Below are 115,343 nucleotides of genomic sequence, written 5' to 3' on the forward strand. Positions count from 1 at the left end.
ATTTACATCTTGTTTTACCAAGTTGTGCTGTCAATTCAAAATATCATAGAACTTCTTTCAAATAAAATAATTTAACTATTAAAGCAAATTATCCCAATTTTGATGCAGGTGAAACTTAAATCCCAATCCTACTCTTTAACATGAACTTCGCTGTTTTTCTAAGCGGGTGCAAATGTACAACTAAATTTGATTCCGAAAAGTGTTTTTGAAAAAAAATTTAAATAATTTTACAAAACACTCTACATTACCAAAACCAAACATCATAGCGAACTTGCGGGGCGCAAAAATACAACCTTTTTGCAATACAAAACAAATGTTTTTAGGGAAATAATTGAGAGAATTATTGTCGAAGTTAAACATTTGATTAACAGGTAAGCTTTCAGGGCTAAAAGCTTCAATTAAATAAAAAAGTTACACTTTTTAATAAGAAATGTGATTTAAAGTTAGATGTAAACAGAAAAGAAGGTTGTAATTTTTAAGAGCAAATGCATAACTTAGATAAAATATAACTAATTTCGCAACAATAAAATTTGTTTAAAATTAATTATATCATAAATAATCATATGAAGTTTATTGTTTCCAGTTCAGAAATGTTGAAAAAGCTCCAAACACTTGGTGGAATTATCAACAATAATAATACGATGCAAATTCTAGATCATTTCTTATTTCAATTAAAAGGTGACCAATTACATATTTCTGCATCAGATTTAGAAACTACAATGTCTGCTGTAATTAATGTAGAATCTGAAGACGATGGAGCTATCGCAGTTCCTGCAAAACTTTTATTAGACACGCTGAAAACTTTTCCTGAACAGCCACTTACCTTTTTAGTTTTAGAAAATTCAACAATAGAAATTAGTTCAGATTATGGGAAATATGCTCTGGCTTACGCTAATGCAGAAGATTTTCCAAATCCTATTGAATTGCAGGAAGCATCAAAAAGTGTAATAACTGCAGATGTCTTAGCAACTGCAATTAACAAAACCCTTTTTGCAACTGGTAATGATGACTTGAGACCTGTGATGAATGGTATATTTTTTCAATTTACAAAAGAAGGACTTAAGTTTGTTGGAACCGATGCCCATAAATTGGTAAAATACTCTAGAGAAGACATTTCGGTTGAAGATGAAGCTCAATTCATTATGCCTAAAAAACCGCTAACTCTATTGAAAAACACACTATCTGGTGACGAATCTGATGTGCTAGTCGAGTATACAGATGCAAATGCAAAATTTACTTTTGATAACTTTGTGCTAACTTGTAGATTAATCGATGGGAAGTACCCGAACTATGAAGCTGTAATCCCTAAAGAGAATCCAAATAAATTGGTTATAGACAGACAACAGTTTTTGAATTCTGTTCGACGGGTTTCTATTTTTTCAAATAAAACTACACACCAAATTAGAATGAAAATTGCTGGTGCCGAATTAAAAATTTCTGCGGAAGATATTGATTACTCTAATAAAGCAGAAGAAAGACTTACTTGTGAATATCAAGGTGATGATATGGAAATTGGATTCAACTCTCGGTTTTTATTAGAAATGCTAGCGAACTTAAATGCATCTACCGTTCAACTAGAAATGAGTTTACCTAACAGAGCAGGAATTCTTACTCCTGTAGATGGTCTTGAAGATGGCGAACGCGTTACTATGTTAGTTATGCCAGTAATGCTAGGTAATTCTTAGGTATATCTATTTATCGAAATCATAAATAAAGCCTTAGCAAAGATTTGCTAAGGCTTTTTCTTTAAATCTCAATGCTACCTTTTCCTTTTCTAATTAAACTTGGTTCTGGTGTTGTAAGATCGATTACAGTAGATGCAATATTTCCACCGAAACCACCATCAATAACCAAGTCTACAAGTTTATCCCATTTTTCTGCAATAAGCTCGGGGTCGGTAGTATATTCCAATAAATCATCTTCATCTTTAATAGATGTTGAAACAATAGGATTGCCTAGATGTTTAACAATAGCTCTCGGAATTGCATTATCGGGTACACGTATACCTACCGTTTTTTTCTTTTTGAAAACCGATGGTAAATTGTTGTTTCCTGGAAGAATAAAGGTATAAGGTCCAGGTAAGTTTCGCTTTAAAATTTTAAAAGTTTCTGAATCAATTTGTGCAACATATTCAGATAGGTTGCTTAAGTCTTCACAGATAAATGAAAAGTTGGCTTTTTCTAATTTAACACCTCGTATTTTAGCAATCTTTGAAAGTGCTTGATTATTGTTAATATCGCACCCCAATCCATAAACGGTATCCGTTGGGTAAATGATTAATCCTCCATTTCTTAGCACTTTTGTGATTTTTGCCAAGACCTTTTCTGAAGGATTTTCTTCATAGAGTTTCACTAATTCTGCCATAAGCTTGTGTTTTGTGTTAGCTAAGTTAAGGATTTGATTTTATACTATTTACTTTATCGGTAACAAATGAGATTACGGCACCAAAAAATCCAATTCCAGTGGCAATAAGAAATGAAGCAGCTAGTTTTCCAAAACCTGTTACAGGGTAATAATCTCCATAACCAACGGTTGTAATGGTGATAAATGTCCACCATAATGCATCTTCAGCAGTAGTAATGTTTCCCACATCTTTTTCAAAATAAAGTACAGCTGTTGATGTGATTACTATTGAAACCACAACTAAAAATACAATAAAACCAAAAAGTGATTCTTTTTTATTTTGGGAAATAAATTTAATAAGTGTTCTGATGGATCTTATAATTTTAATTACCCGAATAACTCGGATAAACCTCAATACCCTGAACTCGGTAATCACAGGAATGGAAGAAATAAAATCGAGCCAACCGACGGTATAAAAATAACGCCATTTATTTTCTTCTGAAAAAAGCTGTTTTAAAAAATCGTATAAGAAATATATACATAATGCAAAATCGTAGTAAGTAATTAATCTATACACTTGCGATTCATATGATAGAAAAAAACTATAAGTCAATAATCCAATGCTGAATATCGAGAAGAGTAAAACCAATAACTTATTAATTGTAATCATAGTTTACTAATTGAGTATTTTCAGTTTAGCAAATTTCAACAAAAGGCTTTTTACGCCTCCTGATTCAAAATTAATGTTTGCTTTTTTGTTTTGTCCCACTCCAGACAATTCAACTACCGTTCCTTTGCCAAAGCGTTGGTGTTCAACTTTCTGTCCTTCCGCTAGAGAAATAATTTCTTTTTGATCGGAAACATCAAGATTGTTTTCTGGTTTCACCTTTCTTAATCTTCTTGTGGTCTTTTCTTCGTTTTTTGAAGGCGGTGGAGTTCCTTGTTTTGGTTTTTCTTTTCTTAATTTAGACTTGTCTTCATCATCAAAAATATCTGGATTTAAGAAAGAACGAAATTGGTAATTGTCTTCTGGAATCATAAAATCCAAAAACTGGTCGTCAATTTCTTCAATAAAACGGCTAGGTTCTGCATCGTTTAATTTTCCCCATCTATACCGTGAAATTACATAAGTTAAATAGGCTTGTTTTTCAGCTCGGGTAAGCGCCACATAAAAAAGACGACGCTCTTCTTCCAATTCAGAACGGGTATTCATACTCATGGCCGAAGGAAATAAATCTTCTTCTAAACCAACAATGTATACAAATGGAAATTCCAATCCTTTTGCTAAGTGAATGGTCATTAAAGCAACGCGATCATCGTCTCCTTTTTCATTGTCCAAATCGGTTGCAAGCGCAACATCTTCTAAAAACTCTGCTAGTGAACCCTCTGCATCAGCCAATTCTTTCTGTCCTTCAACAAAATCTTGAATACCATTTAAAAGTTCTTCAATATTTTCTAAGCGGGCAATGCCTTCAGGTGTTCCATCTTTTTTGAATTCTTGAATTAACCCAGTTTTCTTCACTACCAATTCAGCTAATTGAAAAGCATCTTGTGTTTTTGCTGAAACCTGAAAACTCTTCAACATATTTACAAAATTGGTCAATTTGGTTTGTGTACCTCTGTTGATGCCTAAGTTGAGTTTGTCGATGTGTTCGACAATTTCAAAAAGTGAACGTTTGTAGTGATTGGCTGCTAAATTCAATTTATCCATCGTGGTTTGTCCGATTCCTCGTGCAGGATAATTCACTACGCGCACAAATGCTTCTTCATCTTTTGGGTTAACAATCAACCTAAGGTAAGACAACACATCTTTTATTTCCTTGCGTTGGTAAAAGGAAAGCCCACCAAAAATTCGATACGGAATTTCTTTTTTTCTCAGCGCATCTTCCATTGCTCTACTTTGCGCGTTGGTTCTGTATAAAATGGCGAAGTCGCTATTTTTCATACCCTGCTGCATTCGGTTTTCAAAAATAGAACTGGCTACAAAACGCCCTTCTTCAGCATCATTAATTAAACGATTAACATGGATTTTCGGACCTTCATCATTCGCTGTCCAAACTACTTTATCTAATCTGGTTTTGTTTTTTTCTATAATGGAATTGGCCGCTTCTACTATGTTTTTAGTAGAACGGTAATTTTGTTCTAATCGAAACTTTTTTACATCCGAATAATCGTTTTGAAAATTCAAAATGTTATTGATATTAGCACCACGAAATGCATAAATACTTTGTGCATCGTCTCCAACTACACAAATATTTTGAAAACGGTCGCTCAAAGCACGAACAATCAAATATTGTGAATGGTTTGTATCCTGATACTCGTCTACCAAAATATATTTGAATCGGTTTTGATACTTAGCCAAAACTTCTGGAAAACGAGTCAATAACTCGTTGGTTCGCAAGAGCAAATCGTCAAAATCCATAGCGCCAGCTTTAAAACATCGATCTACATATTGTTTGTAAATTTCGCCCATTCTGGGTCGTTTGGCCATGGCATCTGCTTCTTGCAATTCGGGATCTCGCTGGTAAGCTTTTACCGTTATCAAAGAGTTTTTATAAGACGAAATGCGCGATTGAACCTGCTTGTATTTGTATACGTCTTTGTCTAATTGTAAATCTTTAATGATATTTCTTAAAAGCCGTTGTGAGTCTTGTGTATCATAAATGGTGAAGTTGCTCGGGAAACCCAATTTATCTCCTTCAAAGCGAAGAATTTTAGCAAACACTGAGTGAAAAGTTCCCATCCACAAATTTTTAGCTTCACTGTTTCCTACAATAGAAGCAATTCGAGCTTTCATTTCCCGTGCGGCTTTATTGGTAAAAGTGAGCGCCAAAATATTGAACGGATCTACGCCTTGATCCATTAAATAGGCAATCCGAAACGTGAGTACTCTTGTTTTTCCAGAACCAGCTCCAGCAATTACAATCATTGGGCCGTCTTTTTGTAAAACAGCTTCTCTCTGGGCTTCATTAAGTTGAGCTAAATATTCTTGCAAGATTTTTGTTTTTTAGTAGAGTTTCAAAATTAGCAAATTTGGTTGATTAATTTCGATATTCTAAAAAGTGTTTCTGCTAAAGCTACATTATATATGTATATTTGGAATTCTAAAATTCAGAATATACAATGGGAGTTGAAAACATCTTAGATTACTTAGCTTATTTATTACCCAGTGTGGTAGTAGCAGGAATTGCTTACTATTTTTTTAAAACACATACACAACATTTCGAACAATTGAAACACTTTGAAATCAATGCAGAATTGAAAAAAAATGCACTTCCTTTACGCTTACAAGCTTACGAACGATTATGCTTGTTTTTAGAACGAATTTCTCCTGGAAGTTTGGTACCCCGAATAAAACCGTATTCTGATGATAAAAACGATTATGAAAATTTGCTCATCAAAACCATTGAACAAGAATTTGAACACAATTTGGCACAGCAAGTCTATGTAAGCAACAAATGTTGGAGTGTATTGAAAGCTTCCAAAAATGCGACCATCAATATGATTCGTCAAATTGGAATGAAAGAACACGTTACAGATGCCAACAAACTGAGAGAAGAAATTTTAACCAACTTATTAGACAAAGAAAGTCCGAGTGACACCGGTTTAGCTTTCCTTAAAAATGAAGTTGGAAAACTTTGGAGGTAATTATTTATCTCGCAACTCCGATTGTTTATCGTATTCTTTGGCTTTTTGAGCCGCATATTCCAAACCTTGTTGCCACCAATCGCTCATTAATTTTTTGTTGAAAATCAAGGAATTTTCGGTTAATTTACTTGGGGTGTAATATAAATTGAGTTGCACGTTTTGGTACACAGCTGCCAATTTACCTTCGCGAATATCGTGTCGCTCTACTTGGTCTAACAGAAATCCGTATAAATTTAACATCAATGAAAATGGATTTTTTCCCAAGACTTTTTCTTGTTCAAGCGTTTCAGCTTCTAAAATAATGGCATCAATTTGGGTTGCGCCACGGTTGATGGCTTCTCGGATAGGCACCATACTACCAAAACCGCCGTCGGCATATTCGCAGTTGTTTTTGGTAACCAAGCTCATAAACGGAACCAAGTTGCAGGAAATCCAAATCCAATCTAAAAATTCAGCATAGTCGAATTCTTGAATGGATTTATATTCAATTTTATTTCGGGTTAAGTTGGAAACGGTAACTACAATTTCTTTATCTGAATTTTTCAACTGTGTAAATTCTGATAAGCTGAAATTCTTCTGAATGGTCTTGCGTAAGTTTTTACTTTCCCCAAAAGTTCTTCGTTTTTTGATGAATTGCAAAACCGTATTCAAAAAATTGATGCTGACAAACTCGCGATTTTCCTTTTTTCGAATCACAAACGGGTTTAAACTGAAAATATCTTTTTGTCGAACGTTGGTATAGATGTTTTTCAATTTATCGATGTTTCCTAAAGCCAACTGCGGAATCAGCAAACTTCCAGTAGATGAACCCACAAAAAGTTGATAATCTTTTTGTTGATGCTTCATCAAAAATTCAGCAACACCACCCGCAAATGCGCCTTTACTTCCACCGCCCGAAATGACTAATGCTTTTTTCATTCTGAAAGGTATTGGCGAATCAATTTCAGTTCTGCTTCATTTAAAAATTGCTCCAAATCTAAAATACGAACTTGATGTTGCTCTTCTTGAAGCAATTTTTCTAGCATTTTTCGGGCAAAACTTTTGAAATTCCATTGGTGATGAAAACAAGCATCAATTAAATTTAAATACGTTTGGTCAGCAAATCGATCTACTTGATATAAATAATTGAAGCTGTTTTCCCTTACTTTAAAATTGTATTTGGGTGAGGTAAAACCATTCAATTCTCGGAAATATTTCATGGCGTTTTCAGGTTCATGGTCGGGAGTTACCATGCTTAAAAACTTCCAAAGCAACAATACATTTTTGTCTTTAAAGCCTTCAATGTTTTTGGTAATCGCTAAATACGTAGCACGTTCATCTGGGAAACTCACCCACAAATTAAAAAGCAAATTCTCTGTTAGCAAATACGAATTTTGTGATTTCAATAAAGCTTCAAATTCATTTTGAAACGCTTGCGGAATCGGAGAGACTTCGGCTACAATTCGCAATTGAGCGCGAAGGTAATCTGAAGCCAATAGCTGTTTAATCAAACTTTCGGCGTTCGGATTTTCCATTTCAGCAGATAATTGCAAAGCCATTTCTTTCACTACAAAAGGACTTGGACTTTGATTATATATGCGTTGAAAAATTTCAATTTTATCATTTACACTTTGCTCTCTTAGCGAAATGACTCCTAAAAGTTCCTGCATAAACAGCGACTTTTTCAACGAAGCCAACGCATCTTCTGCTTGAAAAGCGGTTTGTAATAACCAATCCTTTTTGAATTGACTTACATCTATTTCAGAAACCGCAGCAATTTCATCTAAGAAATCATCCGTTGTTACATTTTGAAAAGCATATTTTTCAAGGTAATTTTTAACTGCTTCTTTAAAAGCTACTTCCCCTACTCGCTCTCGCAAAATATGTACTGCCCAAGCTCCTTTTTGGTAAAAGGTAAGCGAACTCGCCTTGGGGTTTAAAATGGCTTGGCCTTTTCCTTGGTCGCTTAATTCTTTGAGTTGCTCTGCCGAAATGTACAATTGGTTGTAAAAATGATCATCGCCAAAAACTTCACGTTCGGCTAACAATGCGTAATAAGTCGCGAAACCTTCATGCAACCAATGGTGCTTGGCTTCGGTTTCCGTGACCAAATTCCCAAACCATTGATGCGCCATTTCGTGGGCATTTACATTTACATAATTAAAATCTTCAAATCCGATGGAATCCACCATAAATTGGTTTGAAAAAACCGTAAGTCCAGTATTTTCCATACCCGAATGAAGAAAATCTCGAACGGGTACTTGCTTGTAATTTTGCCAAGGATAAGGAACGCCGATTTCTTCTTCAAAAAAATCGAAGATGAATTGCGTATACCGATAAGTAGGTTCAACCAAAAGGGAATCAGCAGTTTCATAATAGTTGTACAGTGGTATTTCAGTTGAAAAAATTTCCGTTTGAAAATCGTAATTTCCCGCTGCCAAAGCCAATAAATAACTGCTCATGGGCTTTTGCATTTGGAATTTCCAGACAGAAGTAGAATCATTTTCTTCCACTTCAACTTGCTTTCCGTTGGCAACAACTGTCAAGTATTCTGGCGCTTCAACAGCCAAGTTGAAGGTGATTTTATCATTCATGTCATCTATACTCGGCAACCAGTGCGAAGTGTATTTCCCTTGACCTTGTGTCCAAATTTGATGATTTTCTTTTTCAAAATCGAAACCTAAAAAATACATAGTTTGTTGGGGTTCGGCTTCAAAAGAAAGAGATAATGTATAGCTTTTATTCTTTTTGAATTTTCCTTTTAAAATGAAATGCTTTGAAGTCGTTTCCAATGTTGCATTCCGAAAAGATGCTTCCTCCAAATCTGCTTTCATGTTTTTAGCATCCAAAAAAATGGAATCGGTTTCATTGAGCATCTGAAAAGAATAGTCAATTTTACCCTTTACTTTTTTTGCTGTTGGAAGTAATTCGATGGAAACATTGGCGGTTTGAAAATCAACTACTTTCAATTGAGTGGATTGAGCAAACAAACTAAATTGAAAACTGAAAAGTAAAAATAGGATGTAAAAAAACTTCATAAGCTACCAAAATCTGGCGGAAAGGTAGGAAAAGAAACTAAAAATTATTCGTCAAAAGCCAAGATATCTTTGGAATTGAAGCCGATTTTCAATTCGTCTCCCAAAACAGCTTCATTGGTAACTACGCTCAGGTTTTCGCCATTGTCGAGTTTCAAAAGCAACTGCGAATGCGTTCCTAAGAAAGTTCGTTTTACAATTTGAGCCGTGGTTACATATTCACAATCGGATGCATTGATGGTAATGTTTTCGTTCCGAATGGCATGACAACAATCTTCTTTAAGTGGACATCGAAAGGCATTTTTCAAGCCTTTATTCAATTGAACGGTGTTCCCAAACAAAGAAGCCACATAAATGGATTGCGGCTTGTGGTACAATCTTGAAGCTTCATCTTTTTGTACTAATTTTCCGTTTTGTAAAATCAAAATTTCATCGGCAACCGCCAAGGCATCTTGTGTATCGTGCGTAACAAAAATTGCTGTTACGCCTGTTTTTTTGATGATGTTGAAGACTTCGTTTCGCAATTGGTTGCGCATCATGGCATCCAAATTACTAAAAGGTTCGTCTAAAATTAACAAGGAAGGTTCGGGAGCTAAAGCGCGCGCCAAAGCTACACGCTGCTGCTGACCGCCAGACAATTCGTGCGCATAGCGCTCTTTGTAAGTACTTAAGCCGACCAATTCCAAAACTACTTCTGCTCGTTGTTTTTTGTCTTTGCGTTTAGCCAAGCCATAAATGATGTTTTCCAACACATTTAAATGCGGAAACAAGGCATATTCTTGAAAAACCATTCCTACATTTCGCTTTTCGGGAACCATCACTTTTTTGATGGAAGAAACTTCCTTACCGCTGATGATGATGTTTCCTTGGTCGGGATTTTCTAAGCCTGCAATCAAACGGATTAAGGTAGTTTTTCCACTTCCACTTTCGCCGACTACCGCGCAAATATCACCTTGATTTACAAAGAAATCAACTTGATCTATGGCTTTTGTTTTCCCGCCGTCAAAGCTTTTGGAAAGATTATTTATTTCAAGAATTTTATTCATTTTTCAAAAGTAATTTATTCAAAAAAACTACGGGAATTAAAGCTGTTAATATAATAAAAAGCGATGGAATTGCCGCATGCATTACCATTTCGTCGCTAGCAAATTCATAAGCTTTTACCGCCAAGGTGTTGATGTGATAAGGTTTCAAAATCAAAGTTAAAGGCAATTCCTTTAAGGTGTCGATAAAAACGAGGATGAAAGCACTTAACATTCCTGCGCGAATCAATGGAAATTCAATTTTTATGAAGGTCTTGAAATTCCCCATTCCCAAAATTTTAGATGAATCTGGAATGGAATCACTCACCTTAAGTGAAGACGATTCCAAAGGTTGATAAGCCACTGCCAAAAACCGAACCACGTAAGCGTAAACCAACGCGATAAGTGTTCCGTTGATCACAAATTGAGTGGCAAAGCCTTCGGTGATGAACCATTTGTCTAAAAACAAAGTGGGGATCATTACGCCGATGGCAACTACCGCACCCGGTATGGCATAGCCCAAAACACCCAATTTGGCTGCATTTTGTACCAAGGTAATTTTATTCCATTTGGAAAAATAAAGCAAAATCAATGCGAAAAAAACGGTGAAAAATGCGGTGACAAAAGCAATCCCAAAACTTTGCAAGGACAACCAAAACAAGGATTGATTCATTACTTTATCTACGGTTTTGTATGCCCAAATCAGTAACTGCAAAACTGGAATAAAAAAGCCCAACACCACAGGAATAATAACCACCAATGAAATGATGAATTGTTGAAATTTGGGTAAAACAATGCGTTTGTTGGTCTTGGTATTCGTCGATTTTACCGAAGAATATTGAATTTTCCTACGCTGCCATTTTTCAATTAAAATAAGTCCGAAGACCAAAATGAGCAGCAATGCTGATAAATAAATGGCGGTTTCAGGTTCTTCTAACGAAAACCAAGAGCGGAAAATTCCTGTGGTAAAGGTGTTTACTCCAAAATACTGCGCAGCGCCGTAATCGTTGAGCACTTCCATAATTACCAATACCAATCCGGCAACAATGGCGGGTCTGGCTAAAGGCAAAATCAGTTTTACAAAAGATTTGCGTTCACTTACACCGAGTAAGCGAGAAGCTTCTAACAAATTGACCGCCTGGTTTAGAAAAAAAGCCCTAGAACTCACGTATACATAAGGAAACAAAGAAATGCTTAACACAAATGCCAATCCGAATACATTCATAATATCGAACTTGGCTTGGGTTACGCCAAAGACTTCCATAAAAATGGAATACACTCCACCATAATCTAGAAAACCAGCATAGGCATAAGCCACGATGTAACTAGGTATCGCTAATGGAATGATGAGCAACCATTCCAAAACTTTCCGCAAAGGAAAATGATAACGCGTGACCAACCAAGCCGAACTCACCCCAAAAAGGATGGTCAACAAACTACATAAAAGCGCTAAGTATAGTGAGTTTTCTAAATAACTCGGCAGTAGGTAAGTTGAAATATGCGACCAACTTTCGCCAGGTCCATCAAAGAGTTTTACGCTGATGGTAAGCACCGGAACAGCTATCAACAATAAAATAAACAAGGTGGCAATGGACCACCTGTTTATATCGCGTTTTAGCTTAAAAAACGAATCTAAAAATGAATTGATATTCCTATTTCCAGCCTGCTTCATCAAATAAGATTACCGCTTTCTTATTGAGTTCTCCCAGTTTGCTCAAATTTAATGTGTCTTCTTTAAAGCTTCCCCAAGATTGTAAAATAGGAGCATTTTCAACATTGGGATTTACGGGATATTCGTAATTGGAAGAAGCAAATGTATTTTGTGCATCTTCACTTAATAAGTATTCAATAAGTTGAACAGCTGATTCTTTGTTGGGAGCATGTTTCGCAACCCCGATTCCGCTTACATTGATGTGTGTTCCTCGATCATCTTGATTGGGGAAAAACACCGCTACTTTTTCGGCTGCATCCAATTCGGTTTGATCCTCGGAGTTGAGCATTTTCCCGATGTAATAGGTGTTTACAATGGCTAAATCGGCTTCGCCACCTGCAACTGCTTTTACTTGGTCGCGATCGTTTCCTTTTGGCGTTCTTGCCATGTTATTTACCATACCTTTGGCCCACATTTTAGCTGCTTCTTCACCATCATTAGCAATGATAGAAGCCATTAAAGATTGGTTGTAAATGTTAGAAGAACTTCGTACTACAATTTTGTTTTCCCATTGTTCATCTACTAAATTTTCATAAGAAGACAATTCCAAAGGATCAACTCTATCTTTTGCATAAACAATAACTCTTGCTCTTTTGGTTAAAGCAAACCAATGATTGTCTTCATCTTTTAAATGAGATGGCAAGATGGAATCGATTACCGAATTTGAAATCGGTTGCAACAAATCCTTTTCTTTCGCTCGGTGCAATCTGCCTGCATCAACAGTAATTAAAACATCTGCTGGAGATTGCTCGCCTTCCAACACCATTTTTTGAATCAACTCATCTGCACTGGCGTTGATTACATTTACTTTGATGCCCGATTTCTTTTCAAATGCTTCAAACAAAGCTTGGTCAGATTCGTAATGACGGTGTGTGTAAACATTAATTTCTTCAGAAGTGGTTTTTTCTTCATTTGATTTATTGTCGTTTTTACAAGAAAACAAAACAACTGCTAACAATAATATGTATAAGGGATTTTTCATGAGTAATATTTTTGTTGGCAAATATAAGGGATTTAAGCTTATTTAGATTGATTTTTAATAAACAATTCCGTGATTAAATTATTGTAAACTCAAATACAAAATATATGCATTTACCAATAGAAAGATAAACGATGGTAAGCTTTGCAAAAATGGGTCTTTGATGACTAATCGTGTTCCAAAACCCAACAACATGAGCAAACTCAAGCCGGCAGCAGCGATGATTAATATAGGATGAAAAAACAAGCCAACTAACAAACCTATAGCGCCAATAATTTCGAGACTACCCGTTAAGACTCGAAATTTAGCTAAGCCATAGCGTTCAAATTCTGCTTTCATGGCTTCTGTGGTTAGCGATCGAAAGCCATACATTAAAAATGATACGGCAGAAAATAAAACTAAAGCTTGGAGTAAAGTCATGTTTTTGGTTCAAAGAAAATGATAAATAGTTAGGTGCGACTTTTATTTATGGAAAGTTTTGGATTCGAAATGTGAAGTTTAATTGAATATTCAATAACTTTATCTAAAATGAAAAAATGAAGTTAGTACTTTATCAAATCGATGCGTTTACCCAAACTGTTTTTGGAGGGAATCCAGCAGCTGTGATTCCTTTAGATAAGTGGCTTGATGATGCTGTTTTGCGACAAATAGCAACCGAAAACAATTTATCTGAAACTGCTTTTTTTGTGATAAACAATGAAGTTGTAGAGTTGCGATGGTTCACTCCTGTTGCCGAAGTAAACTTATGTGGTCATGCCACTTTAGCAACGGCTTTTGTACTGTTTGAAGAACTTCATTTTGAAAGAGATCTCATTCAATTTTCAACAAAAAGTGGCATTTTGGAAGTGCATAAAAAAGAAAATGCTTTTCAAATGAATTTCCCTGTCGATACCATTGAAAAAATCGATGGAAGCGATTACAATAATTTGTTCGATATTCCACCGCAGGAAATTTGGAAAGGAAAAGAAGATGTATTGTTGCTATTTCAAAGCGAAGCGGAAGTCAGCAAAATTAAACCCAATTTAGCTTTAATAGCCAATACTCCATTTCGTGGGGTAATTGCAACAGCTGTTGGTAATGAAGTAGATTTTGTATCTCGTTTTTTTACTCCACAGTTGGGGATTGATGAAGATCCTGTAACGGGTTCGTCACACACCACCTTGACTCCTTTTTGGGCGAAAAAACTAGATCAAGTTCAATTTGAAGCAAAGCAAATTTCCAAACGCGTTGGACAATTGCATTGCCAACTCAGCGGAAACCGAGTGCACATTGCAGGAAATGCAATACGTTATTTAAAAGGAGAAATTACCATTAATTAGACAAAATAATATTAACCAAAAAAACAAAAATAATATGGACAATTCAAGCTATCAAAAAGTGTATGCTGCTGGCGAAACAGAGACGCTAGCATTAAAAGATGCTTTTAATCAAGAAGGCATTCAATTTATAGAACGAAACAATATTCAATCTGGTTTACGTGGAGGATTTTACGGTGGAGCAAAAGGAGTTGAAATTCTTGTTCAAGAAAAAGATGTTGCCGCAGCTGAAAAAATAATTGCTGAAATATTCAATGCTGAATAAGTGAGCTTATTTAAAAAAACAAAGCCCTGTTTAGAAAACAGGGCTTTGAAATTTAATGGGATAAAATCTAGAAATTACTTTCCTTCCATTTTATCTTTTAAAGCTTGAAGTTCTGCGTTAGCATCACCAATAGTGGTTTTTTGCTGATCTTCTTTTGCTTTCTTAGCTGCATTTCGAACAATTTTTTGTTCTTCTTCTTTATGTAAAGAAGTGTGAGATGCAACAACTCTTTTAAATTCTTTATTGAATTCAATTACAATAAATTCTGCTTCTTCACCTTTACCTAATTTACTTCCGTCTTCTTTTTCTAGATGACGAGTTGGTATAAATGCAGTAACATCTTCATTGAAATCTATGGTTGCTCCTTTGTCTACCATTTCGGTAATAGCTGCGGTATGTTTTGTACCAACAGCAAACTCAGTAGCATATTCGTCCCAAGGATTTTTCTCAGTTTGTTTGTGACCAAGGCTTAATTTTCTACCTTCTACATCCAATTCTAACACAACTACTTCTAGATTATCTTCTACTTTACAGAATTCTGATGGATGTTTTATTTTCTTAGTCCAAGATAAATCTGAGATGTAAATCAAACCATCAATTCCTTCTTCAAGTTCAACAAAAACACCAAAGTTAGTAAAGTTTCTTACTTCACCTTTGTGAGTTGAACCAACTGGATATTTAGTTGTAATGTCTGTCCATGGGTCTGGAGTTAATTGCTTAATACCAAGTGACATTTTACGCTCTTCTCTGTCTAAAGTTAAGATTTTAGCTTTCACTTTATCTCCTACTTTTACAAAGTCTTGTGCAGAACGTAAATGTGTACTCCATGACATTTCAGAAACGTGAATTAAACCTTCAACGCCTTCTTCTACTTCAATAAACGCACCGTAATCTGCAATAACAGTTACAACACCTTCAACAACATCTCCTTCTTTAATATTTTCATCAAGTGCTTCCCAAGGATGCTTGCTCAATTGTTTTAAACCAAGTTGAATTCTTGTTTTGTCTTCATCAAAGTCTAAAATTACCACATTTAGAGTTTGATCTAATTCAACTACTTCATTTGGATGGTTAATTCTTGACCAAGAAAGATCTGTAATGTGAACTAACCCATCTACACCTCCTAAATCTACAAACACACCATAAGAAGTAATGTTTTTAACCACACCTTCTAAAACTTGACCTTTTTCTAACTGGCCAATAATTTCTTTTTTCTGCTCTTCGATATCTGCTTCGATGATAGCTTTATGCGATACCACAACGTTTTTGAATTCATGGTTAATTTTAACCACTTTAAATTCCATTGTTTTACCAACATACGCATCGTAATCGCGAATTGGTCTTACATCAATTTGAGAACCTGGTAAGAAAGCTTCAATACCAAATACGTCTACAATCATACCACCTTTAGTTCTGCATTTTACAAAACCATTTACAATAGTACCATCTGCTTGCGCATCGTTAACGCGTTCCCAAGCTTTGATTACTCGAGCTTTACGGTGAGAAAGTACCAATTGACCTTCTTCGTCTTCACGAACATCAATAAGTACATCAACTTTATCGCCAACTTTTAAGTCAGGATTGTATCTAAACTCATTTAAAGAAATAACACCTTCACTTTTCGCGTTAATGTCAATAATAGCATCTTGATCGGTTAAATTAACAACTTCTCCAGATACAACTTCATTGTTTAGTGTTTCAACAAAGTTTTCTTCTACTAATTTTTCGAATTCAGATAATTTTTCATCTTCAACTTCTTCGATACCTTCTTCATAACGGTGCCAGTTAAAGTTAGATAAAAATTCTTTTGGGTTTTGTTGTTGCTCAGAAGGAGTAACAACTTGAGATTTATTCTCTTTGCTATCAACTTTTTGTTGATCAGCTTGTTTAGTTTCTTCAGCCATTGAAGATTAATTTTTGTATTCTACACATACTAGAAAAATTAAGCATTTATGCATAGAAGATGTTTAAATTCTATTTAATTGACCTTCAAGCTTTTCCTATTTGCACTTTAAGGATTGCAAAAGTAATTCTTTTTACACAAATAGACAATTCTAAAAAACAATAATTTTAATCAATTCATTTTCTTATTATTAAACAAATTTACAAAAGTTTAACCTAGCTTTGCTTTTTAAGAAGCCTACTGTTTAATTTTTGTAAATTAAATACTACGATTTTTAACACACCATGACACCTATACAAAACATTACCAAAACTTTAGGCTATAAAAATTTAGTGTTTAACAAATTTAATTTATCAATATTTTTTATTAATTTGCATTGCTATTTACTATTATAAATAATTAAGTTATATCTTTTTATAAATTATGAAAAATTATCATTCATATTTATTTTTCATTTTCCTTCTTTTTTACATGGGCTTTCAAGCAGGCTCTTTTGCTCAATCGCCTTTAGATAATTTTTTAGAAACCTTAAGCAGCAATGCTGTTATTGAAGGTAGAGTATATTTAGATACTAACGGAAACGGAACGCAAGATAATAATGAAAATGGAATAGAGAATGTTACCATGCTTATTATCAATAATAATAACACTGGTCAATTTGCCACAACTAATGCAGATGGAGATTGGTCTATTACGGTTATACCCGGGTTAACACAAGTTTTTGCAGCAACCAATAGCTTACCAAACGGAGTAATACAAACGGAAGGTACTAACCCTACCATTCTTAATGTACCTGATGTAAGCGATGAACCAGACGCAGAACCAATAGATATTGGCAGCTACGGATTCTTTTTAGTTGGAAATTTACAAGGAAATTTATATCTCGATGTAAATGGAAATGGAACGCAAGATGATGGAGAGTCTGGAATTGAAGATGTTGAAATATTCCTCACTGATCAATTTGGAAACGTTCAAACCGTTCTCACTAATGAAGTTGGCGAATGGGAATTTCAAATCGGTGCAGGAGAAGTTATTTCAGAAATTAATCAAAATCACCCCAACTTTCCAACAGGTGCTTTCCAAACCGAAGGAACAGACCCAACAACAACAATTATTGAGCCCGGAGAAACCGTTTTCTCTGAAGACGATGGTTTTTTTGAAGCAGGAATCATCGAAGGAACTCTCTACCTAGATAGTAATGGAAATGGAACACAAGATGCAGGTGAGCCAGGAATTGCAAATGTAGAAGTTGAAGTTGAAACCAGCTTAAACACAACCATTACATTAACTACAGATACAGATGGAAATTGGTCGGTTATGACTGCTGTGGGTGACACAAATGTAAGTATAGACGAAACTCAAGAAAATTTTCCAATTGGCTCAACACAAACCGAAGGCACAAACCCAACAAACTACACTATTGAAATTGGCCAAGTTTATCAGCAAGTTGACGGGTTTTATGAATCTGGAAATATACAAGGACGTGTTTATTTAGATGAAAATGCTAACGGAACACAAGATAATGGCGAAACGGGTATTCCAAATATTCCTGTTGACATTTTAAAAAGTACTGGCGAAACAGAGACCGTAATTAGCGATACAGAAGGTGATTGGTCCTTAGAAGTTCCAATTGGCGAAACCGTTTCTACTATCGATACATCTTCTCCTGAATTTCCTAATCTTTTTATTCAAACAGAAGGAACAAATCCTACAACAAGCAATATATTAACTAACGAAAGCATAAGTGAGTTTGATGGTTTTGCTGAAGCAGCAGAAATAAGTGGAACAGTTTACGAAGATGCCGATGGAAACGGAAACCAAGAAGCTGGTGAAACTGGTTTACAAGGCATTGAAGTTAGCATCGAAGATCAGTTTGGAAATGTTCAGGTTGTAACAACCAATCCAGATGGTATTTGGTCTGTATTAGTTTTAGCAGGTAATGTTACGGTTGAAATAGACGAAAATCAACCCAACTTTCCAGACAATGCCATACTTACTGAAGGTAGTAATCCTTTCTCTACACTAACTGTTGGCGGTGAAACCTACACAGCAAATTATGGTTATTTTATATTAGAAGATGACACTGCAGAAATAAATGGAAATCTTTACTTAGACATTAATGGCAACGGAAACCAAGATGCCAATGAACCTGGAATACCAGACGTTGAAATTGAAATAATAGATGCAACTAATGCCACAAATATAACTGAAACTGACGAAAACGGAAACTTTACTGCAATTGTAACGGGCGGACCTACAGGAGTTATTACATATACCATTAATGAAAACGATCCTGATTTTCCAATTGGAGCAATACAAACTGAAGGAACAAACCCGACTAGTGTTGTTGTTTCAGAAGGTATTTCTAATTTTGTTGGTGACAATGGATATTTTGTGCCTGACCAAAATACAGATGCATCTCTAGATGCAAGCGTTTATGAAGATGCTAATGGAAATGGAACACAAGATAATGGTGAAACTGGAATACCTAATACCGATGTTATTATTACCGATAGCTTTGGAAATTCTCAAACAGTAGTAACCGATGCAAATGGGAATTTTACAGCCACAGTTACAGCTGGAAATGTAACTTATGAAATAGACGAAAACGATACTGATTTCCCAACAGGAGCTATACAAACAGAAGGAACAAACCCAACTACTATATTTGCTCAACCAAACCAAAATAACTTTGGAGGCAATAATGGTTATTTTGTACCAGACCAAAATTCAACTGGCACCTTAGACGCTCATTTATATTTCGATGAAAACGGAGATGGAATACAACAAGCAACCGAAGCAGATATGCCTAATGTTGATGTAGAAATCACAGATGTCTTTGGAAATTCTCAAACTCTTCAAACCAATGCTAACGGAGATTTTTCAGCAAATGTGGTTGCAGGGAATGTAACTTACAACATCAATGAAAACGACCCTGATTTTCCAACGGGAGCAATTCAAACAGAAGGAACAAACCCAACTACGGTTTTTATAAACCCCGACCAAACCACATTTGGCGGAAACAATGGTTTCTTTTCTCCTGACCTAGAACTAGAAGCTACACTATCCGCGCATTTATACATTGATGAAAATGGAAATGCTACACAACAAGCATCTGAACCAAACTTACCAAATGTAGAAGTTACTATAACAGATTCATTTGGAAATGAACAGACTGTAAACACAGATGCAAATGGTGATTTTTCAGCAACGGTAGTCGCTGGAAGCGTGACATACCAAATCAACGAAGATGATCCTGATTTCCCTGTGGCTGCAATTCAAACCGAAGGTACCAATCCTACTACATTATTCATTGTGCCCAACACAGATGCATTTGGCGGAAATAATGGTTTTTTTGTCCCAGACTCTAACGAACAAGGCAACCTAACCGCTCACCTTTACTTTGATGAAAATGGTGACGGAACACAACAAGCCACTGAACCAAATATGCCCAATGTTGAAGTAGAAATAACAGATGTTTTTGGAAATTCTCAAATACTCGAGACCGATGAAAACGGTGATTTTACAACAACAGTAATAGCTGGAAATGTAACTTATGAAATCGACGTAAATGATCTTGATTTTCCAATTGGAGCTATACAAACAGAAGGCACTAATCCTACACTTGTATTTATAACACCTGATAGCAATACTTTTGGTGGCAACAATGGCTTTTTCGACTTTTCTGATAGTGAAGATGAAGGTGCAGTTACAGGCTTGGTCTATTTAGACGAAAATGGAAATGGAACACAAGACAGCAGTGAGCCTGGAATAGCAAACATTGAAGTTATCATACAATTGGCAAATGGAAATACACTTAGTGTTTTTACAGGACTTAACGGTGTATTTTCTGCTCTAGTAGAAGAAGGATTTGTTGAAATTACAATTAATGAAGATGATCCTAACTTCCCGGAACAAGCAGTTCAAACCGAAGGAATTAACCCAAACAATGTTGTGGTTTCAGCAGGAAACACAACAGATTCTGGCAGTTACGGTTATTTTGTGCCCGACGAAAACATAACCACCAACATTTTTACACATTTGTACATAGATGAAGATGGAAATGGAACACAAGATGCAGGTGAGCCAGATTTAGCAAATATTGATGTATTGTTTACGGATGCATTTGGAAATAACCTTACGGTTAGCACAGATGCAAATGGAAATGCTGAAGCTAATCTTTCAGCAGGAAATATAGAAATATTAGTAGATGAAGACGATCCTGATTTTCCAGTTGATGCTATACAAACTGAAGGAACAAACCCGACTAATATTATTGCTTTAGCAAGCCAAAATAACTTTGGTGGTGAAAATGGTTTCTTTGTTCCAGATGACAACGGTGGCGAAGATCAAACCATTTTAAGTGCTCATCTCTATTTAGACCAAAACGGAAATGGAACACAAGATCTAACAGAACCTGACTTAGAAAATGTTTCCGTAGAAGTTATTGATAATGCAGGTGCTATTCAAAATATACAAACCAACGCTAATGGAGATTTCAGTGTAATAGTTGCGGTTGGTAGTGTAACTTATACCATAGATGAAGATGATCCAAATTTACCAAATAACGCTGTTCAAACTGAAGGAACCAATCCTACTACCCTAACAGCAATAGCCGATCAAAATAATTTTGGCGGAAACAATGGTTTCTTTGAACCTGACGAAAACATAACCACCAGTTTGGTTTTAAATATTTATTTAGACGAAAATGGAAATGGAACACAAGATGGCACAGAACCTAATTTAGTAGATGTAAGCGTAACTTTAACAGATGCTTTAGGAAATGAAACACAATTAAATACCAATGCTAACGGAATCATCAATGCGATTATACCTCCTGGTCAAACAACCTACTTAATAGACGAAAACGATCCTAATATCCCAGAAAATGCAATTCAAACTGAAGGAACTAACCCAACTACTATAATTGCACTTACCGAAATTGAAAATCAAGGTGGAAGCAACGGCTTTTTTGTTCCCAATGACAATGAAGACCAAACCATTTTTAGTACGCATGTATATTTCGATGAAAACGGAAATGGAACACAAGACAACAATGAGCCCGATTTACCCAATGTAGATATTAGTATTTTAGAAGCCTCTGGAAATCAATTTACACTTACTACTAATGCTAACGGAAATATCTCTACTCAAGTTGAAGCGGGAGAAATTACTTACACCATTGACGAAGAAAGTCCAGGAATACCTGAAGATGCTTTTCAAACAGAAGGGACAAACCCAACTACCTTAACTGCAGAACTCAACCAAAACAACTTTGGAGGCAACAATGGCTATTTTGTACCGCAGCCGTCAGGTGGAACAGCGTTTATTATAACACATTTATATTTTGATATCAATGGAGATGGAAATCAAGATGCAGACGAACCTAATATGGTAGATGTAGAAGTTTTTGTTACCGACCCAAACCAAACTATAAGTTTATCTTCAGACGGAAACGGTAACATTATTACCCAAGTTACGGCAGGAGAAATTACTGTGGAAATAAACGAATTAGACCCTGACTTCCCAACTGGTGCAATACAAACCGAAGGCACCAATCCAACAACGGTAAATGTAAATCAAGGTTCCACTTTTTATATTGGAGACAACGGTTTCTTTGTTCCTGATGATGATGATATTACAACACTAGTCGGGCATTTATATCTAGATGATAACGCAAATGGAACACAGGACAATAACGAAGCCGACTTACCAAATATCGATGTAATTATAACCGATAGTGACGGAAATGAACAAACCGTTTCTACTAATCCAAATGGTGATTTTGTAGCAAATGTTTCACCTGGAAATCTAATTTATCTAATAGACGAAGATGATCCAGATTTTCCTGCAAACGCCATTCAAACTGAAGGCACCAACCCTACTAATGTAAATGCTATTGAAGGTGAAGAAAATTTTGGTGGCAACAATGGCTATTTTACTGAGGAGCCTTCAGAAGGAAATGCTATTATTATTACACATCTTTATTATGATGATGATGGAAATGGAAATCAAGATAATATTGAAGCTGATATGACCGATGTGGAAGTTTTTGTTACGGATGCAAATGGTACGCAAAGTTTTATTTCAGATGACAATGGAAACATTATTGCTGAAGTTTCTTCTGGTGAAATTACAATAGACATTAACCAATTAGACCCTAACTTTCCAACAGGTGCAGTTCAAACCGAAGGAACAAATCCTACCACAGTTAATGTAAACGAAGGAACTACACTATACGTTGGAGACAACGGCTTCTTTTTTGTTGAAGATGTTAATACAAGCATATTCGGACACATATATTTAGATGAAAATTCAAACGGAACACAAGATAATAACGAGCCTGATTTAGCCAATATAAATGTTATTGTAAACGATAGCGCTGGAAACGAACAGACTATTATTACTAATCCAAACGGAGATTTTATAGCCAATGTAGAGCCGGGTGAAGTCACTTATTTAATAGACGAAAGCAGTCCAGCTTTTCCAGCAGGAGCAGTTCAAACAGAAGGAACTAACCCAACTACGGTAACTGCCTTAGAAGCAGATAACACTTTTGGAGGTAATAATGGTTACTTTTTACCAACAAACGAAATAGATGCAGCCGTATTTGGCCATCTTTATGAAGATCTAAACAATAACGGAACACAAGATGCAGACGATCCCAATTTAGTTGATGTAGAAGTTGAGATTATAGATCAAACTGGAACCATCTATACTTTATTTAGCGACAATAATGGAGATTTTGATACGGAGTTAGCTTCTGGATTAGCAACGATTACCATTAACGAAAATGACCCAAATTTCCCACAAGGTGCAATACAAACAGAAGGAACAAACCCAACTTCAATTTTACTTCCTGTAGATGAAAATACAGACGCAGGTAACTTTGGATTTTATTCTGATGATGATGATGGCGGTGGTGGCGAAGACGATGACGGGATAGATATCTTTAATGCGGTTTCTCCAAATGGTGATGGCAATAATGAGTTTCTTAGAATAGAAGGACTTCAAGAATTTCCTGACAACAATGTAAAAATATATGACCGTTCTGGCGTTAAAGTTTTTGATACCAATAGATACGGATTTAATGGGAACGTTTTTAGAGGAATAAGCGAAGGAAGAATTAGCGTACAAAAAAACAAGCGTCTCCCTACAGGTACTTATTTTTATCTTTTAGAATACGAAGACGAAAATGGAGAACAAAAAAGAAAACAAGGTTACCTGTACTTAAACTAATCACACATGCTATACGTAAGCAAAACATATAATTTTCTTTTCATAATTTTCACACTAGTGTTCTTGATACCGAAAGCTGTAAAGGCTCAACAAGATCCTAATTTTACGCAGTACATGTATAACACCATGACTATAAATCCGGCTTATGCAGGAACCAGAGATGTTTGGAGTACTGGACTTTTATTTAGATCGCAATGGACGGGTATTGATGGTGCACCTATAACAGGTACATTTTCTACACACTCGCCATTAAAAGATGGAACTATGGGATTGGGAATGAATATTATCCATGATCGAATTGGTCCAGAACAAGACACTTACGTAAACGGAAACTATAGTTATATTTTACAATTAGATAGATATACTAATTTTAGTATGGGAATTAGTGCTGGAGCGCATTTTAGAGATGTAAATTTTAATGACCTTAATATTTATAATCCTGGCGACCCTAATTTTGAAAACATTAGAAACCAAATTTCACCACAAGTAGGCTTAGGTTTTCAATTGTATAGCGAAAAATATTATGTAGGTTTAAGTTCTCCTTTTTTACTCAGAACCCGTCACTTTGACGATGGTGGCAGCCAAAATTCTAGAATTAGAGACGAGATTCATTATTATTTTACAGCAGGCTATGTTTTTGATTTGTCAAGAAATATTCAGTTTAAGCCTTCTGTTCTCACAAGAGTAGTACAAGGTGCACCAACCCGTATAGATGTTTCTGCTAACTTTTTATTTTATGAAAAATTTACACTTGGTGCCGCGTATCGTTTAGATGCATCCATCAGTGCTATGACAGCAATACAAGCCACAGATGCCTTAATGCTTGGTTTTGCTTATGATTATGATACAAATGATTTTACAGAATTTGGTAATGTTTCTTTTGAAGTATTTTTGCGTTACGAATTATTTAAAAAGTACAAAAAAATGTATACTCCAAGATTCTTCTAGTTACCTTTAGGAGCAAATAAAAGTAAAGTATGAAAAATAACGCATATGTAATACTAATTTTAGCAGTAATAACTTTACTGCAAAGTCCTTTGTACGCTCAAGTTGACCGTTTAGAAGAAGCAGACAAAAAGTTTGAACGTTTTGCATTTATAGATGCACAAGAAATTTACTTAGAAGTTGCAGAAGCAGGCTACAAATCTGAAAACCTTTTCAAAAAACTAGGCGATTCTTATTATTTTAATGGCGATTTAGTAAATGCTGAAAAGTGGTATACTGAACTATTCGCGCTTCAACCTGAATTAAGTAAAGAATATTATTACCGTTATGCGCAAGCACTTAGAAGTGTTGAAAAATATGAAGATGCAGATCAACTTATGCTGCAGTATGATGAGTTAAGTGAAACAGAAGACTCACGTGTAAAACGCATCAAACAAGAAAAAAACTACTTAGAATTAATCGAATTACAATCAGGTAAATTTGACATAGATTCTACAAACATCAACTCTAAACTTTCCGATTTTGCACCTGCATTTTTTGGTGATAAATTAATTTTTGCTTCCAATAGAGAAACATCTTCAGCAGTAAAACGAATTCACGAATGGAATAACCAACCTTACTTAAATCTGTATCAAGTTAGCATTGATGAAGACTTTAAACCTGTAGGTTCTCCAGAAGCATTTGCAGAAGAATTAACTTCTAAATTTCATGAAGCATCGGCTACTTTTACCAAAGACGGAAAAACCATTTATTTTACTAGAAATAATTTTACAGATAACAAGTACAAGGAAAGCGAAGAAGGCATTAACTATTTAAAAATATATAGATCTGAGTTTGACCCAATAGAAAAAACTTGGTCTAAACCAGTTGAACTTCCGTTTAATAGCGATGAATTTACTTGTGCACATCCTGCGCTAAGTCCAGATGAAAAACAATTGTACTTTGCTTCAGATATGGAAGGCTCACTAGGCATGTCTGATATTTTTGTAGTAGATATTAACGAAGATGGATCTTACGGTGAGCCCAAAAACTTAGGCAAAGAGATAAATACAGAAGGAAGAGAAACTTTCCCTTTTGTAAGTGATAATGGTTTGCTATTTTTCTCATCTAATGGTCATATAGGCTTAGGTGGTTTAGACGTATTTGTTGCCGTTATTAAAAAAGATGGAACATACGGCGAAGTTTTTAATTTAGGCAGACCTATTAATAGCTCTAAAGACGATTTTAGCTTCATTATTAATTCAAAAATGCAAGCGGGTTTCTTTTCGTCTAACCGTGATGATGAAGGTGGAACCGGCTCAGACAACATTTATAAATTTAAACAAAATGAAGATTTAATTACAGAATGCCAGCAATACCTTAGTGGAACAATTTCTAAAGTGAACAGCGAAGCTGGAATACCAAACGTAAAAGTAGATTTATTTGACGAAGAACTTAACTTCTTAGAATCAACTCAAACCAATGAACAAGGAGAATACACATTTTCAGTTGAATGTGACAAGCGTTTTGTAGTTCGCGTTTCTAAAGAAGGCTTTATTACTTTTGAAGAGTTAATTCGTTCTGGAAATGCATACGAAGATTCTTTTAAACAAAACCTTCAACTAGAAGAAGGAGACGATTTAGGTGTTACACAAGCAGGGAAAGGAGACGATTTAAGAAACATTCTACAACTAGACCCTATATATTTCGATTTAGATAAATCAAACATTCGTCAAGATGCAGAAGTAGAACTTCAAAAAGTAATAGCGGTTTTAAAATCCTATCCTGAAATGAAAATTGATGTTCGTTCTCATACCGATAGTCGTGCTGGTGATGCGTATAACAAAATACTTTCAGAAAAAAGAGCTAAATCTACCGTGGCTTACATTGCCGAAAAAGGAATTTCTGCAAATCGAGTTTCAGGAAAAGGCTATGGCGAAACCCAATTAGTAAATAATTGTAGCAATAACGTAGATTGCACGGAAGAAGAACACGCTTTAAATAGAAGAAGTGAGTTTATTATTCTAAACGAGAATGAAACTCCTGGAGATGTTCGCAAAAAAATATCAGACAAAACTAAAGCAAGCCAGCAACAAGAAAAAAATAGAGCAAAAGAAAACGATAATCAGGTAGGCAAAGCTCCTAAAAAAATAGCTGAAAGTCCTGCACAATCAACTGGAAACCAATACAACTTTGAAGCTGAAAGCCCTGAAGAAGTTTTTACCGTACAAATTGGTGCATTCGGCATCATGTCTGATGTTAAGTTTAACTTACCAGATGTGTTTAGTCATGCTTACAGTGACGGTTATAAACGATACTTTTCTGGTATTTTTACTACACGAGAAGAAGCAGATAAACACAAAGCTTTTGTAAGAGCAAATGGTGCTGAAGGTGCTTTTGTAGTAGGACTTCAAGGTGAAGAACGTTTTTGATGAAAACTCAATTCAATTGATAAATTATTCATAAATCAATGCGTATCTGAGCAACTAGCTTTTTCTTTGTGAGAAAACGATTTGCGAATGACTACCCCAACTGAAGAACAAGTAATTTTAGTGAATGAAAAGGACGAAGTATTAGGTTTAATGCCTAAAATGGAAGCCCACGAAAAAGCTAAATTACACCGAGCATTTTCTGTATTTATTTACAACAACAAAAACCAATTAATGCTTCAACAAAGAGCATTAACTAAATACCACACTCCTGGACTCTGGACAAACACATGCTGTAGTCATCAACGCTTAGGCGAAAGTAATATTGAAGCTGGAAAACGTAGACTACAAGAAGAAATGGGTTTTACGACAGATTTAGAAGAAACTATTTCGTTTATATACAAAGCGCCTTTTGAAAATGGGTTAACCGAACATGAGTATGATTATATTTTAGTAGGTAAGTATAACGAAGACCCAAATCCAAACCCAGCAGAAGTTGCCGATTGGAAATGGATTGATTTGGAAGATATTAAAAAAGATATTGCTGAAAATCCTACCCTATACACAGCTTGGTTCAAGATTATATTTGATAAACACTACAACAATATACTAAGCAAAAAATAAACCTATGGAAGTAACTGTACATCGTAAAGCGCATTTTAATGCAGCACATAGATTATATAGGAAAGATTGGAGTTTTGAAAAAAACCAAGAAGTGTTTGGAAAGTGCAACAATCCTGCATACCATGGCCATAATTACGAACTTATTGTAAGTGTAACTGGGAAAATAAATCCCGAAACTGGTTATGTAATGGACATGAAGCTGTTAAAAGACATTATTAAAGATGAAGTTGAAGAAGCATTTGATCATAAAAACTTAAATGAACAAGTTCCTGAATTTGAAAACCTAAATCCAACTGCAGAAAATATAGCAGTTGTAATTTGGAACAAAATACGGGAGAAAATTGATGCTGAAAAGAAAATAGAAATTACACTATACGAAACACCAAGGAATTTTGTAACCTATAAAGGAAATTAATATGGGACTAGAAGTAGGAGATATTATGCCTAATTTTAAGGCGAAAAATCAAGAAGGAGCTGCATTTGATTCATCAAGTATAATCGGTAAAAAACCAGCAGTTATTTATTTTTACCCTAAAGATTTTACGCCAGGCTGTACCAAAGAAGCATGTAACTTTAGAGATAGTTATCAAGATTTTAAAGATGCAGGTGCTGAAGTAATTGGCATTAGTGGTGATTCTGAAAAGTCACATCAAAAATTTGCTAAAAAGCACCAACTCCCTTTTATACTTTTAAGTGATGAAAATGGAAAAATTAGAAAAAAATTAGGGGTAAAAAAAAGCTTATTAGGTTTAATACCTGGTCGCGAAACTTTTGTAATAGATAGCAAAGGAGTTGTACAAATGAAGTTTAACAACTTAGATGCATCAAGACACATGCAAAAGGCATTAAAAAAGGTGAAAGACTTAAGTTAAATATTTTAACCTATTTTTTATGCTTAACTTTGCTGCTTTAAATAAAAATTATGGCAAGTATAAAAAACTTAAAACAAGACTTGAATAACGCTGTTGGCGAAATTATTGAAGGCAGCATGCTCCAACAAGTTATTGGAGACGAAAAGAGTCAAAAAAATGCAGAAGAGTTAGTAGATGAGAGCATCGCTTTTTTTGATGAAATGATTTCTGAAATAAATATCAAGAAAGTTGAAGATCGTTCAAAACACCTGAAGGAAGTCAACCAAAAAATTGATAAAAAATTAGAAGAACTAGTTGAAAAACTAAATCAACTTTAAATTAAAGAGCCGCTATTTTATAGCGGCTCTTTAATTTTTACATTCTCATTACAATAATATATTGAGAAGTTACTTAATTTTCTTGTCTATAGTTTCCACCTCAACATTTTGCTTTTTAGCTTCTTCTGCTCTAAGTTGAATTAAGCTTTCTAATTCCAAGCCGTACTTAGATTTCTTCACATTCTTTGAAAGCGATTTATAAACGGTATCCAGATAGCGTTTGTTTGCATTGTATGCTTCGGATAGAACTAAAAATGGTGCAATTTCATAATCAGCATTTTTTACAGCAAAATTAATGGTATACAAATATTTTCTACGCAATAAGTTGCTGTATTTCTCATCGATTTTTCGCTGCCCTAAGGTGTCTTCCGCTTCCGTTTTAATTCGCTCAGTAATTAAGTCTAAATTTTGATCGTTAAAGCGCTTTAAAATTTCTTGATAGGCTTCATATTTAGTTTGATTTTCTGGTGCTTTATCAGCTTTAGCCTGAGAAAATTCTTCCATTTTGGTATTGAATTCAAATTCTCCAGCTTCAGCAAAAAAGTCTAGGTATTCAACATCTTCTTCGCTACCAAACTTTTTCAAATACAAATACATAAGTTGTGGCTCATCAATATTGGCTTTCAACTCAAAATCTTCATTTCCAAAAAATTGAACCGAATCTAAGTTAACCAGCAAAGTATCTTCCAATTTCTGCAAATAAATATCGCCTTTTCTAACGCCTTCAATATTTCCTTTTACAAATAAGTTTGCTTTGGGTTCATTTTCACATGATAGAAAGGTAAAAGCAAAGAGTATTATTACAAATTTTAATTTCATGATGTTATTTATAAATTAGATGCGTATTCCATTAACATTGCACAGCCTAAGGCTGCATAAGTACCTACAACATAACCAAAAACGGCAAGCAAAACTCCTACGCTGGTTAAAGACGGATGAAAAGCAGATGCTACAACAGGAGCTGAAGCAGCACCACCAACATTGGCTTGACTTCCTACAGCTAAGAAAAAGTAAGGTGCTTTAATTAGTTTAGCAACTACAATTAACAATGCAGCATGTATGGCCATCCATACCATTCCTATGGCCAATAAACCAGGATTTTCAAAAACTGTAGATAAATCCATATGCATACCAATAGTAGCTACCAAAAAGTAAATAAAAATACTTCCTATTTTACTTGCGCCTGCTCCTTCGTAGGATTTAGCTTTGGTGAAAGATAAAATTACACCTATAAATGTAGCAATACTTACCAACCAAAAAAACGTAGATGCAAAAGAATGTAAAGCAGAAGTTTTGTCTGCAAAAACTTCAAAATTGCTAAGTAAAAAATCAGAGATTTCTTCAGAAAGCCAATGCGAAATTCCTACAGCTACAAAAGCAAAACTCAAAATAACCATATAATCTTTTAAATTTGGATTTCGAGTTACACTAGCCGAATAATTCGATACTTTTTCTTTCAACTTTTCTATGGCGGTATTATCTGCTTTTAACCATTTATCAATGCGTTTACGTTGACCAATACCAAGTAAAATAATAGCCATCCATAAATTGGCCACTAAAATATCTACCAAGACCATTCCACCATATTTATCGCGATTGTATTCAAAAATTTCCAGCATAGCGGCTTGGTTTGCTCCTCCACCAATCCAACTTCCTGCTATGGTAGCTAAGCCACGCCAAACTGCGTCTGGCCCTGCCCCACCCACGGTTTCTGGAGAAAATATAGAAATGATTAAAATGGCAATCGGGCCACCAATTAAAATACCAATAGTTCCAGTAAAAAACATAATTAAGGCTTTGTAACCTAAGTTTACAATAGCTTTTAAATCTATAGTCAAGGTCAACAAAACCAAAGCCGCAGGTAAAAAATACCGACTAGCTATAGGATATAACTGCGATTTAAAATGAACTTCTTCTTTGTTTTCATAAACTACTTTCCATTCGGCTGAAATTAAGTCTAGGGAATTAAAAATAGCAGGAATTAAGTAACAAAGCAACAAAGCGGGAACAATGCCGTAGAACTTTTTCCAAAAACCTGTTTTAATTGAGGATGTGTAAAAAATTAAACCCAAGGATAACATTAAAATACCTAAAACAATAGCATCGTCAGTTATTAATGGCGTGGTATCTTCTACAACCTTAAGTTGATCAATCATTTTTTAAATTTGTGTAAAAATATAAAAATGCTGGACTTGGATAAATTAAAGTTGAAAAAGCTGAACTAAATGTTTTGCAACACCATCTTGTTTTCCTTCAGTGGTTTCTACTTTTGCAACTGCTTTTACAGGTTCTACAGCATTAGCAACGGCTACTCCTAAGCCAACTCCTTTTAACAACTCAACATCGTTATAATTATCTCCGTAAGCAACAATTTCATCGGCTTTTACTTGATAAACTTCGTCCGCAATGCTTAATATGCCAGTTAATTTTGAAATAGCTTTAGGAGCAATTTCTATATATGTTGGTTTAGAACGATACAAATGCAATTCGTTTGAAAAAGCTTCAGTTAGAGCTGTAAAAACTTGTTCAACTTTCTCTTCATCGCCCATGCACATTAATTTATGAGCTTCCTTGTTTTCTTTTTCCCAAGCAGAAAAAACTTCATCTGGAGATTTCAACACTGGAGCCACTTTAGTGTTGTTTTCTTCTCGTTCTGCCCATTGGTCTTGTTTAGAAACAAACCATTCGTCTTGATGATATATTCCAAAATGCAAATCTTTTTCCAGAACAATTTGAGAAACTTTTTTTGCAATTTCTTGCGAAATAACCGTGCTTCCTAAAACTTGATTTCCGTGTAAAATTAAACCGCCGTTATAACAAACCATGGGAGAATTTTCAATTCCTAAGTCTTGTTGAATATGACGCATTGCCTTTGGCATTCTAGCTGAAATAAGTACAAATGGCAACTTGTCACGAAGCGCTTTTACCGTTTGTATGGTAAACTCAGAAACACTACGATTGCTATTTAAAAGCGTTCCGTCTATATCGCTACAAATTAGTTTGTATGTTTTCATGTATTGAATTTTTAACGCAATTTAAAATAAACATTAAGGTTTCAAAAGTAAACGGATTTAACCAAAGGCTATTCTTATTTTTGACAAAAAAAGATGAAAAAAACCTTATTCATTGTATTCAGCATTTTATTAGTTCCATTTTTCTGTTCAGCAGAAGATGATTGGGGACAAAATGGCCACAGAGCGGTTGCAGAAATTGCCTTTCAATACCTTGATGAAGACGTAAAGCAAAAAATTATTCATTTATTAAAAGGTGAAAGCTTAGCATTGGCTTCAACTTATGCAGATGAAATTAAAAGCGATAAAAAGTACGATGCCTATAAAGTTTGGCATTACGTAAATATGCCGCTGGATAGGAATTATGAAAAGGCAGAAAAAAATGAAGAAGGAGATATAGTTGTCGGAATTCAAAAAAGCATTCAGGTCTTGCAAAATGAAACATCAACTACAGAAGCGAAAATCTTTCACTTAAAAATGTTGATTCATTTAATTGGTGACTTACATCAACCTTTTCATATTGGCTTAAAAGAAGATCGTGGCGGAAACGATTTCAAGGTATTTTGGTTTGGAGAGCAAACCAACATTCATAAACTCTGGGACACACAGCTTATTGAAAGTTATAAAATGAGTTATAGTGAATTGGCTACTAATAAATTTCCTTTTAGTGAAAATGAAGTAACCGAATTTAAAAACAAAGATTTAATGGATTGGTTAGCAGACACGCATAAACTAACTGAAGATGTATATGCTTCTGCCCAACCGAATGATAATTTGAGTTATGCATACACTTATAAATGGTTTCCTGTTTTAAGGCAGCAATTGCACAAAGCAGGAATTCATTTAGCAACACAATTAAACGAAATTTTTAAGGCATAAAAAAAGCGACCAAACAAGGTCGCTTTTTATTTATGAAACAGTCCATTTATTGATCTTTTAATCCAAATTCCTTTTGAAGTCGTTCTACATAATCTAGCTTTTCCCAAGTAAATAGCTCTACTTCTTTAGTAACTTCACCAGAATAAGCCGAGTAATAATTTTTGGTAACTATTTCTGGGGATTTCCCCATATGGCCGTAAGCAGCTGTTTCTAAATAAATAGGATTTCTAAGCTTTAAGGTTTTCTCAATTCCTGCTGGAGTTAAGTCGAAAATAGAGCGTAACTTTTTAGCAATTTCTCCATCGCTTAAACTCATTTTTGACGTATTGTAGGTATTAACATAAATAGAAGTAGGTTCTTTAACACCAATGGCATACGAAATTTGAACTAGAATTTCATCGGCTAAACCAGCTGCTACCATGTTTTTAGCAATGTGTCTCGCTGCGTAAGCTGCAGAACGATCTACCTTACTCGGATCTTTTCCAGAAAATGCTCCACCACCATGAGCGCCTTTTCCTCCGTAAGTATCTACAATAATTTTTCTTCCAGTTAAACCAGCATCGCCATGTGGTCCACCAATTACAAATTTTCCAGTGGGATTAATGTGATACGTTATATCATCATTAAAAAGCGATTGAATTTCTGCTGCATATTTGGCTTTAACACGTGGAATTAAAATTTCAATAATATCTTTCTTAATTCTTGCAAGCATTTGTTCATCATTCTGATCAAAGGCATCGTGCTGAGTTGAAACTACAATAGTATCAATTCGAATCGGTCGATTATCATCGTCGTACTCTATGGTTACTTGTGCCTTTGCATCTGGACGTAAATACAAGATTTCTTTGGCTTCTCTTCTTAAAACAGCTAATTCTTCTAGCAATTTATGCGAAATATCTAATGCCAATGGCATGTAATTGTCAGTTTCGTTAGTTGCGTAACCAAACATCATTCCTTGGTCTCCAGCGCCTTGGTCTTCTTTACTGGCTTTATCTACTCCTTGGTTAATGTCTTCAGATTGTTCGTGTATTAAAGAAATTACGCCACAAGAGTCTCCGCTAAATTTGTATTCGCCTTTGGTATAACCAATTTTGTTAATTACATCTCGGGCAATTTGTTGTAAATCTACGTAGGTATCGCTTTTAACTTCGCCGGCTAAAACAACTTGTCCGGTGGCTACTAAAGTTTCGCAAGCCACTTTAGATTCTTCGTCGAAAGCTAAAAAATAATCAAGTAATGCATCGCTAATTTGGTCTGCAATTTTATCTGGATGTCCTTCAGAAACACTTTCTGATGTAAATAAATAAGGCATTCGTTTGAATTTTAAGTTTTACTAAAATGAAAAATAAAGGCTGGGCGATCTCAAACGAAAAAATAGAAAAGTTCTGTTTTAGCATTTTTTAGAGGTCGCAATCAGTCAAATTTTTCCTCGCTGCAAATTTAGTAAATTAGACTGCTTCTAAACAATCTTAACTAATTTTTATTATCCTAAATGAATTTCAAAAAAAGCTAGGTCTTACTTTTGAATGAAAATAAAGAACATGCAAATTAAACTTCAGAAAAAGAAAAATAGCGACTTTGAATATGTAGCCGAAAACCATTTGGGTCACCAAATAGAATTATGTAATTCTAGCATGGAAAATCCTACTTCAGCGAGTCCTATGGAATTGGTTTTAATGGCCATTTCAGGTTGTAGCAGCATTGATATTGTACATATTTTGAAGAAGCAAAATCTAGAAATTGAAGATTTACAAGTAGAAACTTTGGGCACTCGAAAAGAAACTGAGCCGAAAGTGTTTACTGAAATAAATTTACTGGTAAAATTAAAAGGAAAAATTCCTGCTAAAAAAGCCTTGCGTGCTGCACAACTTTCGTTTGAAAAATACTGCTCGGTTTCTAAAATGTTAGACCAAACAGTAAACATAAACTACCAAGTAGAATTAAATGGAAACTTGATTGAAGACTAAAGCGAATTTAAAATAAAATCCCTGCAAAGTTTTACAACTTTGCAGGGATTTTTAATAAGTTAGAAACCAAAAACTATCTCTCAAAATAGGCTTCAAGTTCTTTTAAAGTAGCTTCGTTTGTAGCTAAATCTTTAACTACTTCGCCTTTATCTATAACCACAATACGTTCGCAAACATCGGTTACGTGAAGTAAATCGTGACTGGAAACCAACACACTCACTCCTTTTTGTTGACTCAAATCTTTCAAGATTTTCTTTAGTCTAATTTGTGTAGTTGGGTCTAAATTTGCAAACGGCTCATCTAGGATAATCACTTCTGGATTACCGATTAAAGCAGCTACAATTCCTGCTTTTTTCTGGTTTCCTTTAGACAAATCGCGCAAGTATTTTTTCTGATTCAGAATTTCTCCATGAAAAAAGTCTTCAAACTCAGCGAGCAAAGCATCTACTTCTGCTTTGCTCTGGTTTCGTAAATCGCCAATAAAATAGAAATATTCTTCTGGAGTCAGATAGCCAATCAGGAAACTCTCGTCTATAAATGAAGATGTAAAAGGTTTCCATTCTTCGCTTTCATGTACAGCAATATTGTTGTTGGTAATGTGTCCTGTAGTGGGCTGAATTAAATCGAGTAAAAGGCTAAATAAGGTAGTTTTACCTGCGCCATTGTTGCCAACTAAACCAAAGCTTTGTCCTTTTGGAATGCTAAGCTGTTCAACATTTAAGACTTGTACGCCTTTGTATGATTTACTGATTTGGTTAATTTGTATCATTTGTATTTGTTTTAATTTGGCTTAGGAATGGAGACTTTGTAGGAGCTCTCGCCTAACATTGGAAATGTTAGGCGAGAGCCCCAGATTCTATTTATTTTTCTGCAAATGCTGCAATGGTTTTATATTTTCCTTTTTGATATGTTTTTTCGATAAATTTTAAAAAGTATTTCATAAAAACTAATCCTATAATTCCACTTAGTGCTAAGGCAATTACACCAGCTTTAAACCCCAGAAAATAATACGGAACGATAAAAATTACGTACGGACCGAGCATTTTAGGGATAGAAATTAAAAGTTGGGTTGCATTAAAACCTTGGGTATTTCCAAAGGCGTTGGCTTTAGTATTCAACTCGACAGGAACGCGATTTAAGGCACCGCCATATAAGGTTATAAATGAGTTTAATCCTAAATTGAATAAAGCGGCTGCGCTAATCATGGCAAAGGTTTCTAAACCAAAATAAATATACGGAATGCTTAAAATATAAGCGATAACTACACCAACCACCATTAAAGACCATTTGGACTTTAAGTATTGGTAATACGGAATGTTTTGACTCATCATGAGTTTATAATATTCGCTATCCCAAGACGGAACGTATTGACCGAAAGTAAGTAAAAAACCGCCTGTTATAAATATGGAAGCAAATGCAGTGAAGAAATAGTTATCTTTATACATATCGAATGTAAAGAAAAACAAACCGTAAAACACAAAAAAGAAACCGGTGAGCAAAACTTGTTTTGGACGTTTGTTTCGCCAGACCATACGGACATCGTTTTTAAGAAATGGCGCAATGTCTCCCAGTTGATCTATAAAACTAAGGTCTTTAGTTTCTACTTGTTTAACTTTTTTACGAATGATGCCATCTAAATAAAATTGCTTGGCTACCATATTGAAATTGAATTTGTATAAAAAGTAAGCAAGAAGTAAGGGTATTACTACTAAGTAAGGCGTTTGGTAAAGCGAATAAAAAATACTTTCTGAAATACTAGTAAACGAAATAACATCGTACTTATTTAAAGCAATAGACAAAGCGGCTATACTTACTATAATGTAAAAGTATGTGTTATTTTTGTTGATGATGAAGTTAACAAAATTGAGACATAATACAATACTTCCCAAACTTAACAACCAACCCAGTACTTGAAAAGGTGGGTAGCCTTTATAAAGCAAAACAGCTGAAAAAGGAATAAAAAAGAACAAAGCAATAAGGTTGAAAAATGAAAAAATAGTTTTGTTGAGTAAAAACTGAATTACTTTGTTTCGTTTAATAGGAAGCACCATCAATGGTTTGATATTCATTACAGGCAGTTGATGCATGAAAAATCGGAAGGCTAATTCGCCTAAAACCCAGTACATCAAAAATTGATTTACGGTAATCAACGGATCTACATCAGGAACCGCTTTTTGTAGGATTTTAAATGAAAACACACCCAGTACAATGGCAATGCCACCAAAATAAAGCGCACCGATAATCATTAAAATTTTTATTACCATTCCCTTCGTAAAGGCAGCGGAACGAAAAAATTTTTTCCATTCTAAGGATAAAAAAGTTTTGGTCATTGTGTAAGATTTAGCTAGTTGTTTTGCTTATGAGTAGATGTATGTTAGATTTTGTTACACAGATGAATGTTATTTTTTTAGATTGGAAAGACTTAAGGTCTGATGTATTAGAAGTTAGATATTAGAAGTTAGATGTGAGATATTAGATATAAGATATTGGAAGTGAGATGTGATGTGTTTAAATTGAGAAAAGAGAATTAATGCTAAAAGCTAACAACTACTAGCTAAAAACAGGTGTGTCGATTTTAAAAATTTAGTGTATGCTTTAGGAAACACAACAAAATCTGGTCTTCACTACTTAGAAAGTTGTCTGATACCGATTCACACGAACCAAAATATTTAATTGTACAATTTTCCCTTGAGGGAAATGCCCAAAGGCAAAGGGTGTTATTTGTAAAAAATATTATTAATGTTCTATTAAAAATGGACTTGCTTCAATTATAAGCAAAACAATCAATTGAGATATTAGAAGTTAGATTTGAGATATTAAATATTAGATGTGAGATGTTAGATGTGAGATGTGAGATGTGAGATGTGAGATATGAGATATTGGAAGTGAGATATGATGTGTTTGAATTGAGAAAAAAGAATTAATGCTTCCAGCTACTCACTACTAGCTAAAAGCTAAAACCATTTTTTCCGTTTAAAAAACAGCATCATACCTATAAATAACACAATAAATAAAATCCAGATAATTAAGTAACTAAATTTATATTCCAATTCTGGCATGTGTACAAAATTCATCCCATATATTCCTGCAATAAATGTAAGTGGAATAAAAATAGTAGACACAATAGTAAGAATTTTCATCACTTGATTCATTCGGTGACTTTGTATAGAGAAAAATAAATTGATGTTGGCTTCTAAAGTTACTTTGGCTTCTTCGGTATCATCTAATAAATTTCTACAATATTCTTTTATATCTTTAAAATATTTGAGATTGGTTTCTTCAATAAACGGATTTTTATAAGTTTCAAGATGTGTACAAAATTCTTTTATGGGAAAGATGGCTTTTCTAATAACTTGAACTTTCTTTTCTGATATTCAATTTCCTTTAATAAATCAGGTGAAGGATCTACATTTACATCCATTAGCTGAAAATTTTCAACTTCAATTTGTAGCTTTTCAATCATGTAGTTATATTCGGTTAAAATAGCTTCCAGCATCAAAAACAACAAATAATCTACTCCGCGTTCTCTTACAATTCCTTTATCTTGACGAATGCGTTCACGTAAATGCTGGAAATGGTCTCGCTTTTTTTCCTGAAAACTCACTAAAAAATCCTTTCCTAACACAAAACTGATTTGCTCTGTAGTTAAGTCTGTATTTTCTTCTACAAACTTAGATTTAATGTTGAAATAAAAGTAATGATCAAATTCCTGAAACTTTGGCCGTTGTTGAATATCAAAAATATCTTGAATACTCAGATGATGCAACTGAAGTTGATTGGCAATCTTGATAATTTTTTTAGTTTCGTGAATTCCATGAACATTTAACCACGAATTAAATCCATTTCTAGGAAAACTATTGATCTCAGTAATCTTGAACTTTGCAAATTCTTCAAATTCATTTTCATTATAAAAAAACACCTGAGCTTCTGTAGGTTGCTGAGACTGTTTTGGGAGCACATCGTATTCAGTTGGGTCTACTTTTGGTTTTTTCTTAAAAGCTAGTTTCATTCGGTTTACTTTGCCCAAAAGATAGTGTTTTTTAGTGTAATTTTGTGTCTTTACTAATTAAATGCTTTTGAAATGAAATTTCAATTTAACCAAGAATTAACGAACTTAAAAGGGAAAACAAAAGTGTTTTCTTATTCGTCATTACAAGGAAAAAAACATTTACTATTGTTTTATCATACCCAATGTTTAGGCTGCACCGGAAGAGCTATACCTTTGGCTTACCAATTACAGAAATTACATCCCGAAATTGAAGTTCTACTAATTCATTCCAATCTAGGAAGCTGGAAGCCTACTAACCAAGAAATATTAGGTGTATTTGTAGATGGTAAAAGTCCACTTCCTATTTATATAGATAAAAATGCCGAATTGTATCATTTGTTAAATTGCGAAGGCACGCCACATTGGATTTTTTTAAATGAAAAAGCTGAAATACAAAACTCAATTTTTGGCTCACAGGCTAATGCTCAAAACCGACTGATGTATACATTAGATCAGTTTTAAATATTGATAATTGTCTTATATAAAGTACAAATTTGAAAATATTTTAAGTCTTAAAAAATAGTTTTCAGGTTAATGTTTTAAAAAAAAGGCAACTAGAAACGGAGTCATTACTAATTTAGCAACATGACAGAAGATTGGGGATTAAATAGCATGGCTATAATGTATATGTTTTCTGGGCTAATGCATTTTATTAAGCCGAAAGCCTATTTACGGATTATGCCACGCTTTTTACCAGCACATAAAACGCTGGTTTATTTAAGTGGAATTGCAGAAATTATTCTAGGAATAGCTTTATTTTTTGAATCGCTGAGAAACTTTGCTATTATTGGAATTGTTTTAATGTTGCTTGTTTTTTTGCTCGTTCATTTCAACATGTTACGTGGCGAAAAAGAAGCAGCTGGAATACCAAAATGGATCTTAGTTTTACGAATTCCCATACAGTTTGTATTGATCTGGTGGGCTTTTTATTATTGGGTATAAAATGAAAAAAGAAGTTTATAACTTACCTGATGCTAAGCTTATTTTTTATCCCAACTTTATTGAAGCAGAAGAAGCCAGCAGAATTTTCATGGATTTAAAGAATGGAATTCCCTGGCAACACGACCAAATTAAAGTCTTTGGAAAAACATACGACCAACCTAGATTAACCGCTTTGTTTGCTGATAATGAAAAAAGTTACTCCTACTCCAACATTACCATGCAACCTCATCCATTTGAAGGTGAGCTGCAAACCATAAAAGAAAAAGTAGAGAAGTTAGCTGAATTGAAATTCACTACTTGCTTGTTAAATTTGTATAGAAACGGACAAGACAGCAACGGTTGGCATGCCGACGATGAAAAAGAATTGGGTGAATTTCCACAAATTGCATCGGTAAGTTTTGGAGCAACTCGAAAATTTAAAATGCGAAGAAAAGACAATCACAAAGAAAAGTTTGATTTGGAATTAACCCACGGCAGCTTATTGCTCATGTTAGGAAAAACACAAGCTTTTTGGGAGCATCAAATTCCAAAAACCAAAAAAGCAATCAACAAACGAATAAATTTAACCTTCAGAATTATTGAATAATGGACAACTATAAAGAAAAATTTACTGAACGAGAAATTGACCGAATTATAGAAATGGCATGGGAAGACCGCACTCCGTTTGGAGCTATTGAGTTTCAATTTGGTGTAAAAGAAGCCGATGTCATTAAAATAATGCGTCTAGAAATGAAGCCTTCTAGCTTTAGAATGTGGAGAAAACGCGTACAAGGCAGAAAAACCAAACATAGAAGTTTACGAGGTGATGATGTAAAGGGTTTTAGATGCTCAAGGCAACGACATATTTCTGGCAATAAGATTTCGAAGCGGTAGAAATTAGATTAACCAAATTAATACAAAAACCCAAACAACCAAAGCGGGATAGATTTATTTGTACCAGCCTTTATGTCTAGCGCCAAATAAGAAAGCGGAATACCTTTTATTTGCTTTAATCCTTTTGATGGCCCACCAATTTCGAAAGTATATTGATCATCTACCATAAAATCTCCAAATCTTGATGATGCAACTTGATGCTCATAATTCAATTGATTAAAGAAAAATGTTTCTCTTAGACTTCCTATATTGGGTTTGTTTTGAGTAAACAAGTGTATTAAATTAGTGTTTTCTAGATAAATTTTTTCAGGTTTTTGTAAATAACTTATTCCTTTTGTTCCGCTTTTAAGCAACTTGATTAGTTTTGCTTGGTCTAAAATATCCAATAGTTTAAGAAGCGTATTTCTAGGGATTTCCAAATGTGCTGAGAGCTTACTTATATTGGGCATAAATGGTGCTGATTGACTAATTACAAAAAGTAATTTCTTTAAACTATGAATGGTTTTATAGTTCAAGCCTTCAAATGGAGTAATATCGCTTTCAATAACCAGGTGAGCTGTTTTCTCTAACTTTCCAAAATAAGATTGCTTACTTTCTTTAAAAAAAGGATAATATCCATATTTCAGATAATTTTTAAAGTCAGATTCCCATGAAAATTGGTCGGTTAAATTAGAAGTAATTTCTTGATGATTAGTCAGCAACTCTTCCAATTGTAGAATAGGTAATGTAATTCCATGCGCTAACAACAAAAATTCTCTGAAAGACAAACCTTGCAATTGATAAACCACTGCTCTTCTAGATAAATCTGCACTTCCTTTGGAAACATCTAAAATAGAAGACCCAGTTGCAATTAAAAATACATCGCCATAGTCATCAACTATTTGTTTCAAATCTTTAGACCAATTTTGGTAACGATGCACTTCATCTAAGTAAAATCGATGGTAACCTTCTTTGTAAAAATGATCTATCACTTCAACTAACCTATGGGTCTCAAAGAAAAAATCATCTAAACTTAAATACATCCCTTTTTCATTATCCTGCTTTAAGCGCTGAAGCATCATGGTTGTTTTCCCTGCACCTCTATGCCCTAACAACATGATTAAGCGTTCATTCCAATCTATTTGATGATATAATGACCGATGTTGATTTTCCTTTAGTTGATCAACTTTCCGTTTAGATTTTTCAATTAATCGTTTCATATTGTTAAATATATAAAGCAAATATACATATTGTTAATTGTAAAAAGCAAATATTAAAAGTGTTAATTACAAAAAGCAACTTATCAAAAGGTGAAAATAAATTTCTAATTCTTCGTATTTTACAAAAGTGAACAATCGATTAGCAGCATTAAAATGATTTGAAAAACGAATCACTAGTACACAATTCATACAAAGCTTCATTTCTAGTTTATAAAATAAAGTTTATATACTTACATCCTAAAAAAACTTCAAAAAAACTTGATGTTTTCAAAACTAAACACAACTAATAAAAGAATTTCGTTTTATCAATATGCTATAAAACAATAGAAAAATTCAAAATTTAGCATTTAGAAAGCCTCGGCTATAATAAAATCTGAAAATAATTCTTATTTTGCAAGGTAAATTCAATATAAGCAAAATGACTGCAATAAAAAGATTATTCGATTTTCCGAGATATCAATTAGAAAAATACAATCTAGATGCCGCTTTAGTAACCAAATATAATGGCGAATGGAAAGCTACCACTACAAAAGAATTTGTAGAAAAAGCCAACCAAATTAGTCGTGGATTATTGTCTTTGGGCGTTCAACCTAACGATAAAGTCGCCATCATTTCTACCAACAATAGAACCGAATGGAATATTGTAGACATTGGAGTAATGCAGTTAGGTGCGCAAGATGTTCCAATTTACCCTACCATTTCTAAAGACGATTATCAATTTGTATTGAATCATAGTGAATCTAAATTTTGTTTTGTCTCAGACCAAGAAGTGTACGACAAGGTCATGGCCATAAAAGACCAAGTACCGAGCCTAAAAGATGTATATACCTTTGATGATATTCAAGGCGCAAAAAGCTGGAATGAAGTATTAAAGTTAGGACAAGATGAAGACAAGCAACCCGAAGTAGAGGCTTTAATGGCGAAAGTAACCGAAAACGATTTAGCCACTTTAATTTATACTTCGGGAACAACAGGAAGACCAAAAGGCGTAATGCTTTCGCATAAAAACATTAGCAGTAATGCCATACATAGTTCAACGCGTTTACCACTTCACGAAGGCGAAGCCATCGCTTTGAGTTTTTTACCGGTTTGCCATATTTACGAACGCATGCTGCAATACATGTACATGTACAACGGCGTAAGTGTTTATTTTGCTGAAAGTATTGAAACCATTAGCGACAACCTTAAAGAAGTGAAACCCGATGTCATGTCGGCAGTACCGCGTCTTTTAGAAAAAGTGTACGATAAAATTATCGCTAAAGGTGCAGACCTTACAGGTATTAAAAAGAATTTATTTTTCTGGGCGGTAGAGCTTGGTTTAAAATATGAACCCTATGGTCAAAATGGTGCTTGGTATGAATTCAAATTGAAAATTGCTAGAAAGTTGATTTTCAGCAAATGGCAAGAAGCTTTAGGTGGAAATTTAAAAGTAATTGCCTCTGGAAGTGCTGCATTGCAATCCAGATTGGCACGCGTGTTTAATGCAGCTGACATTCGTGTTATGGAAGGCTACGGTTTAACCGAAACATCTCCAGTAGTAGCGGTAAATGATTTAAGAAATAAAGGTTTTAAAATTGGTACGGTTGGTAAGCCCATCCCAGAAACCGAAGTAAAAATTGCTGAAGACGGTGAAATTTTAGTAAAAGGTCCACAAGTAATGATGGGCTACTACAAAAACAAAGAAAAAACAGATGAAGTTTTACAAAATGAATATTTCCACACGGGTGATATCGGTGAAATTGACAACGAAGGTTTCCTTCGCATCACCGACCGCAAAAAAGAGATGTTCAAAACTTCGGGCGGAAAGTATATTGCTCCACAAGTGATTGAAAATATGATGAAACAATCTCGCTTCATTGAACAAATTATGGTGATTGGCGATGGTGAAAAAATGCCCGCTGCATTGATTCAACCCAACTTCGAATTTGTTGAAGAATGGGCAAAACGAAAAAATGTCTCGTTCTCATCGCCTGCAGATTTAGTAACCAAACCTGAATTAATAGACCGAATTCAAGAAGAAGTAGACCTTTTTAATGAAAAATTTGGGAAGTGGGAGAAAATCAAACGATTTGAACTGACCAAAGAAGCTTGGTCTGTAGAAGAAGGTCACCTTACACCAACCATGAAAATTAAACGTAGAGAAATCAAAGCAAAATACATAGACTTATACGAAAAAATATACGGTCACCGACCAAACTAATTCCTCAAATCCTGAATCAAAATTCAGGATTTTTTTTAGAATAAAGCCCACTAGTTTGTAAAGCAGCTAATTTTAAACGAAATTTGTTGTTTTACGAATAGCACATGAAAAAAACCATTGCTCAATACGACAAAGTAATTGAAACCTGCCAAAATCTTTTTACTAAAAAGTTAAAAGACTATGGCTGCGCTTGGCGAATATTAAGATTGCCATCGTTAACCGACCAAATTTTCATCAAAGCACAACGCTTAAGAAGCATCCAAGAAAAGAAAGAACAAAAAGTAGCAGACGATGCCAATGGAGAATTTATAGGAATTATTAATTATTCCATCATGGCGTTGATTCAACTTGAGCTTGGCATAGCCGAACAACCCGATTTAAGTACCGAAAAAGCAATAGCACTTTTTGAAAAACACAGCCAAGAAACCAAGCATCTCATGCTAAACAAAAATCATGATTATGGCGAAGCTTGGCGAGATATGCGCATCAGCTCGTTAACCGATTTAATTTTACAAAAACTTCTCCGTGTAAAACAAATTGAAGACAATCAAGGTAAAACCGAAGTAAGCGAAGGCGTAGATGCCAATTACCAAGATATGATCAATTACGCTGTTTTCGCTTTAATTTTAATCGAAGAAAAAAAGTCTTAACATGAAAAATGCCATTGTACAATTCGCTAGAATATTTGTTGGAGTGCTATTCATTTTTAGTGGTTTCATTAAATTGAATGATCCTGTAGGTTTTTCCTATAAGTTGGAAGAATATTTTGGTGAAGGTGTTTTGAACTTAGAGTTTTTAATTCCACATGCATTATTCCTAGCCTTGTTCATCGTCATTTATGAAATGTTGCTAGGGGTTACTTTATTATTAGGAATCGCTAAAAAAGTAACAAATTGGAGCTTATTGCTCATGATTGTTTTCTTCACTTTCCTTACTTTTTATTCGGCTTATTTCAATAAGGTAACCGATTGTGGTTGTTTTGGTGATGCTATCCCACTAACTCCGTGGCAGTCGTTCTACAAAGATGTAATTTTACTGATACTTATTCTCATTTTATTCTTCAACCAAAAATACATCAAACCACTTTTTTCTGAAAAGGTGAATTGGGGTTTATTTGGTGTTCTTTTCATATTTAGTTTTTGGTTTGGAAATTATGTATTGAACCACTTGCCCTATTTCGATTTTAGAGCTTACAAAATAGGAACCAACATACCCGATAACATGAAAATCCCAGAAGGTGCTCCGGAAGCAGAATACCGTTACGACTGGAAATTCAATATTGATGGGAAAGAAGAAATCATTAGTAACCAAGGAAGTTATCCAGAAGTAGCTGGCGAATTTATTGAAGTAAACACCATACTGGTAGATGAAGGCTTTGTTCCCAAAATTAAAGATTTTGGTTTTTATAAAGATGGAGAAGATTATACTGACGAAATGTTGAATGAACCAAAATTGATGGTAATTTCTGCCTACAATTTATCCAAAAGTGAAAATGAAGCTTGGCCAAACATAAAAGAAGTCATTGATAAAGCTCAGCAAGCAGATTATAAAGTCATCGGTTTGTCTGCTTCTGGAAATGAAGCTATTCAAGAACTTAAAAAAGAACATGGTATTCAAATTCCATTTTACTTTACAGATGAAACGGCCATAAAAACCATCGTGCGATCCAATCCTGGAATTTTTGTAATTGAAGATGCCGTAATCACACAAAAATGGCATTGGAACGATGCTAACAAAACTCAATTCTAGAACGCTAAAATGCCTATTCTTCAAAAAATAGCTTATGCCTTGCTCACTTTGTTTGGGGTAGTAACGGTTATCTTTTTTTTGTTCACCATTTTACCCGGAGATCCAGCGCAAATGATGTTGGGTCAGAATCAAAGTCAAGAACAAATCAATAACATCAATGCGAAATATGGTTTTGATGAGTCTTTAGGCAAACAATATCTATTGTACCTAAATGACTTGTCACCAATTTCCCTTCATAGTACGAATGTTTCAGATTTTACTTCGCTAGAATCAGGTAAATATTCTGCTCAATCTTTGTTTTGTACAGCTTCATTTTGTGTAGCATTAAAGTTTCCACATTTACGAGAATCTTTTCAAAAAAATGGAAAAACCGTCAATAGTGTTATTTCAGAAACCCTACCCAATACTGCATTGTTAGCTATTTCGGCTATCAGCATTGCATTAGTTATTGGAATATTTCTAGGAATTATTTCTGCTATTTACAAAGACGGATTTTTAGACAACAGCATTCAGGTACTTTCTACTTTAGGCATGAGTGTACCTTCTTTTTTTAGTGCTATCTTATTTGCTTGGTTTTTTGCTTTCGTTTTACAGGAATACACCCACCTTAACATGAGCGGTAATTTATACGAATTAGACGATTATGGAGAACAAAATCAATTGGTACTCAAAAATTTAATTTTGCCTGCGGTGGTTTTGGGCATTCGCCCTTTAGCCGTTGTAACCCAATTAATGCGAAATGCTTTGCTTGATATTTTGCATCAGGATTACATTCGAACGGCAAAAGCAAAAGGCTTAACCAATTATCAAATCATTAAAAATCATGCTTTAAAAAACGCACTCAATCCGGTGATTACTGCCATATCAGGCTGGTTTGCATCCATGCTTGCAGGCGCTGTTTTTGTGGAATACATTTTTGGATGGAATGGCTTAGGAAAAGAAATTGTAGATGCACTAAATGCTTTAGATTTGCCTATCATCATGGGAGCAGTTTTGGTCATTGCTTTCTTATTTATTTGCATAAATATAGTGGTTGATTTAATTCATGCTTATCTTGACCCAAAATTAAAACTAAACTAAAACTAGAAAATATGAGAACTAAAATTGTAGCTGGAAACTGGAAAATGAATTGCGACCTTTCTGAAACCAAATTGCTTTTGGAAGGATTGGCAGGAAATGTAGAAGCAAAAGAAAATAAAAAAGTAATTGTTGCGCCACCTTATACTAATTTACATTATGCTTTTGAAAGCCTAAAGGATTCACCTATTGCAGTTGCTGCACAAAACATCAATGAAAATGAATCAGGAGCGCATACTGGCGAAATTTCGGCAAAAATGCTGAAAGGCGTTGGAGTAGAATACGTAATTATTGGGCATAGCGAAAGACGTTCCATTTATAATGAAACCGATGCCACTTTGGCGGCGAAAACAAATCAAGCCATAGCGGAAGGCTTCCAAGTTATTTTTTGTGTTGGCGAAGAATTAGAAAGTCGAAAAGCTGAAAAACACTTTGATGTTGTAAAATCGCAGTTGAAAAATGGACTATTTCAATTGAATGAAAACGAAATGGAAAATGTAGTTATCGCCTACGAACCGGTTTGGGCAATTGGAACGGGTGAAACAGCAAGCCCTGAGCAAGCGCAAGAAATGCATGCTTACATCCGCCAATTATTGGCTGATAAATATGAAACTTCTACGGCAGAAAACACAAGCATTTTATACGGTGGAAGTGTAAAACCGAATAATGCTGAAGAAATTTTCAGTAAACCCGATGTAGATGGTGGTTTAATTGGTGGAGCTTCTTTAAAAGCAGAAGATTTCCTTGCCATTGTGAATAGCCATTAAATGAATTACATAGCTTATCATTTTCAAATTGAACCCAAAGAAGAATTCACCGATATGTTATTGGCTGAATTAAGCCTTTTCGATTTTGAAACTTTTGAAGAAACAGAGCAAGGATTATCGGCTTATATTCAAGAAGAATTAGATGAAGAAGATTTGGTTTCCCAATTGAATCTTCTTCAAAATAAGGAAGTGAGCATTTCTTATAAAAGGGAAAAAGTAGAAACCATCAATTGGAACAAAGAATGGGAAAAAAACTTCTCACCTATTGAAGTAGGTTCAACATGTAGGGTTCGAGCTCCTTTTCATGAAAAAAAGGAAGTTGAATTTGATATTGTCATCGAGCCTAAAATGTCCTTCGGTACGGGTCATCATGCAACCACTTACCAAATGATTCAGTTAATTTTAGAAGAAGACTGGCACAGCAAGAAGGTTTTAGACATGGGTTGTGGAACTGGAGTCCTTGGTATTTTAAGCAGCATGAAAGGTGCAAAAGAAGTTACTTATATTGATATTGACGATTGGTGTGTTGAAAATACAGAAGAAAATTTAATCAGAAATCAGGTAAAAGGCAAAGTAATTTTAGGTGGAGCTGAAAAAATTAATGCAAATTTTGATGTTATTATTGCGAACATAAATCGAAACATTTTACTGAATGATTTAGCTACATATTCAGCACATCTCAATGAAAATGGACAAATTTACTTAAGTGGTTTTTACAAAGAAGATTTACCCATCATTAGGGATGAAGCTAGTAAGCAAGGTCTTACATTTGTTAAAAATGTAGAAAAAGACAATTGGATTGCTGCTAAATTTATGAAATTGTGCTGAATTAGTACTTATACCTACAAACTAAGAACAAGGTTTTATTCAACAACAAATTTGTAAAAAATTTTATTTACTAAGTTTGTGTTTTTAAGATATTTTAACTTTTCTATATTATGAAAAACTTAGGCTTTAGAATCACTGTATTTTTTTGGGTTGGTATCCTTTTAATTTCAAATAAAACTTTTTCTCAAGACAACCCAAATTTTCAACTAGCTGCAAACGGAGTGACTTGTCTATGCCCCGATGCCACTTTTGGCGAAACAGGGACTTTAACAATTAATGGCGAAGAAAAAACCTTCACCAAAAGAAGCAGAAACCAATTATTGCAATTAATATATACTGATGTTTATAGTCCAGAAATAACATTGACTTGCACAAGTGGTATTTCTGACATGAGTAATTTATTGAGTCTTCCATATTTCAACCAACCGATTGAGAATTGGGATGTTTCTAATGTTACAAACATGCAAAGCATGTTTTATAATTCTACTTTTTTTAACCAAGATATTTCATCTTGGGATGTTTCTAATGTAGAGAATATGGAAAGTATGTTTGAATCTGCAGTAGTTTTTAATCAACCACTTAATAGCTGGGATGTTTCTAATGTAATTAACATGAAATCTATGTTTTATGGTGCTTCAGTGTTCGATCAGGCCCTTGATAATTGGAATGTAAGTGACGTAACAAATATGGAAAGAATGTTTCAAAATACTGTTTTCAATCAGGATATATCTTCATGGGATGTAGGCAATGTGAACAATATGGAAAATTTATTTTCCTATGCAGAACTGTTTAATCAACCGGTTAACGATTGGGATGTTAGTAATGTGACTAAAATGAACGGTTTATTTTCAGGTGCTAAATCGTTCAATCAAAATTTAAACAATTGGAACGTAAGTAACGTTACCGAGATGAGAAGTATGTTTTACGATGCAGAAAGTTTTGATAAATCATTAAATGATTGGGATGTAAGTAATGTTACTGATATGACGTTCATGTTTAGTTTTGCAATTAATTTCAATCAACCTTTAAACAATTGGGATGTATCTAATGTGGAAAGCATGGCAGTGATGTTCGAAAGTGCATATGAATTTAATCAAATAGTTGAAAACTGGGATGTAAGTAGCGTAAATAGTATGGATAGAATGTTTGAAAATGCTATATCTTTTAATCAAGATTTAAGTTTATGGAATTTTAATGCAGGTGTTATTCTAAATGATTTCTTAAGCTTAAGTGACTTTAGTGTTGTAAATTACGATTCTTTATTAGCCAGTTTTGAAAATCAAAACCTTACTAATTTAGTTTTAGGTGCTGATAATATTGGATATTGTAATCAAGAAATTAGAGACAACCTAGTTAATAATCTTGGCTGGACTATTAGTGGAGATATTGAAAGCACATGTGATGAAACTTTAAATCCTTCTACGACAGCATTCATTACAAAATGGGCAGTAAATAGTGAAGATTTAAACATAGATATTTACACAATAAACGCATTTGATTATGATTTTACAATTGATTGGGGCGATGGGAATATAGATTTGAATGTAAACTCAGATATCAGCCATACCTATGCTAGTGAAGGAACATACACAATAAGTATAACAGGAGTCTTTCCTTATTTTAAAACATGCGAAAATACAGCAACTAACACTTCAAACATTTGTAGTAATAAGAATAAATTAAAAAGTGTAGAATCATGGGGCAATCAAGAATGGAAAAGTATGATTGGAAGCTTTTTCCGCGCTCAAGATTTAGCAATAAACACAACAGAAGTTCCAGACTTATCTAAAGTGAAAAGCATGAAAAATATGTTTCATGCAGCTACAAACTTTGACAGCAATATTAATAATTGGGATATTTCTAACATAGAAGATTTAGAATCTTTATTTTATGGAACAAACTTCAACCAACCGCTAAATAATTGGAATGTTTCTAATGTTTTGAATATGAAATTTTTATTCAGCCAATCTAACTTCAATCAAAATATTAATGTTTGGGATGTTTCTGGTGTAAAAACTATGCAAGGGATGTTTTCTTTTAGTTCTTTTAATGCACCTATTAATTCTTGGGATGTATCAAATGTAGAAAATATGTCTGGAATGTTTCTGGGCAATACAAATTTTAACCAACCCATTGGCAGCTGGGATACGAGTAGTGCCATAACGATGCGTAGTATGTTTGCGGGTGCAAATACCTTTAATCAAGATATTGGAAGCTGGGATATTTCTTTGGTTCAAGATTTGGGATTAATGTTTTATCAAGCTACAAATTTTAATCAAAACTTAAACAGCTGGTGTGTAGAATTAATAGAAAGCGAACCTGAAGCTTTTAGATATCAGTCTGCTTTAACAGATTTTAATCTTCCTAATTGGGGGGAAGAATGTATTGATGATGGACCGAATCCAAACTTCTACCTTGCACCTAATGGAATAACTTGTATGTGTCCTGATGCAAATTTTGGAGAAACTGGAATATTGGTAGTTAATGGAGAAGAAAAAACATTTACTAAACGAACTAAAAACGAGTTAAACTCTATCATAGAAACCAATGCTCAAAGCGAACTCATCTCACTTACATGTACTACCAGCATTACTAACATGGCATTTTTATTTGCAGGTAAAGAAGATTTTAATCAAGATATTAGTTCTTGGGATACAAGTAATGTTATATCAATGTACGGTTTATTTATTGGCGCTAGCAGTTTCAACCAAAATATTGAAGCTTGGAATGTTAGTAATGTAAATCAAATGGCGCAAATGTTTGCTTCTACGAGCTTTAATCAAAATATCAACTCTTGGGATGTAAGCAATGTTACAGATATGAGTGACATGTTTAATAACGCAGAAAATTTTAATCAAACCTTAAATAATTGGGATGTAGGTAAGGTTTCTGATATGTCTGGTATGTTTTCTAAAGCAATCTCATTTAACCAACCTTTAGATAATTGGAATGTAGAATCTGTTATATATATGTGGGGAATGTTTCGTGATGCAGCATCATTTAATCAACCGTTAAACAATTGGAATGTAAATTATGTTGTTGAAATGGGCGAATTATTTAGGGGACAAGATTATGAGACTATCTTTAACCAACCATTAGATAATTGGAATGTAAGTAGTGTTACAGCAATGCAGCGAATGTTTCAGAATAATATTGCTTTTAACCAGGATATTTCAGGATGGTGCGTAGAATTGATAACCGAAGAACCAACTTACTTTACTAGCGAAAATTCAGTTTTGGACGCAAACTATTATCCAACTTGGGGTGAGTGCATAATTACTCCTAATCCAAATCCAAATTTCACATTAGCTCCAAATGGAGTGACATGTTTTTGTGAAAATGCAGATATTGGTGAAACAGGCACATTGATTATTGATGGAGAAGAAATAACATTTACTAAACGTAACAGAAATCAGTTATATACGCTTATAGAAGGAAACGAGAATAATCCTTTAATTAATACTACATGTACAAGTGGTATTACAAATATGGATAATTTATTTGCCAATCAGTATATGGATGAAACTATCACACTTATACATTGGGATGTAAGCAATGTGACAAGCATGGAATCCATGTTTAAAGATTCATTTTATTTTGATGGAAATATTACTCATTGGAATGTAGGTAATGTTATTAATATGAAAGAGATGTTTAGAGGAACTTATTTTTTCAACCAATCTTTAAACGATTGGGATGTTAGTAATGTTACGAATATGAAAGGTATGTTTGAATTTACTGATTCGTTCGACCAGCCTTTAAATAATTGGGATGTGAGTAATGTCACCAATATGGAAAAAATGTTTAGCGCAAGTAGTTTTAACCAACCATTGAATAATTGGGATGTTTCTAATGTTACGAGTATGAAAGGGATGTTTAGTTACAGTGAATTTTTCAACCAACCTATAAATAACTGGGATGTAAGTAATGTTACAAATACGGAAGAAATGTTCAAGGTTGCTTTTGTCTTTAACCAACATCTAAATGATTGGGATGTAAGTAACGTAACCAATATGTTTGAGATGTTTTATCTTTCTGATTTTAATAAACCTCTTAATAATTGGGATGTATCTAGTGTAACAAATATGTCAGGTATGTTTAATGTTGCAGATCAATTTAACCAATCTATTGAAAATTGGGATGTTAGCAATGTAACGGACATGTCTAGAATGTTTAGTTCTGCTGATCAATTTAATCAACCAATTGAAAGTTGGGATGTTAGTAATGTAACGAACATGTTTTGGATGTTTTATAATGCTGATGCTTTTAACCAACCTTTAAACAATTGGGATGTTTCTAATGTAGAATCTACGTATGGAATGTTTAGTGCAAACAATAATAATCAAACAATCTACAACCAACCACTTCACAATTGGGATGTATCTAGTGTAATTAATATGGATTATATGTTTAACAACAACATAGCTTTTAATCAAGACATATCAGGCTGGTGTGTTGAAAATATTTCTACAGAGCCTATTTCATTTGCAATGGGATCTCCTTTACAATCAGATTTTTATCCACAATGGGGTGTAGACTGTGAGAGTTTAAGCCTAAACGGTGAAGACCTTACATATTTTGATATTTATCCAAATCCCACAGAACATCAATTGACGTTAGTTTGGCCAAATAAGTTGGTTTATGAAGATTTAAATATTGGCATCTATTCTATTACAGGAAAAAAATTATATGATAAGAAGTTTAAGCAGCAGCCCAATAAAATAAACGTAGAATTCCTAAGCAGCGGTTTATACTTGTTAAGAATACAGGATGAAAATATATCAGTCAATAAAAAATTTGTCAAAAAATAGTGTCTAATATTTTATGAAAAGTAGAGTAACATCTATTAGTAGATATACTAAAATAATAGTAACAAATTTTGCTTAGTATATTAATAGAACAAAAATGAATATACTAAAAATATAAAGGTCTTACATTTGTTAAAAATGTAGAAAAAGACAATTGGATTGCTGCTAAATTTGTTAAACAACGAAGTTAGAAAAGATGTATTTTATATTTTTGAAAAAAAAAGCATGGGATATAAAGAACAAGTTTTAGAACAAGTTAAAGTTGCTGAAAATGTTCAAAAAGAACATGAGCTTATTGTACATAACGACGAAGTAAATACCTTTGATCACGTAATTGAGACCTTGATAGAATTTTGTGATCACACTCCTACTCAAGCAGAACAATGCACGATTTTAATTCACTACAAAGGAAAATGTGGTGTAAAAACAGGTGATTTTGAAGACCTTAAAAAAAGATGCTCTAAAATTTTAGAAGTTGGTATATCAGCCGAAGTAATCTAATAACTTAGAATAAAACAAATAAAAAGTAAATATTTTTATTTAGCCTTGTTCTTGTTGGCTTTTCGAGGTGCGTTTTGTTGTCGCATTTTCTTTTGTTTAGTTAAAAGTGCTTTGTTAAAATGAACACCATCATCATGCATGTCAGCTAAAATAACTTCTCGATTTTTTGTTTTTTGTGGTTTCATAACTTTTTTTAATAAATATAAAACTTTAGAAACTTAGCGATTGTGAACATCAGGTTAAAAAAAAGCTGACCATTTCCTGATCAGCTTTCAATATAAAGTTATTTAAAAGGAAATAATTAATTCACTATAAATTTACCTTTCATTAGTGCAACGTGCCCTGGAAAAGAGCAAATAAAATCGTATTCACCTTTTTCTGTTGGTGCTGTAAACTTCAAAACTGTAGATTCGCCTCCACCTAACATTTCGGTATGTGCAATGATTGCATCCGTATCTTCTGGAATGTAATCATTATCAACTGCACCAGCAGCTTTTTCACCAAATTCCATTATGTCAGTTCCTTTTTTCAACAAAACGAAATTGTGTCCCATGGCTTGTTTAGACATTTCACCAACATGCTTAAAGGTAAGCTCAACTTCTGCTCCTGCTTTAGCTCGTAGTCTTTTTTTATTATACTTCATTTGATCATTTCCTTCCAACGAAAGTTCAATAACGTCACTTTCATTATCAGCAGTCATCTTATCTTCAGATTCTTCAGAAGTAGCTTCCGTATTTGTACCTCCCACTGTAATTTTAGAATCATCTTTCTTATTCTCTTCTCCACCACATGCGATTAAAAGCAAAGACAGAGCACTTAGCAATATTGCATTTTTCATTTTAGTTTTCATTTTAGATTTATTTTTAAATTAAATTATCTTTTAGTTATATCTACAAAAGCTCTATGCGTTTCACCAGTATAAACTTGTCTTGGTCTTCCAATTGGTTCTTTTTGTAGGCGCATTTCTCTCCATTGAGAAATCCAACCTGGAAGTCTTCCTAGTGCGAACATAACGGTAAACATATCGGTTGGTATTCCTAAAGCTCTATAAATAATTCCTGAATAGAAATCTACGTTTGGATATAGTTTTCTGTCTACAAAATATTGATCTTCTAAGGCTTCTTTTTCAAGTCCTTTAGCAATATCTAAAACTGGGTCTTCAATTCCTAGGCTAGATAATACATCGTCTGCAGACTTTTTAATGATTTTGGCTCTTGGGTCAAAGTTTTTATACACTCGGTGACCAAAGCCCATTAATCTAAACGGATCATTTTTATCTTTAGCTTTTGCCATGTATTTTTTAGTATCGCCGCCATCTTCTTTAATTCCTTCAAGCATATCAATTACTGCTTGGTTAGCTCCACCATGAAGTGGTCCCCATAATGCTGAAATTCCAGCAGAAATAGAAGCAAATAAGCCTGCGTGCGAAGAACCCACAATACGAACTGTTGAAGCAGAACAGTTTTGCTCGTGATCTGCATGTAAAATAAGTAGTTTATTGAGAGCTGAAGAAACAACAGGATCAATTTCGAAATCTTCATTCGCTTTTTTGAACATCATCTTCAAAACATTATCCACATAACTCAACGAAGAATCTCCGTAGTCTAAGGGTTGTCCTGTTCTTTTTCTTAAAGCCCAAGCACAAAGCACAGGGAATTTAGCTAATATTTTAATGATAGCTTTATACATTTCTTCTTCAGATTCAACATTTACAGAAGAAGGGTTAAATGCAATTAAAGCATTGGTTAATGAAGAAACAACTCCCATTGGATGAGCAGATTTTGGAAAACCGTCTAAGATTTTCTTCATCTCTTCATCTACATGAGATTCTTCTTTTATGTCTTTATAAAATTTTTCAAGTTGAGTTTCGTTTGGTAATTCACCAAATATTAAAAGATAAGCAACTTCTAAGAAACTAGCATTTTCAGCAAGTTCTTCAATTGCATAACCACGGTAACGTAAAATTCCTTTTTCGCCGTCTAAGAAGGTTATAGCACTTTCACAAGAACCGGTATTTTTAAAACCACGATCTAAAGTAATTAAGCCTCCTGTTGAAGAACGTAAAGTTGAAATATCTATAGCATTTTCATTTTCTGTTCCAGTGACTACAGGTAGGGTGTATTTTTTTCCTTCGAACTCAATTGATGCATTCATATATGTTGACTATTTTTTGTTATAAATTAATTTTCACAAATTTACAAAATCCAGTGTTAACTATAGGTTAATGCATCAATAAACAAAGCGATAAGATGCATAACTTTATGTTAATTGCAACTTATCGCTTACATTTTTTAAGCTTTTAAAAGTGTTGTCTTAAAACTTCACTTTGAAAGCTTTTTTTCCTAAGTAGATAGCCTGATTACCTAATTCTTCTTCAATTCTAAGTAATTGGTTGTATTTAGCCATACGATCGCTTCTAGAAGCCGAACCAGTTTTAATTTGTCCTGTTTCTAAAGCAACAGCTAAATCTGCGATGGTATTGTCTTCAGTTTCTCCAGAACGGTGAGAAATTACGGCAGTAAATCCAGCATTATGTGCCATGTTTACGGCATTAATGGTTTCCGTTAAAGTACCAATCTGGTTCACTTTAACCAAAATAGAATTAGAAATTCCTTCTTCAACTCCACGAGATAGTCGCTCTACGTTAGTTACAAACAAATCATCTCCTACTAATTGAACTTTATCTCCTATTTTATCAGTAAGCATTTTCCAACCATCCCAATCGTTTTCATCCATTCCATCTTCAATAGAAATTATAGGATATTTAGCAGCTAACTCTGCTAAATAATCTGCTTGTTCTTCAGAAGTTCGTACTTTTCCGTTTTCACCTTCAAACTTAGCATAGTTGTATTTTCCATCTTCAAAAAATTCTGCAGCGGCACAATCTAAAGCAATGTAAATATCTTCTCCAAAAACATATCCAGCATTTTCAACTGCCTTTTGAATAGATTCAATTGCGTCTTCTGTTCCATTTAATTTGGGAGCAAAACCACCTTCATCTCCAACAGAAGTGGTTAAGTTTCTTTTTTGAAGTACTTTTTTTAGATGGTGAAAAATTTCAGTTCCCATTTTTAAAGCTTCTGTAAAACTAGTTGCAGAAACTGGCATCACCATAAATTCTTGAAAAGCTATTGGCGCATCACTATGCGATCCACCGTTAATAATATTCATCATAGGAACAGGAAGTAAGTTTGAACTTACTCCACCAATATAGCGGTAAAGCGGTAAGCCCAATTCTTCTGCTGCTGCTTTTGCACAAGCAATAGAAACTCCTAGAATTGCATTAGCTCCCAGTTTTGCTTTGTTTGGAGTGCCATCTAAATCGATTAATAATTGATCAATTTCTGCTTGTTCAAGAACAGAGTAACCCAATAATTTATCTGCAATTAAATTGTTTACATTATCTACTGCTTTAAGAACTCCTTTACCGTGGTAATCGTCTCCTCCATCTCTTAATTCTACGGCTTCGTGTTCTCCAGTTGAAGCGCCAGAAGGAACGGCAAATCTACCTAAAGCTCCTGAATCTGTTAATACATCAACTTCTATTGCAGGATTCCCTCGAGAATCGAATATTTGTCTTGCGTGAACGTCTAAAATTGAACTCATTTGTTTGTTTTTAAATTATCTAATACTGCAAATTAACCTATAAATATTAGAATTAAAAATTAAGTGTTGATAAATTAATAACTATAACGATATAGAAATCAAATGTTTTTAGCATTTCTCAATCAAGATTTGCAAAAAAATAAATACAATAAAATTTAATTAAATAGATTTAGACATTAAGCACTTATTTATTAAATATATGATGTGTCTACATTGAAAACACTCAACAAGTTAATAAACATAGTTAAAAAGGTTAAGTATCTATTAATTTGAATAATTGAAATAATATTATTTGGAAATTTGAAAAAAAATATACTATGAAAATTACAAATTTATTATTCGTTGCAGTTTTTTTATTTACCAGTTTAGGTTTTAGCCAAAACAAAGACATTGTAGATATTGCTGCTGGATCTGATGATCACACTACATTAGTCGCTGCTGTAAAAGCAGGAGATTTAGTTCAAACGCTTAAATCAGAAGGACCATTTACGGTATTTGCTCCAACTAATGAAGCTTTTACTGCCTTACCAGAAGGTACCGTTGATTACTTACTAAAAGCTGAGAACAAACAAAAACTACAATCCGTATTAAATTACCATGTAATTGCAGGTAAGTTAGACGCAAAAGCTTTAGTAAATGCCATTAAGAAAGGTGGTGGTAAAGCTGAAGTGGAAACAGTTGATGGCGAAGTTCTAACTTTTATGCTTGACGGTAAAAAGGTAAAAGTTAAAGATGTAAATGGAAATGTAGCTACTGTTTTAGCAGCAGATTTAAATGCATCAAACGGAGTAATTCACGTAGTAGATACGGTTTTACTTCCTTAAGTAAAAAAATCAACTAAATTAAAAAGCCGTCTCCATTTATGTTGGAGACGGCTTTTTAATTTGTATTCCTACTACTTTTTTTGAATCATATCTATAAACTGATCGAATAAATAAGTAGCATCGTTTGGACCAGGTCCAGCTTCTGGATGATATTGGACACAAAAACAAGGTTTTCCTTTTACTTTAAAACCAGCAATTGAATCATCATTTAAGTGTTTGTGTGTAATTTCGATTAAATCGCTAGATTCTGCAGCTGACTTTTCAACTACAAATCCATGGTTTTGCGAAGTAATTTCTCCTTTACCGGTCTGTAAATTGAGAACCGGATGGTTGATTCCACGATGTCCATGATGCATTTTTTCCGTTGGAATCCCAAGGGCAAGAGAAATTATTTGTTGTCCTAAACAAATTCCGAATAAGGGAAAATCCTCTTCGATTGCTTTTTTAGCAATTTGTATAGCATTAGTCAAAGGTTCTGGATCGCCAGGACCATTAGAAATGAAAAGCGCATCAGGTTTCCAAGACATCAATTCTTCATAAGAAGTATCAAATGGAAAAACTTTTAAACTACAATTGCGTTTCTTTAAGTTTCTTAGGATATTTTGTTTTACACCTAAATCTAAAACGGCAACTTTAGTCTGATCAGTTTCATTAAACAAATCGTAGATTTCTTTGGTTGAAACTTGATTGGCTAAACCAAGACCTTTCATAGAAGGTTGCTTAGCTAATTGAGCGTGTAATCCTTCAATATTGTTGGTTTCAGTAGAAATAACAGCGTTCATAGCTCCATTTTCGCGAATATGTTCTACTAAAGCACGTGTATCTACATCAGAAACTACTAATAAATTGCTTTCGGTTAAAAAATCTACTAAACTTTTATCCATATTAACACGAGAAGGAAACATGGAAAAGTTTTTACAAACTAATCCTGAAATTTTTGGTGAATTAGATTCAGATTCATCTGCATTAGTTCCGTAATTACCAATATGAGCATTTGTGGTTACCATAATTTGACCAAAATAAGATGGATCTGTAAAAATTTCTTGGTAACCTGTCATTCCGGTATTGAAGCAAATTTCTCCAAAACTGGTTTGAACTTCAGATGAATTGGCATTTGGTGTTTTACCAAAAAACACACTTCCATCTTCTAACAATACTACGGCGTCTTTTTTTTGTTGGTATTTCATGACATTTGGGTTAAAAAAAAGGGATAAGCTTAAAGCCAATCCCTTAAAAATTAAGTTATATCAAAAAAGATTTTATTCTTCTTTTTTATCATCTTCTTTTGTTGTGTTAGCTTCAGTTGAAGCAGGTGCAGAATCTGTGGTCTTCGCTTTTTTACCAGCACGACGAGTAGTTTTCTTCTTACCTTGTCCTGCCTTTGGATCGTAGATTTCGTTAAAATCAACTAATTCTACCATTGCCATTTCAGCATTATCACCTAAACGATTACCTAGCTTGATAATTCTTAAATATCCGCCCGGTCTATCTCCAACCTTTGGAGCTACATCTCTGAACAAAGTAATAATTGCTTCTTTGCTTCTTAACTTAGCAAAAACCAAACGTCTGTTGTGAGTAGTGTCCTCTTTAGACTTTGTAATTAATGGTTCTGCAAAAACACGTAATGCTTTTGCTTTTGCTAAAGTTGTATTTATGCGTTTATGTTCAATTAGGGAGCAAGCCATATTAGCAAGCATAGATTTACGATGAGCAGTCTTGCGTCCTAAATGATTAAATTTCTTTCCGTGTCTCATTGTTCTTTATTTTAAGACTTCAAATTAGTCTTTATCTAATTTATATTTTGATAAATCCATTCCAAAGTCAAGACCTTTGTTAGCAACAAGCTCTTCTAACTCTGTTAAAGATTTTTTACCGAAGTTTCTAAACTTCATCAAGTCGTTTTTGTTATACGAAACTAAATCTCCTAATGTATCCACTTCAGCAGCTTTTAAACAATTTAAAGCTCGAACTGATAAATCTAGATCTACTAGTTTTGTTTTTAACAACTGACGCATGTGCAATGACTCTTCGTCATAGGTTTCTACCTGAGATAATTCATCTGTTTCTAAAGTAATGCGTTCATCAGAGAACAACATAAAGTGATGAATAAGTGTTTTTGCTGCTTCAGTTAAAGCGTCTTTAGGATGAATTGAACCGTCAGATTGAATTTCGAAAACTAATTTTTCGTAATCTGTTTTTTGTTCAACTCTGAAATTTTCAATGCTGTATTTTACATTTTTGATTGGTGTAAAAACAGAATCTGTAAAAATAGTTCCTAATGGAGCTTTATCGGTTTTGTTTTCTTCTGCTGGAACATAGCCTCTACCTTTTTCGATAGAAAGCTCCATGTTTATAGAAACATCTTTGTTCATGTTGCAGATTACTAAATCAGGATTTAGTACTTCAAAACCATTGATGAATTTTTGAAAATCGCCAGCTTTTAATTGGTTAACTCCTGATACAGAAACAGAAACTGCTTCGTTATCTAAGTCTTCCAATTGCTTTTTAAAGCGAATTTGTTTTAAATTCAATATAATTTCGGTTACGTCTTCAACAACACCTGGAATGGTAGAAAACTCGTGTTCTACGCCTTCAAAGCGAACTGAAGTGATTGCGAATCCTTCTAAAGCAGATAACAGCACTCTACGTAAGGCGTTACCAACTGTTAAACCGTATCCCGGCTCTAAAGGTCTAAATTCGAAGATTCCTTCGAATTCAGTTGATTCGATCATAATTACCTTATCCGGTTTCTGAAAATTAAATAATGCCATAATTTGAATTCTGTCTGTTAATTATTTAGAATACAATTCTACGATGTACTGTTCATTGATGTTTTCTGGAATTTGAGTACGTTCTGGTGTATTAACAAAAGTACCTTCTTTTTTCTCAGCATTCCAAGACATCCATTCATAAACAGATTTGCTGTTTTGTAAAGATTCTTGAATAACAGTCAATGATTTAGATTTTTCTCTAACTCCAATAACATCGCCTGGTTTAACTTGGTAAGATGGGATGTTTACCAACTCTCCGTTAACAGTAATGTGTTTGTGAGAAACTAATTGTCTAGCTGCACTTCTTGTTGGTGCTACTCCAAATCTGTATACTACATTGTCTAGTCTAGATTCACAAAGTTGAAGCAAAACTTCACCTGTAATACCTGTAGCTCTAGTAGCTTTTTTAAACATGTTTCTGAACTGACGCTCTAGAATACCATAAGTATACTTAGCTTTTTGCTTTTCCATTAACTGGACAGCATATTCAGATTTTTTACCTCTTCTACGGTTGTTACCGTGTTGTCCAGGAGGGTAATTCCTTTTTTCGAAAGACTTATCGTCTCCGAAGATAGCTTCACCGAATTTTCGGGCTATTTTAGTTTTAGGACCAGTATATCTTGCCATTTCGTTTGTTTTGTGATTATGAATTAAGGTCTATTCCTTCGATAATCGTATTGTTATACTCTTCTTCTTTTAGGTGGTCTACACCCATTGTGTGGTAATGGAGTAACATCGATAATTTCAGTTACATCTATACCCGCATTGTGAATAGCTCTGATTGCAGATTCTCTTCCGTTACCAGGACCTTTCACATAAACTTTAACCTTTTTAAGGCCTAATTCTGAAGCAACTTTACAAGCATCTTCAGCAGCTAATTGAGCAGCATAAGGAGTATTTTTCTTACTTCCTCTAAAACCCATTTTACCAGCAGATGACCATGAAATTACATCTCCGTTTTTATTAGATAAAGATACAATGATGTTATTGAAAGAAGCTGAAACATGAGCTTCTCCAAAAGCATCAACAGATACTTTACGTTTTTTGTTAGTTGACTTAGCCATACTTAAAATTATTTAGTTACCTTTTTCTTGTTGGCAACAGTTTTACGTCTTCCCTTACGTGTTCTAGAATTGTTCTTAGTACGTTGTCCACGAAGTGGTAAACTTGATCTGTGTCTAATTCCACGGTAACAACCAATATCCATTAGTCGTTTAATGTTCATAGAAACTTCAGATCTTAGTTCACCTTCTATGGTGTACTCTCCAACGGCGTCTCTAATACTACCGATTTGTGAATCAGTCCAATCAGTTACCTTGGTACTTTCGTCTACTTTGGCAGTAGCTAAAATCTTTTTAGCTGTACTTCTGCCAATTCCGAAGATATAGGTTAATGCTATAACTCCTCGCTTTTGTTTGGGTATGTCTACACCTGCAATTCTTGCCATAATTAGCCTTGTCTTTGTTTGAATTTAGGATTCTTTTTGTTGATTACGTAAAGTCTACCTTTACGGCGAACAATTTTGCAATCAGCACTTCTCTTTTTTATTGATGCTCTAACTTTCATAACGTTAATATCTATAGGTTATTCGAGCCTTAGTCAAGTCGTAAGGACTCATTTCTAATTTAACTTTATCTCCAGGTAATAACTTGATATAGTGCATACGCATTTTACCTGAAATATGTGCGGTCACAATATGACCGTTCTCTAGTTCTACACGAAACATTGCGTTAGACAATGCTTCAATAATAGTTCCGTCTTGTTCTATTGATGGTTGTTTTGCCATAACTATGCTACTGCTTTTCTGTTTTTTCCAGACTTCATCAATCCGTCGTAATGTCTATTCAATAAATATGAATTTACCTGCTGTATTGTATCTATTGAAACACCGACCATAATAAGTAAAGATGTTCCACCGAAAAACAATCCCCAACCTTGTTGTACTCCTAATAAAGAAACAATGATTGCTGGAAAAATTGCAATTACGGCTAGAAAAATAGATCCAGGTAACGTAATTTGAGACATAATTTTGTCTAAATATTCAGATGTTTCCGTTCCAGGTCTAATCCCAGGAATAAAACCACCGCTTCGTTTCAAGTCATCCGCCATCTTATTTGTAGGTACTGTAATTGCTGTATAAAAGTAAGTAAATACTATAATTAATAAAGCAAATACAAGATTGTACCAAAAACCGAACATATCATTAAAAGCTGCAGTAATGCCTTGAGCTGCTTCGGATTCTGATAAACCAGCAACTGCCGCAGGAACAAACATAATTGCTTGTGCAAATATAATTGGCATTACACCAGACGCGTTTAAGCGAAGTGGAATAAATTGCCTTGCTCCAGCAAAATTACTTTTCTCATATTTACCAGAAGCATTTTTACGTGCATACTGAACAGGTATTTTTCGGACAGCCATAACTAACATTACCGATGCTAGAATAATTAAGAACCAAATTACTAATTCGATTAAAATCATGATCAAACCACCATTGGATTGGAAAACTCTTGAAGCAAATTCTTGCACAAAAGATTGTGGTAAAGTGGCAATAATACCTACCATAATTAATAATGAAATACCATTACCAATTCCACGATCTGTTATTTTCTCTCCTAACCACATGGCAAAAATACAACCTGTAGTAAGAATGATAACTGAAGATGCAACAAAAGCAACTGAATCTTGCATTACAAAAGCAGCTGATGGAAGGATATTATACAAATTGTAAATGTATCCAGGTCCTTGCACTAAAGTAATACCAATTGTAAGCCATCTGGTAATTTGAGTGATTTTCTTTCTTCCGCTTTCTCCTTCCTTTTGAAGTTTTTGCAAATAGGGAACAGCAATTGTCATTAATTGAACAACAATAGATGCAGAGATATAAGGCATAATTCCTAAAGCGAACACAGATGCATTAGAAAATGCACCACCTGTGAAAGCATTAAGTAAACCTAATAAACCACCATCGGTTTGCTCAGACAATTTTGCCAATTGTGCAGTATCAATACCTGGTAAAACAACTTGTGCTCCGAAACGATATACCAATAACAAACCAAGTGTTAAAAGTATACGATTTCTAAGTTCGTCTATTTTCCAAATATTCTGTAAGGTTTCAAAAAACTTCATGCGGAAAAATTAAAGAGTTATTGCTTCACCGCCTGCTGCTTCAATTGCAGCTTTAGCAGATTTAGTAAATTTGTGAGCGCTAACTTTAAGCTTCGCTTTTAATTCGCCGCGACCCATAACTTTTAAAAGATCATTCTTTTTAATAACCCCTAATTCTATTAATTGATTGTGATCTAGAGTATCTTTAACTCCTTTCTCATCAACTAATGTTTGTAATGTATCAAGATTTACGCCTTGATAAACAACACGATTAGGATTAGTAAAACCAAATTTAGGCACTCTACGTTGCAAAGGCATTTGACCACCTTCAAAACCAATTTTTCTAGAGTAACCTGAACGCGATTTAGCGCCCTTATGACCTCTTCCAGCAGTTCCTCCTGAGCCAGAAGCTTCACCACGACCTAGTCGTTTGCTTTGTGACTTTACTGAACCTGGTGCAGGTTTTAGATTATGTAATTCCATTTGTAAGTTGTATTTTAAATTTCTTCAACAGAAACTAAGTGTTTAACTTTAGCTATCATTCCTAGAATGTTTGGCGTGTCTGCATGTTCAACAGATTGACCAATGGTTTTTAAACCCAAGGCTTCTAGTGTCTTTTTTTGACGACCAGGCTTCTTGATAGCACTTTTTACTTTGGTAACTTTAATTTTTGCCATAACGCTTTGGTGATTTTATCCGTTAAAAAGTTTGTCAAGGCTAATACCACGTTGTTGAGCTACAGTTTGTGCACTTCTTAATTGAAGTAATGCATCAAAAGTTGCTTTTACAACATTATGTGGATTAGATGATCCTTGGTTTTTTGAGAGTACATCGTGCACACCAACAGACTCAAGTACCACACGGGCAGGTCCACCAGCAATTACTCCTGTACCAGGTGAAGCTGGTAATAACAATACTCTAGCTCCGCCGTATTTTCCAAGTTGTTCGTGTGGAAGTGTACCTTTGTGTAAAGGAATACGAACAAGGTTCTTTTTAGCGTCTTCAACCGCTTTAGAAATAGCATCAGCTACTTCTTTAGATTTACCTAATCCGTGTCCTACAACACCATTTTCATCACCTACAACAACAATAGCAGAAAATCCAAAAGCTCTACCACCTTTTGTAACTTTAGTTACACGTTGAACGCCAACCAAACGATCCTTAAGATCTAATCCGCCTGGTTTTACTATCTCTACGTTTTTATAATCTTGATACATACTTTAAAATTTTAAACCGCCCTCACGAGCTCCTTCTGCTAATGATTTAACTCTTCCGTGATATAAGTAACCGCCTCGGTCAAAAGAAACTTTTTCAACACCTAATTTCAAAGCCTTTTCAGCTAAAGTTTTACCTACCAATTTAGATTGTTCAACTTTAGTAAGACCTTCTGCTTCTTTACCTAAATGAAAGGAGGAAACAGATGCTAAGGTTTTACCACTTACGTCATCAATTAATTGAGCGTAAACTGATTTATTACTTCTGTATACCGAAAGTCTCGGTCTTGTAGCGTCTCCAGAAATTGTTTTTCTGATACGCTTTCTAATTTTTAATCTTCTTTTTTGTTTAGAAAATGCCATAGTTATTCTTTATTAAGCTGATTTACCTGCTTTTCTTCTAATGTATTCGCCAACATATTTAACTCCTTTTCCTTTGTAAGGTTCAGGTTTTCTGTAAGAGCGAATTTTTGCAGCTACCTGGGTAACAAGTTGCTTATCAAAAGAAGAAAGTTTAATGATTGGGTTTTTCCCTTTTTCCGATACTGTTTCTACCTTAACTTCTTGAGCTAATTCAATAACAATATTGTGAGAATAACCAATTGCAATATCTAATTTCTGTCCTTGGCTTGATGCTCTATAACCAACTCCTACAAGTTCTAGTTCTTTGGTAAATCCATTTGAAACACCTTCGACCATATTGTTAATCAAAGCACGATACAAACCGTGTTTAGATTTAATATTCTTTTTGTCGGTATGGCGTTCAAGAATAACTTCATTTTCTTCTATGCGAATATCAATATCGCTAAATTCTTGTTGAAGCTCCCCTAATTTACCCTTCACTGTAACCGTGTTGTCTTTCACCGTTACTGTTACTCCTTCGGGAATGCTTACCGGACTATTTCCTATTCTTGACATTTTATTAGTCTTTAAATTTTAGTAAATATAACAAAGCACTTCACCTCCAACATTCTCTTTACGAGCTTGCTTTTCAGTCATCACTCCTTTTGAAGTGGAAACAATAGCAACACCAAGTCCATTTAAGATTCTTGGTAACTCATCAGTTGGAGAGTATTTTCTTAAACCAGGTTTACTGATTCTTTGAAGCTCTTTTATAACTGGGTCGTTATTGTGCTTATCGTATTTAAGTGCAATTTTAATGGTTCCTTGTTTATTGTCATCAATAAACTTATAACTTAAGATATAACCTTGATCAAATAAAATCTTAGTCATTTCTTTTTTTAAATTAGAAGCTGGTATTTCTACCACTCTATGCGATGCAGCAACTGCATTTCTAATTCTTGTTAAATAATCTGCAACAGGATCTATATTCATTTTGTAATTCCTTTTACGTTAATGTATTACCAACTTGCTTTTTTAACACCTGGAATAAGCCCTTTATTAGCCATTTCTCTAAACATTACTCTAGAAAGTCCAAATTGGCGCATATATCCTTTAGGTCTTCCAGTTAACTTGCAACGGTTGTGCATTCTAACTGGTGAAGCATTTTTAGGCAACTTTTGAAGGGCTTCATAATCACCCGCTTCTTTAAGCGCCTCTCTTCTTTCAGCGTATTTTTCTACTGTTTTAGCACGTTTTCTTTCACGGGCTTTCATTGATTCTTTAGCCATACTTAGTTCTTTTTAAAAGGTAAACCTAGTTCTGTCAATAATGATTTCGCTTCTTTATCGGTCTCTGCTGTGGTTACAAATGTAATATCCATACCTGTAATTCGATTAACTCGGTCGATATTAATTTCTGGAAATATAATTTGTTCTGTAACACCTAAGTTATAGTTTCCTCTTCCATCAAAACCAGTAGCTTTGATCCCGCTAAAGTCTCTTACTCGTGGTAAAGCCGAAGTTACTAAACGATCTAAAAACTCATACATACGCTCACCTCTTAAGGTAACCATTGCACCGATAGGCATTCCTTTACGTAATTTAAAGGATGCAACGTCTTTTTTAGATTTAGTAGATATTGCTTTCTGTCCAGTAATCATAGACAGTTCTTCAACTGCATGATCAATCAACTTTTTATCAGCAATAGCTTCTCCTACACCTTTACTAATTACAATTTTCTGAAGCTTTGGAGCTTGCATATTGTTTTTATAACCGAATTCTTCAACTAATGCTGGAAGCACTCTTTGGCTATATTCTTCTTTAAGTCTTGGTACGTAACTCATAATTAAATTACTTCATTCGTTTTTTTAGAAAACCTAAGCTTCTTTCCATCTTCCATTTTGTAACCTACTCTTGTAGTTTCACCATCTTTGGTTAACAAAGACAAATTAGAAATATGTATTGGAGCTTCCATCTCTTTAATACCACCTTGAGGGTTTGTAGCGCTAGGCTTTTCGTGTTTTTTTACAAGGTTTACACCTTCCACGATTGCTTTGCTTTTATCTCTCAAGATTTTTTGAACAGATCCTTGCTGACCTTTGTGTTCACCAGCTAAAACCTGAACTTTATCTCCTACTTTTATTTTAAACTTTTTCATTTTAAAGGTAGTTTTAAAGCACTTCTGGTGCTAGTGAAACAATTTTCATAAATTGATTATCACGTAATTCTTTAGCAACTGGGCCAAAAACACGTGTTCCTCTCATTTCGCCTGTTGGATTTAATAATACACAGGCGTTATCATCAAAGCGTATGTAAGACCCATCAGGTCTTCTTACTTCTTTGCTTGTTCTAACAACTACGGCAGTTGAAACAGCTCCTTTTTTAATGTTTCCATTAGGGGTTGCTTCTTTAACACTTACCACAACTTTATCACCAACTGAAGCATAACGCTTTTTAGTACCGCCTAATACACGGATTACCAATACTTGTTTGGCTCCTGTATTATCGGCTACTCTTAATCTTGATTCTTGCTGTACCATAATTATTTAGCTCTTTCTATTACATCAACTAATCTCCAGCATTTGTTTTTGCTGAGAGGTCTAGTTTCCATAATTCTAACGGTGTCACCTTCGTTGCAAGTGTTCTCTTCATCATGAGCAACGTACTTTTTTGTTTTCAGTACGAACTTCCCATATTTTGGGTGCTTCATTTTTTTAGTTTCGGAGACTACTATAGACTTTTGCATCTTATTGCTGGTTACAACACCGATACGTTCCTTTCTTAAGTTTCTTTTTTCCATTGTAAGTAGAATTATTGTAATTCTCTTTTTGTAATTTCTGTATTGATGCGCGCAATAGTTCTTCTAACGCTTCTTAATTGAGAAGGGTTTTCTAATGGACTTATTGCGTGATTCATTTTCAGAGAACTCAATTCTTGTGAAAATGCACTTAATTTTTCATTAAGCTCTTCAACAGATAATTCTTTTAATTCAGATTGTTTCATAACTAATACAATTATTCTTGATAATCTCTAGCAACAACAAACTTTGTTTTTACAGGTAGTTTTTGAGCTGCTAAACGCAAAGCTTCCTTTGCAAGAGCTAGTGGTACACCACCAATTTCAAAAATAAGTCTTCCTGGTTTTACAACTGCTGCATAATATTCTACTGCACCTTTACCTTTACCCATACGCACTTCAAGTGGTTTTTTAGTAATTGGCTTATCTGGAAAGATTTTGATCCATAAAGATCCTTCTCTTTTCATATGTCGTGTAGCAGCAATACGTGCGGCTTCAATTTGTCTAGCTGTTAAAAAAGCTGAATCTAAGGATTTGATACCGAAGGTGCCGTTTGATAAACGGTGACCACGTTGAGAAATCCCTTTCATTCTCCCTTTTTGCTGTTTACGATGCTTCGTTCTTTTAGGCTGTAACATTGTTTATACTTTAAAAATTACTTTTTGCGACGTGGTTTAGTACGTCTTCCTTTACCTTTACTATCTGTTTTAGACAGTCCAACGAGAGGAGAGAGCTCTCTTTTTCCGTAAACTTCACCTTTCATAATCCACACTTTAATGCCCAATCTACCGTAAGTAGTATGTGCTTCAACTAAAGCGTAGTCAACATCTGCTCTGAATGTTGAAAGTGGAATTCTACCTTCTTTGTACGATTCAGTTCTAGCCATCTCTGCACCATTCAATCTTCCTGCTATTTGGATTTTAATCCCTTCAGCATTCATTCTCATAGTTGCAGCAATAGCCATCTTAATCGCTCTACGATAAGAAATTCTATTTTCAACTTGGCGAGCCACACTGGAAGCTACCAAATGAGCGTCAAGTTCTGGTCTTTTAATTTCAAAAATATTAACCTGAACTTCCTTATTAGTAATTTGTTTAAGCTCTTCTTTTAACTTGTCTACTTCCTGACCACCTTTCCCGATAATAATACCAGGTCTTGCAGTAGTAATAGTAACGGTTACAAGTTTAAGCGTACGCTCAATAATTACTCTTGAAACACTAGCTTTAGATAAACGAGCATGGATATACTTTCTTATCTTATCGTCTTCAGCTAGATTATTTCCATAATCTCTACCACCATACCAGTTGGATTCCCAACCTCTAATGATACCTAATCTGTTTCCGATTGGATTTGTTTTTTGTCCCATAGTCTATCTTAGCTTTCTGTGTTATTTCTACCCCCAAGTACTATAGTTACATGATTAGAACGTTTTCTAATTCGATGCGCTCTTCCTTGTGGAGCTGGACGAAGTCTTTTTAACATACTTCCTCCATCAACTTTAATTTCTTGGATATATAAGTTTGCTTGTTCAACATCTTCACCTTCGTTTTTGCTTTGCCAATTGGCAATAGCAGATAACAAAAGTTTCTCTAATCGTCTAGATGCTTCTTTAGGACTAAAGCGTAATATTTGCAATGCAATTGCAACATCTTTACCGCGTACTAAGTCTGCAACTAAACGCATTTTTCTTGGCGAAGTTGGACAGTTATTTAACTTTGCGAAAGCAACGTCTTGTTTTGCTTCCTTTAATTCTTCTGCTCTATTTCTTTTTCGTACACCCATTGCTTCTTATTTTTTACCTTTATTTTTAGCACCTTGATGCCCTCTAAAAGAACGGGTTGGAGAAAATTCACCTAATTTATGTCCTACCATATTTTCTGTTACAAAAACAGGTACAAATTGCTTCCCGTTATGCACTCCAATAGTTTGTCCTACGAAATCTGGAGTAATCATTGAAGCTCTAGACCAGGTTTTAATCACTGATTTTTTTCCTGACTCTACGTTTTGAGCAACTTTTCGCTCTAATTTATAATGAACGAAAGGTCCTTTTTTTAATGAACGTGCCATAGTTTATTTCTTTTTACGTTCTACAATATGTTTATTACTCGATTTCTTCTTAGATCTTGTTTTGAAACCTTTTGCAGGTATTCCTTTTCTAGATCTTGGATGACCTCCAGAAGCGCGGCCTTCTCCACCACCCATTGGGTGATCTACAGGGTTCATCACTACTGGTCTTGTTCTTGGTCTTCTACCTAACCAACGGCTACGTCCTGCTTTACCAGAAACAATTAACTGATGGTCACTATTTGAAACTGCACCGATAGTAGCAAAACATTCAGCTAAAACCAATCTAGTTTCACCTGAAGGCAACTTGATAGTTGCATATTTACCATCTCGAGCCATTAACTGAGCAAAAGTACCAGCTGAACGAGCCATAACAGCACCTTGTTCTGGTCTTAATTCTACGCATGATATAATAGTTCCGAATGGAATATTAGACAATGGCATAGCATTACCAATTTCAGCAACTGAAGTTTCTTTTGAAGAAGTCAATGAATCTCCGACTTTCAAACCAGTAGGGGCGATAATGTAACGCTTCTCACCGTCTTCATACTTCAATAAAGCAATAAAAGCAGTTCTGTTTGGATCATACTCAATAGTAAGAACTTCTGCTTTCATATCAAGCTTGTTTCGCTTGAAATCGATAACACGATATTTTCTTTTATGACCACCACCTTTGTAGCGCATGGTCATCTTTCCTTGATTGTTTCTACCACCAGACTTTTTGATCGGAGCCAATAAAGACTTCTCCGGCTTATCAGTTGTAATGGCGTCGAAACCATTCACAACTCTAAAACGCTGTCCAGGAGTAATAGGTTTTAATTTTCTAACCGACATTTTTTAAATCTTAAAGATTACTATATAAATCTATTATCTCTCCTTCCGTCACTTTCACAATCGCTTTTTTAGTAAATTTCTTTCTACCAGAAACAACTCCTGTTTTAGTGAAACGGCTCTTCACCTTCGGAAACACATTCATCGTACGTACAGAATCAACTGTCACTCCATAAGCGGACTCCACAGCTTCTTTAATCTGAAGCTTATTGGCGTTGATATCCACCTCAAACCAGTACGTATTTTGCAACTCACTATTAGCGGTTGCTTTCTCTGTAATTATAGGTTTTTGTAATACACTCATGACGCTTATTTCGTGAAATTAGATTCTAAACCCGCTAATGCTGACTCAGAAATTACTAGCTTATTAGAATTTAAAATTCTGTAAGTATTTAATTCTGAGAAAGTTAAAACTTTGGACTTCTCCAAATTACGGGACGACAAATATACATTTTTATTTAATTCTGCCAATACAAAGGTTGATTTTTTATTGGTAAGCTCAAGATTATTAAGAACTTGTTTAAATTCTTTAGTCTTAGGGCTTTCGAAGTTTAAATCTTCAATAACTAAAATCTCTTTGTTATTCATTTTCTGAGACAAAGCAGAAAGACGTGCTAAACGCTTCACTTTTTTATTAAGCTTGAAGTGATAATCTCTTGGTCTAGGACCAAAAACACGGCCTCCACCCTTAAATATTGGAGATTTTATACTACCAGCACGTGCTGTACCGGTTCCTTTTTGCTTCTTAATTTTACGAGTACTTCCAACAATGTCTGCGCGTTCTTTAGCTGCATGCGTTCCTTGTCTTTTATTAGCCAAGTGCTGCTTTACATCTAAATAAATTGCGTGATCGTTAGGCTCGATTCCAAAAACAGATTTAGGAAGCTCTACTTCTCTACCTGTTTCTTTTCCGTTGATATCTATTACTGCTAACTTCATTACTTCTCGATAGTTACATAAGCATTTTTATGACCCGGAACACAACCTTTTACAACTAAAAGATTTTTTTCTGGCACCACTTTAAATACTTTAAGGTTTTGTACTTTAACTTTACTGCTTCCCATTTGGCCTGCCATACGCATGCCTTTGAAAACTCTTGAAGGATCAGATGCTGCACCAATAGAACCTGGAGCTCTTAATCGGTTATGTTGTCCGTGAGTTGCTTGACCAACACCGCCGAAGCCATGTCTTTTTACAACACCTTGGAAACCTTTCCCCTTAGATGTTCCTACAACATCTACAAATTCACCTTCTTTAAATAAATCTACAGTGATTTGATCACCTAAATTGTACTCCGCATCAAAACCTTTGAATTCAACGACTTTTCTCTTAACAGAAGTGCCCGCTTTTTTGAAGTGGCCTTGGGCCGCTAACGTAGCATTTTTGTCTGATTTGTCATCGAAACCAAGCTGAACGGCCTTGTAACCATCAACTTCTTCGGTTCTGACTTGGGTAACTACACATGGACCTACTTCAATAACGGTACACGGAATGTTTTTTCCGTTTTCGTCGAAGATACTGGTCATGCCTACTTTTTTTCCTATTAACCCAGACATAATTTATAATTATTATTATTAAAAAAATTGAAAAAACAGGGCTTCATAAAAAGCCCTGCTATATTTATTAAGTATGTACTTAAACTTTTATTTCTACTTCTACACCACTTGGTAACTCAAGCTTCATCAACGCATCGATGGTTTTTGAAGATGAACTATAAATATCTAAAAGACGTTTAAAAGAGTTCAATTCAAATTGCTCACGAGATTTCTTGTTAACGTGAGGTGAACGTAATACGGTAAAGATTTTTTTCTTTGTAGGTAATGGAATTGGTCCAGTAACTACAGCTCCCGTAGTTTTCACAGTCTTTACGATTTTTTCAGCAGACTTATCTACCAAATTGTGGTCGTAGGATTTTAATTTTATTCTTATTTTTTGACTCATGATAAGTTCTATTACTCGTTAGTAGTTCCTTTAGCCGCAGCAATTACATTTTCAGAAATAGTAGAAGGGGTTTCTTCGTAGTGAGAAAACTCCATTGTTGAAGTTGCTCTACCGGAAGAAAGCGTTCTTAATGTAGTTACATAACCAAACATTTCTGAAAGTGGCACAATAGCTTTAATAACTTTAGCACCTGATCTGTCTGACATATCGTTAACTTGACCGCGTCTTCTATTTAGATCTCCAACAATATCTCCCATGTTTTCTTCAGGAGTAACCACTTCTACTTTCATCATTGGTTCTAATACTACAGCTCCAGCTTTTTTAGCAGCCGCTTTAAAGCCTAACTTAGCAGCAAGCTCAAACGACAATTGATCAGAATCTACTGCGTGAAAAGAACCGTCTTTAAGCGTTACTTTTAAAGTATCCATATTGAATCCAGCTAATGGACCATTTTTCATGGCTTGAGTAAAACCAGATTGTACAGAAGGAATAAATTCTTTTGGAATTCTACCCCCTTTAATTTGATCTACAAACTGCAAACCTGCTCCTTCAAAATCTTCATCTACTGGTCCCAAATCGAATACAATATCAGCGAACTTACCACGACCACCAGATTGTTTCTTATAAACTTCTCTGTGTTCCGCAAGTTTCTTTACTGCTTCTTTATATTCCACTTGTGGCTCACCAACATTCACTTCAACTTTAAATTCACGTTTCATACGATCAATTAAAATATCTAAGTGTAGCTCACCCATTCCCGAGATAATAGTTTGTCCCGAAGCTTCATCTGTTTTAACAACAAAAGTTGGATCTTCTTCAGCTAATTTAGCTAAAGCATTACCCATCTTCTCAACATCTGCTTTGGTTTTAGGCTCCACCGCAATACCAATTACTGGTGCTGGGAAAGTCATAGATTCCAAAACAATAGGATTATTCATATCAGTTAAGGTATCTCCCGTTTTGATATCTTTAAATCCTACAGCAGCTCCGATATCTCCAGCTTCGATAAAATCGATTGGCTCTTGTTTATTAGAGTGCATTTGGTACATTCTTGAGATACGTTCTTTTTTACCAGAGCGATTGTTCAATACATAAGAACCCGCTTCTAATCTACCAGAATAGGTTCTAAAGAATGCTAATCTTCCTACGAAAGGATCGGTTGCAATTTTAAATGCTAAAGCAGAAAATGGAGAATCTACGTGAGGTTTTCTCGACTCAACTTCACCAGTATCAGGATTTTCACCTTCGATAGCTTCAACATCTACAGGAGAAGGCAAGTAACGCATTACTGCATCTAACATAGCTTGAACTCCTTTATTTTTGAAAGCTGAACCACACATCATTGGGATGATGGACATATCGATAGTTGCTGCACGTAATGCTGCAATAATCTCATCTTCTGTAATAGAATCTTCATCTTCGAAGAATTTTTCCATTAACTCTTCATCGTATTCTGCAACTGCTTCAACTAATTGTGTTCTGTATTTAGTAACGTCAGCTTGAAGTTCTTCTGGAATATCAATTTCTTCAAAAGTCATTCCCATATCTTCATCGTTCCAAATAATTGCTTTTTTAGATATTAAATCAACAACACCTTTAAAGTCAATTTCATCTCCGATTGGAACTTGCAATGGAACTGGATTACCGCCTAACATTTCACGTACTTGATTACAAACATTAAAAAAGTTTGCTCCTTGACGATCCATCTTATTAACGAATCCTAATCTTGGCACTTTATATTTATCAGCTTGTCTCCAAACTGTTTCAGATTGTGGCTCAACACCATCAACCGCACTAAACAAAGCAACAACACCATCCAATACACGTAAAGATCTTTCTACTTCAACAGTAAAATCAACGTGACCAGGTGTGTCAATAATGTTTACAATATATTCATGATCTCTGTAAGGCCACGTACAATGTGTAGCAGCAGAAGTAATAGTGATTCCTCTTTCTTGCTCTTGCTCCATCCAGTCCATAGTAGCAGCACCATCATGAACTTCCCCTATTTTGTGACTAATACCGGTATAATAAAGAATACGCTCAGTAGTTGTTGTTTTACCAGCATCGATGTGAGCAGCAATACCTATATTTCTTGTAAATTTTAAATCTCTTTGTGCCATTTTTTAGAATCTAAAGTGTGAAAATGCTTTGTTGGCTTCAGCCATTCTATGCGTATCTACACGTTTCTTAACAGCTGCACCTTCTTCTTTGGCAGCAGCAAGAATTTCAGCAGCTAATTTTACTGCCATAGATTTTTCGTTTCTTTTTCTAGAAAAACTAATTAACCACTTCATTGCGGTTGAAATTTTTCTATCTGGACGTATAGGAGAAGGAATCTGAAAAGTAGCTCCACCAACTCTACGGCTTCGTACTTCTACGTGAGGCATTACATTAGATAATGCTTCCTTCCAAACTTCCAAAGCAGATTTCTCTTCGTCCTGTTTTTTTTCTTCTACGATGTCCATTGCATCGTAAAAAATCTTAAAAGCGATAGACTTTTTTCCATCCCACATTAACATATTGACAAATCGAGTTACCAATTGGTCGTTAAATTTTGGATCTGGAAGTATAGGTCTTGCTTTTGCCTGTCTTTTTCTCATGTCTTGTCTTTAAAAAGTTTTCAACTTATTTTTTTGGACGTTTGGCTCCGTATTTTGATCTACGTTGCAATCTTCCTTCTACTCCAGCTGTATCTAAAGCACCACGAACTATATGGTACCGAACTCCTGGTAAGTCTTTTACTCTCCCGCCTCTAACTAATACTATCGAGTGCTCTTGAAGATTGTGTCCTTCACCTGGAATGTATGCGTTTACCTCTTTACCATTGGTTAACCTAACACGAGCCACTTTACGCATAGCTGAATTTGGTTTTTTTGGTGTAGTGGTGTAAACACGCGTACAAACTCCACGTCGCTGAGGACAAGAATCTAAGGCAGCCGATTTACTCTTCTTAGTTATAGTACGTCTTCCTTTTCTTACTAATTGTGAAATTGTTGGCATATTATACTACAATGTTAAATAATTTTTAATCCCTATTTTTTGGGTTTGCAAATGTAGAAATATAATCTGATGAAACAAAGCATAATTAATTAATTTTCAATCTACTCCAAAAAAACAAAATAATATACTTGCTTTGCAGTTAAAAACACACCTTATATCATTTATATTTTGAAGCTGTTGCCCCATTATAAAATAATTTTGACGACCTGCATTTTTGTACTAGCATGCTTCAAATTAGTTGCGCAAAGTGAAGAACTAAAGCTATCAATAAAAAGCACAGAAGAAAATCATCAAGAAATAATTGATAAGCTTGACTTTAAAAATAGTTTCAGCAATACAAAAAGCATGCAGGAATACACCTATGTAGTAGCTGAAAGATTAAAAAGAAAGGGCTTTTTATTTACCGAAATTATTTCATTTGAAAACATAAAAGACAAACAATTTGAACTTCAGCTAAAATTACATACATTATATAAAGGTATAAAAATTAAAATGAAGCCAGATGACTTTCCAAGCAACTTAGCGATTCCGAAAACAAATATTCAAGATGGATTTATAAAACTTAGCTTTCAAGAATATGAAAATTTGGCCAACCAATTTATTCAAAGTCTAAATGAAGCTGGCAAACCCTTTGACAAAATAAAGCTAATTAATTTGGAGGAAACCGATGACGACCATATTCTTGCTGAATTAAAATTTATTTCTAACCAAAAAAGAACAATCGACAAAATAATTATCAAAGGATACGAACGTTTTCCAAAACAATTTATCAAAAACAGAATTGGTTTACAAGAAGAGAAAGTGTTTAACACTACCGAAATTCAAGAAAAAAATAGAAATTTTGAAAACCTTAATTTTGCTGGCAGTATAAAAGATCCAGAAGTTCAATTTACACAAGATTCTACCAAGGTATTTTTATATGTTGAGAAAACAAATGCAAATGTGTTTGATGGATTTATTGGCTTTAATAGCACCGAAGAAACATCGCTTGAATTAAACGGTTACGTAGATTTAGTGCTGGTTAATAATCTTCACATGGGCGAATCTTTAAATATCAATTACAAAAACGACGGGAGAGAACAGCAACGGTTCAATGCCAATATAGAATTGCCTTATTTGTTTAAAACTCCTGTTAGTCTTGAAGCGGGATTAGGTATTTTTAGAAAAGACTCCACTTTTTCTAACACTCAACAAAATCTTGGTTTAAATTACCAAATAAGCCCATCTATTCAAATTGGTAGTGAAGCAGAATTTATAAGCTCAACTATTTTACTTGACAACAATATAAATCCTATTGAAAATGGAAACGACTTCAATGCTAGTTTTTATGGTTTAACAGGAAGGTTTTTTCAATTAAGTAGAATAACCGGAAAATTCTTCAATAAAAAAAAAGTAAAACTATCTATATTATATGGTAAACGAGAATCAGAAATTGAAGACAATCAATTTAAAATTAATTTATTTACTGAGTATAGTATTCCTATTGCTCCAAGCCTATATTTTTATAACTCACTAACAGGAGCTTGGCTTTCATCTGACAGTTACATAGACAACGAATTATTACGATTTGGCGGCATGAACAGCATTCGTGGTTTTGAAGAAAACAGCATTGTGGCTTCCGCCTTTGGAAGCTTACGTACAGAATTAAGGTACTTCTTGAGCCCAAACCTGTATGCCAACAGTGTTTTAGATTTTGGTTACTTTGAAAATGAAATCAATCAGCTTGCTCAAAACCTGTACAGTTTTGGATTTGGACTAGGAATAGAAACCCAAGCTGGTGTTTTACGCCTAATTTTTGCTAACGGAACATCTAAAACACAAGATTTCTCGTTTGAAAACACCCAAGTACACCTCAGTTTGAATACTTTTTTCTAGCCTATGTTGCCTAATTGTTAAGATTTAACACTCAAATGTGAAATTAAAAGAAAAAAAAGTTGTGTAATTAACTTTTAATTTTGACTTTTGGCGTTGGCTAATTCAAATAAATAACAAAATGAAAACAAAGTTTAATGTAATGCTTACGCTTTTACTAGCGTTTGTCGTGCAAATTTCTTTTGCACAAGAAAAAACAGTAAGCGGTACTGTAACTGATGACAGTGATATTCCTCTACCTGGAGTGAGTGTATCTGTTGAAGGAACAGATCGTGGTACTCAAACCGATTTTAATGGAGAATATTCAATCCAAGCTTCAACAAGCGAAATATTGGTTTTCGAATATATCGGTTTAAAAACAGTTAAAATGACGGTTGGAGACCAATCTGAAATTAACGTTTCTCTAGAACCAGGTGAAGAATTAGACGAAGTGCTAGTTGTTGGTTATGGTACATCCACAAAGGAATCTTTTGTTGGTTCTGCCAAACAAGTTTCTGGTGAAACACTTTCTAGTAAAAACTTCTCTAACATTTCACAATCGTTAGCAGGTGAAGCAGCTGGTGTTACCGTAATTAATACTTCTGGACAGCCAGGTACTACGTCTTTAGTACGTATCCGTGGTTTTGGTTCTGTAAATGGTAACAGAGCACCATTGTATGTGGTTGATGGTGTGCCTTTCTCAGGAAGTATTAACTCTATTAACCCTAATGACATCAAGAACACCGTAATTTTGAAAGATGCAACTGCAACTGCAATTTATGGTTCTCGTGGTGCAAATGGTGTAATTTTAATTGAAACTAAATCAGGTAGCTCTGAGCAAGACTTCATTGAAGTTGACCTTAGAAGTGGTATCAACACACAAATGATTCCTAGATATGATGTAATGAGATCTCCTGAAGAGTACATTGGTACAGTTTGGGAAGGGCTTTACAATCGTGGCATCGCTAATGGTTTGTCAGAAGGTTTAGCACTAGATCAAGCTAACAATCAATTGTTCTCAGACAATGTTGTTCCAGCTGGATACAACATGTGGCAAGAAGATGATGTAAGCCAATTAATAGACCCTGCAACACGTATGGTAAGAGAAGGAATTGAAAGAAAGTATACACCAAAACGATATGCAGATGAAGCTTTTAGTTCTTCTATTAGAAATGAAGCCAACTTAAGATTGGGTGGTGGTACACAAAAAACAAGATATTTCTTATCAGCTGGTTTATTAGATGACGAAGGTTACGCTATTAACACAGGCTATAAAAGATATACCACAAGAGCTAATGTACAATCTAATATTAAAGATTTTTTAGATGTTCAAGCTAATATTGGTTATGCATATTCTGAAACAATTCAGAATGGTCAAACAGATGGTGCTGAAAATCTATTCGAATTTGCAGATAAAATGGCTCCTATTTTTCCAGTATACTTACGTGATGACGATGGTAACTTAGTGGCGGATCCAATATTTGGAGGAAGTCAATTAGACTATGGTACTCCATCAGGTTTTAGAGCAAGACCTAATGCCAACTTATTGAACCCTATTGGTTCTGCATTGTATGACTTTGCTGGAAACGATAGACACGAAGTTAATGGGTCTTTTAAAGTAGATGTGAAAATCACAGATTACCTAAAATTTGAAACAAGTTTTGGTGCGCAATACAGCAACACCATTGCAAGAAATGCATTGAATCCGTTTTACGGAACAGCTGAAGAACAAGGTGGTGAATTAACTTTGTCTAATCAGCAAAGATTAACAACCAATGCATTACAACTTTTAAGATTCAATAAAAGATTTGGAGATCACTCATTTGAAGCATTAGTTGCTCACGAATCAAATACATTTGATTTTAATATTCATTCTTCAAGAAAAGCACTTGCTGTTATTCCTGATTTATATGAATTAAGCAACTACCTTGAGAACTTAAGACAACCTTTCGGATATACTACAAGAAGATCATTAGAATCTTACTTTGGTCAAGTTAATTATAACTACGACCAAAAATACTTCTTTTCTGGTAGTGTAAGACGTGATGGATCATCTCGATTTGCAAACGACAAATGGGACACTTTTGGTTCTGTAGGCGCATCTTGGGTAATGTCTAAAGAAGATTTCTTGTTTGATAACGAATATGTAGACTTCTTGAAAGTAAAAACTTCTTGGGGTATTACGGGTGACGAAGCTGGTGTAGGATTCTACACAGGTTTAGATACATATAACCCAGTAAATTTAGGTGGAAATTACGCGTTTTCAATTAGAAATGTACAAGATCCTGATTTAACTTGGGAAACAGCTTACATGTTTCAAACAGGTGTTGAAAGTAGCCTTTTTGGTTTCTTAGACGTTAATTTAGATTACTACATTAAAGATACACAAAATTTGATTTTTGCAAGAAGACTTCCACTATCAACTGGTGTATCAACAGTAACCGTAAACGACGGTGTGCTTAGAAACAAAGGTTTTGAATTTGATATTGCCGCACAAGTTGTGGAAACACAAGACTTTGGTCTAAGCGTAAGCCTTAATGGAGAAACATTCCAAAATGAATTGACCACAATGCCAATTGATCCAGAAACAGGTGAACCAGCATTGTTAAACAGAAATGGCAGATTCGGGTATGCTGATGGTGGCTCTATTTATGATTATTACATGAGAGAATATGCTGGAGTTGACCCAGCTGATGGCGCTCCAATGTGGTACCAGTATTATGATGCTAACAACCCAAATGAGTTTATCCAAAGTATGACACCATACTTAGATGAAAACCCAGATGCGGTAGTTGAAAGAAGAGTTACAAAATCATATTCAGAAGCTACAGACAAATTTGTAGGTAAATCGGCTATTCCAGATGTAAGAGGTGCATTTAGAATAAATGCGCGATACAAAAACTTTACCTTGTCTACGCAATTTACTTATCAAGTTGGTGGATACGGATACGACAGCCAATATTCTGAACTAATGTCTGATCGTTTTGGTGCAGCAGGAAACAACTTCCACACCGATATGAGAGACAGATGGCAACAACCAGGTGACATAACTAGTGTGCCTAGATTAGCTGATGCCTTAGATGCAAATGCTGCTTCAACATCAACGAGATTTTTAACAAAAACTGATTATTTAGCCCTAAATAACTTTAGCGTAAGTTATAATTTTCCTAAAGACATCATAGAGAGTGTGGGAATGAGCGGATTAAACTTATATTTGACAGGAGATAACATTTTTGTTAGCAGTGTGAGAGAAGGGTTTTTACCTAATACAAGTCAAAGCGGTTTTTCAGGAAGAGCATTATATGCTCCATTAACCAGCTTTACTTTAGGAGTAAATGTTAAATTTTAAAAAAAGAAAAAGATGAATAAACTAATTAAATTAAGCATACTTTCCATCCTAATATTAGGAATTGGTGGGTGTGAAAGCGATTTTCTAGACGAACAACCGTCTGAATTTCTAAGCATTGAACAGTTAGAAGAAGCAGCTGAAGTAAATCCAGAAATTGCTGCTGGATTTATTGATGGGATTTATGCCTATATGGTAGAGACCTTTGCAGCAGGATCTACAAGCCATACTGACTTTGGTCATAAAGGTTTTGACATATATTCAGATATGTTGACCAGTGATATGGCCTTAACCGTGAGTACTTACGGATGGTATAGAGCTGCTATTACTGAGTATCAAGCAACAGAAGACTTTACATTTGCAGAAAACGCTTATGCTTGGAGATTCTACTATACCATTATTCGTTCTGCGAATACGGTAATTGAAATTCAAGGAGGTGCAGACAATGTTCCTGAGTTGGAAGAAAACAAGCATATTCTTGGTCAAGCTTTAGCTTTAAGAGCATTTGCTTACTATTATTTAGTACAATATTTCGCAGATGATTATGACCCTAATAAGCCAGTTTTACCATTATTGGAAAATGCGGCGGCTGCAGGATTGCCTAAATCACCAATGTCTGATATCTACACTTTAATGGAGAGTGACTTAAATTCTTCAATTGAGCTTTTAGATACATACAACAGAAGCAATAAAGCACAAATCAACAAACATGTTGCAAAAGGTATCTTAGCTTATGTTATTGCATCAACTCGAGAGACTTCAAGAATGCAAGAAGTAGTTACTCTAACTAATGAAGTAATGAATGAAGGTGGAGCAACATTAATGAACCAAAGTGAAGTCTTAGGTGGATTTAATGATGTAAATACACCGGGTTGGTTATGGGGTATTGATATAAATCAAGATTTAGGTATTGGATTAGTTTCTTTCTGGGGACAAGTAGATCACTTTTCTTATAGTTATGCTTGGGCAGGTGATTTTAAAACAATTGATGATGATTTATTTTCTCAAATACCAAATGATGATATAAGAAAGTTGCAATTTAAATTTTCTGGTCATCCACAAGAAAATTCAGGTTCAAACGCTGCAATTTATCCTTTGCAACCTTTTTATAAGTTTTATGCTCCTGAAAGAGCTATTGGTGGTGCTCAGCAAGTAACGCAATCAGATTATGTATACATGAGAGAAGCTGAAATGCTATTATTAAACGCTGAAGCTAATGCAAAGGCAGGTAATATAGGCGCAGCTCAAACATCTTTGTCAACATTATTAAGCCAACGAGTTTCTGATGCTTCTTATGTAAATACTTTAACTGGTCAAGATTTATTAGACGAGATTTATTTACAGACGAGAATTGAATTATGGGGTGAAGGTAAAACTTACCAAGCTTTAAAAAGAAATCAAAGAAATATGTTACGTGCAGGTTCTAACCACTTATCGAATATTGGTTTAGATATACCACACAACGATGACAAATTCAGCTTTGAGATTCCTGAAAGAGAAATACAGGATAACCCTAATATTAATACTCAAAACTAATTATAATGAAAACAATAAGAAAAGTGCTTGTATTATTAAGTACGGCTTTAGTGATTAGTAGCTGTACACAAGATGAAATCATTGACAAAAATGTTGCAAGCTTAGAATTTAATAATCAAACAATAGAAGTTGATCCAACTGGGAGTGACGTTGTTAATTTAGTATTTTACACTACTTTCACACCTTCATCAGATTTGAATATTCCTATAAGTGTTGTTGAAACTTCTTTAGATGAGAGCCAATATAGTTTCCCTGAAAATATTACTTTACCTGCGGGAACAAATAAAGGTGAATTTGAAATGACTCTTACAGATGTAAGCTTTTTTGGCGAACCTTTCATTACTATGGCTTTCGACGATAATGGTGGCTTAAGAACTGAATTTGTGCTGGAATGTTCAGAACCAAATGTGATAGTGAACATAGTATTTGATCAATATTCTGAAGAGACTTCATGGGAGATTATAAACGACACTGGAGATGTACTATTCAATAACTCATATGATGCTGGCAGCACAAGTACTGAAGAAGGTTTTTGTTTACCATCAGGAGACTATGATTTCTTTATCTATGATGCCTATGGTGATGGGATTTGTTGTGATTTTGGCGAAGGCTCATACCAATTAACTTTCGGTGACGGAACAGTAATCGCAGAAGGCGGTCAATTTACAGATTCTGAATCTGTTTCATTTACTATAGAATAAAAATATAAATAAATTATATTAAAACCTGACATCTTAATGTCAGGTTTTTTTATTTTTGTGTAAAAATAGAGTTATGAAAGAAATAATGAAAATTGTGTTATTCAGTATTTTAGTCCTTATGGGCGTGCAAATAAATGCGCAGTTAACTAGTGATAGAAACATAAGAGCTGAAATAAAAAGCATTACTAAAGAAAGAATTGAAAGAGTTGAAGAATACTTGAAAAGTAATGACGCACCTAGAACAAAAACAAAAGGGCATGTTATACAGGTAATTCACGATATCGTTGATGGGAAACCAATTTATAGGTCAACAGATAACGCTGGAGCAGCAGACAATACATTTACATCGAGTTTATGGCCAGGTGGAAGTTTGGGTTTAGACCTAGAAGGTGAAAACTTGGTAGTGGGTGTATGGGAAGTTGGCGGAATTACGAGAACATCTCATGTAGAATATGCTGATGAATTAGGAAGTAGAGTAATTGTAAAAGATGGTAGCGGAAACCAAACTTTCCACTCAACTCACGTTACAGGAACAATAGCCGCAAGCGGATTAAATACTGAATCGAGAGGTATGGCACCAAAATCCATAGTTTGGAATTACAATACTAACAATGTTACAAGTGAGATAGCTGACGCTATAGATGAAATAAATTTGCTAATATCAAACCACTCCTACGGAGTTTCAATCGTGCAAGACAATGGAACTTTGCCCGTGAGTTATATGGGTGCATATAACAATGACGCGAGAACATGGGACTTGATTGCTAATAATAATCCATTTCACTTAGCTGTTTTTTCAGCAGGAAATAATGGAAACGATCAATATGAAGGTGGTTTAGCACCAAATTTTGATAAACTTACAGGCGAAAAAAACTCGAAAAACAACATGGTAGTTGCTAATGTTAGTAGTGTTACCTACTTTGGAGATTTAATAATATCGAGCATTAACAACTCAAGTAGCCGAGGCCCGTCGGATGATGGTAGAATAAAACCAGACATTGGCGGAATGGGAACAGATATCCTATCTACAGGAAACCAAGCAGACGATGCATACGGAACCGCTACAGGTACATCTATGGCAGGGCCTGGAGTAGCAGGAAGCCTGATTTTATTACAAGAATTATTTAATAATGAATACGGACAATTCTTAAAATCTGCAACACTTAAAGCGGTTGCATTAAACACTGCTTCTGATGCTGGAAATGCTGGACCAGATGCAACTTATGGATGGGGAATATTGAATTCTGAAAAAGCAGCAAATGCTATATTAGATAAAGAAGCTGGTTCATCTGTAGTAAGTGAGCAAAATTTATCAGAAGGAGAAACCATTACATTTCAAGTAACAGCAAATGGCGATGAAGCTATTAAAGCGATGATTGTATGGAACGACCCTGCTGGCACAGCCATTAATAATACTGAAAATTCTCCAACTCCTGCATTGGTAAATGACTTAGATTTAAGAGTGACTTTAAACCAAGAAACCTTTTTGCCTTGGAAGTTACAATTAAGCGATGTTACTGCACCTGCAATAAAAGAAGATAACATTGTTGATAATGTAGAACAAGTAATTGTAGATAACCCAACTGCAGGAACTGTGTATACTGTTGAAATTTCTCACAAAGGTTCGCTAACCAATAACCAACAAGATGTTAGTGTGGTAGTAACTGGTATTGATTCAACTACATTAAACAATGAAGATTTTGTAAGCGAGTTTGATTTAAACTATTGGCCAAACCCTGCTGAAAACTACATCAATATTAGCTTTGGTGATAATTTATTAGCAAACGATGGAATCATAAGAATTTATGATTTAATGGGTAAACTAGTTCATCAAGAAAAAGTCAACAAAAAACAAGACAATAATTTACGAGTTGATGTAAGTAATTTAAATAAAGGTACTTATATTATGAACATAACAACGGGTAATAGCAACTACAATTCAAAATTTATTAAGAAATAAAATATTTCAATAAATAATAGCAAACTCCTACTTTCAAATATTTTGGAAATAGGAGTTTGTTATTTAATACTGTAAAGCAAGATTAACATAATATGCTTTAATCAACTCGTTAAGAAAATAAATCAGGAGAAAATTTACTGATTCTCAAATTCGTTATTTTTATGATTCACAAATTAAAAAAATACATATTATCTACTTTAGTGATTCTCATCTGCCAATTTGCAAATGCGCAAAATACGGTTGGAACAACATTCGTTACAAGTGATGTATATGATGGGTTTACTTTATTAAATATTGGAACAAATTCCTATTTAATAAACAATTGTGGTGAAGTCATGAATGAATGGAACAGCGTTTACCCACCAGGCAACGCAGTATACCTTTTGCCTAATGGAAATTTGTTAAGAGCTGGCAGAGTAGAATCAGGCAGTAGCATCTCTATGGGTGGTGCTGGCGGCATAATAGAACTATTTGATTGGAATGGTAATCTTATTTGGTCTTATCTATACAACGATGAAAATAACAGACAACATCACGATGTATATCCTATGCCTAACGGAAATGTTTTAATTTTAGCTGCTACCATCATGACAGAAGAAGAAGCGATTGATGCAGGCCGAGATCCAAATTTATTACCCGACAATAGACTCTACAATGAACAGATAATTGAAGTAGAACCCATTGGCGCAGCCCAAGCTAATATAGTCTGGGAATGGAACATAAAAGACCATTTAATTCAAGATTTTGACAATTCTAAACTCAACTTTGGAAATGTTGCCAATTCTCCTGAAAAGCTAGATATCAATTTCTTAAATGGTGCTAGTGGCTCAGAAAATTGGTTGCACTTTAACTCTATCCAATATGATGAAGAATTAGATCAAATTGTTATTAGTTGTAGAAACTTGAGTGAAATCTATATTATAGACCACTCTACAACAACGCAAGAAGCAGCTACTAGCAATGGTGGTACTTATGGAAAAGGTGGTGATTTGTTGTACAGATGGGGAAATCCGCAAGCATATCAACAAGGTACAGCTGAAGATAGAACTCTATTCGGACAACATACTCCCTATTTTATAGAGCCAGGATTAGATGATGAAGGCAAAATCATGCTATTCAACAACGGTTTTCAACGTACACCTGAATTTTCGGAGGTACTAATTTTAACACCTCCCACAAATACACCTGGTTTTTACACTATAGAAAATGAATCAGCTTATGGTCCAGTAAGTGCTGATTATATATATTCGGATTTGTCTGAAAATCCATCTCCATTTTATTCGCATATAGTGAGTAGTGCTCAGAGATTACCCAACGGAAACATTCTAATCTGTGAAGGTATATCTGGCAGAATATTTGAAATTGATGAAAACGAAAACCTAGTATGGGAATATCAAAACCCAGAAAGTAATTCTAACAATACAGCAGTAAACCAAGGTGAAGAAGCACCTGGAAATAACTTACTGTTCAGAGCTACTAAATATGCTTCAGATTATCCTGCTTTTACAAATCATGAATTAACACCTGGTGAACCTTTAGAAGGTAATCCGGATTTAACTCAATGCAATAATGTTTTGAGTCAACAGGATTTTGAAATAACAGATGTAAACATTTACCCAAATCCAACTTCAGGAACACTGTACATAAAAACTGATTTTCCAATTGAAGAACTAAATGTTTTTGACCTTAATGGCAAAAAAATGTTGAAACAAAAAATGACAGACCAATTAGATGTGTCTAATTTAGATTCAGGTATTTATTTTTTAGTTTTAAAAAATGGGTCTAATTACATCACTAAAAAGATTGTAAAAAGATAATTTTTATTTACAACACTACTCCTTTTTGGTTTATAAGTCAATATCCATGTTCATTACCTATCTTTGCATCTTATTCAGTTGATTTATAACCATGGAAAAAGAAGAAATTATTTACGGTGCACACAGTGTAATTGAAGCCTTAAAAAGCGAAAAAAGCATTGAGAAAATAATACTAAACAAGGGACAACGTAACGAATTTTACGAGGAAATTACTCAGTTAGCCAAAGAACAACAAGTTAAAGTTAGTTTTGTACCACAGGTGAAATTTAGAAAATACGAAAATCTAAATCATCAAGAAATCATCGCTTTTACTTCACCAGTAAAATTTGCAGATTTTGAAACCATAATAGAATCTATTTTAAGTAAAAAAGAAAGTGTTTTGTTTCTAGTCTTAGATGGCGTAACCGATGTAAGAAATTTAGGATCAATTATTAGAACAGCAGAGTGCACAGGAGTAGATGCTATTATTCTTCCTAAAAACAATTCGGCTGGAGTAAACAAAGACACCGTTAAAACATCAGCAGGAGCAATTTTCAAAATTCCTATTTGTAAAGTAGATCACGTTCATGATGCATTGTTTTACTTTCAATCTAGTGGCATACAGTTAATTGCTGCAACAGAAAAAACAGATAATTACATTTACAATCAGGAAGTAAATGCTAAAGTAGCTTTAGTTATGGGTGATGAAAATAAAGGAATTAGCAATGCTACTTTAAAACAAGTTGATGCTAAAGTAAAATTACCACTCTTAGGCTCAATTGAATCTTTAAATGTTAGCGTTGCATGTGGAGCAATGCTTTATGAAATAGTGAGAAGAAAAACACAATAATCTATTCCTTTTTATTTTTGGAGAGCTTATATTGAAACTGAACATCTTCAGTGCAATCTACACTAGAATTTGAAGCATCGTCGGCTTCAAGTTGTGAAGCGGTTATAAAATTTCCATGCTCATCAAACTGTTGAAGAAATGGGTCGTCTTCTTCTTGAAAATTCTCTTTTTCCCAGTAATATTTTTTTTCTGAGGAAGACGGCACTTTAAATAAGAAAGCGAGTACAATTCCTATTAAAAGTCCTCCTAAATGTCCTTCCCAAGAAATTCGCTCTTGTTGTGGGAAAATTCCCCAAACCATACTGCCATATAAAAACACAACAATTAAGGACAAAGCAATTAACCTATAGTTTTTAGACCAAATTCCTTTGAAAAATAAGAAAGATGTAAGCATATAAACTACTCCACTTGCACCAATATGGTATGAGTCTCTTCCCATTATCCATGTTAAAATGCCAGCTCCAAGTAAACCCCACCATAAAACTTTATACTTTACAGATGGGTAGAAATAAAACAAAGCTGCCAATAAAATAAACAAGGGCAAGCTATTGTTGTACAAATGCTCTACACTGGAGTGAATAAAAGGACTAAATAAAACACCTTGCAAACCACTAAATGTTCTGGGTTTTAGACCATGCGCATTAAAATTGAATCCAAAACGTAATTCTATCCAATACACAATCCAGAGGCTAAAAACAAACAGGAAAGGAATTAGAATTACCTGAAAAATATTAAAAGTTACCTTGTTTTTCATAGTTTCTTATAAACAAAAAAAGAGCCAAGCTAAAAGTACAGAAAAATTGTCATCATTATTGTAATTTTGCAAAATGACAGCACCCTTAGCAGAGCGACTCAGACCAAATAATTTAGACGAATACATCGGGCAATCTCACTTAGTTGGAAAGTCAGGACCAATCCGACAAATCTTAAAATCTGGTTCTGTACCATCCATGCTGTTTTGGGGTCCACCAGGAATTGGGAAAACAAGCTTAGCCAACTTAATTGCAAAAGAAGCTAACAGACCTTTTTATACGTTGAGTGCTATTAACTCTGGAGTAAAAGATGTTAGAATGGTAATTGATAAAGCCAAACAAAGCGATGGTTTTTTTCAAAACAAACAACCCTTACTTTTTATAGACGAAATCCATCGTTTTAGCAAATCTCAACAAGATTCGCTTTTAGGAGCGGTAGAAAAAGGCTGGGTAATTTTAATTGGTGCAACTACAGAAAACCCAAGTTTTGAAGTAATTCCCGCACTTTTATCGAGATGTCAGGTATACACGCTAAATGAATTCAGCAAAAAAGAATTACTCCTGTTACTAGATAAAGCAATTGAAGAAGACACTTTTTTAAAGGAAAAGAAAATTACACTAAAACAAACAGATGCTCTGCTTAAATTAAGCGGTGGAGATGCTAGAAAACTGCTCAATAACTTTGAATTGGTGGTTAATTCAGATAAATCTGATGAAATCATCATCAACAACAAAAAAGTGGAAGCGGTTGTTCAGCAAAGATCTGCACGATATGACAAAACGGGTGAACAACATTACGACATTATTTCTGCTTTTATTAAATCTATTCGAGGAAGCGACCCAAACGCTGGTGTATATTGGTTGGCAAGAATGATTGAAGGTGGTGAAGATGTAAAATTTATAGCCAGAAGACTTATTATTTTAGCTAGTGAGGACATCGGTTTGGCTAATCCTACAGCGCTGGTCATGGCAAATAACACGTTTCAAGCTGTAAATACTGTTGGTTTTCCAGAAGCGAGAATTATTTTGAGCCAATGTGTAATTTATTTAGCAACTTCGCCTAAAAGCAATTCTGCTTACATGGCTATTAATAAAGCGCAAGCCTTAGTTAAAGAAACTGGAGATTTAGCCGTTCCTTTAGCTTTGAGAAATGCTCCTACAAAATTAATGAAAGAATTAGATTATGGCTCAGACTACAAATACGCTCACGATTTTAAACATAATTTTGTTGAAATGGAATTTCTTCCCGATGAAATAAAAAACACAAGACTTTTTGCGCCAAGCCAAAATGCAAAAGAACAACAAATTGCAAGTCGTATTCAGCAACTTTGGAAAGGAAAATATTAAATATGGGAATTTACATTCACATCCCGTTTTGCAAACAAGCTTGCCATTATTGCGACTTCCATTTTTCAACTTCTCTAAAGCACAAAACAAAACTGGTAAATGCAATTTGTAACGAATTAATACTTCGTAAAAAAGAACTTCATAAACCCATTGAAACCATCTATTTTGGAGGTGGCACTCCTAGCCTACTTTCAAAAGAAGAGTTAAAACAAATTTTAGACTGTATTTATAATAATTACAATGTCATACAACAGCCTGAAATCACTTTAGAAGCCAATCCAGACGACCTAGAAGAAAGTTATTTAGCCATGCTAAAAAGCACTTCAATTAACCGATTGAGCATTGGCGTACAATCTTTTTTTGAACGCGATTTAAAATTGATGAATAGAGCACACAATGCCAATGAAGCATTGAGTTCTATCAACATAGCAAAAAAGTATTTCGATAATATTTCAATAGATTTGATTTATGGCATTCCTGATCAAACAGAAGAAGACTGGATTAAAAATTTAGAAAAAGTAATTGAATTAAATATTCCTCATGTTTCCAGTTATGCACTAACTGTAGAGCCAAATACGGCTTTGCATTATTTTATTGAAAAGGAAATTATCCCTCCAGTTGATGATGATTTGGCGAAAACCCATTTTGAAATACTTGTTGAATTTTTAAAACAACAAGGCTTCGATCATTATGAATTTTCAAATTTTGGAAAACCCAACTACTATTCAAAAAATAACACTGCATATTGGACGGGTAAAAATTATTTAGGAATTGGACCTTCAGCTCATAGTTTAGTAGAAAATAAAAGAAGCTGGAATGTTTCTAATAATAGTAAATACATTAAAAGTATTGAAGAAAATAAACTACCACATGAAGTTGAAGTTCTAGATACAATAGATCAGTACAACGAATATGTAATGACAAGACTTAGAACAAAATGGGGAATATCTACAAAAGAAGTTGAGCAGAGATTTGGAGCTAAATTTTTGACTTATTTATTAAATTATCTTCCTAAAAAAATAGATGAAGAACTACTCATTAGAGATGGTGATTTTATTAAAATTCATCCCAATGCACTTTTTTTAGCCGATGGTATTGCTTCAGAATTATTTATGCTAAAAATGAACAATTAAAAAAACTAACGGATTATTAGCTTTTCTACCAATGTATTTTCTCCATCATTTATTTGAAATAAATACATTCCTTGTTGTAAATTATCAAATTGAACTTCCTGCTTCAATATCCCTGGTTCTAATTTAAGGTTTTCAATTAGCCTGCCTTGTAAATTATATAACTTTCCATTTATTTCTGCTCCAGATAAAGTAGAAAAATTAACTTGAAATTTACCGTTATTTGGGTTGGGTATTATTGAAAATTTGTTTGCTTCCTGATTAATAGTAGATAAGCTAGTTGTACATATTTCTAGAGACCAAGAGTTTAGTTGTCCATCATCTTGATTATACCAATCTGTTAAAGACAAAGTCCATTCTCCTTCAGCAATACTTCCTACCCATTGGTTTAAGCTACCGTTACTTGGCTGGAAAGTTCCTGAAAGTGGATTTGTACAATTATCTGGAATGGGCGAACCTTCATCATTAAATTCAACAACAATTCCATCTTCTGCATCGCACTCTCTTTCAAGTAAAACTAAAGATTCATCATTTGGACCAGTTAGTTCAATTATCAAATCCTGAATATAAGTGTGTGATATATCAACTTGTACATTAATCGTTTCAATTACCACATCTTGATCAAAATTTATAGAAGATGAAACAGTTGTGCCAGGCTCATTTTCTCCATTACCATCAGGAATATTCAGCACAGTGTTGTTTTCAGGTGTAAAACATGTTAGTGAAACATCAGAATCTATAGTGAAGTTCTCTTCATTTACAGCATAAAAAATACTGTTTGAAGCTTTAACCATAATCCGACATGAAGGACCATAAATATTTGGCACTATAATATCTGCGGAACCATTATTAGGAACATTTGAAGCCAATACAACATCAAAATCCAATTCAGAATCGGTAGATAGTAAAATATCAACTTCGGGAGAATTTACAGGTGCATTATTTGTGTTTGCAACATCCCAAGTAATGGTCTCGGTATCTCCTTCTTGCCAAATAATACCCGATGTATTTTGTGATGTTACTGAAAAAGGACCATCAGAAACAAAAGTAATTTCGGTTGTTCCAAGCTCACTCTGTCCGCCTTCTGAGTTATTATCTCTTACCAAAACACCAAATTCCATTTCCCTTGCTGTATCTGGAATAACTTCCCAAGTAGAAGATAAACTACCATTTAATACTGTTGTAAAGTCTGGAAAATAACGTCTTGGTGAAGTAGTTGGCGGTAAAGATCTAAAACTTGGCCCATTTGTGTTTGTTGATTCAGGTGGCTGATTAGAAATTTCATTATCCAGTTGCTCCCAAGTGTAAGTCAAAACATCGCCATCTGCATCAGATGCTTCAACTTCTAAAAAAAATGCTGTATTACTAGGTATGGTATAGTCCTGTAATTCAACATCTATAGTTGGTGGATTGTTTGATATCCCTATATCTTCTGAACAAAAAGAACCCGTAGAATTAGTTACGTAATTTTGAATTTGAGATATGGAAACTACATGAAAATAATCATCGCTTGCTGATTGTACATTGGGCGGACAAACATTAGCATAAGCCATAATGGTACTCCCGCTTCCTGTTTCTACAGCAGTAGAATTTGTTCTGTTGCCACCACAAAAATTATTAAAGGTGTGGGATGCTCCAAATTGATGCCCTATTTCGTGAGCAACATAGTCTACATCAAAAGGATCTCCAACAGGAGCAAAAGAACCTGTAACTCCTTGGGCTTTGAAATTTGGATTACACACAGATGGAGAAGATGCAATTCCCCCACCTCCAGTACTAAACACATGTCCAATATCGTAATTTGCAGTTCCTATTACATTATCTACTTGAGTTTGGTTTTGACCAAGCATAACTCCGCCACTATTGTTGGTATAGGGATCGTTATCTGGATCAAGCTGAATTAAATCTTCGTTGTTATCAATCAATTGTAAATTAATGGCGAGGTCCCTTTCATAAATAGAATTAATACGGTTTATGCTGACTACCATGGCAGCCAAAACAGCATCCTTTTTAACTTGATCAGGAGCTGAAGTAGCTACTTGTGCAGCTGATATATGATATTCAGCATACTCTCCAGTACATGCTAATGCTAACCTATATCGTTTTAAAGTAGTATTATCTACTAAATTGCTACTTGCTCCCCAATTAAAATCATCTTCTTGTATTTGTTCTTGCACTTCACAAACAACAGCATTTAAATGATCTGTATAAGCTTGATTTTTATTAAAAACCATGTATACATCACCAGAATAACTTATTGGATTTATAAATGATGAAGCTCCACTTTTAGTAATCATTCCATAAACACCGTAAGAAGTAATAGTCAAATTCAGTATTTCATTCTTATTTGATTCACTAACTCCAATGTAAGTTTTTATATCAGGAAATTGATCAGCTAAACCTGAAGACATCACTTCAGTCTGATAAATACTAAAGGTTTCAAAATTTCCATTTTCAGAAGGAAATTCAACCTTTGAGTTACTTTTCATATTTGTAAAACGAAAAGGAGTATTTTCCAAAGCTTTGATCAGAGCTTTTTTATTCAATGAATATTTATCAAAATTCTTGAACTTGGAGCGATATTCAATGGTATTTTTTTTATCTAAATTGGATGCATCAAGTTTAGTCCAGATTTGATTGCTTTGAGAAATAGCATTCCATGAGAAACTAACAAATACAATAATTAGTAATACTGAGTATTTGTGAAATTTAGTATTTTTATAAATCATGCGGATTTTTATTAATAGTTCATAAAAATATAAAAACTTACTCAAAAACCATTAATTTTGGAAAAAACATAATATGAAACATTTACTAAACATTTTTATCGGGTTATTATCCATTGGTTTAACAGCGCAAGTAACCGCACCACAACCTTCAACAAGTGCCAAAACAGAACAGGTTGTTGGCTTAACTACTGTTCAACTTGCTTATTCTAGACCATCTGTAAAAGGGAGAACTATTTTCGGAGATTTGGTGCCCTACAATCAAAATTGGAGAACGGGAGCAAATGCAAACACTACCATTTCATTTTCAGACGATGTAATAGTTCAAGGGAAACAAGTTAAAGCTGGAACTTACGCTATCTATTCGCTACCCAAACCAAAAAGCTGGACTATATATTTGTATAGCAAAACAGATAATTGGGGTTTACCTGAAGAATGGAATGAAGAGCATGTTGCAGCTCAATTTGAAGTAAAAACACAAACAACTGATTCTCATATTGAAAATTTTACTTTGCAAATCAAAGATATCACTTCTTCAATGGCCAAAGTTCAGATTGCTTGGGAAAAAACAATGGTAGAATTTCCTGTAGAAGTTCCAACCGAGAAAAAAGTAATGAAAAGCATTACAGAAACTTTAAAAGACGAACCTAAAGCAAGAGATTACTATAGTGCAGCAGTATACTACTTAGAAGAAGGTAAAGATATAGGTCAAGCGGTTGAATGGATTGACATAGCTATGGAAATGCAAGATGAAAAACCATTCTGGATGCTCAGACAACAATCGCTTATTTACAGTAAAGCGGGAAAGAAAAAACAAGCGATTAAAATAGCTGAAGAGTCTTTAAAAGCAGCCCAAAAAGCAGGTAATCAAGACTATGTAAAAATGAATAAAGAATCGATTAAAGAATGGAAAGCTAAATAATTTTAAGCTTTAAAACATTTAGAAACTGTTTCAATTGACGTTGAAGCAGTTTTTTTATGCGCGATTCCTGTTGAAAGTTTCCAAAACCAATGCGATTAAAATTACCAAAGCACTACCAAAAACATTAAGCCACAAGTAAGGCATTAAATCAATATACCAAACGTACAACACAATAGCTTGCGTGATTATTGCAGCGACAAAAACCGATTTAGCTTTTACGTAATTAATGAAAAATGCTAACAAGAAAATTCCCAACACATTACCATAAAAAATAGAACCTATAATGTTGACCAACTGAATTAAATTGTCAGATAAATACGCAATGCAGGCAAAAGCTATGGCAAAAATCCCCCAGCCGAGTGTAAACAACTTAGATGCGTTTAAAAAATAACGGTCTGATTTTTTGGTCTTTACATTGCGCTTAAATAAATCCATGGTAGTTGTACTCGCCAAGGCATTTAATTCTGAAGCCGTAGAAGACATGGCTGCACTTAAAATAACCGCCAATAATAATCCTACCAATCCTTTGGGTAAAAAATCCAGAATAAAACTGATAAAAATATAATCTTTATCGTTGGTTTCTATGGTTTCATCTGCCTGCTTAATGAGTAGTTTAGCTTCATCTCTGATTTCAAATTCCTGAGTATTTAGCAAAGCGACTTTTTCTTGAAGTGCATTCATTTCAGCTTGATTTTCATCAGTAAAATCACCAAATTGAGAAGCAATTTCCTGCTTTTGATGTTGAATTAATTGCAGCTTTTCTTCTAAATCTATATAATCTGTTTTGTATTCCGACTCGTAAACTGCGTTTTGTGCAGCTGGATTAAAATTCAATGGAGCAGTTTCAAATTGATAGAACACAAAAACCATTATGCCTACCAACAAAATGAAAAACTGCATGGGAACTTTCAAAAATCCATTGAAGAGCAAACCCATCTGACTTTCACGTAAGGAACGAGCCGAAAGATAACGTTGTACCTGACTTTGGTCGGTTCCAAAATAAGATAAGGCCAAAAAAGTCCCACCTAAAATTCCGCTCCAAAAAGTATATCGATTTTCAAAATCGAAAGAAAAATCCAATACATCTAATTTACCGCTAGAACCCGCAATTTTTAGGGCTTTATTAAAGCTGATATCGTCTGGCAAATGATTCAAAATAAAGAAAAAGGCCACAAACATGCCTGCAAATATCACCGCCATTTGCTGTTTTTGCGTCACGTTTACCGCTTTGGTACCACCTGAAACTGTATAAATAATGACTAAAACGCCAATAATAATATTCAGCGTAAACAAATCCCAACCAATTACAGCCGATAAAACAATAGCTGGAGCAAAAATGGTAATTCCAGCAGCCAAACCACGCTGAATTAAAAACAACAATGCCGTTAAGGTTCGGGTTTTTTGATCGAATCTAGATTCTAAATATTCGTAAGCCGTATATACTTTTAATTTATGGTAAATGGGTAAAAAAACCATGCAAATAATAATCATGGCTATGGGAACGCCAAAATAAAATTGCACAAATCCCATTCCATCGTTAAAAGCTTGGCCTGGTGTTGACAGAAAAGTAATGGCACTAGCCTGAGTAGCCATGACTGATAAACCCACCGTCCACCATTTGGCTTCGTTTCCGCCTTTAATAAAATCGCTTACATTTTTGCTTCCCCTAGATTTGTAGCTTCCATAAATTACAATAAAAGCCAAAGTGAAAATCAGTACAACTGCATCTATCCAATCCATTTGCTAATATTGTTTCATGAACCAATAGAAAAACAAAACATAAACTACATTAAGCACAAGTAGTAATGTATAAGTTTTGCTCCATTTGTAATTTGTTTTATTCTTCATTTCCTAAGGATAATAAGTTAGCAAATAAACGATAAGCGCCAGTAACTCCGGCAGGAAGTTGCCTAAAAAAACTTAAGCCAGTATACGTAAAATAACCTTTTCCATGTGGCGCAACCAACAAACTTCCTTCTAAAACAGGTTCATTTGGGTCTTGCATTCCTAAAATGGGCGTAAATTCTGGACTCCATTGATCTGAAAAGTACAAACCGCGTTCTTGCACCCAATTTTCAAAATCGGTAGAAGTTATTTGGTTAGGCGAATTCAATACAGGATGTGCTGCAGCTAAAAATTGAACTTCAGCATATTCATCTGTAACACGGTTTCTGGACAATTGAAGCGGCAGCGGACTAATTTCTGTTTTTAATCCTCGACTGGTATTGTATTGAACAATTACATTTCCACCCTGCTTTGCATAATCAAATAAAATCTCTTTTTTAATCGCTAAATCTTCATAGATGTTGAAAGCTCGAATACCGACCACAACCGCATCAAAAGATGTTAATTTTTCTGCTGAAATTTCATCTACTGAAAATTCTTCAACTAGGTAGCCTAATTCTGAAATGGCTTGGGCTACATTGTCACCGGCTCCTTGAATATATGCTACTTTTTCACCTTTAGTATTTACATCTAGTTTAATCAACTTTAATTTGTTAGGTTGAATCAAACTTTGTTGTGCGATATGGGGATAATCAATTAATTCTACTTTGGAAGCGTAATTTCCTGTTGAAGTTTTTACAGTGGATTTCAAATGAAACTCAGATGCATTTTTTGGTGGTGTAATATTAAATTGAAGCTTTTTTGTTTCGTTTGAATTTGAAAACTCAACTTCAAACACATTGGGCTCAACTTTCCAACCCGAAGCTGTTTCTAAGTTAATTTGAAACTTTTCTTTACTCCCGTAATTCTGAACTTCGATATGTACTTGCTTGGGTTTTTGATCTGAAAAAACCATAATTTCTTTTTCAAAAGCTAAAGAAACAGGTGGTAGGGTGTGAAAATTCTCATAGACTTCACCATCTACTGGATCGTTGAACTTATAGATTAAGTTTCGGGTAATCGAAATGGGTTCTCCATCTATTTCAATATGAAATTGAACCGGCAAATTGTTTTCTAATTCGGGTAAGTTTCGGTGTTCTAATTCATCAACTTTATACAACGCTTTTGCAGGATTGTTATCTAACCAAAACGGATTACTCAGTTTTTGATTTTCTGGGATTAGCACTTCTGATTTCCATTCGTTTTTTTGGTTAGGAAGTAATGATATAGAATTGATAGCGTTTGTTTTGTTATCTAAAACTTCAACTGATTTCAGTTGTACATTGGCTTCAGACTGGTTGGTAGCTTCAATAAAAACTTGAACTTTTTTCCCTGGATTAGTGTAAGCCGTTTTTGTTCTAGCTTCTAAAAACAAACCTGAACAAGCTACAATTATATCTTCGAGCTCAGCTAACTTTCTCGCTTTCCAAAACGAATCTTCAGCTTTATCCAATAATTGATAAGCGGCTATTAATTTGGGTAAACTGGAACTCGGATTTTGATAATCGAACTCAGCTTCCGCTTTGTTAAGCAGTTTTTGAATTTTTGAAGCTGCTTTGGTATTTAATCTTGCCCAACTGGTTTCAATATGTGCAAATAAATTTTCTGTGTTGGGTAATTCGCCTTTAAGCAATTCTATATACTCCACTTCATCGCCGCGTGTTCCTGTATTTCCAAAACCTTGCGACTTGTGCATGCTTCGGCTTAAAGCTGCAATTTCATTGTTAGAAAGACCAATATCAGCGTAAAATTCACCAATATTTAAAGCCAAATGTTGTTGATGGTCTGCCTGCTGAAAAGCTTCTTTACTTTCATAAAAAAACCAAGAATCGTTAAAATAAATGGCTTTGGGTTGCCATGTTTCCACTTGATTTAATTGTTCAGGGAAAGCATCCTTTTGACCTGCCAAATCAAAAGCTTGCATGGCTAAAATAGCCGAAGCCGTATGATGTCCATGGGTTGTACCAGGCGTTCGATGATCAAAGCGATTGACAATAATATCTGGTTTGTTCATTCTGATGGCATAAACCAAATCGGCTAATACTTCTTCTTCATTCCAAGTTGAAAGTGCTTCATCTGGATTTTTTGAATAACCAAAATCGATTGCTCTAGTAAAAAGTTGGTGCCCACCATCAATTTTTCTGGCTTCCAGTAATTCTTGAGTTCGAATTAAACCTAGCTTTTCATTTAAGTCAGCTCCGATTAAGTTTTGTCCACCGTCGCCACGTGTTAAAGAAATATACGTAGTATGCGCATGATAATGCTTGGCAAAATAAGAGATTAAACGCGTGTTTTCATCATCGGGATGAGCAGCCACATACATTACATTTCCGAAGAAATTTAATTTCTTAATGGCTTCAAACACTTCTACTGAACTGGGTTTTTGGGGCTGTTGAGCAAATCCAAATTGAATTAAAAAAATAAAAATAGCCAAGCAGAGTCGCTTCATAGTTTTTTTGTTTCAAATATACACGCATTGGTAAATCTCAACTTTCAATACGCATAGGTTTAACATTTCGACTATTTTATTCGGTATAAGTTTAATTGAAACCGGTGTTTGAAGGTTTTTGTTGAAAAAATATGCTGAAATAAAACTCCTAAAAATGTACTTTTGAAAAACAATTGAATTTACATATGCGTTGGTTAGCCAAGTTGATTTTTAAACATATTTTAGGTTGGAGAATTGTTGGCGAATTAGACCCAAAGATCAAAAAAGCTGTTTTGGTTATTGCCCCACATACTAGCTGGTATGACTTTTATATTGGCGCTTTAGCTAGAAAAATAATCAAACAAAATATTCATTATGTCGCTAAAAAAGAATTATTCGATTCTATTTTTGGGTTGTATTTTAGATGGATGGGGGGCGCTCCAATTGATAGGTCTAGATCGCAAAATACAGTAGACCAAATTGTAGCTATTTTTAATTCTAGAAATGAATTTCGATTAGCTATTACTCCCGAAGGCACTCGAAAAAAAGTGAAAGAATGGAAAACAGGCTTTTATTACATCGCTGAAAAAGCAAAAGTTCCTATTGTTCCAATTGTTTTTGATTACAAATTGAAACAAATTCAAATAAAGCAGAGTTTTCTTGTAAATGGGAATATAGATAAAGAAATGCCAGAACTAAAGGCGGAATTTGAAGGAGTAACTGGTAAAGTTCCAGAAAACTTTTAATACCAATTTGAAAATAAAATGTAGTAACTTAATTATGATGATATTATGCAGATACATCAGCCTGCTGCTAGCAGGTATTTTTTATTCGATGTTAAAAATAGCAATCGGTGTTAATCTTACTTGTCGGCAGCTAAATGGTAAGGTTTATTAGCTTCAAGCTTTTTTTGCTTTGGAAAGCGTATTTTTATTCTATAGGATTTTATAGCTTCATCATCAGGGCTATTGCAACTAAAAATCAATAAAAAAACATTGATTAAAATCAATGCAATTAAAATATATAAAATGGTTATAAGCATAAAGTACTAATGATTTCTACTACGTAGATTAACTATATTGTAAATGGTTGCGTAAAAATTTTAATTTTTTGTAAAAAAAACTTCATCTCCAGAAACAGAAACTAAATCAAGGCTTTTCAATTCACCCAAAGTAATTTTGACATCTTGTTCTGTAATTTGATCTTGGCTCCATCTGGTTCTTTTCATCCATTTCTCCACATCTTGAATTTTTAAGCCATAGGCATCTGCTATTTCTTCAACTAAATTTTGATTTCCGATATTGGCTTTGGTTTGTTGGTTCACTACTTCTAAAATCTGGTGCAAGATTTCCCGATGTTGTTGGATAAATTCATTTTTGGCTACAATTACAAAACAAGGCCAAGGCGTTGGACAATCGTCTATATGCTTAAATATTTTTTGATCAACTAAAGGTTTTGTAGTAAAATGTTCCCACATAAAATAATCAGCTTTATTTTGTTGAAGCGCTTCAACTGCTCCGTCTAAATGGTTTGCTGTTTCAAAGGATAAATTTTGTGTGTTCCAATTTTCATTTTTGGCATTTACATAAGCCATTAAATGCGATCCTGAACCTTCTCTACTAATGGCTACCGTTTTGTTTTCAAGATCGGCTAAGTTTTTATAATCAGAATTATAGTCTACATAAATTCCCCATAGTAATGGAGAATCTACAAACTTTTGGACAATTCGTAAATCCATACCATCACAAATTTGCTTAATGCTACCTTCGGTAAGCATAATGGCTAAATCTAACTCTTTACTAGCCAGTGCTTCACTCATTTGGCCAGTTCCACCAGGGAAATCTTTCCAAACTAAATCAATTCCTTTTTCCTTAAAAGAACCTTTTTGTATAGTTTGATGCCATGGATAATTAAAATGCTCGGGAACACCGCCAACTCTAACTTTATGCATACTAATTTTCTTGGGTTAAAGTGTCCAACACAAATTGAATAAGTTCGTCAACTAAATCTTTGGGATGATTGCTGAATGTTCCCATTGCTCTATTGGCAATAATAGCGTTGACAGATAAAGCTTCATGGCCTAACATTTTCGACAAGCCATAAATGGCACTCGTTTCCATTTCTAAATTGGTAATTCTATTTTCTTGATAGCTGAAACTAGCCAAACTATCAATGAAATTTGGTTTGGAAAGTGGCAAACGCAAAACTCTACCTTGTGGGCCATAAAAACCTACATTGGTTCCTGTTAATCCAAAATGCAAATGCTTTTCATTTGAAGCTTTAAATTTATCTAATAGATTTTGACTTGCATCTACAACATAAGGTTCCGCTTTTTTAGGAGAATCTTGCAAATGTTGAATTAAGGCTTGGGTTATTTCCTGATTGATCACATCGGTTCCTTGTGCATAATAATGTAGCAAACCATCGAAACCAACACCGCCAGAAGAGGCCACATAGCGATCTACAGGAACATCTTTTTGTAAACTACCTGAAGTACCAATACGCACAAAATGCAATTTCTTTTTCTCTTCTTTTACAGTTCTGGTTTTAAAATCGATATTGGCTAAGGCATCCAACTCGTTAATTACAATATCGATATTATCCGTACCAATTCCTGATGAAATTACTGTTAGTTTTTTTCCTTTATAATAACCCGTTTTGGTTTTAAATTCTCTTTTTTGCGTTTCAAAAATAACTTCATCAAAAAATTGTGCTACTCGATCTACTCTATTTTGATCGCCAACAGTAATAATGGTGTCGGCTATATCATCTGGTTTTAAATTGATATGATATATACTGCCGTCAGGATTTATAATTAATTCAGATTCTTTTATGGGCATGTTTATGCTTTTTTAACAAACTCGGTTTTTAAAACCAATCCTTTAATTTTTTTATTTCTACATTCTATTTCGCCAATGGTATTGGTTAAATAAATATTTTTAAAGCTTGTACCGCGTTTTAAAGTAGTTGATGTTCCTTTTACTTTTAAATCTTTAGTCAACACAACCGTGTCGCCATCTTGTAGCAAATTTCCATTTGCATCTTTTGTTTCCATGTTATTTAAATTGAAAAGTAAATTAACCGCCTACCCGTTTGGTTTTAAAACCAAATTCTTCTAAAATTTGAATGATTTGCTTACGGTAATCTCCTTGAATAATAATTTCTTCGTTTTTGCTACTCCCACCAACGCCCAGTTCTTTTTTTAAGGTTTTTGCCAATTTTTTAAAATCTTCAGCGCTTCCGTTGTAGCCTTTAATAATGGTATTTACTTTTCCTTTACGTTTTTCAAAATGGCACGCTAAGGGTTCATCTTGTAACCACATTCCTTCATCCGAAGCTGCTTCTTTTGAAACTTCTTCATCAGGTTGATGGTCAGGAAATAAATTTTTCAACTGGTCTTGTAAATCCATTGAATGCAAGTTTTACTTTTTATCTTTAATCAAACCGATGTCAACCAAACGTTGATGCAAAAATTCGCCAGCAGTAATGTCTTCGTATTGTTTTGGATTTTCATCAGAAATACATTCTTCTAAACAATCCAATTTCATTTCGCTTCTAGGATGCATAAAAAATGGAATGGAATAGCGTGGATTTCCCCATTCATCTTTTGGTGGATTTACCACACGGTGAATGGTAGAACGTAATTTATTATTGGTGTGGCGTTCTAGCATATCGCCCACGTTAATGACCAATTCGTCTTCATTTGGAATGGCATCAATCCATTCTCCATCCTTACGTTGTACTTGCAAACCGCCTGTAGATGCGCCCATTAACAAAGTAATTAAATTGATGTCTCCATGCGCACCAGCGCGAACTGCACCTTTAGGTTCTTCGGTAATTGGCGGATAATGTATCGGCCTTAAAATGGAATTTCCATTACTTGCCCAATGATCAAAATAATGTTCTTTTATACCGATGTGTAGCGCCAAAGCACGCAAAACATAAATACCCGTTTTCTCCAACATTTTATAAGCTTCCATTCCGACAGCATTGAACTGCGGTAATTCTTTTACTACCACATTTTCTGGATATTCTTCGGTTAAGTTTGCATTTTTATCGGGTTCTTGACCAAAGTGCCAAAATTCTTTTAAATCGCCTTCTTTCTTGCCTTTTGCATGTTCTTTACCAAAGGAAACATAGCCGCGTTGCCCACCAATGTCTTCTCTTTCGTATTTTCTTTTTGTATCTTCAGGTAAAGCAAAAAAGGATTTCACTTCTTTATATAACTTCTCTACAAGCTCATCATCTAAAAAATGATTTTTAAGTGCCACAAAACCAATTTCTTCGTAAGCACTTCCTATTTCGTTTACAAATTTTTGTTTTCGTTTGGGGTCGTCCGATAAAAAATCAGCTAAGTCTACACTTGGTATATTGGTCATTGACATGAATAAATACTTTAAAAAGTTAGGAAAGCAAAAATAAGGAATTATTTAGACATCGGCTTCAAATCAAACTATAGAGATAGTTTTTGATATTCATTAGAAGCGGAAACCTGCCTTCTCTTCAAATACGCAGCGCAACCAATCTACATGTAATTTTTCAAAAGGAGCTTCCGTTGGTCGCTCTTTTCAAAAAACATGTATTTAATGGGTTGTACTTTGCGGGTTTTCCGTTCTGTCAGGGCTATTCAAAATTTACCATCTCCAGAAATTCATCTTCAGAAAGCAAATTCACTCCTAAATCTTCTGCTTTTTTCAACTTGGCAGGCCCCATATTTTCACCTGCTACCAAATAATCTGTTTTCTTAGAAATGGAACTGGTATTTTTACCTCCGTTTTTTTCGATGAGTTTTTTCAACTCGCTTCGAGAAACTTTTTCGAACACGCCAGAAATCACAAAGGTTTTACCTGAAAGCAAGTCGGTTTGGCCTGCGAGCTCTTCTTCAGAAATTTGCAATTGAACTCCGTGTTGCTTTAAGCGTTCTATAATTTCAAGGCTTTTTTCTTCTTGAAAAAAGGCAACTACACTTTCGGCTATTCTTTCGCCGATTTCATCAACAGCAATCAATTCTTCCAAAGTTGCTTCAGCCAGTTTATCAATGTGCTTAAAATGTTTTGCTAACTTTTTGGCTACGGTTTCGCCTACATAACGGATTCCCAAACCAAATAAAACCCGCTCAAAAGGAACTTGTTTGGAAGCTTCAATTCCGTTGATTAAATTTTCAGCTGACTTCTCTGCCATGCGTTCTAAAGGCAAAACATCTTCTTTTTGAAGTGTGTACAAATCGGCATAATTATTTATCAAAGCTTCATTTACTAATAAGGCAACCGTTTCGCCACCTAAACCTTCAATATCCAGAGCTTTTCTGGAAATGTAATGTTGAATTCTGCCGATTACTTGTGGTGGACACGCACTGGCATTTGGGCAATAATGAAGCGCTTCACCTTCGGCTCTAACCAATTCTGAACCACATTCGGGGCAATTTGAAATGTATTGCGTAGGTTTTGAATCCGTTGCTCGTTTAGTGAAATCTACTCCTGTGATTTTCGGAATAATCTCGCCACCTTTTTCCACAAAAACTGTGTCGCCTTCACGGACATCTAACTTTTCAATTTGGTCTGCGTTGTGCAAAGAAGCACGTTTAACCGTGGTTCCCGCTAGTTGAACCGCTTCTAAATTAGCTACTGGCGTAATGGCTCCCGTTCTTCCTACTTGATAAGTGATTTGCTTCAATACGGTGGAAGCTTCTTCGGCTTTAAATTTATACGCCATTGCCCAACGTGGCGATTTGGCTGTAAAACCCAATTCTTCTTGTAATTGCAAATTATTCACCTTTACCACTACTCCATCTGTTTCGTATGGCAAGTCGTGACGGTGTTTGTCCCAATATTCAATGAAAGCTAAGACTTCCTTCATGTTGCAGACTAGCTTCGATTCAGCTGGAACTTTAAATCCCCAGTTTCTAGCTTTCTCTAAACTTTCAAATTGGGTAGTTAAACCCACATTTTCACCTACAATAGAATACAACAAACAATCTAAAGGCCGTTTGGCTACCAAGGAGCTATCTTGCAATTTCAAACTCCCTGAAGCTGTATTTCTAGGATTGGCATAGGGTTCTTCTCCATTTTCAACACGTTCTGCATTTAGTTTTGCAAAACCTTCGTAAGGCAACACAATTTCTCCGCGAATGTGAAATTTTTCAGGATGATGTTCGCCTTTCAAAATCAACGGAACCGATTTGATGGTTTTTACGTTTTGTGTAACTTCATCACCTTGAATTCCATCTCCACGGGTTACCGCTTGGATAAATTTACCGTTTTCGTAAGTCAAACTAATGGAAGCTCCATCGTATTTCAGTTCACAAACATATTCTACTTCTTGTTCAGCAACTTTCAGAATTCGTTTTTCCCAATCCAATAAATCTTCTTCGGAGTAGGAATTGGAAAGTGAATACATTCGGTGTTCATGCTTAATCGTGGGGAAATTTTTAGTTACTTCACCACCCACACGTTTGGTAGGCGAGTTTTCATCTTGAAACTCAGGAAATTTTTCTTCTAATTCTTGAAGTTCTTTCAACTTCATATCAAACTCGTAATCTGATATTTCTGGCTGATCTAAAACATAATATTTGTAATTGTGTTCACGGAGTTCTTCGGTAAGTTGTTGGATTTTTTCCTTCGGATTCATGCTGCCTGATTTCTCGCTGAAAAATACTATTTTTTGAGAAAACTACTTTGCAATCGGCAGAAATATTAGGGAGTTTTTTGGTGTATAAACCAATATCAAATTAGTGCTTTAATCTTGCATCTAATGTTGTAATTATTGCTTGAAGTCATAAAAATTCTGCAAATAATCAAAGTTTAATGTAAGCAAATGCTTAAACAGGTTGGAAATATGCTTTTTAAAAACCCTGCAAGAGTTCAGAACTCTTGCAGGGTTGGATAGCATATTACAAAAAAATTATTCCTTTATCAACTTCTTCGTCAAAATCTTATTTTCTGTTTGTGCTTTTACCAAATATAGGCCTTTGGCTAAATTACTTACATCAATCGGGTTATTTTTCTGAAAATCTACTTTTAAAACTTGCTTGCCGTTTAAACTATAGATTTCAATAAGTTCAATTTTTGCAAGTTCACTCTCAACATATAACTCATTAGCTACAGGATTTGGATAAAGTGAAAAATTAGTTCTATCAAAATCATCATTGCTTAAGGTGCTTGCCCAAAATGTGGCTACTTCTCCGTTTGTATTGGTGATGTCTAAGTAGATTAAATCACCTTCATACCTAAAATCATAATTGAAAGGACCGTAGGCGTTCGACATTACTTCATTATCAAAAGTTACAACTTCTGAACCTTGTATGAAAACACCGTTGTAATAATCACCGATATCTGAACTATCAGAATTTAATGTACAACCTAGAATTTCATTATAAAAAGATTGCTCGTTTTCCAAAAAAACAACATTACTTTCGCAGTCAGGTAAGAAATAATAAAAGAAAGTTATGCCATCACTACTAAATTCGTCTGAAAAGTCTAACTGATCATATTCTCCGAATGCATTTAAGTCAGCAATTATGGTTCCGTCTTCGGTTACAATTTTTTCGATAGTCCATGTATGGTCAAGTATAGGGTCAACTTGGGCATTCGCTGTAATGAAAAATACAAATATTGCTGTTTTTATAATCGTTTTCATGATATCAAGTTGTAATTATTGCTTGAAGTTATATAAAATTCTGCAAATAATCAAAGTTTAATGTAAGCTAATAGTTCAATAGCTAGGAAACATGCTTTTTTAAAAACCCTGCAAGAGTTTAGAACTCTTGCAGGGTTGATAGTGTAATTTGATTGTAAAATATAATTATTCTTTCATCAACTTCTTCGTCAAAATCCTATTTTCAGTTTGTGCTTTTACCAAATATAGGCCTTTGGCTAAACTACTTAATTCTATATGGGTTGATTTTCTTGTTGGTTTAAAGTCAAAACTTGTTAGCTATTCTAACGGCAATTGGAAAGTTAGTATTTTAGCCCCGATTGCAATGGAAAGCCCGTAAAATTAAAAGCTTTAGATTTTTTGTATTTGAAAAGCGACCGGCAGGAAGCTCTTGAACATACTTATACCAATTTAACCATCAAATAACGCTATATAGCTCATTCATTTTTCCATATATTTCCTTGTTCACAATTTCCGTAGCCCAGCTATGCAAATCATTCACAGCGTCATATATGAAAAAAGCAATTTCGCTCTCTTAACGAGATTTAATAGTTAAATTGGTATTAAAAATCTTAGCTTGTAATTACGGACTTGAAATGGAAAGCGGGTTCTCGGCTCCAAGCTTTAGGCTACGTTAAAGTTTTATCTTAAGAAATAAAAAAGCATTGTGTTTTCTGTTTTAATTTATGCATTTTTGCCAGATAACATAAGTTTATGAGCAAGAAGAAACCTTTGATTTTGGTAACTAACGATGACGGTATTACTGCACCTGGAATTCGGCATTTAATTTCGGTAGTGAAAAAAATTGGCGATGTAATTGTAGTTGCACCAGACCGACCGCAAAGTGGAATGGGACATGCCATTACCGTGAACGATAATTTGTATTGCGACGAAGTACATTTGGATGATGAAGTGAAAGAATACAGCTGTTCGGGAACGCCTGCGGATTGTGTAAAAATTGCCACGCAAGAAATTATGAAACGCAAACCCGACATTTGTGTAAGTGGAATTAATCACGGGTCTAATTCTTCTATAAACGTAATTTATTCGGGAACGATGAGTGCTGCGGTGGAAGCTGGGACTAGTAATATTCCTGCTATTGGATTTTCGCTTTTAGATTATTCTATGGAAGCCGATTTTAGCCATACAAGCGAACATATTGCATATATGGTGAACAAAGTTTTAGAAGATGGTTTACCAGATGCAACGGTGCTGAATGTGAATTTTCCTAAAAAGTCTGAAAACGATATAAAAGGAATTCGTTTGTGCCGTCAAGCTAAAGCCAATTGGGTTGAAAATTTTGATAAAAGACAAACCCCAACGGGTAGAGATTATTACTGGCTAACGGGTGAATTTGTAGATCACGATGGCGGAAAAGACACAGACGAATGGGCGCTAGCTCAGAATTACATTTCGGTTGTTCCTGTTCAATTTGACTTGACTGCTTATCATGCTTTAAAAGAATTTAAAAACTGGAATTTTGAAGACTAAAAACATCAATATTAAAAAGGAAATTGGAATAGGTGCCTTGGTTGGGTTAATTGCTAATGCCATTGGCATGCTTATTTTCTCAGGTTTTTTTATACAAGAATTCGACTTTGAGCGTATTTTTATAATTGCTTATGAAAACCAAGTTTTGAATAAAATTATAGCTTTGGGTGCCATTTTAAACTTCCTTCCTTTTTATCTTTTTCTCAGAAAAAATTTAATTTACCGAGCGCGTGGTGTATTAATTGCAACTATTGTTGTAGCTATTTTCACCGTAATTTTATATTTCAGCAAATAACTTATGGCATACCAAAAAAAATTTGAAATCCGTTGGTCTGATTTAGATGCGAATAGGCATTTAGCTAATTCGGCTTATCAAAATTTTATGAGCCACACCCGAATGGCTTTTTTAATTGAAAACGGATTTTCTTCTAAAGAATTGATGAAACTGAATTTAGGTCCAGTGGTTTTTTATGAACACATTTATTACTTTAAAGAAATCTTGCCTGAAGATAAAATATTAGTTACCCTATCCTTGAAAGGATTATCTGAAGACGGAATGTTTTTTGAATTTGAGCATCAACTTTATAACCAAAACGGAAAGCATTGCGCATCTTGTGAAATGTTGGGTGCTTGGATTGACTTAAAGTCTAGAAAATTAACCGCACTTCCTTCTGATTTGGTAAAAGGCGTAGAAAAGCTGGATAAAACGGAAGATTTTGAAGTCTTAACTAAAGAAGCGACTCGAAAGTTTCAGAAATTCCCGCGAGACATCGATTTTCAATTTTAATTAATCTTCTGCTAAAGAACGTTTTCTAGCTGGGTTTTTGCTCACCATAAATACACCTAGAAACACCAAAACTGCAGCTAGAATTTTTAACAAGTTAAGCTGGTCTACACCAGCAAATATGGCATAAGAAATAGCAATGACGGGTTGTAAATACACAAATACACCCAATGTAGATGCTGAGATTTCTTTGAGTGCATAAATATTTAGCAAGTAGGTTAGAAAAGTTGTGCCTAGTACCACAAAAGCTATTCGCCAAATGGCATCAAATGGTAAAGTTTGCCAGTCTACTTGAACAAATTCTGCATAACAAATCGGTAAATTAATGATGGTTGCTACCAAAAATAAATACTTCATTAAAGTAATGGCTGAATACTTTTTGGTTAATGGTCTTACCATAATCAGGTAAATTCCGTAAGAAGTTGCATTTACTAATATAAGTGCATTTCCGAGTGGAATATTGGGTGCGTTATATGAAATTTCTTTTCCAAACAAGACTAAAATTAAAGCTCCGAATAATCCTAGAATTGCTCCAGAACCTTTTAACCAGGTGATTTTTTCGCGGATTAAAAAAGCAGAAAGTACAAATACAATAATTGGTGAAATAGTAACAATCACTGAAGAATTAATGGGAGTTGAAAAGCTTAAGCCTTTGAAAAATAAAAGCATGTTAATGACCATGCCAAATACAGCAGATCCAAAAATTCTAGGAAAATCTTTCGTTTCTATTTTCTGATTTTTGGTAAAAATACTAATGATCCAAAACAGCATAGCTGCTCCAGCAACTCGCATTAATATTAAACCAAATGGCCCAACATAATCGGGCATTAAAGCTTTTGCAACGGTATGGTTTACCCCATAAATACAGGTAGCTAAGGTCGCGGCAAGAATTGCCCACAACCTACTAGTCATTTAAATATGCCTTTAAATTTTGTACAGTAGATTTAGCGTTTCCTACAAAAATATGTTCTCCCTCAATAAAAACGGGTCTTTTTAAAAAGGTATAGTGTTCTAGTAGGAGATTTTTAAAATCTGCTTCTGATAACTGTTTTATATGCAACTCTTTTTTTCGGTAGAGTTGAGCTCTTTTGTTGAATAAGGCTTCATAAGAATTAGTGAGTTGATGTAATTCTTCTAATTGATTTTCAGTTAATGGATTTTCCTTGATATCTATTAATGTGCTTTCTTCTGGAAGATTTACTTCAGCAAGTATGCGTTTACACGTAGAACAAGTTGATAAATGATAGACTTTCATATTAACTTGATTTAGTTCGATATGTTCGGTAAATGTAGTATCCCAAACCGCCTATTAATAAATATGGAAAAGCCATTAAATATACAATTCCGTTGTTAATTCCTTCGGCTACACTTTTGTCTTGTTCACTTTCTAAAACTGCTCTACACATAGAACATTGTGCTTCAGCATCAACCCAAAAAAGGCTTAAAAGCAACAAGCTTAGTAGGTATTTATTATTCTTTTTCATCTTACTTCAAAATTACAAATTAATAGTATGGCATCATGAACAAATACACCAAAACTCCTGTTATAGCCACATACATCCAAATAGGAAACGTCCAGCGTGCTATTTTTTTATGTTTTTGAAATTCTCCTGTAAGACCGCGATACATGGTAAATAGAACTAAAGGAATAATAATTCCTGATAAGACAATATGTGTAATTAAAATGAAGAAATAAATGTATTTTAAAATACCTTCTCCACCATAAGGAACTGGATCATGACTGATTTTTGAAATTACGTAACTTACTAAAAACACAACGGATAAAGCAAAGGCAGTTATCATAACACGTTTGTGCATTATATGATTTTTTCGTTTTATTAATGAAAAACCCATGGCGAGTAAAACTGCAGTTGAAGCATTAATGATGGCATGAAAAAAAGGAAAAGTACCTATTCTTAATCCAAGTAAATCAACTCGATTTTCTAAATTCATTAAAATCACTACAATGATAGGTACCAAAATAGACAGCGCTATAATTACAGGAACCATTACTTTATCTTTTGATGCTTTAGCTTCCATTATAAAAGTTTTTTGATGTCTTCAATTAAAATATCAATTTGTTGTTCATTTCCATCGCCTTTATCTGGCTCATTGTAAGGAAGACTTCCTTGATAGTAAAGAATTGGGTTTCCATTTTTATCTCTTCTTGAACGCAAGAAACCATCTTTATCTACTAGTGCAAAATAGCCTGCGTGTTCAAATCCACCCGGAGCATCTTCATTTTCAGCTGCGTAAGCATTAAAGCCTTCTCTGGCAATGGTGTATATTTGTTCTTGATTGCCTGTTAGCATGTGCCAATTGGCATGTTTAGCCCCTTTTTTTTGCATGTATTCTTTTAAAACTTCTGGCGTGTCATGTTTTGGATTTATAGTAAACGAAGCGATACCGAAATCCATGTTTCCATAAAATTCATTTTGAACATGAACTAAATTATCATTCATTATTGGACAAATAGTTGGGCAAGTTGCAAAGAAAAATTCCACTACGTAAACCTTGCCTTGGTAGTCTTCATGAGTGATGGTTTCACCATCTTGATTGGTTAATTCAAATTCTGGAGCCCTGCGTTTCACTTTTTCTCCGTCTTGATTTTCTACTTCTAAGTAGGCTAGCTCTTCTGTTGTGTACCTACTTGAATATTCTTTAACAGCCCAAATGCCGAAAATTAAGACTATAAATGAAATTCCTATATACGATTTGCCTTTCATAAATTCTTTACTTATCTATCTGCTTTATATTTTTTTAATTCTAGACGATATTCTGCTAAAATCACTTTTACATCGTCTACCATTTTATTGTTTAAATCTGCTATAGATTTCATGTTATAACCGTACATAACACCATAGTCTTTGTCATCATTTCTACCTCTTAAATTTCCTTTTTTATCAACGATAAAAGCCATTGGCGAATGATATTCATTTTTAAATGAAACTTGGTTATCGGTTAGATTCTGCAAAAACATCTGTGCTTCATCTGAAGGAAGTTTTGCAAATTTCCAACTTTTAGCATCCGAAGTTAAATTGATTTCATAAATGAATTTTTGAACTTCTTCGGCTTGACTTTCATCTACTATGCTTATCACTTGAAAATCCTGAAAATCTTTGTTTTTATCGTAGACTTTTTCTTTTAAATTAAAAGCAAAGGCTTTTTGAGTAGCAACGTCATCGCCTAAAAAAGTAAGGATGCTAATTTTATTTTCTAATGAAATAGGTTTTTCAGAATTTAGGCTTGGCAGTTCCTTTAAAACCAAAGCATCTTTATTAACCGTAGGTAAGTTTGCAAAGCTATGCACTGCTTTGGCAAAAAATAAATAAGTTACCAATGGAAGCACAAACAATACAATTAATACTGTATATTTTTTAACTTTTTTAGTTTGCATTTGGTGTTTTTAAGTGAATTTAATTGCGTTTCAATCTTCTGCAAAAATAACAAAAGGCGATATTAAAATACCGCCTTTGTAAATGTTTTAACCTTGGTTGATAATTAAAAATCCCAAGTAATATATCCATTAGTGTATACATCTTGAATGTATCCACCTTCTATTAGTAAAATTGCAATTAAGTAACAAATTAAGAAAACACCTGTCCAAACTACAGTTCTTCTTAAGCCAGCAGATTCGTGCTCCATATGCATAAATGCCCAAGTAATGTAATAGGCTTTTACAATGGTAAGAATTATGAAAATCCAATTAAGTAAGGATAGTGCGACAAAATCGTTATAAACTAAAAACTCTGGTTTTATAATCCCTAAAATAACTTCTACAATTGTAAGTAAAGATAATATTCCGAAAACCTGCCAAATTCTTTTGGTTGCTCCTTCGTGATGATGTGTATCGTGTGCCATAATTAAGTGCTTTGGAAAATAAATATTAAACTAGATAGAAGAATGTAAATACAAACACCCAAACTAAATCTACAAAGTGCCAATATAAACCAACTTTTTCTACCATTTCGTAAGAACCTCTTTTCTCGTAAGTGCCAATAAGTACATTAAAAAATACAATAATTAAAATAAGTACTCCAGATAACACGTGAAATCCGTGGAATCCTGTTATAAAGAAAAAGAAATCTGCGAACAATGGCGCGCCATACTCGTTATTAGAAAGGTTTGCACCTAGGATGATGCTTTTTCCTGTTTCGTCTAATACTTTTACGGATTCTTCTCTATCTAAAACAGTCTTTTCTCCACGTTCATTTAATTGCATTGTTCTCACCAACAAGTTTTCATCTTGTTTAAATGCTGTTTTTAAATCTTCAATATCGTAGGCTATTAATTCGCTTTCTGAAGCGTACCAAAGTCCATTTTTAGCTTCGTGTGTTGTTCTTGTTCTTTCAGCAACTGGCGTAAAAGCTTCAATATCTACTCGCTTTCCATCAGCATCGACAAATTGTAAGATTTTTCCTGAAGTAGTTTCTACTGCGCCGTATTCACCTTTAATGAAATTTTTCCATTCCCATGCTTGAGAACCTAGAAAAATAGCCCCACCTAAAATGGTTAGCGCCATGTAAGTAACCACCTTGCTTTTTTGCATTCTATGTCCTGCATCTACAGCTAGCACCATGGTTACAGAAGAAAATATCAAGATAAATGTCATTAAGGCTACATAATACATTGGTGCATCGGTACCGTGTAAAAAAGGGAAGTGATTAAACACTTCGTCAGCGATAGGCCATTCATTTATAAATTTGAATCTTGAAAAACCGTAAGCAGCAAGGAAACCAGAAAAAGTTAATGCATCAGATGTTATAAAAAACCACATCATTAATTTTCCGTAGCTTGCTTTTAGCGGTTGGTTACCTCCGCCCCATGTTTTTCCTTCAGTACCTGTTTGTGCAACAGCAGTAGTATCCATATACTTTAATATTAGTTAGCGCAAAAATAGTTATTTTATTTATCCTAAGAAATATATAAAAAAGAAAAAAAGGAACAGCCACAACAAATCTACAAAGTGCCAAAAAGTGGCACCCATCTCAAAACCAAGCATTTGTCCTTTTTTGTATTTATTTTTAAAATGATTATAAATAAGGACGATTAAAACTATCATCCCTGATGCAATATGTACAACATGTAAGAAAGCGATTAGGTAAATATAAGAAGCGGTAACATTGCTAGAGCTTCCTGTAAAATAATAGCCTTCTTCTGTGATGGACTGAAATCCTGAGAATTGAAGAATTATAAAAACTAAGCCTAACAAAAATGTAAGTATAATTGCAAAGTTAGCTTGCTTTCTCTTTTCATTTAAGATGGCTTTTTTGGCGTAAATTAAACTTAAACTACTTAGTATGATAAGTAGCGTGCTCCACATAAATGCATTAGGTAGCTGAAAATCGTCTACCCAATCTGGACGGCTACTGCTAACAATAAACGCAGAAGTTAAGCCTGCAAATGTCATAGACAAGCTAATTATACCAAACCACAGCATCATCTTTTTTGCTCGGTATCTTTTTTCTGCATCAGATTTATTCTCTATTCCCATTCTCTAACAATTTTATCAAGTACAAAAACCAACTGCATCATTGTAATATATGTAACGCTAGCTAACATTAATTGCTTAGCGTTTTTTTCGGCTCTAAATTTATAAAGTTGAATAGCATGATATAGCATAAATAAGCCAAGCGCCAATACTATTGAAGCTCCCAAATAAGATAAACGCAAACTACCTGTTATTCCCAACACCGGTATAAGTGAAATTAAAATAGTCCATACCGTGTACAATACAATTTGTAAAGCTGTTGATGAATCTCTCTTACCTGTTGGCAACATAAAAAATCCACCTTTTTTATAGTCGTTATATAGCCACCAACCTAGCGCCCAAAAATGAGGAAACTGCCAAAAAAATTGAATCATAAATAAGGTTCCTGCTTCTATGCTAAATTCTCCCGTTGCTGCCACCCATCCTAACATAAATGGAATTGCTCCTGGGAAAGCACCAACAAAAACAGATAGTGGTGTTTTTGTTTTTAAAGGTGTATATATACTAACATAAAGAAAAATAGAAATAGCTCCAAAAAGCGCAGTTATAGGATTAATAGTATAGAGCAAAAACAAACCAAGAGCTGCTAAAACAGAAGCAACAGCAAAAGCAGTATTTACACTCATTCTACCAGATGGGATTGGTCTATTTTTTGTTCTATCCATCAAAGCATCTAAATCTCTTTCTATAATTTGATTATAGGCATTAGATGCACCAACCATAGCATATCCACCAATGGTT

The 115,343-nt window shown here is 34.3% G+C and carries 115 protein-coding genes and 2 pseudogenes (1 of these 117 running past the window's edge); 40 read left to right on the top strand and 77 right to left on the bottom strand.

Going from position 1 to position 115,343, the window contains the following annotated elements; translation table 11 throughout:
- Positions 1 to 563 precede the first annotated feature (563 nt).
- Positions 564 to 1,685, top strand: coding sequence for a DNA polymerase III subunit beta (gene dnaN / locus IEV72_RS00005; RefSeq protein WP_188457027.1), 1,122 nt, complete (start codon positions 564 to 566; stop codon positions 1,683 to 1,685).
- A 61-nt stretch (positions 1,686 to 1,746) separates the two neighbouring features.
- Here the strand turns inward: dnaN and IEV72_RS00010 are convergent, their stop codons facing one another.
- Genes IEV72_RS00010 through IEV72_RS00020 form a run of 3 tightly spaced genes read right to left on the bottom strand, consistent with a single transcriptional unit; the run spans position 1,747 to position 5,338 of the window.
- Positions 1,747 to 2,364, bottom strand: a complete 618-nt coding sequence (locus tag IEV72_RS00010; RefSeq protein WP_188457028.1) for an L-threonylcarbamoyladenylate synthase — start codon at positions 2,362 to 2,364, stop codon at positions 1,747 to 1,749.
- Between the two features lie 25 nt (positions 2,365 to 2,389).
- A complete protein-coding gene (locus IEV72_RS00015; RefSeq protein ID WP_188457029.1) occupies positions 2,390 to 3,013 on the bottom strand; it encodes a potassium channel family protein in 624 nt (207 codons plus the stop codon).
- Positions 3,014 to 3,019: 6 nt separating this feature from the next.
- On the bottom strand, positions 3,020 to 5,338 hold the full coding sequence (locus IEV72_RS00020; RefSeq protein ID WP_188457030.1) for an ATP-dependent helicase: 2,319 nt from the start codon (positions 5,336 to 5,338) through the stop codon (positions 3,020 to 3,022).
- A 128-nt stretch (positions 5,339 to 5,466) separates the two neighbouring features.
- On the opposite strand from IEV72_RS00020, the gene IEV72_RS00025 reads away from it, so the two are divergent.
- Positions 5,467 to 5,991 carry a DUF7935 family protein gene (locus IEV72_RS00025; protein ID WP_188457031.1) on the top strand — a complete coding sequence of 175 codons (525 nt, stop codon included), beginning with the start codon at positions 5,467 to 5,469 and terminating at the stop codon, positions 5,989 to 5,991.
- On the opposite strand, the gene IEV72_RS00030 is transcribed toward IEV72_RS00025, so the two are convergent.
- The 6 genes from IEV72_RS00030 to IEV72_RS00055 form a co-directional block, all read right to left on the bottom strand.
- Positions 5,992 to 6,909 (bottom strand): patatin-like phospholipase family protein, encoded by a 918-nt coding sequence (locus IEV72_RS00030; protein WP_188457032.1) that lies wholly within the window; start codon positions 6,907 to 6,909, stop codon positions 5,992 to 5,994.
- Entirely contained in the window at positions 6,906 to 9,008 is a 2,103-nt protein-coding gene (locus IEV72_RS00035) for a M1 family metallopeptidase (protein WP_188457033.1), read from the bottom strand. The genes IEV72_RS00030 and IEV72_RS00035 overlap by 4 nt, the downstream gene beginning before the upstream one ends.
- Before the next feature lie 44 nt (positions 9,009 to 9,052).
- Positions 9,053 to 10,051 carry an ABC transporter ATP-binding protein gene (locus IEV72_RS00040; RefSeq protein WP_188457034.1) on the bottom strand — a complete coding sequence of 333 codons (999 nt, stop codon included), beginning with the start codon at positions 10,049 to 10,051 and terminating at the stop codon, positions 9,053 to 9,055.
- Positions 10,044 to 11,699: an ABC transporter permease gene (locus tag IEV72_RS00045; protein WP_188457035.1), complete on the bottom strand. Its 1,656-nt coding sequence runs from the start codon at positions 11,697 to 11,699 to the stop codon at positions 10,044 to 10,046. The genes IEV72_RS00040 and IEV72_RS00045 overlap by 8 nt, the downstream gene beginning before the upstream one ends.
- A complete protein-coding gene (locus tag IEV72_RS00050) occupies positions 11,680 to 12,720 on the bottom strand; it encodes a Fe(3+) ABC transporter substrate-binding protein (RefSeq protein WP_188457036.1) in 1,041 nt (346 codons plus the stop codon). The genes IEV72_RS00045 and IEV72_RS00050 overlap by 20 nt, the downstream gene beginning before the upstream one ends.
- A 78-nt stretch (positions 12,721 to 12,798) precedes the next feature.
- Complete coding sequence (locus IEV72_RS00055) at positions 12,799 to 13,137, bottom strand: DoxX family protein (RefSeq protein ID WP_188457037.1); 339 nt, start codon at positions 13,135 to 13,137, stop codon at positions 12,799 to 12,801.
- Positions 13,138 to 13,253: 116 nt separating this feature from the next.
- Here IEV72_RS00055 and IEV72_RS00060 point away from each other — a divergent pair, with 116 nt between their 5' ends.
- Together IEV72_RS00060 and IEV72_RS00065 are read left to right on the top strand one after the other, a co-directional pair.
- Entirely contained in the window at positions 13,254 to 14,036 is a 783-nt protein-coding gene (locus IEV72_RS00060) for a PhzF family phenazine biosynthesis protein (RefSeq protein ID WP_188457038.1), read from the top strand.
- Positions 14,037 to 14,070: 34 nt separating this feature from the next.
- On the top strand, positions 14,071 to 14,298 hold the full coding sequence (locus IEV72_RS00065; RefSeq protein ID WP_188457039.1) for a putative signal transducing protein: 228 nt from the start codon (positions 14,071 to 14,073) through the stop codon (positions 14,296 to 14,298).
- A 74-nt stretch (positions 14,299 to 14,372) separates the two neighbouring features.
- On the opposite strand, the gene rpsA is transcribed toward IEV72_RS00065, so the two are convergent.
- On the bottom strand, positions 14,373 to 16,202 hold the full coding sequence (gene rpsA, locus IEV72_RS00070; RefSeq protein WP_188457040.1) for a 30S ribosomal protein S1: 1,830 nt from the start codon (positions 16,200 to 16,202) through the stop codon (positions 14,373 to 14,375).
- A 422-nt stretch (positions 16,203 to 16,624) separates the two neighbouring features.
- Between rpsA and IEV72_RS00075 the strand changes: the two genes are divergently transcribed.
- From IEV72_RS00075 to IEV72_RS00105, 7 genes are all read left to right on the top strand, one after another.
- Positions 16,625 to 23,440, top strand: coding sequence for an SdrD B-like domain-containing protein (locus IEV72_RS00075; protein ID WP_194428390.1), 6,816 nt, complete (start codon positions 16,625 to 16,627; stop codon positions 23,438 to 23,440).
- Between the two features lie 6 nt (positions 23,441 to 23,446).
- The gene (locus tag IEV72_RS00080) at positions 23,447 to 24,388 is read left to right on the top strand and encodes a PorP/SprF family type IX secretion system membrane protein (protein WP_188457042.1); all 942 of its coding nucleotides are present in this window, start codon (positions 23,447 to 23,449) and stop codon (positions 24,386 to 24,388) included.
- Positions 24,389 to 24,417: 29 nt separating this feature from the next.
- On the top strand, positions 24,418 to 26,796 hold the full coding sequence (locus IEV72_RS00085) for an OmpA family protein (protein ID WP_188457043.1): 2,379 nt from the start codon (positions 24,418 to 24,420) through the stop codon (positions 26,794 to 26,796).
- A gap of 87 nt (positions 26,797 to 26,883) precedes the next feature.
- Entirely contained in the window at positions 26,884 to 27,417 is a 534-nt protein-coding gene (gene idi, locus IEV72_RS00090) for an isopentenyl-diphosphate Delta-isomerase (protein WP_188457044.1), read from the top strand.
- A gap of 4 nt (positions 27,418 to 27,421) precedes the next feature.
- The gene (locus IEV72_RS00095) at positions 27,422 to 27,832 is read left to right on the top strand and encodes a 6-pyruvoyl trahydropterin synthase family protein (RefSeq protein ID WP_188457045.1); all 411 of its coding nucleotides are present in this window, start codon (positions 27,422 to 27,424) and stop codon (positions 27,830 to 27,832) included.
- Position 27,833: 1 nt separating this feature from the next.
- Entirely contained in the window at positions 27,834 to 28,289 is a 456-nt protein-coding gene (locus tag IEV72_RS00100) for a peroxiredoxin (RefSeq protein ID WP_188457046.1), read from the top strand.
- 50 nt (positions 28,290 to 28,339) lie between these two features.
- Positions 28,340 to 28,606, top strand: a complete 267-nt coding sequence (locus tag IEV72_RS00105) for a hypothetical protein (protein WP_188457047.1) — start codon at positions 28,340 to 28,342, stop codon at positions 28,604 to 28,606.
- Positions 28,607 to 28,675: 69 nt separating this feature from the next.
- Here the strand turns inward: IEV72_RS00105 and IEV72_RS00110 are convergent, their stop codons facing one another.
- From IEV72_RS00110 to IEV72_RS00120, 3 genes are read right to left on the bottom strand one after another with little or no spacing between them, the layout of a single operon-like run.
- The gene (locus IEV72_RS00110) at positions 28,676 to 29,425 is read right to left on the bottom strand and encodes a DUF4369 domain-containing protein (protein WP_188457048.1); all 750 of its coding nucleotides are present in this window, start codon (positions 29,423 to 29,425) and stop codon (positions 28,676 to 28,678) included.
- An 8-nt stretch (positions 29,426 to 29,433) separates the two neighbouring features.
- The gene (locus tag IEV72_RS00115) at positions 29,434 to 30,762 is read right to left on the bottom strand and encodes a DUF819 family protein (protein ID WP_188457049.1); all 1,329 of its coding nucleotides are present in this window, start codon (positions 30,760 to 30,762) and stop codon (positions 29,434 to 29,436) included.
- Between the two features lie 45 nt (positions 30,763 to 30,807).
- Positions 30,808 to 31,620 carry an HAD family hydrolase gene (locus IEV72_RS00120; protein ID WP_188457050.1) on the bottom strand — a complete coding sequence of 271 codons (813 nt, stop codon included), beginning with the start codon at positions 31,618 to 31,620 and terminating at the stop codon, positions 30,808 to 30,810.
- 93 nt (positions 31,621 to 31,713) lie between these two features.
- Between IEV72_RS00120 and IEV72_RS00125 the strand changes: the two genes are divergently transcribed.
- Positions 31,714 to 32,496 (top strand): S1/P1 nuclease, encoded by a 783-nt coding sequence (locus IEV72_RS00125; protein ID WP_188457051.1) that lies wholly within the window; start codon positions 31,714 to 31,716, stop codon positions 32,494 to 32,496.
- Between the two features lie 46 nt (positions 32,497 to 32,542).
- Here IEV72_RS00125 and metK read toward each other — a convergent pair whose 3' ends face one another.
- On the bottom strand, positions 32,543 to 33,808 hold the full coding sequence (metK, locus tag IEV72_RS00130) for a methionine adenosyltransferase (RefSeq protein ID WP_188457052.1): 1,266 nt from the start codon (positions 33,806 to 33,808) through the stop codon (positions 32,543 to 32,545).
- 229 nt (positions 33,809 to 34,037) lie between these two features.
- On the opposite strand from metK, the gene IEV72_RS00135 reads away from it, so the two are divergent.
- Complete coding sequence (locus IEV72_RS00135) at positions 34,038 to 34,463, top strand: OsmC family protein (protein WP_188457053.1); 426 nt, start codon at positions 34,038 to 34,040, stop codon at positions 34,461 to 34,463.
- Positions 34,464 to 34,536: 73 nt separating this feature from the next.
- On the opposite strand, the gene IEV72_RS00140 is transcribed toward IEV72_RS00135, so the two are convergent.
- From IEV72_RS00140 to corA, 3 genes and pseudogenes are all read right to left on the bottom strand, one after another.
- A complete protein-coding gene (locus tag IEV72_RS00140; RefSeq protein ID WP_188457054.1) occupies positions 34,537 to 35,232 on the bottom strand; it encodes an ABC transporter ATP-binding protein in 696 nt (231 codons plus the stop codon).
- A 91-nt stretch (positions 35,233 to 35,323) separates the two neighbouring features.
- Entirely contained in the window at positions 35,324 to 36,793 is a 1,470-nt protein-coding gene (locus IEV72_RS00145) for a DUF5687 family protein (protein WP_188457055.1), read from the bottom strand.
- Positions 36,794 to 37,417: 624 nt separating this feature from the next.
- Positions 37,418 to 38,472: pseudogene (gene corA, locus IEV72_RS13795) on the bottom strand (magnesium/cobalt transporter CorA).
- Between the two features lie 72 nt (positions 38,473 to 38,544).
- On the opposite strand from corA, the gene IEV72_RS00160 reads away from it, so the two are divergent.
- The 4 genes from IEV72_RS00160 (at position 38,545) to IEV72_RS00175 (ending at position 40,326) form a co-directional block, all read left to right on the top strand.
- Complete coding sequence (locus IEV72_RS00160; protein WP_229731750.1) at positions 38,545 to 38,973, top strand: TlpA family protein disulfide reductase; 429 nt, start codon at positions 38,545 to 38,547, stop codon at positions 38,971 to 38,973.
- A gap of 123 nt (positions 38,974 to 39,096) precedes the next feature.
- Positions 39,097 to 39,453 carry a DoxX family protein gene (locus IEV72_RS00165; protein WP_188457057.1) on the top strand — a complete coding sequence of 119 codons (357 nt, stop codon included), beginning with the start codon at positions 39,097 to 39,099 and terminating at the stop codon, positions 39,451 to 39,453.
- Position 39,454: 1 nt separating this feature from the next.
- Complete coding sequence (locus IEV72_RS00170) at positions 39,455 to 40,039, top strand: alpha-ketoglutarate-dependent dioxygenase AlkB family protein (RefSeq protein ID WP_188457058.1); 585 nt, start codon at positions 39,455 to 39,457, stop codon at positions 40,037 to 40,039.
- A complete protein-coding gene (locus IEV72_RS00175; protein ID WP_188457059.1) occupies positions 40,039 to 40,326 on the top strand; it encodes a TIGR03643 family protein in 288 nt (95 codons plus the stop codon). Before IEV72_RS00170 ends, IEV72_RS00175 begins: the two co-directional genes overlap by 1 nt.
- Before the next feature lie 17 nt (positions 40,327 to 40,343).
- Here the strand turns inward: IEV72_RS00175 and IEV72_RS00180 are convergent, their stop codons facing one another.
- On the bottom strand, positions 40,344 to 41,525 hold the full coding sequence (locus IEV72_RS00180; RefSeq protein WP_188457060.1) for an ATP-binding protein: 1,182 nt from the start codon (positions 41,523 to 41,525) through the stop codon (positions 40,344 to 40,346).
- Positions 41,526 to 41,943: 418 nt separating this feature from the next.
- Between IEV72_RS00180 and IEV72_RS00185 the strand changes: the two genes are divergently transcribed.
- The 8 genes from IEV72_RS00185 (at position 41,944) to IEV72_RS00220 (ending at position 53,455) form a co-directional block, all read left to right on the top strand.
- Complete coding sequence (locus IEV72_RS00185; protein ID WP_188457061.1) at positions 41,944 to 43,725, top strand: AMP-dependent synthetase/ligase; 1,782 nt, start codon at positions 41,944 to 41,946, stop codon at positions 43,723 to 43,725.
- A gap of 104 nt (positions 43,726 to 43,829) precedes the next feature.
- A complete protein-coding gene (locus IEV72_RS00190) occupies positions 43,830 to 44,375 on the top strand; it encodes a DUF1599 domain-containing protein (RefSeq protein ID WP_188457062.1) in 546 nt (181 codons plus the stop codon).
- A gap of 1 nt (position 44,376) precedes the next feature.
- Positions 44,377 to 45,474 carry a BT_3928 family protein gene (locus IEV72_RS00195; protein WP_188457063.1) on the top strand — a complete coding sequence of 366 codons (1,098 nt, stop codon included), beginning with the start codon at positions 44,377 to 44,379 and terminating at the stop codon, positions 45,472 to 45,474.
- A 9-nt stretch (positions 45,475 to 45,483) separates the two neighbouring features.
- Positions 45,484 to 46,554 carry an ABC transporter permease gene (locus IEV72_RS00200; RefSeq protein ID WP_188457064.1) on the top strand — a complete coding sequence of 357 codons (1,071 nt, stop codon included), beginning with the start codon at positions 45,484 to 45,486 and terminating at the stop codon, positions 46,552 to 46,554.
- An 11-nt stretch (positions 46,555 to 46,565) separates the two neighbouring features.
- Positions 46,566 to 47,318 (top strand): triose-phosphate isomerase, encoded by a 753-nt coding sequence (gene tpiA, locus IEV72_RS00205; RefSeq protein ID WP_188457065.1) that lies wholly within the window; start codon positions 46,566 to 46,568, stop codon positions 47,316 to 47,318.
- Positions 47,319 to 48,146, top strand: coding sequence for a 50S ribosomal protein L11 methyltransferase (gene prmA / locus IEV72_RS00210; RefSeq protein WP_188457066.1), 828 nt, complete (start codon positions 47,319 to 47,321; stop codon positions 48,144 to 48,146).
- A 110-nt stretch (positions 48,147 to 48,256) separates the two neighbouring features.
- Positions 48,257 to 52,957, top strand: coding sequence for a BspA family leucine-rich repeat surface protein (locus tag IEV72_RS00215; RefSeq protein WP_188457067.1), 4,701 nt, complete (start codon positions 48,257 to 48,259; stop codon positions 52,955 to 52,957).
- A 222-nt stretch (positions 52,958 to 53,179) separates the two neighbouring features.
- Complete coding sequence (locus IEV72_RS00220) at positions 53,180 to 53,455, top strand: ATP-dependent Clp protease adaptor ClpS (RefSeq protein ID WP_188457068.1); 276 nt, start codon at positions 53,180 to 53,182, stop codon at positions 53,453 to 53,455.
- 35 nt (positions 53,456 to 53,490) lie between these two features.
- Here IEV72_RS00220 and IEV72_RS00225 read toward each other — a convergent pair whose 3' ends face one another.
- The 4 genes from IEV72_RS00225 to eno form a co-directional block, all read right to left on the bottom strand.
- Positions 53,491 to 53,640, bottom strand: a complete 150-nt coding sequence (locus tag IEV72_RS00225) for a hypothetical protein (RefSeq protein ID WP_188457069.1) — start codon at positions 53,638 to 53,640, stop codon at positions 53,491 to 53,493.
- A gap of 116 nt (positions 53,641 to 53,756) precedes the next feature.
- A complete protein-coding gene (azu, locus tag IEV72_RS00230) occupies positions 53,757 to 54,293 on the bottom strand; it encodes an azurin (protein WP_188457070.1) in 537 nt (178 codons plus the stop codon).
- Between the two features lie 35 nt (positions 54,294 to 54,328).
- Complete coding sequence (locus tag IEV72_RS00235; RefSeq protein ID WP_188457071.1) at positions 54,329 to 55,609, bottom strand: citrate synthase; 1,281 nt, start codon at positions 55,607 to 55,609, stop codon at positions 54,329 to 54,331.
- Positions 55,610 to 55,768: 159 nt separating this feature from the next.
- Positions 55,769 to 57,061, bottom strand: coding sequence for a phosphopyruvate hydratase (gene eno, locus IEV72_RS00240; protein WP_188457072.1), 1,293 nt, complete (start codon positions 57,059 to 57,061; stop codon positions 55,769 to 55,771).
- A 317-nt stretch (positions 57,062 to 57,378) separates the two neighbouring features.
- Here eno and IEV72_RS00245 point away from each other — a divergent pair, with 317 nt between their 5' ends.
- Positions 57,379 to 57,885, top strand: coding sequence for a fasciclin domain-containing protein (locus IEV72_RS00245; protein WP_188457073.1), 507 nt, complete (start codon positions 57,379 to 57,381; stop codon positions 57,883 to 57,885).
- A 71-nt stretch (positions 57,886 to 57,956) separates the two neighbouring features.
- On the opposite strand, the gene carA is transcribed toward IEV72_RS00245, so the two are convergent.
- The 33 genes from carA to rpsL all read right to left on the bottom strand — a co-directional run bounded on the left by carA (position 57,957) and on the right by rpsL (position 75,954).
- The gene (carA, locus tag IEV72_RS00250) at positions 57,957 to 59,072 is read right to left on the bottom strand and encodes a glutamine-hydrolyzing carbamoyl-phosphate synthase small subunit (protein WP_188457074.1); all 1,116 of its coding nucleotides are present in this window, start codon (positions 59,070 to 59,072) and stop codon (positions 57,957 to 57,959) included.
- 72 nt (positions 59,073 to 59,144) lie between these two features.
- Entirely contained in the window at positions 59,145 to 59,639 is a 495-nt protein-coding gene (gene rplQ / locus IEV72_RS00255; protein ID WP_188457075.1) for a 50S ribosomal protein L17, read from the bottom strand.
- 24 nt (positions 59,640 to 59,663) lie between these two features.
- On the bottom strand, positions 59,664 to 60,656 hold the full coding sequence (locus tag IEV72_RS00260) for a DNA-directed RNA polymerase subunit alpha (RefSeq protein WP_188457076.1): 993 nt from the start codon (positions 60,654 to 60,656) through the stop codon (positions 59,664 to 59,666).
- 21 nt (positions 60,657 to 60,677) lie between these two features.
- The gene (rpsD, locus tag IEV72_RS00265; RefSeq protein ID WP_188457077.1) at positions 60,678 to 61,283 is read right to left on the bottom strand and encodes a 30S ribosomal protein S4; all 606 of its coding nucleotides are present in this window, start codon (positions 61,281 to 61,283) and stop codon (positions 60,678 to 60,680) included.
- A 53-nt stretch (positions 61,284 to 61,336) separates the two neighbouring features.
- Positions 61,337 to 61,720: a 30S ribosomal protein S11 gene (gene rpsK / locus IEV72_RS00270; protein WP_188457078.1), complete on the bottom strand. Its 384-nt coding sequence runs from the start codon at positions 61,718 to 61,720 to the stop codon at positions 61,337 to 61,339.
- 8 nt (positions 61,721 to 61,728) lie between these two features.
- Positions 61,729 to 62,103 (bottom strand): 30S ribosomal protein S13, encoded by a 375-nt coding sequence (gene rpsM / locus IEV72_RS00275; protein WP_188457079.1) that lies wholly within the window; start codon positions 62,101 to 62,103, stop codon positions 61,729 to 61,731.
- Positions 62,104 to 62,105: 2 nt separating this feature from the next.
- Positions 62,106 to 62,222, bottom strand: coding sequence for a type B 50S ribosomal protein L36 (gene ykgO / locus IEV72_RS00280; protein ID WP_015361145.1), 117 nt, complete (start codon positions 62,220 to 62,222; stop codon positions 62,106 to 62,108).
- Between the two features lie 4 nt (positions 62,223 to 62,226).
- Positions 62,227 to 62,442, bottom strand: coding sequence for a translation initiation factor IF-1 (infA, locus tag IEV72_RS00285; protein WP_166400606.1), 216 nt, complete (start codon positions 62,440 to 62,442; stop codon positions 62,227 to 62,229).
- Between the two features lie 2 nt (positions 62,443 to 62,444).
- Positions 62,445 to 63,785: a preprotein translocase subunit SecY gene (secY, locus tag IEV72_RS00290; RefSeq protein WP_188457080.1), complete on the bottom strand. Its 1,341-nt coding sequence runs from the start codon at positions 63,783 to 63,785 to the stop codon at positions 62,445 to 62,447.
- A gap of 9 nt (positions 63,786 to 63,794) precedes the next feature.
- Positions 63,795 to 64,247, bottom strand: a complete 453-nt coding sequence (rplO, locus tag IEV72_RS00295) for a 50S ribosomal protein L15 (protein ID WP_188457081.1) — start codon at positions 64,245 to 64,247, stop codon at positions 63,795 to 63,797.
- A gap of 14 nt (positions 64,248 to 64,261) precedes the next feature.
- A complete protein-coding gene (gene rpmD, locus IEV72_RS00300) occupies positions 64,262 to 64,441 on the bottom strand; it encodes a 50S ribosomal protein L30 (RefSeq protein WP_188457082.1) in 180 nt (59 codons plus the stop codon).
- Between the two features lie 15 nt (positions 64,442 to 64,456).
- Complete coding sequence (gene rpsE / locus IEV72_RS00305) at positions 64,457 to 64,981, bottom strand: 30S ribosomal protein S5 (RefSeq protein WP_188457083.1); 525 nt, start codon at positions 64,979 to 64,981, stop codon at positions 64,457 to 64,459.
- A gap of 3 nt (positions 64,982 to 64,984) precedes the next feature.
- Positions 64,985 to 65,341: a 50S ribosomal protein L18 gene (rplR, locus tag IEV72_RS00310; protein ID WP_188457084.1), complete on the bottom strand. Its 357-nt coding sequence runs from the start codon at positions 65,339 to 65,341 to the stop codon at positions 64,985 to 64,987.
- A 12-nt stretch (positions 65,342 to 65,353) separates the two neighbouring features.
- Complete coding sequence (gene rplF / locus IEV72_RS00315) at positions 65,354 to 65,896, bottom strand: 50S ribosomal protein L6 (protein ID WP_188457085.1); 543 nt, start codon at positions 65,894 to 65,896, stop codon at positions 65,354 to 65,356.
- A gap of 18 nt (positions 65,897 to 65,914) precedes the next feature.
- Positions 65,915 to 66,313, bottom strand: coding sequence for a 30S ribosomal protein S8 (gene rpsH / locus IEV72_RS00320; RefSeq protein WP_188457086.1), 399 nt, complete (start codon positions 66,311 to 66,313; stop codon positions 65,915 to 65,917).
- A 26-nt stretch (positions 66,314 to 66,339) separates the two neighbouring features.
- On the bottom strand, positions 66,340 to 66,609 hold the full coding sequence (gene rpsN, locus IEV72_RS00325; RefSeq protein WP_188457087.1) for a 30S ribosomal protein S14: 270 nt from the start codon (positions 66,607 to 66,609) through the stop codon (positions 66,340 to 66,342).
- A 2-nt stretch (positions 66,610 to 66,611) separates the two neighbouring features.
- The gene (gene rplE / locus IEV72_RS00330; protein ID WP_188457088.1) at positions 66,612 to 67,163 is read right to left on the bottom strand and encodes a 50S ribosomal protein L5; all 552 of its coding nucleotides are present in this window, start codon (positions 67,161 to 67,163) and stop codon (positions 66,612 to 66,614) included.
- A 2-nt stretch (positions 67,164 to 67,165) separates the two neighbouring features.
- Positions 67,166 to 67,477, bottom strand: coding sequence for a 50S ribosomal protein L24 (rplX, locus tag IEV72_RS00335; RefSeq protein ID WP_188457089.1), 312 nt, complete (start codon positions 67,475 to 67,477; stop codon positions 67,166 to 67,168).
- Between the two features lie 13 nt (positions 67,478 to 67,490).
- A complete protein-coding gene (rplN, locus tag IEV72_RS00340) occupies positions 67,491 to 67,859 on the bottom strand; it encodes a 50S ribosomal protein L14 (RefSeq protein ID WP_188457090.1) in 369 nt (122 codons plus the stop codon).
- A gap of 2 nt (positions 67,860 to 67,861) precedes the next feature.
- Entirely contained in the window at positions 67,862 to 68,119 is a 258-nt protein-coding gene (rpsQ, locus tag IEV72_RS00345) for a 30S ribosomal protein S17 (protein WP_188457091.1), read from the bottom strand.
- A gap of 11 nt (positions 68,120 to 68,130) precedes the next feature.
- Complete coding sequence (gene rpmC / locus IEV72_RS00350) at positions 68,131 to 68,322, bottom strand: 50S ribosomal protein L29 (protein ID WP_188457092.1); 192 nt, start codon at positions 68,320 to 68,322, stop codon at positions 68,131 to 68,133.
- Between the two features lie 11 nt (positions 68,323 to 68,333).
- On the bottom strand, positions 68,334 to 68,753 hold the full coding sequence (rplP, locus tag IEV72_RS00355; protein WP_188457093.1) for a 50S ribosomal protein L16: 420 nt from the start codon (positions 68,751 to 68,753) through the stop codon (positions 68,334 to 68,336).
- A gap of 17 nt (positions 68,754 to 68,770) precedes the next feature.
- Positions 68,771 to 69,481: a 30S ribosomal protein S3 gene (gene rpsC / locus IEV72_RS00360; RefSeq protein WP_188457094.1), complete on the bottom strand. Its 711-nt coding sequence runs from the start codon at positions 69,479 to 69,481 to the stop codon at positions 68,771 to 68,773.
- 8 nt (positions 69,482 to 69,489) lie between these two features.
- Positions 69,490 to 69,897 carry a 50S ribosomal protein L22 gene (gene rplV / locus IEV72_RS00365; protein ID WP_188457095.1) on the bottom strand — a complete coding sequence of 136 codons (408 nt, stop codon included), beginning with the start codon at positions 69,895 to 69,897 and terminating at the stop codon, positions 69,490 to 69,492.
- Positions 69,898 to 69,903: 6 nt separating this feature from the next.
- Complete coding sequence (rpsS, locus tag IEV72_RS00370) at positions 69,904 to 70,182, bottom strand: 30S ribosomal protein S19 (RefSeq protein WP_188405110.1); 279 nt, start codon at positions 70,180 to 70,182, stop codon at positions 69,904 to 69,906.
- A gap of 3 nt (positions 70,183 to 70,185) precedes the next feature.
- Positions 70,186 to 71,013: a 50S ribosomal protein L2 gene (gene rplB, locus IEV72_RS00375; protein ID WP_188457096.1), complete on the bottom strand. Its 828-nt coding sequence runs from the start codon at positions 71,011 to 71,013 to the stop codon at positions 70,186 to 70,188.
- A 10-nt stretch (positions 71,014 to 71,023) separates the two neighbouring features.
- The gene (rplW, locus tag IEV72_RS00380; RefSeq protein ID WP_188457097.1) at positions 71,024 to 71,314 is read right to left on the bottom strand and encodes a 50S ribosomal protein L23; all 291 of its coding nucleotides are present in this window, start codon (positions 71,312 to 71,314) and stop codon (positions 71,024 to 71,026) included.
- A gap of 5 nt (positions 71,315 to 71,319) precedes the next feature.
- On the bottom strand, positions 71,320 to 71,949 hold the full coding sequence (rplD, locus tag IEV72_RS00385) for a 50S ribosomal protein L4 (RefSeq protein WP_188457098.1): 630 nt from the start codon (positions 71,947 to 71,949) through the stop codon (positions 71,320 to 71,322).
- The gene (gene rplC / locus IEV72_RS00390; RefSeq protein WP_188457099.1) at positions 71,949 to 72,566 is read right to left on the bottom strand and encodes a 50S ribosomal protein L3; all 618 of its coding nucleotides are present in this window, start codon (positions 72,564 to 72,566) and stop codon (positions 71,949 to 71,951) included. Before rplC ends, rplD begins: the two co-directional genes overlap by 1 nt.
- Before the next feature lie 79 nt (positions 72,567 to 72,645).
- On the bottom strand, positions 72,646 to 72,951 hold the full coding sequence (gene rpsJ, locus IEV72_RS00395) for a 30S ribosomal protein S10 (RefSeq protein WP_166400584.1): 306 nt from the start codon (positions 72,949 to 72,951) through the stop codon (positions 72,646 to 72,648).
- An 11-nt stretch (positions 72,952 to 72,962) separates the two neighbouring features.
- Entirely contained in the window at positions 72,963 to 75,074 is a 2,112-nt protein-coding gene (fusA, locus tag IEV72_RS00400; RefSeq protein WP_188457100.1) for an elongation factor G, read from the bottom strand.
- Between the two features lie 3 nt (positions 75,075 to 75,077).
- Positions 75,078 to 75,554: a 30S ribosomal protein S7 gene (rpsG, locus tag IEV72_RS00405; RefSeq protein WP_188457101.1), complete on the bottom strand. Its 477-nt coding sequence runs from the start codon at positions 75,552 to 75,554 to the stop codon at positions 75,078 to 75,080.
- Positions 75,555 to 75,579: 25 nt separating this feature from the next.
- Positions 75,580 to 75,954, bottom strand: a complete 375-nt coding sequence (gene rpsL, locus IEV72_RS00410) for a 30S ribosomal protein S12 (RefSeq protein WP_166400581.1) — start codon at positions 75,952 to 75,954, stop codon at positions 75,580 to 75,582.
- 345 nt (positions 75,955 to 76,299) lie between these two features.
- Between rpsL and IEV72_RS00415 the strand changes: the two genes are divergently transcribed.
- The 7 genes from IEV72_RS00415 to rlmB all read left to right on the top strand — a co-directional run bounded on the left by IEV72_RS00415 (position 76,300) and on the right by rlmB (position 87,994).
- The gene (locus tag IEV72_RS00415; RefSeq protein ID WP_188457102.1) at positions 76,300 to 77,829 is read left to right on the top strand and encodes a ShlB/FhaC/HecB family hemolysin secretion/activation protein; all 1,530 of its coding nucleotides are present in this window, start codon (positions 76,300 to 76,302) and stop codon (positions 77,827 to 77,829) included.
- Between the two features lie 118 nt (positions 77,830 to 77,947).
- Positions 77,948 to 81,154, top strand: a complete 3,207-nt coding sequence (locus tag IEV72_RS00420) for a SusC/RagA family TonB-linked outer membrane protein (RefSeq protein WP_188457103.1) — start codon at positions 77,948 to 77,950, stop codon at positions 81,152 to 81,154.
- A 12-nt stretch (positions 81,155 to 81,166) separates the two neighbouring features.
- Positions 81,167 to 82,687 carry a RagB/SusD family nutrient uptake outer membrane protein gene (locus tag IEV72_RS00425; RefSeq protein ID WP_188457104.1) on the top strand — a complete coding sequence of 507 codons (1,521 nt, stop codon included), beginning with the start codon at positions 81,167 to 81,169 and terminating at the stop codon, positions 82,685 to 82,687.
- A gap of 5 nt (positions 82,688 to 82,692) precedes the next feature.
- On the top strand, positions 82,693 to 83,388 hold the full coding sequence (locus IEV72_RS00430) for a hypothetical protein (protein ID WP_188457105.1): 696 nt from the start codon (positions 82,693 to 82,695) through the stop codon (positions 83,386 to 83,388).
- Positions 83,389 to 83,461: 73 nt separating this feature from the next.
- The gene (locus tag IEV72_RS00435) at positions 83,462 to 85,348 is read left to right on the top strand and encodes a S8 family serine peptidase (RefSeq protein ID WP_188457106.1); all 1,887 of its coding nucleotides are present in this window, start codon (positions 83,462 to 83,464) and stop codon (positions 85,346 to 85,348) included.
- Positions 85,349 to 85,509: 161 nt separating this feature from the next.
- Positions 85,510 to 87,165 (top strand): aryl-sulfate sulfotransferase, encoded by a 1,656-nt coding sequence (locus IEV72_RS00440; RefSeq protein ID WP_188457107.1) that lies wholly within the window; start codon positions 85,510 to 85,512, stop codon positions 87,163 to 87,165.
- 91 nt (positions 87,166 to 87,256) lie between these two features.
- A complete protein-coding gene (gene rlmB / locus IEV72_RS00445; protein WP_188457108.1) occupies positions 87,257 to 87,994 on the top strand; it encodes a 23S rRNA (guanosine(2251)-2'-O)-methyltransferase RlmB in 738 nt (245 codons plus the stop codon).
- Position 87,995: 1 nt separating this feature from the next.
- Here the strand turns inward: rlmB and IEV72_RS00450 are convergent, their stop codons facing one another.
- Positions 87,996 to 88,748 carry a rhomboid family intramembrane serine protease gene (locus tag IEV72_RS00450; RefSeq protein WP_188457109.1) on the bottom strand — a complete coding sequence of 251 codons (753 nt, stop codon included), beginning with the start codon at positions 88,746 to 88,748 and terminating at the stop codon, positions 87,996 to 87,998.
- Positions 88,749 to 88,821: 73 nt separating this feature from the next.
- On the opposite strand from IEV72_RS00450, the gene IEV72_RS00455 reads away from it, so the two are divergent.
- Positions 88,822 to 90,093 (top strand): replication-associated recombination protein A, encoded by a 1,272-nt coding sequence (locus IEV72_RS00455; protein ID WP_188457110.1) that lies wholly within the window; start codon positions 88,822 to 88,824, stop codon positions 90,091 to 90,093.
- Positions 90,094 to 90,095: 2 nt separating this feature from the next.
- Positions 90,096 to 91,226, top strand: a complete 1,131-nt coding sequence (hemW, locus tag IEV72_RS00460; protein WP_188457111.1) for a radical SAM family heme chaperone HemW — start codon at positions 90,096 to 90,098, stop codon at positions 91,224 to 91,226.
- Between the two features lie 5 nt (positions 91,227 to 91,231).
- Here hemW and IEV72_RS00465 read toward each other — a convergent pair whose 3' ends face one another.
- Positions 91,232 to 93,712 carry a zinc-dependent metalloprotease family protein gene (locus IEV72_RS00465; protein WP_188457112.1) on the bottom strand — a complete coding sequence of 827 codons (2,481 nt, stop codon included), beginning with the start codon at positions 93,710 to 93,712 and terminating at the stop codon, positions 91,232 to 91,234.
- Between the two features lie 313 nt (positions 93,713 to 94,025).
- Between IEV72_RS00465 and IEV72_RS00470 the strand changes: the two genes are divergently transcribed.
- Complete coding sequence (locus IEV72_RS00470; RefSeq protein WP_188457113.1) at positions 94,026 to 94,871, top strand: DUF2911 domain-containing protein; 846 nt, start codon at positions 94,026 to 94,028, stop codon at positions 94,869 to 94,871.
- A gap of 54 nt (positions 94,872 to 94,925) precedes the next feature.
- Here the strand turns inward: IEV72_RS00470 and IEV72_RS00475 are convergent, their stop codons facing one another.
- Entirely contained in the window at positions 94,926 to 96,611 is a 1,686-nt protein-coding gene (locus IEV72_RS00475) for a sodium:solute symporter family protein (RefSeq protein ID WP_188457114.1), read from the bottom strand.
- A gap of 97 nt (positions 96,612 to 96,708) precedes the next feature.
- Positions 96,709 to 99,204, bottom strand: coding sequence for a PIG-L family deacetylase (locus IEV72_RS00480; protein ID WP_188457115.1), 2,496 nt, complete (start codon positions 99,202 to 99,204; stop codon positions 96,709 to 96,711).
- Between the two features lie 185 nt (positions 99,205 to 99,389).
- On the opposite strand from IEV72_RS00480, the gene IEV72_RS00485 reads away from it, so the two are divergent.
- The gene (locus IEV72_RS00485) at positions 99,390 to 99,929 is read left to right on the top strand and encodes a 1-acyl-sn-glycerol-3-phosphate acyltransferase (RefSeq protein WP_188457116.1); all 540 of its coding nucleotides are present in this window, start codon (positions 99,390 to 99,392) and stop codon (positions 99,927 to 99,929) included.
- A 356-nt stretch (positions 99,930 to 100,285) separates the two neighbouring features.
- Here IEV72_RS00485 and IEV72_RS00490 read toward each other — a convergent pair whose 3' ends face one another.
- The 8 genes and pseudogenes from IEV72_RS00490 to IEV72_RS13720 all read right to left on the bottom strand — a co-directional run.
- A complete protein-coding gene (locus IEV72_RS00490; RefSeq protein WP_188457117.1) occupies positions 100,286 to 101,134 on the bottom strand; it encodes a substrate-binding domain-containing protein in 849 nt (282 codons plus the stop codon).
- Position 101,135: 1 nt separating this feature from the next.
- Entirely contained in the window at positions 101,136 to 102,023 is an 888-nt protein-coding gene (locus IEV72_RS00495) for a nucleoside phosphorylase (RefSeq protein WP_188457118.1), read from the bottom strand.
- Positions 102,024 to 102,025: 2 nt separating this feature from the next.
- On the bottom strand, positions 102,026 to 102,238 hold the full coding sequence (locus IEV72_RS00500; protein WP_188457119.1) for an alkylphosphonate utilization protein: 213 nt from the start codon (positions 102,236 to 102,238) through the stop codon (positions 102,026 to 102,028).
- A 22-nt stretch (positions 102,239 to 102,260) separates the two neighbouring features.
- A complete protein-coding gene (locus tag IEV72_RS00505) occupies positions 102,261 to 102,593 on the bottom strand; it encodes a translation initiation factor (RefSeq protein WP_188457120.1) in 333 nt (110 codons plus the stop codon).
- Positions 102,594 to 102,605: 12 nt separating this feature from the next.
- A complete protein-coding gene (locus IEV72_RS00510; protein WP_188457121.1) occupies positions 102,606 to 103,562 on the bottom strand; it encodes an isopenicillin N synthase family dioxygenase in 957 nt (318 codons plus the stop codon).
- Between the two features lie 244 nt (positions 103,563 to 103,806).
- Positions 103,807 to 105,810: an NAD-dependent DNA ligase LigA gene (gene ligA / locus IEV72_RS00515; RefSeq protein ID WP_188457122.1), complete on the bottom strand. Its 2,004-nt coding sequence runs from the start codon at positions 105,808 to 105,810 to the stop codon at positions 103,807 to 103,809.
- Between the two features lie 273 nt (positions 105,811 to 106,083).
- Positions 106,084 to 106,818, bottom strand: a complete 735-nt coding sequence (locus IEV72_RS00520; protein WP_188457123.1) for a T9SS type A sorting domain-containing protein — start codon at positions 106,816 to 106,818, stop codon at positions 106,084 to 106,086.
- A gap of 165 nt (positions 106,819 to 106,983) precedes the next feature.
- Positions 106,984 to 107,082: pseudogene (locus IEV72_RS13720) on the bottom strand (T9SS type A sorting domain-containing protein); the annotation flags it as partial.
- 468 nt (positions 107,083 to 107,550) lie between these two features.
- On the opposite strand from IEV72_RS13720, the gene surE reads away from it, so the two are divergent.
- The 3 genes from surE to IEV72_RS00540 are packed head-to-tail and all read left to right on the top strand — an operon-like array spanning position 107,551 to position 109,114.
- Positions 107,551 to 108,327 (top strand): 5'/3'-nucleotidase SurE, encoded by a 777-nt coding sequence (gene surE / locus IEV72_RS00530; protein ID WP_188457124.1) that lies wholly within the window; start codon positions 107,551 to 107,553, stop codon positions 108,325 to 108,327.
- Positions 108,317 to 108,622 (top strand): hypothetical protein, encoded by a 306-nt coding sequence (locus IEV72_RS00535; protein ID WP_229731751.1) that lies wholly within the window; start codon positions 108,317 to 108,319, stop codon positions 108,620 to 108,622. The genes surE and IEV72_RS00535 overlap by 11 nt, the downstream gene beginning before the upstream one ends.
- A gap of 3 nt (positions 108,623 to 108,625) precedes the next feature.
- Complete coding sequence (locus IEV72_RS00540; RefSeq protein ID WP_188457125.1) at positions 108,626 to 109,114, top strand: acyl-CoA thioesterase; 489 nt, start codon at positions 108,626 to 108,628, stop codon at positions 109,112 to 109,114.
- On the opposite strand, the gene IEV72_RS00545 is transcribed toward IEV72_RS00540, so the two are convergent.
- The 10 genes from IEV72_RS00545 to cyoE all read right to left on the bottom strand — a co-directional run.
- Positions 109,115 to 110,023, bottom strand: a complete 909-nt coding sequence (locus tag IEV72_RS00545) for a DMT family transporter (protein WP_188457126.1) — start codon at positions 110,021 to 110,023, stop codon at positions 109,115 to 109,117.
- Positions 110,016 to 110,366, bottom strand: a complete 351-nt coding sequence (locus IEV72_RS00550) for an arsenate reductase family protein (RefSeq protein WP_188457127.1) — start codon at positions 110,364 to 110,366, stop codon at positions 110,016 to 110,018. The genes IEV72_RS00545 and IEV72_RS00550 overlap by 8 nt, the downstream gene beginning before the upstream one ends.
- A 1-nt stretch (position 110,367) precedes the next feature.
- Positions 110,368 to 110,595: a CAMCR motif-containing small membrane protein gene (locus IEV72_RS00555; RefSeq protein WP_188457128.1), complete on the bottom strand. Its 228-nt coding sequence runs from the start codon at positions 110,593 to 110,595 to the stop codon at positions 110,368 to 110,370.
- A 19-nt stretch (positions 110,596 to 110,614) separates the two neighbouring features.
- Entirely contained in the window at positions 110,615 to 111,151 is a 537-nt protein-coding gene (locus IEV72_RS00560) for a DUF420 domain-containing protein (protein ID WP_188457129.1), read from the bottom strand.
- Positions 111,151 to 111,837 carry an SCO family protein gene (locus IEV72_RS00565; protein WP_188457130.1) on the bottom strand — a complete coding sequence of 229 codons (687 nt, stop codon included), beginning with the start codon at positions 111,835 to 111,837 and terminating at the stop codon, positions 111,151 to 111,153. Before IEV72_RS00565 ends, IEV72_RS00560 begins: the two co-directional genes overlap by 1 nt.
- A gap of 11 nt (positions 111,838 to 111,848) precedes the next feature.
- The gene (locus IEV72_RS00570) at positions 111,849 to 112,508 is read right to left on the bottom strand and encodes a thioredoxin domain-containing protein (protein WP_188457131.1); all 660 of its coding nucleotides are present in this window, start codon (positions 112,506 to 112,508) and stop codon (positions 111,849 to 111,851) included.
- A gap of 104 nt (positions 112,509 to 112,612) precedes the next feature.
- Positions 112,613 to 112,972, bottom strand: a complete 360-nt coding sequence (locus tag IEV72_RS00575; RefSeq protein WP_188457132.1) for a cytochrome C oxidase subunit IV family protein — start codon at positions 112,970 to 112,972, stop codon at positions 112,613 to 112,615.
- Positions 112,973 to 112,997: 25 nt separating this feature from the next.
- Positions 112,998 to 113,981: a cytochrome c oxidase subunit 3 gene (locus tag IEV72_RS00580; RefSeq protein WP_188457133.1), complete on the bottom strand. Its 984-nt coding sequence runs from the start codon at positions 113,979 to 113,981 to the stop codon at positions 112,998 to 113,000.
- Between the two features lie 39 nt (positions 113,982 to 114,020).
- Positions 114,021 to 114,605, bottom strand: coding sequence for a cytochrome c oxidase subunit 3 (locus tag IEV72_RS00585; protein ID WP_188457134.1), 585 nt, complete (start codon positions 114,603 to 114,605; stop codon positions 114,021 to 114,023).
- Positions 114,596 to 115,343: the 3' portion of a heme o synthase gene (gene cyoE, locus IEV72_RS00590; RefSeq protein WP_188457135.1), read on the bottom strand. Its footprint extends 155 nt past the window's final position; the window shows 748 of its 903 coding nt (coding positions 156–903); its start codon lies off the right edge, out of view — the gene reads right to left on this strand; the stop codon is at positions 114,596 to 114,598. Before cyoE ends, IEV72_RS00585 begins: the two co-directional genes overlap by 10 nt.

This window comes from Psychroflexus planctonicus (genome assembly GCF_014640195.1).
Taxonomy (GTDB): domain Bacteria; phylum Bacteroidota; class Bacteroidia; order Flavobacteriales; family Flavobacteriaceae; genus Psychroflexus; species Psychroflexus planctonicus.

What these genes read in the sequence shown, in the direction of transcription:
- rpsL (WP_166400581.1), bottom strand. Translation starts at nt 75,954, where the DNA reads ATGCCAACAATTTCACAATTAGTAAGAAAAGGAAGACGTACTATAACT.
- rplV (WP_188457095.1), bottom strand. Translation starts at nt 69,897, where the DNA reads ATGGGTGTACGAAAAAGAAATAGAGCAGAAGAATTAAAGGAAGCAAAA.
- IEV72_RS00550 (WP_188457127.1), bottom strand. Translation starts at nt 110,366, where the DNA reads ATGAAAGTCTATCATTTATCAACTTGTTCTACGTGTAAACGCATACTT.
- IEV72_RS00235 (WP_188457071.1), bottom strand. Translation starts at nt 55,609, where the DNA reads ATGAATGCATCAATTGAGTTCGAAGGAAAAAAATACACCCTACCTGTA.
- rpsS (WP_188405110.1), bottom strand. Translation starts at nt 70,182, where the DNA reads ATGGCACGTTCATTAAAAAAAGGACCTTTCGTTCATTATAAATTAGAG.
- IEV72_RS00450 (WP_188457109.1), bottom strand. Translation starts at nt 88,748, where the DNA reads ATGAAAAACAAGGTAACTTTTAATATTTTTCAGGTAATTCTAATTCCT.
- rpsD (WP_188457077.1), bottom strand. Translation starts at nt 61,283, where the DNA reads ATGGCAAGATATACTGGTCCTAAAACTAAAATAGCCCGAAAATTCGGT.
- IEV72_RS00045 (WP_188457035.1), bottom strand. Translation starts at nt 11,699, where the DNA reads ATGAAGCAGGCTGGAAATAGGAATATCAATTCATTTTTAGATTCGTTT.
- IEV72_RS00215 (WP_188457067.1), top strand. Translation starts at nt 48,257, where the DNA reads ATGAAAAACTTAGGCTTTAGAATCACTGTATTTTTTTGGGTTGGTATC.
- rpsK (WP_188457078.1), bottom strand. Translation starts at nt 61,720, where the DNA reads ATGGCTAAGTCAACTAACAAAAAACGTAAAGTATCTGTTGATGCTTTT.
- rplE (WP_188457088.1), bottom strand. Translation starts at nt 67,163, where the DNA reads ATGAGTTACGTACCAAGACTTAAAGAAGAATATAGCCAAAGAGTGCTT.
- IEV72_RS00095 (WP_188457045.1), top strand. Translation starts at nt 27,422, where the DNA reads ATGGAAGTAACTGTACATCGTAAAGCGCATTTTAATGCAGCACATAGA.
- IEV72_RS00035 (WP_188457033.1), bottom strand. Translation starts at nt 9,008, where the DNA reads ATGAAGTTTTTTTACATCCTATTTTTACTTTTCAGTTTTCAATTTAGT.
- tpiA (WP_188457065.1), top strand. Translation starts at nt 46,566, where the DNA reads ATGAGAACTAAAATTGTAGCTGGAAACTGGAAAATGAATTGCGACCTT.
- rplB (WP_188457096.1), bottom strand. Translation starts at nt 71,013, where the DNA reads ATGTCGGTTAGAAAATTAAAACCTATTACTCCTGGACAGCGTTTTAGA.
- IEV72_RS00185 (WP_188457061.1), top strand. Translation starts at nt 41,944, where the DNA reads ATGACTGCAATAAAAAGATTATTCGATTTTCCGAGATATCAATTAGAA.
- rpsC (WP_188457094.1), bottom strand. Translation starts at nt 69,481, where the DNA reads ATGGGACAAAAAACAAATCCAATCGGAAACAGATTAGGTATCATTAGA.
- IEV72_RS00175 (WP_188457059.1), top strand. Translation starts at nt 40,039, where the DNA reads ATGGACAACTATAAAGAAAAATTTACTGAACGAGAAATTGACCGAATT.
- IEV72_RS00075 (WP_194428390.1), top strand. Translation starts at nt 16,625, where the DNA reads ATGAAAAATTATCATTCATATTTATTTTTCATTTTCCTTCTTTTTTAC.
- IEV72_RS00520 (WP_188457123.1), bottom strand. Translation starts at nt 106,818, where the DNA reads ATGAAAACGATTATAAAAACAGCAATATTTGTATTTTTCATTACAGCG.
- rplW (WP_188457097.1), bottom strand. Translation starts at nt 71,314, where the DNA reads ATGAGTGTATTACAAAAACCTATAATTACAGAGAAAGCAACCGCTAAT.
- IEV72_RS00010 (WP_188457028.1), bottom strand. Translation starts at nt 2,364, where the DNA reads ATGGCAGAATTAGTGAAACTCTATGAAGAAAATCCTTCAGAAAAGGTC.
- rpmC (WP_188457092.1), bottom strand. Translation starts at nt 68,322, where the DNA reads ATGAAACAATCTGAATTAAAAGAATTATCTGTTGAAGAGCTTAATGAA.
- prmA (WP_188457066.1), top strand. Translation starts at nt 47,319, where the DNA reads ATGAATTACATAGCTTATCATTTTCAAATTGAACCCAAAGAAGAATTC.
- IEV72_RS00455 (WP_188457110.1), top strand. Translation starts at nt 88,822, where the DNA reads ATGACAGCACCCTTAGCAGAGCGACTCAGACCAAATAATTTAGACGAA.
- rpsJ (WP_166400584.1), bottom strand. Translation starts at nt 72,951, where the DNA reads ATGAGTCAAAAAATAAGAATAAAATTAAAATCCTACGACCACAATTTG.
- eno (WP_188457072.1), bottom strand. Translation starts at nt 57,061, where the DNA reads ATGAGTTCAATTTTAGACGTTCACGCAAGACAAATATTCGATTCTCGA.
- IEV72_RS00225 (WP_188457069.1), bottom strand. Translation starts at nt 53,640, where the DNA reads ATGAAACCACAAAAAACAAAAAATCGAGAAGTTATTTTAGCTGACATG.
- rplR (WP_188457084.1), bottom strand. Translation starts at nt 65,341, where the DNA reads ATGGCATTTTCTAAACAAAAAAGAAGATTAAAAATTAGAAAGCGTATC.
- IEV72_RS00505 (WP_188457120.1), bottom strand. Translation starts at nt 102,593, where the DNA reads ATGGATTTACAAGACCAGTTGAAAAATTTATTTCCTGACCATCAACCT.
- IEV72_RS00015 (WP_188457029.1), bottom strand. Translation starts at nt 3,013, where the DNA reads ATGATTACAATTAATAAGTTATTGGTTTTACTCTTCTCGATATTCAGC.
- rplD (WP_188457098.1), bottom strand. Translation starts at nt 71,949, where the DNA reads ATGAAGTTAGCAGTAATAGATATCAACGGAAAAGAAACAGGTAGAGAA.
- dnaN (WP_188457027.1), top strand. Translation starts at nt 564, where the DNA reads ATGAAGTTTATTGTTTCCAGTTCAGAAATGTTGAAAAAGCTCCAAACA.
- IEV72_RS00040 (WP_188457034.1), bottom strand. Translation starts at nt 10,051, where the DNA reads ATGAATAAAATTCTTGAAATAAATAATCTTTCCAAAAGCTTTGACGGC.
- IEV72_RS00420 (WP_188457103.1), top strand. Translation starts at nt 77,948, where the DNA reads ATGAAAACAAAGTTTAATGTAATGCTTACGCTTTTACTAGCGTTTGTC.
- IEV72_RS00025 (WP_188457031.1), top strand. Translation starts at nt 5,467, where the DNA reads ATGGGAGTTGAAAACATCTTAGATTACTTAGCTTATTTATTACCCAGT.
- IEV72_RS00425 (WP_188457104.1), top strand. Translation starts at nt 81,167, where the DNA reads ATGAATAAACTAATTAAATTAAGCATACTTTCCATCCTAATATTAGGA.
- azu (WP_188457070.1), bottom strand. Translation starts at nt 54,293, where the DNA reads ATGAAAAATGCAATATTGCTAAGTGCTCTGTCTTTGCTTTTAATCGCA.
- IEV72_RS00115 (WP_188457049.1), bottom strand. Translation starts at nt 30,762, where the DNA reads ATGATTGATCAACTTAAGGTTGTAGAAGATACCACGCCATTAATAACT.
- IEV72_RS00140 (WP_188457054.1), bottom strand. Translation starts at nt 35,232, where the DNA reads ATGATACAAATTAACCAAATCAGTAAATCATACAAAGGCGTACAAGTC.
- rpsE (WP_188457083.1), bottom strand. Translation starts at nt 64,981, where the DNA reads ATGTATCAAGATTATAAAAACGTAGAGATAGTAAAACCAGGCGGATTA.
- IEV72_RS00100 (WP_188457046.1), top strand. Translation starts at nt 27,834, where the DNA reads ATGGGACTAGAAGTAGGAGATATTATGCCTAATTTTAAGGCGAAAAAT.
- IEV72_RS00540 (WP_188457125.1), top strand. Translation starts at nt 108,626, where the DNA reads ATGGCATACCAAAAAAAATTTGAAATCCGTTGGTCTGATTTAGATGCG.
- idi (WP_188457044.1), top strand. Translation starts at nt 26,884, where the DNA reads ATGACTACCCCAACTGAAGAACAAGTAATTTTAGTGAATGAAAAGGAC.
- IEV72_RS00575 (WP_188457132.1), bottom strand. Translation starts at nt 112,972, where the DNA reads ATGGCACACGATACACATCATCACGAAGGAGCAACCAAAAGAATTTGG.
- rplF (WP_188457085.1), bottom strand. Translation starts at nt 65,896, where the DNA reads ATGTCAAGAATAGGAAATAGTCCGGTAAGCATTCCCGAAGGAGTAACA.
- IEV72_RS00180 (WP_188457060.1), bottom strand. Translation starts at nt 41,525, where the DNA reads ATGAAACGATTAATTGAAAAATCTAAACGGAAAGTTGATCAACTAAAG.
- metK (WP_188457052.1), bottom strand. Translation starts at nt 33,808, where the DNA reads ATGCCTTATTTATTTACATCAGAAAGTGTTTCTGAAGGACATCCAGAT.
- rpsA (WP_188457040.1), bottom strand. Translation starts at nt 16,202, where the DNA reads ATGGCTGAAGAAACTAAACAAGCTGATCAACAAAAAGTTGATAGCAAA.
- rpsN (WP_188457087.1), bottom strand. Translation starts at nt 66,609, where the DNA reads ATGGCTAAAGAATCAATGAAAGCCCGTGAAAGAAAACGTGCTAAAACA.
- rplX (WP_188457089.1), bottom strand. Translation starts at nt 67,477, where the DNA reads ATGAAAAAGTTTAAAATAAAAGTAGGAGATAAAGTTCAGGTTTTAGCT.
- rplP (WP_188457093.1), bottom strand. Translation starts at nt 68,753, where the DNA reads ATGTTACAGCCTAAAAGAACGAAGCATCGTAAACAGCAAAAAGGGAGA.
- IEV72_RS00440 (WP_188457107.1), top strand. Translation starts at nt 85,510, where the DNA reads ATGATTCACAAATTAAAAAAATACATATTATCTACTTTAGTGATTCTC.
- IEV72_RS00480 (WP_188457115.1), bottom strand. Translation starts at nt 99,204, where the DNA reads ATGAAGCGACTCTGCTTGGCTATTTTTATTTTTTTAATTCAATTTGGA.
- IEV72_RS00220 (WP_188457068.1), top strand. Translation starts at nt 53,180, where the DNA reads ATGGGATATAAAGAACAAGTTTTAGAACAAGTTAAAGTTGCTGAAAAT.
- IEV72_RS00135 (WP_188457053.1), top strand. Translation starts at nt 34,038, where the DNA reads ATGCAAATTAAACTTCAGAAAAAGAAAAATAGCGACTTTGAATATGTA.
- IEV72_RS00125 (WP_188457051.1), top strand. Translation starts at nt 31,714, where the DNA reads ATGAAAAAAACCTTATTCATTGTATTCAGCATTTTATTAGTTCCATTT.
- IEV72_RS00065 (WP_188457039.1), top strand. Translation starts at nt 14,071, where the DNA reads ATGGACAATTCAAGCTATCAAAAAGTGTATGCTGCTGGCGAAACAGAG.
- fusA (WP_188457100.1), bottom strand. Translation starts at nt 75,074, where the DNA reads ATGGCACAAAGAGATTTAAAATTTACAAGAAATATAGGTATTGCTGCT.
- rpmD (WP_188457082.1), bottom strand. Translation starts at nt 64,441, where the DNA reads ATGGCAAAAATTAAAGTTACCAAAGTAAAAAGTGCTATCAAGAAGCCT.
- IEV72_RS00435 (WP_188457106.1), top strand. Translation starts at nt 83,462, where the DNA reads ATGAAAGAAATAATGAAAATTGTGTTATTCAGTATTTTAGTCCTTATG.
- IEV72_RS00470 (WP_188457113.1), top strand. Translation starts at nt 94,026, where the DNA reads ATGAAACATTTACTAAACATTTTTATCGGGTTATTATCCATTGGTTTA.
- IEV72_RS00245 (WP_188457073.1), top strand. Translation starts at nt 57,379, where the DNA reads ATGAAAATTACAAATTTATTATTCGTTGCAGTTTTTTTATTTACCAGT.
- rplQ (WP_188457075.1), bottom strand. Translation starts at nt 59,639, where the DNA reads ATGAGACACGGAAAGAAATTTAATCATTTAGGACGCAAGACTGCTCAT.
- IEV72_RS00495 (WP_188457118.1), bottom strand. Translation starts at nt 102,023, where the DNA reads ATGCCCATAAAAGAATCTGAATTAATTATAAATCCTGACGGCAGTATA.
- rplN (WP_188457090.1), bottom strand. Translation starts at nt 67,859, where the DNA reads ATGGTACAGCAAGAATCAAGATTAAGAGTAGCCGATAATACAGGAGCC.
- IEV72_RS00050 (WP_188457036.1), bottom strand. Translation starts at nt 12,720, where the DNA reads ATGAAAAATCCCTTATACATATTATTGTTAGCAGTTGTTTTGTTTTCT.
- carA (WP_188457074.1), bottom strand. Translation starts at nt 59,072, where the DNA reads ATGAAATACCAACAAAAAAAAGACGCCGTAGTATTGTTAGAAGATGGA.
- IEV72_RS00475 (WP_188457114.1), bottom strand. Translation starts at nt 96,611, where the DNA reads ATGGATTGGATAGATGCAGTTGTACTGATTTTCACTTTGGCTTTTATT.
- IEV72_RS00560 (WP_188457129.1), bottom strand. Translation starts at nt 111,151, where the DNA reads ATGGAAGCTAAAGCATCAAAAGATAAAGTAATGGTTCCTGTAATTATA.
- hemW (WP_188457111.1), top strand. Translation starts at nt 90,096, where the DNA reads ATGGGAATTTACATTCACATCCCGTTTTGCAAACAAGCTTGCCATTAT.
- rlmB (WP_188457108.1), top strand. Translation starts at nt 87,257, where the DNA reads ATGGAAAAAGAAGAAATTATTTACGGTGCACACAGTGTAATTGAAGCC.
- IEV72_RS00430 (WP_188457105.1), top strand. Translation starts at nt 82,693, where the DNA reads ATGAAAACAATAAGAAAAGTGCTTGTATTATTAAGTACGGCTTTAGTG.
- IEV72_RS00490 (WP_188457117.1), bottom strand. Translation starts at nt 101,134, where the DNA reads ATGCATAAAGTTAGAGTTGGCGGTGTTCCCGAGCATTTTAATTATCCA.
- ligA (WP_188457122.1), bottom strand. Translation starts at nt 105,810, where the DNA reads ATGAATCCGAAGGAAAAAATCCAACAACTTACCGAAGAACTCCGTGAA.
- IEV72_RS00485 (WP_188457116.1), top strand. Translation starts at nt 99,390, where the DNA reads ATGCGTTGGTTAGCCAAGTTGATTTTTAAACATATTTTAGGTTGGAGA.
- rpsH (WP_188457086.1), bottom strand. Translation starts at nt 66,313, where the DNA reads ATGAATATAGATCCTGTTGCAGATTATTTAACAAGAATTAGAAATGCA.
- IEV72_RS00160 (WP_229731750.1), top strand. Translation starts at nt 38,545, where the DNA reads ATGAAATTTCAATTTAACCAAGAATTAACGAACTTAAAAGGGAAAACA.
- rpsG (WP_188457101.1), bottom strand. Translation starts at nt 75,554, where the DNA reads ATGAGAAAAAGACAGGCAAAAGCAAGACCTATACTTCCAGATCCAAAA.
- IEV72_RS00415 (WP_188457102.1), top strand. Translation starts at nt 76,300, where the DNA reads ATGCAGGAATACACCTATGTAGTAGCTGAAAGATTAAAAAGAAAGGGC.
- rplO (WP_188457081.1), bottom strand. Translation starts at nt 64,247, where the DNA reads ATGGAATTACATAATCTAAAACCTGCACCAGGTTCAGTAAAGTCACAA.
- rplC (WP_188457099.1), bottom strand. Translation starts at nt 72,566, where the DNA reads ATGTCTGGGTTAATAGGAAAAAAAGTAGGCATGACCAGTATCTTCGAC.
- IEV72_RS00200 (WP_188457064.1), top strand. Translation starts at nt 45,484, where the DNA reads ATGCCTATTCTTCAAAAAATAGCTTATGCCTTGCTCACTTTGTTTGGG.
- IEV72_RS00110 (WP_188457048.1), bottom strand. Translation starts at nt 29,425, where the DNA reads ATGAAATTAAAATTTGTAATAATACTCTTTGCTTTTACCTTTCTATCA.
- IEV72_RS00030 (WP_188457032.1), bottom strand. Translation starts at nt 6,909, where the DNA reads ATGAAAAAAGCATTAGTCATTTCGGGCGGTGGAAGTAAAGGCGCATTT.
- IEV72_RS00170 (WP_188457058.1), top strand. Translation starts at nt 39,455, where the DNA reads ATGAAAAAAGAAGTTTATAACTTACCTGATGCTAAGCTTATTTTTTAT.
- IEV72_RS00105 (WP_188457047.1), top strand. Translation starts at nt 28,340, where the DNA reads ATGGCAAGTATAAAAAACTTAAAACAAGACTTGAATAACGCTGTTGGC.
- IEV72_RS00165 (WP_188457057.1), top strand. Translation starts at nt 39,097, where the DNA reads ATGACAGAAGATTGGGGATTAAATAGCATGGCTATAATGTATATGTTT.
- secY (WP_188457080.1), bottom strand. Translation starts at nt 63,785, where the DNA reads ATGAAGTTTTTTGAAACCTTACAGAATATTTGGAAAATAGACGAACTT.
- IEV72_RS00260 (WP_188457076.1), bottom strand. Translation starts at nt 60,656, where the DNA reads ATGGCATTATTTAATTTTCAGAAACCGGATAAGGTAATTATGATCGAA.
- surE (WP_188457124.1), top strand. Translation starts at nt 107,551, where the DNA reads ATGAGCAAGAAGAAACCTTTGATTTTGGTAACTAACGATGACGGTATT.
- IEV72_RS00580 (WP_188457133.1), bottom strand. Translation starts at nt 113,981, where the DNA reads ATGGATACTACTGCTGTTGCACAAACAGGTACTGAAGGAAAAACATGG.
- rpsQ (WP_188457091.1), bottom strand. Translation starts at nt 68,119, where the DNA reads ATGGAAAAAAGAAACTTAAGAAAGGAACGTATCGGTGTTGTAACCAGC.
- rpsM (WP_188457079.1), bottom strand. Translation starts at nt 62,103, where the DNA reads ATGGCAAGAATTGCAGGTGTAGACATACCCAAACAAAAGCGAGGAGTT.
- IEV72_RS00145 (WP_188457055.1), bottom strand. Translation starts at nt 36,793, where the DNA reads ATGACCAAAACTTTTTTATCCTTAGAATGGAAAAAATTTTTTCGTTCC.
- IEV72_RS00570 (WP_188457131.1), bottom strand. Translation starts at nt 112,508, where the DNA reads ATGCAAACTAAAAAAGTTAAAAAATATACAGTATTAATTGTATTGTTT.
- IEV72_RS00465 (WP_188457112.1), bottom strand. Translation starts at nt 93,712, where the DNA reads ATGAAAAGTAACTCAAAGGTTGAATTTCCTTCTGAAAATGGAAATTTT.
- IEV72_RS00085 (WP_188457043.1), top strand. Translation starts at nt 24,418, where the DNA reads ATGAAAAATAACGCATATGTAATACTAATTTTAGCAGTAATAACTTTA.
- IEV72_RS00510 (WP_188457121.1), bottom strand. Translation starts at nt 103,562, where the DNA reads ATGACCAATATACCAAGTGTAGACTTAGCTGATTTTTTATCGGACGAC.
- IEV72_RS00585 (WP_188457134.1), bottom strand. Translation starts at nt 114,605, where the DNA reads ATGGGAATAGAGAATAAATCTGATGCAGAAAAAAGATACCGAGCAAAA.
- IEV72_RS00555 (WP_188457128.1), bottom strand. Translation starts at nt 110,595, where the DNA reads ATGAAAAAGAATAATAAATACCTACTAAGCTTGTTGCTTTTAAGCCTT.
- IEV72_RS00190 (WP_188457062.1), top strand. Translation starts at nt 43,830, where the DNA reads ATGAAAAAAACCATTGCTCAATACGACAAAGTAATTGAAACCTGCCAA.
- IEV72_RS00055 (WP_188457037.1), bottom strand. Translation starts at nt 13,137, where the DNA reads ATGACTTTACTCCAAGCTTTAGTTTTATTTTCTGCCGTATCATTTTTA.
- ykgO (WP_015361145.1), bottom strand. Translation starts at nt 62,222, where the DNA reads ATGAAAGTTAGAGCATCAATAAAAAAGAGAAGTGCTGATTGCAAAATT.
- IEV72_RS00080 (WP_188457042.1), top strand. Translation starts at nt 23,447, where the DNA reads ATGCTATACGTAAGCAAAACATATAATTTTCTTTTCATAATTTTCACA.
- IEV72_RS00565 (WP_188457130.1), bottom strand. Translation starts at nt 111,837, where the DNA reads ATGAAAGGCAAATCGTATATAGGAATTTCATTTATAGTCTTAATTTTC.
- IEV72_RS00195 (WP_188457063.1), top strand. Translation starts at nt 44,377, where the DNA reads ATGAAAAATGCCATTGTACAATTCGCTAGAATATTTGTTGGAGTGCTA.
- infA (WP_166400606.1), bottom strand. Translation starts at nt 62,442, where the DNA reads ATGGCAAAACAACCATCAATAGAACAAGACGGAACTATTATTGAAGCA.
- IEV72_RS00500 (WP_188457119.1), bottom strand. Translation starts at nt 102,238, where the DNA reads ATGGAAACAAAAGATGCAAATGGAAATTTGCTACAAGATGGCGACACG.
- IEV72_RS00545 (WP_188457126.1), bottom strand. Translation starts at nt 110,023, where the DNA reads ATGACTAGTAGGTTGTGGGCAATTCTTGCCGCGACCTTAGCTACCTGT.
- IEV72_RS00120 (WP_188457050.1), bottom strand. Translation starts at nt 31,620, where the DNA reads ATGAAAACATACAAACTAATTTGTAGCGATATAGACGGAACGCTTTTA.
- IEV72_RS00060 (WP_188457038.1), top strand. Translation starts at nt 13,254, where the DNA reads ATGAAGTTAGTACTTTATCAAATCGATGCGTTTACCCAAACTGTTTTT.